This window comes from Nitrospira sp. BLG_1 (genome assembly GCF_047338595.1).
In the GTDB taxonomy this organism is placed as follows: domain Bacteria; phylum Nitrospirota; class Nitrospiria; order Nitrospirales; family Nitrospiraceae; genus Nitrospira_D.
In genome coordinates, this window is record NZ_JBLFBO010000003.1 from 56,131 (window position 1) to 171,473 (window position 115,343).

The window sequence follows — 115,343 nt, forward strand, 5'->3', positions numbered from 1 at the left end:
CACACATGGCAAACGATCTCTGACGGTCCAGGTTCCTATCGATGGCTCCTTTTCGGTGAAACTTCCGGTTGGGTCCTACCGTGTCACAACCATGCGGTTCCGTAGTTCTGAAGGGACCTGGCACGGGGTGCTTCCAACGGCCTTTGAGATACGGCCATGGGAATGTACCTCGCTAGGAACCTCGATGTTCCAGATACAGGTGGGGTTTGTGACAGGGTGGATTTCTCGGCATGTGCTTCATGAGGAAGAATTCAGTCGCGCGAATCATGATCAACTGATTGGAGGAAACAAGTGTTCGATCTCCAGGGCTACGATTAGAGACTCGGTGAAGCAACCGGTCAGACTCGATCGATCCGAGGCGCAGCAATGAAAGGAAACCCGTCATGAACAAGACTACGCTGTATCATGGGTTCGTCCTGGGAGTCGCCCTCCTGATTGGCAGTATGGCCATGGGATGTGCGAGCCTGAGGGTTCCGCTTTCACCATCGCAGATTGCGATCCCAGATGAAGATCACGGACTGTTATTGGGGAAGATTCACCTCACCCGAGATGGAAAGTCCCCATCTGAAGGGCTGAGCTGGCCGAAAGAGATGAAATGGTGGGTTGAAGACGAGGCGACCGGGACTCGTTTGATGATCGGCCACCTCCCAGTCGATGGCCCGTTCGCCGTGCACCTACCAGTCGGTTCCTATCGCGTCACCGACATCAGTTTGGCAGGCACACGAGGTATTTGGCACACCGTGCTGCCGACCACGTTTACGATTCGACCACGAGAATGTACGGCACTGGGCACTCTGGATCTTGAGATGCAAACAGGATTCTTTACGGGATGGATGGCTCGGCAGGTCAGTCATGAAAAGGGGATCGATGCCGAGGATATGGGCGAGACATACGGCGCACAGGGCTGTCCCACGCAGGTGGCTCCGCTTGAAACATCTGTGAAGAGCGTGGTCAGAAAACAGTTTCCTACCCGAGGTGCTGGCCGGTTCTAGGTATCCAAGAGGCCGTTCCTCCATCGCCAGTCAGAAGTATTCTGCCTGGCGATGGCGATTGTCGTATGGCACGGCTTACTCCGGGGATGATTAGGATCAGGAATCGCGGATGAGTAGCATGGTTTCGACTGTCCTAGCTGATGCGAAGTCAGGTCTTGTGGTGTTCTTTGTGGCACTACCCCTCTGCCTGGGGATCGCGCTGGCTTCCGGCGCTCCGTTGGTCTCGGGCTTATTAGCCGGGATTGTTGGCGGTCTTGTGGTCGGAATGTTCAGCGGATCGCACACCAGTGTGAGCGGCCCGGCTGCCGGGTTGTCGGCCGTTGTGGCTGCACAAATTCTCTCGCTCGGTTCTTTCTCTGCCTTTCTGATGGCCGTGATCCTTGCCGGGATGATTCAAATCGCTCTCGGCCTTTCCAAAGGAGGGTTCATTTCTGAATTCTTCCCCTCGAGCGTGATCAAAGGGTTGCTGGCTGCGATCGGCGTGATCATCATCTTTAAACAGATTCCCCACCTTGTCGGGCATGACGCCGACCCGGAAGGAGACCTGTCCTTCTCCCAGCCGGATCTCGAAACGACGTTTTCCGAACTCTTCCGCATGTTCGGAGATTATCAACTGGGGGCCGCCGTTGTGGGTCTGCTGTCCGTGGCACTGCTCGTCCTCTGGGACAATTGGAAGGCGTTGAAGACGTCTCTCTTCCCCGCTCCTGTTGCCGTGGTGTTGTTCGGTATTGGGGGAGGATTGTGGTTCGAACACCTCGGCGACCCGTGGGTGATCAAGCCGAGCCATCTGGTGCAGGTGCCGGTGGCGGGCGACCTTGCTGAGTTGTTCGGACTGCTTGCCCGGCCAGACTTCTCGCAATGGATGAATCCGGCAGTCTATACCGCGGGGATGACGCTGGCTATTGTGTCTTCACTTGAGACCTTACTGAATCTCAAAGCTGTCGATCGGATTGATCGGCAACAACGTACCTCACCGCCGAACCAAGAGTTGTTCGCGCAAGGCATCGGGAACGTGACGTGTGGATTGATCGGTGGACTCCCGATCACCTCTGTGATCATCCGGAGTTCGGTGAATGTGAATGCGGGCGGCCAAACAAAGCTGGCTGCCATCATCCACGGCATCCTGCTTCTTGTCAGTGTTCCACTCATTCCGACCTGGTTGAATACTATTCCGTTATCCTGTCTCGCGGCCATTTTGTTGATGGCCGGTATCAAACTGGCCAGTCCCGCTCTCATCAAGCAAATATGGAGCGAGGGCCGATACCAGTTTATTCCCTTCGCGGCAACCGTGACGGCTATCGTGTTCACTGATCTTTTGATCGGCATCGTGATTGGGTTGATCGTGGCCATTGGGTTTATTCTTCATAGCAACATGCGTCGTCCAGTACATCGGTTGGTCGAGAAGCATCTTGGTGGAGATGTCGTCCATATTGAGCTTGCGAATCAGGTCAGCTTCCTGAATCGTGCCGCTCTCGCCAAAGCGTTGAATGACGTACCTAGGAATGGTCGTGTACTCTTGGATGCGCGAAGCACGGACTATATCGATCCGGATGTGCTGGACTTGGTTCGAGACTTTAAGGATCAGACAGGACCGGCTCACGGGGTCGAGGTGAGTCTCGTCGGGTTTCGGAGTGAGTATCACGTTGAGGACCAGATTCACTATGTGGATTATTCGACTCGTGAACTCCAGCAGGCCATCACTCCGCAGCAGGTCCTGCAGATTCTGAAGGACGGCCACGAGCGGGCCCGCACCGGTCGGCGCCTGACTCGCGACTTTAGTCGCCAGGTTCAGGCTACGGCAGCGGCCCAATATCCGTTGGCGGTCGCACTCAGTTGCATCGATTCCCGTACCCCTGTGGAATTGATCTTCGACCTCGGCATGGGCGACATTTTTAGTATCCGTGTGGCGGGCAACATCACAAGTCGAGAGGTCTTGGCGAGTGCAGAATACGGGTGTGCGGTGGCGGGTGCGAAACTCATGATCGTGATAGGCCATACCAGATGCGGGGCGGTCTCTGCTGCTGTGAAACTCCTCGGCTCACACCTGAGGGTTGCCGACGCGACAGGATGCCAGCATCTGGATGCGATCGTCAGCGAGATTCAGCGGGCTGCAACGGGAGTCGCCGGCTCGAGAGCCCTGGAATTATCCCCCTCTGACCTTGGAACGATTGCGGATGCTGTCGCTCGGGAAAATGTCTTGCGTGTCGTCAAAGCCGTCCGTCAGCAGAGTTGGACCCTCGATACCCTGGTTCGAGAACGACGTATTGCGATCGTTGGTGCGATGTATGACATCCCCACGGGGGATATTGAGTTTGTGGTCGAGGATGGACTGGGGAAAATGGGGATACAGGAGAACCCGTGACAGCCCCTTGTTCTACAGCGAATGACCTGGATCTGCTGAAAATGGGTCTGTCGCTCCCTCAGGATCCAGTGCATGCGTTTGAAACGACGACTGTACTGTACATAGGTTCTGGTTGCGAATAAGTTGCCGTCAGCAAGCTACTTTCTAGAAAGGGTTTCTGAACTCCGTCACTTGACTCTTAATCCTGCTAACCTGTAGCTTGCAGGCATGAAGCGAATGAGACCGGAGGGAGTACTCCTTCCCATGCAAGGATGGGCTATAGCGTGTCTAGTCTCATTCCTGTGTCTCTGCGTGGTCTTTCAAATGCTCGGCGTACCAGTGACGTTGCTTGCCTTGCTTGCGTCGGATTCGCCGATCGAGTCGCTTTCTGAAGACTTCTCGATTCTTCCGGTCATTTTGGAGCCTGGTGCGCTCACCCGTAGTGCTTTTTCTGTCGAGTTTCAGCAACTTGTTTATCTTCCCATCGTTTCAACCGCCATCTTCCGCCCTCCTCTAGGGTAGCCTTCGTTCGTACACCGGTAGGTTTGTTTAGGCGCTCAACTGAATCCTCTGTGCTCGACATTGAGCATAGATCACGTTGTGTGCCTCAGCGGTCTTGATCGAACGCCTGTTGCCCGCAAGCCTTAGGCATTGGACGATCATGAATGGTCACCCTCGTGCAGCGAGCCAAACCAGTCGCTTGCATGGAGCGAAATAGATCATCGTCGAGAGTAGAGGAACAACATGTCGAAGATGAATTATTCCAATGAGATATCATGCCCCAGCGGACAGACATCTCCGTTTCTTGGTGCGTGCGCATTCCGTGAAGCAGAGGACTTTCAGAAGAAGGTCTCTGCGGAAATTGTGAAGATGCGGGGCCACGAACGTGCGCGAGACATGCTACAGGATTTTGACGATGCAAATCGTGAACATGAGACAATCAGTGAGCCTGACGATTCTCAACCGCTCACGGTCGAGCCGCCTCTGGCCTTATCGAAGATCATTCCGAAACTGACAGCCGTTGAGCGGCTCTGGATGGCTCGGATCGTGAAGGCGCATGGTAAGGATGTCGTACTGGCTCGGTGGCCGGCCTACGAAATCCACATCAATTACGTTCGGTGCCTTCGTTAGATCCGAGGAAGCTACCAAATGACAGGAAGAGCCTAAGCAGGGCAACGCTGCAAGCTTCAATACATTGAGAGGGACTAGATGACGAGTTTTGTTACCCATTGGACAGGCTATGTGGCGCTCACCCTGTTTGTCGCCGCGTATCTGTTGGTGATCGTCGAAGAGTCGATTCATCTACGTAAATCAAAACCGGTTCTGGTGGCAGCGGGGGGAATCTGGATCGTCACGGCGCTGGCATACGGCACGCAACACCAAGCTCATGCCGCTGCAGAAATTCTGCGGCATACCCTGCTTGAATATGCTGAGCTGATGCTCTTTCTCCTGTCCGCCATGACCTTCATCAATACGATGAGTGAGCGCAATCTCTTTGAGGCGTTGCGGACCCGGCTTATTTCATTGGGCTTATCACTGCGCAGTATATTTTGGCTCACCGGCATCCTGGCGTTTTCCATCTCGCCGGTTGCTGATAACCTCACGACGGCGTTGGTCATGGGGGCCGTGGTCACGGCGATCGGTGCAGGTAACAGCCGCTTCATTGTCTTGGGGTGCATCAATGTGGTCGTGGCCGCCAATGCTGGTGGCACGTTTAGTCCGTTCGGGGATATCACGACGCTGATGGTCTGGCAAAAAGGCGTGATCCAATTCGGAGAGTTTCTGGCGTTGTTTGTTCCCTCACTCACCAATTGGCTTGTGCCGGCAATAGCCATGGCCATGACAATTGGACGTGACAAGCCGACGGCCATCCTGGAACCGGTGGAAGTGAAGCATGGCGGCTACCTCATCGTACTGTTGTTTCTTCTCACCATAGCGGGGACGGTGGTGATGCATCATTTTCTGGAGATGCCTCCGTTTCTCGGCATGATGACCGGACTGGGGGTTCTCAAATCCTATGGGCATTGGATACGGCGGAAGGAATTGGTCGAATGGACGGACATTCCCATGTCTGATGACGAGCAGACGGGGCAGAGGCCTGCGCTCTGGAAACCAGCTGTCAAACCGTTCAATATTTTCATCAGCATGAAACGCGTGGAATGGGACACGCTGATGTTTTTTTACGGCATCATGCTCTGTGTCGGCGGACTTGGGGCGCTGGGCTATCTGACGGTTCTGTCCAGCCTCCTGTACCAAGGTCTAGGTGCAACGGCCGCCAATATCCTCGTTGGAATCTTATCAGCCGTGATAGACAACATCCCGATTATGTTTGCCGTCTTGAGCATGAATCCGGATATGAACCTTGGCCAGTGGCTTCTGGTCACGTTGACCGCAGGGGTTGGAGGATCGCTTCTCTCGATCGGGTCTGCTGCCGGCGTGGCACTGATGGGACAAGCACGAGGTGTCTACACCTTCTTTGCCCACCTGAAATGGACATGGGCGATCGCGTTGGGATATGCGGCCAGTATCGGCGTTCACTGGATGATGAACAGCCATTTGTTCACTCCCTGACAGAGATTATCTATCTGTTCGTATGGGTTCCCTCGTTACAGGGTACTCGCGCATGCACGTGGGATTATCACGTATGCTGGCGTGGTCTTTTCGATCGTCACACAGGAGTTTGACGATCAACGGAGTGTTGGGAGGAAGGAATAAGAATGATCGAGAGAGGATGGACCATGCAAGGTCGCTTGGCGAAAGGCAACTCGGTCCTGCGTGCCCATTATCTGACGACCTGAATTTGCCGCCATCGTTCCGACTGATACCACCAGAGGAGCATCCCCATCCGCACGGTCCGGCCCGCGATCACTCGTACTATTCGAAATGTCCCTTGACACAAGTCGCTGAATAGTGTACATACACTCTTATGAAGTCGCAATGCTCAGAAGAATTTGGGGAATGTGTTGATTGCGCATGTTTCAACGTGCGAAAAGCCGCACGTGCAATCACGCGATTCTATGACTCTGTGCTTGAACCTTCCGGGATACAGGGAACACAATTTTCCTTGTTAACAGTCGCGCACCTAGCAGGTGAGTTGCCAATCACAGAAACGGCAGATCGCCTTGGTGTAGACAGAACGACCTTAACCAGGAACTTGAGAGTACTAGAAACTCGTGGTTTCATTGCAGTCGGACCTGGTAAAGATGGGCGTACGAAGTCGATTCAGTTGACCACTGCGGGGCGAGAGGCGCTGATGAAGGCGTTGCCCTATTGGAAGAAAGCACAGCAGACGGTCGTTCAGGATCTTGGACATGCTCGTTTCAAGATCCTGATGAAAGAATTGTCTGCAATTCGATCGTTAAGCAAACAATCAATCTAACAAATTCACGGTAGATGGGTGGTTCATAATGCCATGAATAGTGCAGCTACACTAATTGAACTTATACTGACACTTGAGACGCGCATATCCTTAAAGCATCTCACGCATAGGTAAGGTTCATTTCCCAGATTACCGTGTCATGGAATTGAGGTTCGTGAGCAAGTAATGGCAACTATTTTTGAAAAACACGTGCATATACACTATAAGGGAGGGGAGGCAATGAATCAGACGATAGATCGTAGCAGAGCCGAGCAGTTTTTCTGGTGGGTCACTAGGCACGCCAAGGCGCTTGTTCTAGCGGGAGTCATAGTGATAGTGGGCCTGGCTGCATTTCTCCCGCAGCTGACCATGGATACGTCGGCTGATTCGTTCATTGCGAAGGATAACCCCGCCCGCGTCTATCGAGATCAAGTCAAACAGGTCTTTGGCTTATCAGATCCCTTTGTGATCGCAATCATTAATCGCGGGGCCACCGGCGTCTTTAACCCCGAGACGTTGCAATTGGTGCAGTGGCTGACCGATCGGGTCAAAACCATTCCCAACGTTGACCCTGATCGGGTGATGAGCCTGGCCACGGAGAACAATATTGTCGGCACTGCTGACGGCATGCAGGTGAAGAAATTCTTCCAGCCGCCGCCTGCCACGCAGATTCAGGCCGATACGATTCGTGCGGCGATCGCTGATTTCCCGCTCTACCAGGGCAGCCTGGTGGCACGTGATGAAACGGCGACCTTGGTCACGGCTGAAGTTCTTGACGAGATGAAGAACGAGGCGACGTATCAGGCATTCATGAGCCTGGTTCAAGTGGCCCCTCAGCTGCCAGGGGTCGAGCTCCATGTAGCTGGCGAAGGGGCGGTCTCCGGATATCTCTTTAATTACATTGACCACGATGCGAAGCGAATCAATCCTGTTGTGGCGATCGTCATCACGATTGTCCTCTTCATCGCCTTTCGGACGGTGCGCGGGATGCTGCTCCCGAATTTGGTCGTGCTCGGCACGGCGGCGGCTGCTTTCGGGACCATGGCAGCGGGCGGGGTCCCATTCTACGTGATTACCAACGGTCTTCTTTCCATTTTAATTGGAATGGCGGTCGCGGAACCGATCCATCTCCTCACACACTATTATCAAGTGGGTCGCGCTCATCCGCATCTCACTCATCAGGAAATGATTGTTCGCACCATGACGGACGTCTGGAAGCCCCTGACGATGACCATTCTCACCACCGTCGTCGGGTTCATTTCGCTTTACGCGTCCGGCGGAATGCCGCCGATGCAGTATTTTGGTCTCTTTGCGTCCATCGGAATTATGGGGGCTTGGGCCTATGGCTTAGTCTTTATTCCGGCTGCATTGATGCTGGTGCCATTCAAGCCTTCCCCTGCGATCAAAGGCGACCAGACGATTGATCGCTATGGTCAGCTCGTGACGGCATTGGGCAACTTTGCGATTCGCCGACCAAGGCTCATTCTCAGCGTGACACTCATCGTTGCCGTATTGGGGACGATCGGTGCGTTTCGGCTCGTCATCGAGGAGGCGACGATCGAAAACTTTCAACATGATGAACCCATTTATCGCGCAGACACAGTGATCAACCAGGTGATGGACGGAACCAATTACCTCGATATTGTGGTGGAGACCCCAACCGCTGAGGGCTTGTTCAATCCGGATGCACTGCATCGCATCGAGGCTCTCCAGAGATTTGTCGAAACGTTGCCTGGCGTTGGTGGGACGACGTCGGTGGTTGACTATGTGAAGCAGATGAATCGGTCGATTAACGAAAACCGCAAGGAGGCGTATCGCATCCCCGATAACCGGGACCTTGTGGCGCAACTCTTCCTGCTCTACTCCGCCTCCTCCGATCCGACAGATTTCCAACAGGAAATTGACTACGACTATCGACGGGCCAACATTCGCGCCAGCATCAACACGTCCCATTACGTGAACAACCGGACAGTGATTGAGCAGGTTGAACGGTATCTCCTCGAACAATTCAATACCAATGAGATCGTGGGGCATGTGAGCGGGCGTGTGAACGTCAACCATCATTGGTTAGAGACCATTGCCTCCACACACTTCGTCAGCGAAGGTATCGCCTTAGTCATCAGCTGGCTCATGGCCTCCTGGCTGTTCCGTTCACTTGGTGCCGGACTTTTTACGCTGGTGCCGGTGTTTGCTTCGGTCCTTCTCGTGTACGGCATTATGGGGTTTGGTGGGATCTGGCTGGCTGTGGGGACCTCCATGTTTGCGGCCATTGCGACCGGGCTGGCGATCGATTTTGGCCAGCATACGACCCAGCGGATTCGTGAGCTCATGCGATCCGGTACGGGCACCTTTGAGGAACGGATGGCGCACTTTTTCCCGTCTACGGGGAGGGCGCTGTTTTTCAACTTCCTGGCTATGACGCTGGGTTTCGGCACTCTCATGATCAGTGCGGTGCCGCCACTGATCCGTTTCGGGGCGTTGGTAGCTCTGGCCATGGCCGTGAGCTTTCTCGCCAGTATCACGGTGATGCCGGCACTGGCGACGGTGTTTCGTCCACGCTTTCTTGGGTTTGAGACACCCGATCAGGAAGCAACTCAGGCCGTACAACTTAATCCGATCTTATCCGTGTCTACCATGAAGGAAGGAAGGTAATTGCTATGCGATCACATATACAGAACCTGTTTATGGTGCTCTTTCTGTTGATTCCTTTGGCCGTATCCGACGTTGCAGCGGAATCTCTACTTGCCGGGGAAGAAATTGCTCAACGCATCAATGCGCGTAACGAAGGAGAGGTCGTCTCACGTTTCATTACGATGGCCATGACCGATCGTGGCGGCACCGAACGAGTCCGAGAAACAAAGAGCCTCCGAAAGTATTTTGGAAAAGAGAAACGCACGATCATCTTCTATTTGAGTCCCTCGAATATTAAAGATACGGCATTTTTGACCTACGATTACCCGGAGGCCGATCGAGATGATGATCAATGGTTGTACTTGCCCGCCGCCAGAAAAGTTCGCCGTATTTCCGCCTCTGACCGCGGGGACTACTTCCTTGGCACGGACTTTACGTATGAAGACATTCGCAAGGAAACCAAGGTTGGGATCGAGGATTACTCGTGGAAAACGCTCGGCGAGGAGACCATTGATGGGCATCGGTGCTTTCTCGTGGAAGAGATTCCCGTGAATGAAAAAACAGCGCAGGAATTGGGCTACAGCAAGGTGCAGTCCTGGATTGATGCCGAGATCTGGATGGTCCGTCAAGCCAAGTACTGGGATGTGGCGGGTAATCCGTTGAAGACTCTCCAGATCAGGGAGATCAAATTGATCCAGGACATCTGGACCGCCCATCAACTATCCCTTGAAAACCACAAGACCGGCCACAAGACGGTGTTTACCTTCAAAGATGTGACCTATGGGCAAAGTGTCAAGGATGAAATGTTCACAGAAGATGCCTTGCGACGCGGCTATTAAGGACCCATGCCAAATTCATTTACGACGGTTGGAATCCTGGCGCTGGCGGTGTGGCTCATCGCCGCCAGCGCCCTTGCCGAGAGTACGCCAGACGAGACGAAATCGAGTCAGTTGAATAATCATCGGTTTAGCGCGGTGCTTGAATCGGAAGCGGCATATGGGATGGCACGAGATCGTGCCAGTAAGATGGAGATGGTGCTTGATCCGCAGTGGGAATATCGATGGAGTGAAGATACGCGTATCACCGGGATCGCTCGGCTGTATACGGAAGGGTTCGACCACCTCGAACCTGGTCGACTGAGCCAAGGGGAGGTTGCGCCGAATTCCCGACGTCTCCAACTCGGTGACCGAACCGACATGGAACTGCGCGAGTTCTACCTGCGGACGCAACTCTGGGGGATGCATCTTACGCTGGGCAAACAGCAGGTTGTTTGGGGGAAGGCCGATGGTCTGAAACTGCTCGACGTCGTCAATCCACAAAACTTCAGGGAGTTCATTCTGGATAACTTCGACGATTCTCGTATTCCGCTGTGGACATTTAATGCCGAATTCCCGGTTGGGGGCGGCAATCTGCAATTGCTTTGGATCCCGGATCGCACCTATCATCGGCTGCCTCAAGCAGGTGGCACGTTTGCCTTTCACTCCCCGCTGGTCGTTCCCCAAGCGCCTCCTGGTGTTGCGGTGAACCTTCAGCCGCTTGAACGTCCTAACAATATCGTGATGGATTCCGACATCGGCATGCGGTTTTCAAAGTTTTGGCATGGCTGGGACCTCACGGTGAACTATCTCTACCACTATGCGGATTTCCCTGTGTTCTTTCAGTCGGTGCTTCTGGCCCCGAGCGGCACCACGGTTACGGTGAACCCTCGTTATGAGCGCAACCATCTCATCGGGGGATCGGTGAGTAACGCTTTCGGCAATCTGACCATGCGCGGGGAAGCAATTTACAATACCGATCAATTCGTGTTGACCAGGAATCGAGGGGACGATGATGGTGTGATCAAGAGCGGGGAAATAGCCTATGTCCTGGGGCTGGATTGGTCCGGCATTCGGGATACATTGGTGAGTCTCCAGCTGTTTCAAAGTTGGTTATTCCATTCCGCCGACGGCATGGTACGCGACACACTAGACACCACGAGTACCGTACTACTGAGGCGACATTTCTTGAATGAAACATTAGAAACTGAAGTGCTCTGGTTGCAGAGCGTCAATCAAGGCGATGGACTCGTCCGACCAAAAATCAGTTATGAGTTGCGGGATAACTTAAAAATATGGACAGGATTTGACCTGTTCTATGGCGATCGCAATGGGTTGTTTGGACAATTTGATCGGAACGATAGGCTCGTAATCGGAATGGAGATGGGGCTCTAAGTGGGGTTTGATGAATTCGATGCCGGGAGTAATTGGGGGAAAATACGGAAAAGAACAGTCACCGCAATCTCCTTGATCTCATATACGGAGCTCGTTGTATTGTTCGATGGAGGCATGCCCATAATTTCGCTAACTGGCGTCTAGCTTCGTGAGGTCACCCATTGCGTTACGGAGCGCAACGGCAACTTCCTTCCCAACGGCTCCCTCATATGCCTGCTGCGCTTTCAGCCAGTGCTTTTTTGCCTCAGCCAACTTGTTGGCACCTCTTCCAGTGAGAATCACCCGACGTGTTCGTCCGTCCTCTGCATCAGGCTGTAATCCAACCAATCCTCTCCGCAAAAGTGGCCTGAGGTTATGTCCGAGGGTTGATCGATCCATGACCAAGTGCTCTGACAACTCGTTCATGGTTGGAGGTGTAGATTGGAGGCGGGAAAGTTGGGCGAGTAATGAAAACTGTGTGGTTTTCAGTCCGCTTGCTTTGAGGTGCGTGTCATAGAAATTGGACACACGCCGAGCAGCTTTCCTCAATACGGCGCAGTAGCATGGGGATTGCGGAAAGCTGGAATGTGTTTCGCTGTTGTTCTGGATCGGAGATTCCAAGTTTCACCAGTCTCGTTTTGTAGTGCCAGTATTATATAAACTCATTGGCCATTTGCAAAGGGGTTGACAAGTGGTGTGATGTGAAGTATATATGGGCATATGCCCGTATATAGGGGTATGTGCCCTCAAGAAGGTGGCGAATCGAAGAGGTACGGCTGAGCTATTGGCCACGGATAGGTCGGGAGCGGGGTTTCCTAAAGAAAGGAGGATTGCGATTGGACAAGAGGTGTTAGGACTCTTGGGGAGAGACTCCGTTGCGGAGTTACATAGTTCTCAATTTCTATTAACGGTAAACGTCACTAATTGAAGTAAGGAGGAATTCACCATGCCATTATGGAAAGTCTATCACCCAGTTGGTGCTTTCACTGCGGAGGACAAGAAGGCTTTGGCCAAGCGAGTGACGGAAGTGTATGCCCAAGTTCCCATTCCGAAGTTCTATGTGGTGTTTATTTATGAGGAGATACCCAAGGGGTCCTGCTTCGTTGGTGGCGAACCAAATGACAAATTTATTCGATTCAGAATCGACCAGATAGCCAGAACCCTGCCCGGCCAAGTCCTCAGAGAATGGTGGATTAGAACGCTCGATCAAGTTATTGCACCTTATGTAAAGGATAAGGGATACGACTGGGAGATTTCTGTGGACGAGACGCCTGTCGATTTATGGTCTCTTCAAGGGGAACTTGCCCCTCCGTTTGAGTCTGTAGCTGAAAAACGGTGGGTGAAGGAAAACAAGGCAAGTTCGTACACACAAGCTGAAAAGCTGCCGGTCAATCTGGTCTTCGCCCCTGGGATTGCGGATCGTTCGTGAATGGCAGGGGGCCATCAATCGTGGGCTGATAGGATGTGTTGGTGCTCCGTTCCTTGGAATAGGCCTGTGCAAGTGATGATCCGTCCACGATGTGAGGAGCACTGCTCACCGGTTTCACATGGTGGCAGTGCTCCCTTGATCGGTTTTCAGAAGGCTGGGCGCATCTTGTCGTGAAAGGAGATTCTCTTATGCTCTCAACCAAAGGATATGCAGCGCTGACCGCTGGAGCGGCGTTGCGACCATTTTCATTCGATCGGCATGATGTTGGTTCAAAAGATGTCCTCATCACAATATCTCACTGTGGGATTTGCCATACCGATATTCATTTAACCCGCAACGAATGGGGCATCTCAACGTTTCCAATGGTGCCGGGCCATGAGATTGTGGGAACGGTTGCTCAGGTTGGAACAGACGCACGAAAATTCAAAGTCGGTGATAGAGTCGGTATTGGTTGTTTCGTGGACTCCTGTCGAACCTGTAAGGCCTGTCGTCAAGGGGAGGAGCAATATTGCGAAGCTGGCATGCGGATGACCTATGGTAGCCGTGACGAAGCCGGGCGGATTACTCAAGGTGGGTACTCGACGCAGATCGTGGTCGATGAGAGTTATGTGTTGAAGATCCCCCGCGCACTCTCGTCGGCTGGGGCGGCTCCACTGCTCTGTGCGGGTATCACAACCTACTCGCCCCTCCATCACTGGGAAATCGGGAAGGATCATAAGCTCGGCGTTGTGGGACTAGGTGGTCTCGGCCACATGGCGGTGAAAATCGCCAAGGCCTTGGGGGCAGAAGTGACCGTGTTAAGTACTTCGGAGCAAAAGCGGAACGATGCCTTCAAACTCGGGGCGACACACTTTGCTCTCACATCCAATCCGCAGACCTTCACGAAGCTCCAACGGCATTTCCACTATATTCTCAACACGGTGTCTGCGCCGATTGATTATAATGCGTACCTGAATCTCCTCCAAACCGACGGGACCATGATACTCGTGGGAGTTCCGGATCGCCCTACTCCTCTTGCCGCACTTCCTCTCATTTTCAACCGACGAAGGATCGCAGGCTCTATAATTGGTGGGATTCGTGAGACCCAGGAGATGCTGAACTTCTGTGCGGAACATCGCATTGAATCCGACGTCGAAACAATCTCAATTGAACAGGTCAACGAAGCCTATGAACGAATCCTTAGAGCGGATGTGCGGTTTCGGTTCGTGATTGATATCGCCTCGCTGCGATGAATGATTTGGGAAGAGATTCTGATGTTTAGTCCTGATTTCCATTCCATCTCTGTGCGTACATCGATTCAAACCCTCGGCCTCCTGACAGGTAAGCTACTAGTCGCTATTGAGATAATCGCAGAAAAGTAGGTGGAAAGCCGAGACCTCAGGATGTACCCCACTTTGCCTGCCACTCTGAAATACCGGGTCGTCTTGCCGCGTGTGCGTCATGGGATCGCGTCGTGTTTTGTGCCTTCCGGTGAGTAACGCAATGACCTCGGTGCTTTTTAGCTAGGCCACTCACGGCATGATGGTGCACCGTTGATGGTGGTTCCATAGAAGTGACCAAACGCCTTGCCGTCTCCGCTCAGCGAATGGGTCGCACGGACACTGATCAGCACCCACAGAATTGACGGTCATTTTCTGGAAGTTTTCATAGGATAGCCAGCTCTCCCTGTGACGGCAGGACTACGACACCATCTCGTAGTAACAAAAAGTTTACCGGTGAGTCCTAAAATATGTCGCTGGACAGCCAAAGGTGACTGGTGTTTTGTCTTTGGGCGCTGCTATGGAAGATTTCGATTTGAATTTACACAAGCTCGATCTTCAAGCGTCTGTCGATAAGGGTGGCGGCACGTTGCAAGCTGGACAAGGTCACGTCTGATTTCGCATTCAAGATGCGGTTCACCTGCGTTCGGCTGGTCTTAAGCCGTGTTGCCATGGTGTATTTAGAGATACGCTTTTTCTCCATAGCCTGTGAAAGCTGCCAGGCGATGACTTCCATGATTACTTTTTCGTCAGCTTCCTCGTACCAGCCTTCCTCTTTCATGAGGTCGTCAATGGACGAGCCGATGTGTTTATTCTTGGCGGGTTCAAGCTCCAAGTGCAATGGGTGACTGATGGCGCAATTGCGTATAGACCTCCAGAGGCGTCAGCAAAGCTGAGACATTTCCGCGGGCGCGTGTTGAGCCGATGGGCGATTATATTCAACTCCCGCTGGTTGTATGTCGAGAGATCGATTCCCTTGGGCAAGTATTGGCGCAGCGAGCCATTGGCATTCTCGTTGGTTCCGCGTTGCCAGGAGCTGTGCGGATCGGGAAAGAATACTTGGACCGAGGGGAGATGCGCCAACCGCTCAAACTTCGCCATCTCTTTGCCCCGATCACAGGTCAGCATTTTCTGCAGTGGGGCGGGTACATGTCTGAGCTTGTTGCTGAATCTCTGGTACGTACTCACGGCATCCGTTCTGTCCATGCGCGCCAGCAGGACCAGGCGGGTCGTCCGCCCCATGAGGGTGCCCACCGCTGAACCATTGCGGTACCCCTTGAGCAGGTCGCCTTCCCAGTGCCCCGGTATCGCCCGAGTGGACACGTCGGCGGGACGCTCGGCAATCGGTGTTATGGTGGGAAGCTGGCCGCGTCGGTCCTGCCCCCGCGCCCGAGGGCGACGGGTATTGCGCGTCTGCCGTAAGGCTGCCAGTAATTCGGTCCGTAACGCACCTTGTGGCAACATATACAGGCCAGCATAGATGGTTTCGGTCGAGAGGTGTTTGCCCATATTATCAGGATACAGGCGGCGGAGACGCCCAGCAATCTGTCCAGGCGCGATACGGACGCCTTCGGGTCGTATTCCGAGTCACCTCATGACTCCGGGTGCTGGGGGGCCGTCCCAAGATCCGGGCCATCGCGCGAAGCGACTAGTCGTGAGGCAGGCCTAGACTCAAGGTCTCACGTTCTTGCACAGTCAAGTGTCAGTACGATCTCGGGTGCATGGCAACTCAATAGCCCATCCGGGCTGGCAGTGTTGCACTTGGAGTTTGAACTCAAGGTGCGCACATCCAATTCTTGAACTCTGGATAAACAACGGGACTTCTGAGTGCACAGACTCATAGACGGTGCACTGTCATACGGTTGGATCAGCAATCCTAACGGATTACCTGTATCTGTCTCCATCGTTCCGACTGATACCGCCAGAGGAGCAGCCCCATTCGCACGGTCCAATCTGCGATCATGGCCGCCCAGATATAGAAGACCGACTGGCGCATCCAGAGGGCAGCAACCAAGGCTAATGGCACACGGACGCCCCACATGCCGATCATTGTGGCGCCCATTATAAAGCGGGTGTCGCCAGCGCCACGCAGTGATCCAGCCAAGACCATGGTGAGGGCCAAGGGGATTTGCAATAACGCCACAATCTTGAGGAACATCGTTCCCAGTTCGATTACTGCTTCGTCGGTGGTGAATGCTCTAAATAGGGTAGATGGTACGAAGAAAAAGAGAAGCCCCATCCCGGTCATAATGACGATTGCCAGCCGATTCGCTTCCCAATTTTCCAACTTCGCTCTGGTGTACTTGCCTGCTCCGATACTCTGCCCGACCATAGTGGCGGCGGCGATGGCCAGTCCGTAACCTGGGAGAAAGGAAAACGACTCGATTGATAATCCCACTTGATGCGCGGCATAGGCAACCGTGCCATAGAGGAGCACGAGTTTGGTGTAGACAAAGATGCCGGCTTGTTGGACGATGCGTTCCCCGGACACAGGCGCTCCCACATCCCAGATGGATCGAATGAGGTCCATACGCAACCTGGATGATTCCTTGAGGATGGGACGACACTGCAACACGAGGTAGACCACCCCTGCCGCTTCGGCAAGGCCGACGGCGAGCGCCGCACCCTTCAACCCCAATGCTGGAAGGCCCCACCGCCCATAGATGAGCGGGTAGGCCAGGGCGATATGCAGGAGGTTGACGGCGATGAGTCCGTACATGGGGGTCTTGGTGTCACCGGTCCCTTGAAGAATCGAGGACAGGACTTGAATGAGGATGGTACAGGGGATGATCAGAAAGATGAGTGTCGAATAGGGAAGGGCGAGTTCAATGACGGCGGATTCCGCACCAAGCTGTTGCATCACGAATCGATTGCCGGCGATCCCTAGAGCGGCCAAGAGCATTGCGATGCCGAGCGACAGCCAGAGGAAGTGACGAGCGGCTTCTCCTGCATCCAGTCGACGTCGTGCTCCCCAGAGTTGGGCCACGACCACATTCGTGCCAACGGAGATTCCGGAGACCAGGGTCGTGGCGACGAACGCCAGTAGTTGACCAAGCCCGACTGCAGCGATGGATGTGGCACCGAGTCCGCCGACTAAAAAGACGGCGACAATCCCTTCTGCCCGCTGGAGCAGCGTGGTCAGCGTGACGGGAAGGGCTAAAGTCATCACGGCCCGTCTGATTTGAGTGACACCGTTACCCATGGGGCGCTATCCTAGCAGAGTTTCTTCGTAGACCATGTGAGAAATCACCGATCACAGCATGGATAGAAAACTGATAGTGGATTCTCAGGACAGGCTCTCTCCGGTTGCCGCAGCACCGCGACTGTCAAAGTCCAAGTTTCTCTCTGGACTGCAATGTCACAAACGACTCTATTTGGAAATTCATCAGCCCGCGTTGGCGACGCCGCCTGATGCGTCGATGCAGGCCATCTTGGATATGGGTACGGAGATCGGTGTCCTGGCGCAACAGTGCTTCCCTGGGGGCGTCCTTGTCAAAGCGGGTTTTCGTCAGCGAGAGGCGGCGGTCGCGGAGACAGCAGAGTTGCTTCAAGATCCCACGATTCCCGCTATCTTTGAGGGAGCATTTGAATACGATGGGGTACTTGTTCGCGTCGATATTGTCGAGCGTGTCCAGAACGGTTCGGGAGGATCGCCTTCCTGGCGTTTGATTGAAGTGAAGTCATCGACCAGGGTGAAAGATGTGCATCTCGATGATTTGTCGATTCAGAGCGCGGTCGTACAAGGTGCCGGAGTAAACCTGGAAGCGACCTGCCTGATGCACATCAATACAGGCTATCGTTACGATGGTGGGGTGGTTGATCTACAGACACTCTTTTCAGTCGAACATGTTTCAGAAGCCGTGGCGGCCAGACGAACGCTGGTGTCGGAACGATTGGCTGCCATGAAGGCCATGTTGTCAGGGGCACAGGCTCCACTAATCGAGCCAGATCAGCATTGCCACAGTCCCTATGAATGTCCCTTTTGGGCCCATTGTACCAAGGACAAACCGCCACGCTGGATTTATCACCTGCCGGGGAAGAAAGAGATGGTCAGTCAGCTGGTCCGGCAGGGAGTCACGACGATCGACGAGATTCCGGAAGGAGCCCGATTGTCGGATGCACAGCAAAAGGTCAAGCACAACGTGGAATGGGTTTCATCGGAATTAGGTTCACTGCTTCGTTCTCTCCGGTACCCCATCCACCATCTCGATGCGGAAACCGTGATGTTGGCCGTCCCACGGTTTCCCTCCACCAGACCCTATCAGGCCCTCCCTGTTCAGTGGTCCAATCATATTGAGCTCGAATCCGGCGAGGTCATGCATCAGGAGTTTCTTCACACCGAGGCATCTGAGCCACGCCGGCGTTGGGCTGAGGCCTTGATCGAGTCTGTCGGTGATTCCGGAAGCATCCTGGTATATTCTGCGTATGAAGCCGGGCTCATTCGCCAACTGGCGGACACGTTTCCTGAGTTCAAATCCGCCCTTCGAGAGATCGAGAAACGGCTGTGGGATCTGCTGCCCGTGATCAAAGACCATTACTACCATCCTGCTTTTAACGGATCCTATTCGATCAAATCGGTCTTGCCGGCAGTGGTGCCATCGCTTGGGTATAGTGACTTGGCAATTCAAGAAGGCGGGCATGCAGCGGCAGAGTATTATCGGATGGTCTTTGTTGAAACCGACTGGGTGGAGCGGGAGACCATACGCGAGGCGCTGTTGCGGTATTGTGCTCGCGATACCTTGGCGATGGTGGAGTTGAGGCGGGTGCTCAAAGGGAAGGCTGAGCGCCAGGGGGAGGAGAAAGTTATGAGAGGGACATGAAGCCATTGCAAAACGGCATCAGGCCCTGTAAGCTCGGCCCAGTCATCGGGCATAGGCTCCTCATCTGCTTGATACTCAACCCAGCCGACGAACTACCATAACGGAGAGGTGCGAGAGCGGCCGAATCGGGCAGTCTCGAAAACTGCTGTCGGGGTAACTCGACCGTGGGTTCGAATCCCACCCTCTCCGCCATACCAGCGTTCAATTGACCCATCGCCTCTTCATAACAAAACAGCGTGGGAGTTATGTTGTGGAAGGTGGAAACGACAACTCGGTCAATTCGGCTTGTTCGACCCCGCGTTTGACCAAGGAAGCGATATCCAGCATGCGCTCGATTCTCAGCACGTCGTCCAGACGTGTCTTGGTGCTTGGATGGGGAGGTACGAAAAGTTTGCAGCAATCCTGGTCCGGTTCAATAGAGGTTTCATAGGTGCCGAGCCGTCTCGCTTCGTCGATGATCTCACGCTTATCCATGCCGATCAGGGGTCGGAGAATCGGCAGTTCCGCTGCGTCTTCAATCGCACAGATGTTCTGCGGGGTTTGTGAGGCCACTTGGCCAAGGCTGTCACCTGTTACTAAGGCCCAGCAGTTCTCTCTCCTAGCCAGCTCCTCCGTGATCCGGATCATCATCCGTCGATATAGTACGATCCGGAACGGTGCCGGTGCAGTCAGGACAATCTCACGCTGGATTTCTCCAAACGGGACGACATAGAGACGTGAGAGATACTGATACTGAGTCAACGTCTGTACAAGGTCACGAACTTTCTCTTCTGATGCTCGGCTGACCAACGGTCGACCGGAAAAGTGTACAAACGTCGCCAGGCAACCGCGTTTGATCATGCGGTAGGCGGCAACCGGCGAGTCGATTCCCCCAGAAGTCAGGCAAGCCACGTTTCCACTGACACCGGTCGGCATGCCTCCAGGGCCTTCGACTTTCTCCGCTGAGCAAAAGGCATCCTTCGTCAGGAGTTCGATGTAGACGGTCAAGTCTGGGTGTCTCAGACTGACGTTCTTGCCAGTTTTCTCACAGATGACCGCACCGACGGCTTTCTCAATATCCATGGAGGTCATAGCCAGTCGCTTATCGGCTCGTTTCGCGGTGACGCGAAAGGTCTCGAACGATTTGGAGTTGAGCTCCGCAATCGCAGCTGTGGAGAGCGCCTCAAGATCCGGGTTTCCCAACTGCAATGGAATCACGCGGCCCAGTGAGAAGTTCGCAATGCCGCACACGCGGACAAGCCGATCTCGAATGAGCTCCACGTCCGCTTCCACCGGAAGATCAATACGGATGCGGCTGTGAAGGTTCTGGACTTGCCGAATGCCCAAATCCTTCAGGGCCGTCCGAATGTTTGTGATGAGGCTTTGCTCGAAGTAGTCTCGATTGTGACCCTTCAAGGCGAGTTCGTGGTAATGGGCGATGGCACAGCGCATGTTAAGGGTGAAGGGTAAGCGGTGAAGGGTAAGGGGTGCGTCTCTTGGATTTCGCAGCCTTCACATATTTGATAAGACCAGTGAGAAGTTTATCGATACGGTTCATTTTAGTGTCAAGCTTGCTCCATTGGTTTTCAGGTAGAAGGTTCAAACCTTTGGCAACTTCAAGTTGAGTGTCGAGCTCGCTCAATGAGGCTTGGGCAATATGAAGGAAATTAGCAAACTCCTTCTTAGTTTGCCTTGCGGCTCCTTCAGCGATGTTACTGGAAATACTCAATGCTGCTCGGTGCATTTGGTTGGAAAGTTGGAAGAGGTGCTCCTTTGGAAAATCATCGGTTTCATGATACACGGTGATGGTGAGTTCGATTGCTTCTCTCCAGGCATCGAGTTTCTTGTGAGGCTTCTCCATTCAACAACTCTTTACCCCTGACTCCTCCCTTTCACCGGCTTCCAGGAATCGCTCCGCGTCAATCGCGGCCATGCATCCGGTACCAGCCGCGGTAATGGCTTGACGATACGTTGAATCTTGGACGTCTCCGGCGGCGAAGATACCTGACACACTTGTGGTCGTGCCCTTGTGGGTTCGGATATAGCCCTTTTCGTCCATGTCGAGTTGGCCGGTGAAGAGTGCCGTGTTCGGTCGATGGCCGATGGCAACGAAGACGCCGGCGCACGCGAGGTCTGTCGTTTTGCCGGTCACGACATTCTTGAGTCGCACACCGGTGACCAGGTCACTGCCGAGGATGTCTTCGACCACGGAATTCCACACAAAGGCAATTTTCTCGTTCTTCATTGCCCGTTCTTGCATGATTTTTGATGCGCGGAGCTTGTCGCGCCGATGCACAATCGAAACTTTGGTGGCGAATTTGGTGAGAAAGGTGGCTTCCTCCATCGCGCTATCGCCTCCACCAACCACGACGAGTTCTTTTCCTCTGAAGAAGAATCCATCGCAGGTGGCGCAGGTGGAAACCCCGTGACCGGTCAGTCGCTTCTCGTTCGGCACTCCGATAGGAATAGCGGACGCGCCTGTGGCGACGATGGCAGTTTGTGCTTCCACGGTTCTCTCACCGTCGATCGTGAGCGTGAACGGGCGGTTCTTGAAGTTCACGGCCGATACGTCGCCGGTGAGAAATTCTGCGCCGAAGCGTTCGGCTTGAACCCGCATGTCCTTCATCAACTCCGGGCCCATGATGCCCTTTGCGAATCCAGGGTAGTTTTCCACTTCCGTCGTAGTCGTGAGTTGTCCTCCGGATTGCCATCCTTCGATAAGCAGGGGGGACAGATTCGCTCGTGCGGTATAGATCGCAGCAGTCAAACCAGCCGGTCCCGAACCAATGATGACGACATGACGCATGTGGGGACTTTAACACAGTGTGGGAATGAGACGGTAGGAGGTAACAGGGATCGGATGAGAGCATGAAGTCGTATCATGAGGTTCGTGGTTTAGTATGCAGTTGCCTGGAGAAGACTGGCTCGAGTTTGCCTCATCGAGACGAAACCTGGGATGAGGCGAGTTTAGAGAGTACCTTGAAAACATCCCGCACCTGCTTTCTGCCAGCTGTACGCGGTAATGTTCCGTCAATGACTATATCGGCCTGTCGAATCTTTTTTGACAATGGTATTTGGCTGCCAATACGGCGGAGTGCCTCAGCTCGGCTGAGACCATTGCGTTTCTTGAGACGGGCGATTTGAGTCTTCTGATCGGCAGTGACGACGATGATTTTCTCTACACGTTTGGCGATACCGGCTTCGAAGAGTAGAGGAACATCGTAGATGACGACGGCATCGCGATCCTTTCGAGCCGCCTCTCTGGTCAGCCGGCGCTGCTCTCGGGCCACGCGAGGATGGACGAGCCGTTCAAGCATCCGCCGTTTCGCCGGATGACGGAAGACAATTGCTCCAAGGGCCTGTCGGTTGATCGTTCGGTCAGGGTTCAGGATGGATTTCCCAAACCGACGAACGATGTCTTGCCAGGCCGCTTTGCCAGGCTGGACCACCGCTTTCGCCAATGCATCGGCATCGATGACAACGGCCCCGCATTGTTGGAACATTCTTGCGACGGTACTTTTTCCGGTCGCAACACCTCCGGTAAGGCCGATCAGGATCATAGCGGCGGAGCTTATCATGCGCGAGAGTAGGCGACAAACTGAGATTGACATCCCCAGTTCTCCGCTTGTATGAATTTTGTCATGTATCGATTGCTGTTGATCGTCATTGGTTCTGTCCTTAGTGTCGGGGTTGCTCTGGCTGGGACGGAGGGCTCTGTACCAGGTCCACGGACCATTACGGTGGCACTGGACGGCTCTGGTGATTTCTCGTCGCTACAAGAGGCTGTGGATAGTGCGGGGAAAGGCGACACGGTGTTGATTAAGGCCGGAGTCTACCCACAAGACCTCACCATTCATAGTAAGGAACGTCTCAAGATCGTCGGTGCCGGAGTTGACAAGGTTATTCTGCAAGGCCGAGGACAGATGGTGGGTGTTCTCCACGTGGGGAAATGGCCGTATGGCGCAACGGATATTGAGATCAGCGGTCTGACGATCAATGAGCATGGGGGGCATGCGCTTGGGGTTTTTAATGGGAACCGCATCGTACTTCGTCAGCTTCATGTCAAGGGCATGGTTTTCAGCCAACAGGTCCAAGAGGTCCGAATAGAAGACAGTGTTATCGGTGGTAGTGAGACCACCGGCCTGCACTTTTCAGACTCCCACGCCGTTCTGGTTGGAAATTTTATTCATGATAACGATTATGGGGTCAATGTCACCGGGAAGTCCTCGGTGCGACTCGAGCACAATGTCATTACCAGAAGTCTCTTTGAGGCGGTGGTCATCGGTGATCAGTCTGCCGCGGTGTTAGTGAACAATACATTGGTGAAGAACGGCAGCGGTGCGACATTTCTTGGTGCCTCGAGGATTGAGGCGATGGGGAACATTGTGAGCTTCAACAAGGTCGGCTTTCTGATCGCGCTATCGAGTCAGACGAAGCTTGGGTACAACCTTCTTTTCAACGGTGAAGCGGACTATATGAGAGTAGGCTCTCCGAATCGTCCTGCCCCGGAGCTGAAACTCAACTCCGATATCTTTGCAGATCCTCGTTTTGTTGATGCAGAGCGTGATGATTTTCATCTACCGCCTGATACGACCTTTCTTAATGTGGGAGGATTCCGCTATCTTGGAGCGCTTCCCCCTCGTTCACCGGTATCAATTCAGTAGAAACTCCATAAAAGCAATGAGATAGATGATTGTGCTTCTCATGGGGATCCGTCTGCTATCATTTGAGGCGAGCGCGATGTCTTCCAGGGCGCTTTCCGGCTCAAGTAACGGCTCGAGCATGCCGAGAAAGATTCAACCAGGAGGTCGTCCATTGGCTAGTTTCCGAAGCAACCTCGAAAAACTCTCCGGTGAAGCCATTCCGTCCCTCATGGATATGGAGTCAGGAAAATTAGTCGGTGCCGTGCTGCCCATGTCCGAACGGGCGCAGATTCAGATGCGGAACAGTATTGAGGTGATTGAGTACCTCCTGAACCAGGAACAAGTGATCTGGAGCTGAGTCTCCGGGCATAGTCCCTACCTACTTTCCTTCTTCATATTCCCGAATCAGATAGCGTTCTTCAGGATGACTCCGTACCTGTCGGAGTTGTGATGTATGCTGCTCGTGGCGCATCCTGAGCAATTCAGACAATAGAACAAAAGACCGAAGAGGGACTTGAGTTGAAGTGCCTCGATGGGCCGCGCTTGATTCCGTGGTTGATTGGGCGCATCGTAGCCGTTGTGCACCGCTAGCGAGCGTGAGACGCACGGGGTTCTTATGGCGAAAGCAGTTCAGACGTTTTCTCGTTCCCAAGCTCTTCATGGAGCCGAACGGCAACGGCTGGAAGAGGATGCTCTCCGTAAGCAGCATTGGAAGCGCTGGGGGCCGTACCTCAGTGAACGAGCCTGGGGGACGGTTCGAGAAGACTATAGTCCCTACGGCACTGCGTGGGAATCTTTTCCTCATGATCATGCTCGCTCTCGTGCGTACCGCTGGAATGAAGACGGGCTCGCCGGAATCTCGGATCGTCATCAGTACATCTGTTTTGCGATTGCCCTTTGGAATGGGCGCGATCCTATTTTAAAAGAACGGGTGTTCGGAGTCACAGGTAATGAAGGGAATCATGGCGAGGATGTTAAGGAGTACTATTTCTATTTAGATTCAACGCCAACTCATTCATACATGAAGTATTTGTATAAGTATCCACAAGCTGAATTTCCGTATGCCAAGTTGGTCGAGGAGAATCGCCGTCGTGGACGACGAGATGGAGAGTACGAGCTCATTGATACGGGTGTATTTGATAAGGATCGCTATTTCGATGTGGTGGTGGAGTATGCCAAGACGACACCAGAGGAACTCCTCATTAGGATCCATATCACGAACCGGGGGCCTGAATGTGCCGAGTTGACGCTATTGCCGACCCTCTGGTTCAGGAATACATGGTCGTGGGGACTTGACGCTCGTCGGCCACGAATGCGTGAAGGACCCGCAGCGAAGGACCTCAGTATTGTTGAGCTGGGGCATGAGTATTACGGCAAGCGGTTTCTCTGGTGCGAGGGCAAGCCTCCGTTGCTGTTCACGGAAAATGAGACCAACTCCCGGCGATTGTATGGAGATCAGGACGGTTCAAAGTACGTCAAGGACAGTTTTCATGATTACATCATCCACAGGAAGGCCGATGCGGTCAATCCTGAGAAGATCGGCTCGAAGGCGGCCGCGCAGTATGTGCTGACGTTGGCGCCTGGGGAATCGGAAGCCGTTCGTCTTTGTCTGACGAATGAATCTGATCCAAGAAGATTTGATAAGAAGCACATCGATGGACTCTTTGAACAACGGGTTGAGGAGGCCGATGAGTTCTATGAAGACCTGGCTCCGGCACATCTGTCCGAGGACGCGAAGCTCGTTCAGCGACAAGCCTTCGCTGGGTTGCTGTGGAGTAAACAATTTTACCACTATGATCTGAAACGCTGGCTTGTGGGTGATCCAGGGATGCCGGATCCGCCCCAAGAGCGACTGCATGGGCGAAACTCCGATTGGACACATCTCTACAATGCCGATGTGATTTCCATGCCGGACAAGTGGGAGTATCCCTGGTACGCCGCGTGGGATTTAGCATTCCATTGCATTCCGCTGGCCCTCGTCGACTCGACCTTTGCCAAGGAACAGCTGATCCTCATGCTCCGTGAGTGGTACATGCATCCCAACGGGCAGATGCCTGCCTATGAATGGGCGTTTGGAGATGTGAATCCTCCGGTGCATGCTTGGGCTGCTTGGCGTGTCTATAAGATCGAGAAGAAGCGGAAGGGAGTGGGTGACCGGGTCTTTCTTGAGCGTGTTTTCCACAAGCTCTTGCTGAACTTTACCTGGTGGGTCAATCGAAAGGATGCCGAGGGGAAGAATATCTTTCAGGGAGGATTCTTGGGGCTCGACAACATCGGTGTCTTTGATCGGAGTGCCCCCTTGCCGACCGGCGGCCACATTGAACAGTCGGATGCCACCAGTTGGATGGGGATGTACTGCCTCAACATGTTGTCGATTGCGCTGGAATTGGCGCGTCACAATCGAGCGTATGAAGATGTCGCGAGCAAGTTTTTTGAGCACTTCGTCTATATCTGCCGAGCCATGAATAACATCGGCGGGGAGAAAATTGAGCTCTGGAATAGAGACGATGGGTTTTTTTATGACGTCCTGCACCTTCCTGACGGACAGACCTGCCCGCTCAAGGTCCGATCTCTGGTCGGCCTGATCCCTCTGTTTGCCGTGGAAACCCTGGATTCGGAGTTGATCGATCAGCTTCCGCGATTTAAGCACCGTATGCAGTGGTTTATTGAAAATCGACCTGATTTCAGCGCTCATGTAGAGACCCAATCACGCGATGGTGAAGTGCGGCGATTTTTGTCGCTCGTGAATCGTTCACGGTTGAAATCAGTACTGCGATACATGCTGGACGAAGAGGAATTTCTTTCTCCCTACGGCATTCGTGCCCTCTCGCGCTATCACAAGGACCACCCCTATGTGCTTTCTCTCATGGGCCAAGAGTATCGGGTGGATTATGAACCGGCTGAATCGAGCACGGGGCTCTTCGGAGGCAATTCAAACTGGAGGGGGCCCATTTGGTTTCCCGTCAACTATCTCCTCATTGAATCGCTCCAAAAGTTCCATTACTTCCTTGGTGAAGACTTCAAGGTCGAGTATCCGGTTCGGTCAGGGCGATTCCTCTCGTTGAATGAGGTCGCCTCCGAACTGTCCCGAAGACTCACGCATATTTTCCTCCGTGATAAGACGGGACAGCGCCCCGTGCATGGCGGGGTCAGAAAATTTCAGGATGACCCGTGCTGGCGAGATGCCATCCCCTTTTATGAGTATTTCCATGGCGACAATGGGGCAGGGATTGGGGCTAGCCATCAGACGGGATGGACCGGACTTGTTGCGAAGCTCATTCAGCAGAGCGGGGAATAGCGGAAAGATGCGTCATTCGTCCTTCGACATCGCCTGGGAGCGCGAGCCTGTCGAACGGTGAAGCGCATTTCGCGAGCACGAGATACCAACGACGAGGGACAGCTGATGCGGATCGGCAAAGAAGAATGCCAAGATCCCGATCGTGCGTTGAGTCTGGAATGGTTGGAGACGAACGGGTGCGGGGGATTTGCGTCCGGCACGGTGGCTGGTGCGAATACGCGCCGCTATCATGGGTTGTTGCTTGTGGTGTCTCCCTCTGAGTGCCATCGCTACATGCTGGTCAATCATTTGGAGGAATGGCTTCATCTGGATGACCGTGCGATTTCAATCTCGACGAATCTGTATCCTGGTGTGATCCATCCTCAAGGGTATAGCCACTGCATCTCCTTTTCATCGACTCCCTGGCCGACCTGGACGTTTACGTTTGACGATCGAACTGTCAGCCGGGAAATCCTCTGTGTGCGGGGCCAGAGCACGGTTGTGGTGCGATGGAGACTACTCACACCGGCGAGGGATTCAATCGAACTGCGGGTACGTCCGAAGCTCACGAGCCGAGAGTATCATGCTCTCCATCACGAAAACGGAGCGCTTTCTCCTGAAGCGACGGTCACGGCGCAGCGGGTGACCTGGCAGCCGTACCATGATCTGCCGGCCGTGCAGTGCAGTCACACCGGAAGCTATCACCACCTTCCCGAGTGGTATCGGCAGGTGCAGTTCCCCATGGAACAGGAGCGGGGACTCGATTTTCAGGAAGACTGGTGGTCTCCAGGAGAACTGCGGTTTCACTTGGAGTCCGGCAGGGAGCAGGCCCTCGCTCTGACCAGCGAGGTGGCTGACGATATTGAGATCGGCGACCTCATTCGCAAGGAACGTGTCAGACGGGTGAAGTATCACGAGGTCGCGAAGGCTCCAGACCGCTTTGCCGAAGCACTTCGGCGAGGTGTCGAGACATTCTTGGTCCGCCAAGGTTCGAAGCAGACGGTGATCGCTGGATATCCGTGGTTCGCCGATTGGGGGCGAGACACCTTCATCTCCTTGCCGGGCCTCTTTCTTGTGACCGGACAGTACGAGGCCGGCTGGGACATCATTCAATCCTTCATTCCCTTTGTGTCCGAAGGCATGGTGCCGAATCGTTTTCCTGATCTCGGCAAAGATCCCGACTATAATGCGATTGATGCGTCACTGTGGTTTATCCATGCTGTCGATCGCTATCTGGCGTACAGCAAAGATACCAAGCGAGTTCGACTCGTCGCGTGGCCGGCCATCAGGCAGATACTCGATGGCTATCGTCAAGGCACGAGATACAACATCAAAATGGATATCGATGGGCTGATTTCGGGAGGGATGCCCGGGGTACAACTGACATGGATGGATGCCAAAATCGGGGATTGGGTCGTCACTCCACGGCATGGAAAGCCGGTAGAGATTCAAGCCTTGTGGCTTCGAGCGTTGCAAGTAGGCGCTTGCTTGGCCGCACAGTTTGGTGAGCAAGGCTATGCAGCCGGTTGTCGGAAAGATAGACGACGAGCGCTCACTTCGTTCCGTACGCGGTTTTGGTACCAGGGGGGACAATATCTGTACGATACCGTCGATGGACCTGGGGGGGACGACTCGTCGATCCGCCCCAACCAGGTCTATGCAATTTCTCTGTGCGATGATCTGCTGACGCATGAGCAGGCCACACAGGTTCTTCAACTCGTCAAAGAACAGCTCCTGACCCCGGTAGGCCTTCGCACACTGTCCCCACAGGACAGGCGATATCGGCCACGCTATGTAGGAGGGCCGCGAGAACGTGATAGCGCATATCACCAAGGGACTGTGTGGCCGTTTCTGTTGGGATGTTTTGTGACCGCCTGGGTGAGCACATTCGGGCGCACCTCCAAGACCAAACGTGAAGCGCGGTCATTTCTGAAAGGAATAGAAGCACACTTACGAGAAGCCTGCCTTGGTCACGTCTCAGAGATTTTCGATGGAGACGAGCCACATGCCCCACGCGGCTGTCCTGCGCAAGCCTGGTCCCTTGCGGAACCGCTTCGCGCCATGGTCGAAGACCTTGGGGTCCGGCTTGTATCTGAGAAAGCTCCTTCTGTTCGACACAAACGGCCTGGTATCCAGCCACGCTAGCCATCCCCACTCTTGACAGAGGGGAGGTGCATCCGTAGTCTGCAGCCAGGGTCTAGGTAGGAGGCTCTGTGATGCAGATAAGGATTCCATCCAGCCGAACGTATCGGGCTGTCATTGTCACCGTGCTGTTGTGTCTGCTCGTTGGCCTCGGAGTGCCCTCCGGCACCCTGGCTGATGATCTGCTCAAAGAATCAGTCTTGCCGTTAGGAATAGCGAACAAGGCGATACAAGCCGCGTTAGATGCCTGTAAAAAAGATGGGTACCGAGTCAGTGTTTCGGTGGTAGACCGTGACGGTGTGCTTCGTGCTATGGAACGTGCCGACGGCGCGGGGCCTCATACGATAGACAGTAGCCGAAAGAAAGCTTATACGGCTGCCAGTCTACGGCGTCCTACGAGTGAGCTTGCCGATCTCATTGCCAAAGTTCCCACGCTGCAGGCCCTTCGCGATATCAATGGGGAGGTTCTGATGTTAGGGGGAGGGCTCCCCATTGAAATGGGAGGAGACGTGGTTGGTGGAATTGGAGTTGGTGGAGCCCCAGGCACCCATCTGGATGACGCCTGCGCGCAGGGAGGCTTGGATGCGATCGGTGCGGTCCCCAAGGTTGTGCCAACCAAGTGAGATTCCCTGTATGGGGAGTGACCTGCATTGCCATGTTGCCAGCTGTGGTGGGATGTAATAGCAATGTCCCAGAGACCGCATCATTCGAGGTGGCGGCGCTCCAGCTTCGATTGGCCATTGTGAGGATGGCAACTGATCCATTTCTTCAGCGATTCACCCTCACGATGAATGTTCAAGGAGGAGGATGTCGGTCTTCAACAGATCTCTTTCCTGATACGGGCTATGCTGGTCGGCGAAACGTCTACCTGGCGGCGAAGGGCAGAGTGTATGTGGTTGGACAGTATGATGCACGAGTGATTGATCCCCAAAGCTGTCAGGCCAGTCTGGCAGAATTTCGACATCTCGATCGAAACGTAATCTTTCTTGGAAGCTTCGATCAGGATCAAGAAAGACGCTGGCGGTATCTATCTGCGCTTGAACGGCCGGAATTACCCTTTGAAAAACGATGAGGACGGCAGGTGTCATTGAGCGGCGTCTTCCAGTGTTCCCCTTGATGCTATTCAGTGGCCCTCGATCGGGCATCAGGAGCTGAGCATCAGCGATCGCACCACATGCAGCAATCGATCATTGGTTATCATCGAGACGAACATGGTGACTGGGTTGCCGATCTGGCCTGTGGTCATGGGCAGCATGTTCGACATCACCCACCGTTCTTTAATCGTCCATGGGTCCTGACTGCTGATGGACGTGAGCGGCATCTCGGCACGCTATTGAACTGTAAGAAATGCGAAGAGCCTCCGATCGCTACCGCTTCAACACCATCATAAGCCACGCAAAGCCCACGCCCCTCCTAGCGTCGACGCGAACCTCGTTCTGACCACATCTCATCCATGCAACCGTTCATTTTCTTGGTAGATGGTGGCCTTGGTGGTACTGTTGACATGGGCGGTTTCTCAATCTGGCGTCCAGAGAAATGGAGGACATGAGTATGGTCACTGCTACGCGCTCGTCGATGTCGACGGGCGATCCTCGATCAAGCTTTTTTGTGCATCGAATCCAAAAGGGGTACGCCGCGTGGATCGGACTGTTGCTGTTTCTCTATTCGGCACTGTTCTTCACGATGGCCTTCTATGGGGCTCACCTGAAGCCCGTCGTTGCGCTCTACACGAGTGATTCATTGGAGGAGCGGCAGGCCGCAGCCGAGGAGATGTTGGCCCTGAGTCAGACGGTTTGGGTTGCGGTTCCGGTGCTCTTTTTTGGCTCTGTGATTTTCAGTCTTGTCGTGACCAGGCGTGTGGCAGGGCCGCTCTCTCGCCTGGACGAAAGCCTTCAGCAGTGGGGAAAGGGGAACCTTCGGTGGCGCATGCGCTTTCGTCCCAGCGATCGGCTGGATGAGTTGGCTGATCATGCGAACTGTGCCGTGGAGAATATCGAGCGATCATTTGACCAGATTCAGAATCAGACAGGAGCCTTGCAGACGGCGCTCCAGAAGATTGAAAAGGTTGAGCCCGCGGGCGTGAAAGAAGCCCGAGAGGCGTTGGATGGGATTACCGGGACGTTACGGCAATTTAATTTTCGAACGGCTGTCGATAAGTTGGGAAGAATCTAGTGGTGGGCGGAAGAAGAAAAAACGGTGGATTCACCTTACTCGAAGTGCTGGTGGTTCTGGCTATGCTGAGCATTTTGGCAGCGGCGGCGATGGTTTCACACAGTCATTTTGTGAACCACGCCAAAGCGGTGGAGGCCGAGGTGGTCCTCGCAGAGATTAATCGGTTGGAAATGCTCTATCATGCCAATCATGGGACCTATTCCAGTGATGTTGCCGCCATTGGCCTGACTCTTGCGCCCACGCTCAAGTTTTACAAGGTCGAGGTGTGGCTGGGTGTTGGCGGAACATCATTTCAAGCGGCTGCCATACCTCTCTTTGGCCAGCGGACACAGCCGGCTCTCGTGTTGACGCATACAAAGGATGGAACAACGCTCCAGAAGAGGGAGGTAGGAACACTGGCTCGACAAAGCGGCGGGGGCTCCCTGCCGGTGGGCATGTCCTCGACGGCTGAGGGACCAATGGAGATAAGCACGGGAACACCGAGGAAAGCTCAACAAGAGGACTGTCGGAAAGGTGGTGAAGCAACAGTGGCTGCGGATGGATTGCTCGATATGAATTTCTGCCTGAAATGACTCTTCTGCGATACTGTTGCTGGTTACGCCTGGGTTGCCTTCGTCGACTGAGTTCGCGGTAGATTGTTCTGGGATGTCCCGCCAAATCTTGAAGAGAGGTGGTGTAGCGCTGTGATCGCAAGTTCGGACAGTACCAGCCTATGGCTCATCAACCTATTCGAAGGACGTAGAGCCATTCAGACATCTTGACAGAGCAGATAAGTTTGTTTGACAACCCTGACCATACAGATATTAAGCGGATCACTCGCTATCCATGTTAACGCAACGCTATCAAGTGGCCATCCTATTGGTTGTTGTTGTGCTGTGCGGATGCTACCTCTTGCTGCCCTTGGGAACTTCATATGTCTTGGCCAATCAGCTCCGTACCTATGGGTACAGCCAGGTTATCCTTCAGCTGGGGTATCCTGGCTGGACACACATGAATATACCCGTTGTTTCATTCCAGCAAGATTTGGGAGAAGAACGACTCATGATCTCCCTGACCGATGCGGAGATTCAGTATGACGTGGGGTTGCTGTTTCAAGGTCGTGTGAATCGTATTCTGCTCAGAGATGTGGCCATCCATGTCTTGACCGTGCACTCGGCCGAAGCCACGACCGGAGAGAAACAGGAGGAAGAGACCAACGATGAAGAATCGTCACCGTGGAGGTTGCTGACGGCCGGTGATCTTCTGCGGACTCTTCCCATTCTTCCCTTTGGCGAGTTGCAGCTTGAGCACCTGACCGTGTTCCGTGAGCAAGCGACGGGGCCACTCCGTAAAGTCACGATTGATGGGGAGCTGACTGCTGCCGGCAATGAGGTCGGAGGGCATTTCTCATTTCGAGGGCAAGATACCGGTTCCTATCGCCTCGTGGTGGTTGGGAAGTCGGCGAGTACATGGTCGGCCACGCTGTCTACAAATCGACCACATGCGGCACCGATTGTCTCCTGGCAGTCCCGATCGCGTCCGACCGATCGTTCAGACATTCAAGTCGATGGGCAACTTCGAGTTGATGTACAGGAGCTGGCTCCGTTTATTGCTCTTCTTGTGCCGATCGGACCGGAACTGGAGAAGGTGACGGGGCAGGTGGCACTTGACTGGGCGGGGGTTGCTGCGACAGAGGCTGCGCTCGGTTCTCTCTGGGAGGATGAACATACCCGTCTAGACGGGCAAGTACGCATCAATGTCACCCTCCCCGCATTGAAAGGAGTGGCGAAGGATATTGCGCTGGCCTATGTGGGAAAGTTTACGGGTAATGCCACTCAGGCAGAGTGGGCGATGAGCCCCGGAGTTCTCCTTACGGCTACAGTGAATGCCCAACCTCGTCTTATTCCGGACGTGATTCGGTTGATACTTCCTCATGGGGATCAGCTGGTACGGATCGAGAACAAGAGCGTCGTACAGGGGACGCTCTACTGGAAAGATACTCCCATCCGCACTGTGGCTCAAGGTCCGCTGCAGGTGACTTACGGTAGGTCATCAGGACCAGTGGTCGCCACATTCGAAACTGCCAGGGCTGAAGGACGTGGGAATGAATTAATCTTGGTCGAAGGAGCCTATCAGCTTGAAGGACTCCTACCTAGGGCGTTGACCGAACGGCTTGCTGCAAAAGAAGCAGCTGGAAAAGTTCGAGGGATCGTACGGCTAGAACAAACACGTATCGAAGGGGTGTTATTACAGCCGTCCTCGGTCACGATAAAGCAGATCGGACAAGGTGCGATCTTCGTCCCGGGAGCGACGCTGAATCTCTCCGAACCCTTGACGGTGGAATGTGATCTGGTTTCGAGGCACTGCTCCACGGGACCGCTGGTCGCTACGATTTGGGTTCCGACCCTCAAAATCGGTGATCAAACTGTTACCAGTACCCAGGGGCGGCTCAGCGTCCAGGAGCTGGACACGAAAGAGATAAATTGGACGGCCAGTGGGATGTTGGTGATTGATGGAGTCACGGTGGGTGGTGGAGGGGCGATTCCTGCACCAAGCCATTGGGTGACAAAGTTCTCGGCTGATCACACGAGCATTGGGGCGGATCTACAGATCGATCTTCCGGCTTATGAAGGGGTAGTAACAGCTAGGATTGAGCAATCGCTCAAGACACCCTACGGTACGTTGCATGGCACGATCGGTCCAGTGAGCTTTGATGGGGCCGAGCGGCGACTCAGCAGATTCACAAGGGCTGTCGGCCCATCGAGCGATCTTCTTGAGGGGACCATCAGCGCCACAGTTGATGTTACTTGGGATGAGACGGTTGGGAGGCCATCGAGCGACGGCACAAGAGTGACCTCAGCGGCGGCGCGATTGGTGGCGGAGAACGTTTCTGGGTACTATCATGACTACGGGCTGAGAGGGGTAAGCACGGCAATGGTCCTTCGTGCAGAGGGAACGGATTCCATCAGGATGGTTCAGCCGGCCTCTCTCTTTGTGGCGGCCATCCAGAGTGGGGTGGACGTGAACAACGTCAGGACTTCCTATCAGGCACGGTGGAAATTGGCGGATCCATTTCCGGTCGTTGAGGTGAAAGACTTTCAGTGTGAAATGTTCGGAGGGACGATTACCAGTCCTGGTCTTGTGGTAGACTTGGCATCGCCCTCATCCGCGACAACCTTTTCTTTGCGGAGTCTTGATCTCGCAAAGATTCTTAGCGTAGAACAACAACGGGGACTGCGGGGAACTGGTACGCTCAATGGAACCCTCCCGGTCACGATTACCTCCAGGGGCATGATGGTGGATGGGGGAGTCATTGAAGCGCAGCCTCCAGGAGGGGTTATACGATACCTCTCAAGCGTAGAGTCGTCAAACACTCTTTCAGACTCCGATCAGCATCTTCAGCTTGTCACGCAGGCACTGAATAACTTTCACTACAAGATTTTGCGCGTGGGGGTCAAGTACGGAGAAGCCGGCATGTTGGATTTAAGCGCCAGATTGGAGGGCCGGAATCCAGATCTCGCCCAGACTCCACCCATTCACTTTAATCTGACGGTGCAGGAACACATTCCGACGCTCCTCAAGAGTCTCCGGTTGATCGAAGATATTCATGGGATGATTGAGCGTCAATATAGACGCCCCTGACCGATATGAGGCTGATCATGTTGATGAGACCGATGCTGAAATGTGCGGAGATATTATTCTGGGGATCTGTGGCGCTCACCATGATCGCGTGCACCCCACGGGTGGAGGTCGCGGCGCCGGAGAAACCGATTACGATTAATCTCAATGTGAAGATCGATCACGAGATACGACTGAAAGTCGACAAGGACCTAGATGAGGTGTTGTCGAAGGACAGCGGACTGTTCTAGACGTTGGAGGGGACAATGACCATGGTACGATGGCTCACAATTGCAGTGTGCACGACGGTCCTAGTAACTATGATTGCCTTTTCAGCATTTGCCCTGTCGTTAGATGAAGCGAAAGCAAAAGGGTTGGTTGGGGAGAGGCCTAACGGCTATCTAGGGGCAGTGAATCCTTCCAATACTGAAGCCCAGGCCGTTATAGCGGACGTGAATCAGAAGCGGCGACAGGCGTATGAGGATATCGCCAAACGGAACCGCACGGATCTTCGTTCAGTTGAGACCCTGGCAGGAGAAAAAGCGATTCAGAACACCAAACCTGGAAACTTTGTCGAGGGTCCAGGTGGATGGGTCAAGAAATAACGGTCAGGCATACCGATCATTGTTCCAGGGGAGTGCGGTGTTCGAATAGCCACGTACCTCCCAGAACCCTTTCTCGTCTTTATCGGAAAACGTAATCTCTTTCACCCACTTTGCTCCCTTCCAGGCATACCGTTTCGGGACGATGACACGTACTGGACCACCATGGTCCCGGGAAAGAGGGTTGCCGTTCCAATGACGAGCGAGGAGGACATCATCATCGTCACAGGCTTCGAGCGGGAGATTGGTCGTGTAATCATCGTAGGATTTGAATAGGACGAATCGAGCCAGCGACAGAGGTTTCACGACGGCCATGATGTGTTGAAACGTCACGCCTTCCCAGTCATTGTCATATCGGCTCCATGACGTGACACAGTGGAAGTCCGACCGATGTGTGAGGTGGGGTTGAGCCGTGAATTGCTCCCAGGTCCACGTGACGGGGGTCGTGACAAATCCTCCGATGCTGAGACGCCATTCACTCAAAGGAATGTCCGGTTTAACACCGAGGTCCAGAACAGGGAAGTTCTCGACGAGGTGCTGGCCTGGTGGCAAGCGCTCATCTCCCTCATAAAAGACTTCACGCTCTTCTCCGCCTCGCCTAGCTCGAGCCCATTGTTCTTTGGTCTTAGTGAGTCGACTCTCTTCCATAGACTGGTCCTCCCATGAAGAGAGTAGTCCAGCGTAGCCGGGTCTTACAAGAGGGACGCTGACGAAGCAGATTACTTGAGAAGTGGATCGATGATGGCTTGAAAATCCGCAAATGGTCGTGCACCGATCAATGGGCGACCGTTGATAAAGAAGGTTGGGGTACTGGTTACGCCGAGCTTTAGTCCATCCTGCAAATCTTTCAGCACCTCCGCTCGATAGCGGTTATCCTGCATACATACGTTGAATTGTGACAGGGACAGGCCCAGTGTTTCAGCCAATCCTGAAAAATTCCACGCACCCTCTGAGGGTTGTCGACTGAACAGGGCATCATGGTAGTCCCAGAACCGGTTTTGCTCTGCAGCGCATTGTGCTGCCTCGGCGGCCAGCAGAGCCTGCTGATGATTCGGTCCAGGGAAGTCACGATAGACCAGCTTCAATTTTCCAGAATACTGTTTCAGCAGCTCCTTCAGTAGGGGGACAATCCGTTGGCAGTAGGGACATTCAAAGTCAGAGAACTCGATGATTGTGATGGGAGCGTGCTCCGTGCCAATCCAGGGATCATCGTCAATGCTAACATCCAGTATAGGGAGGTCCAGCCGGGGGAGATTTATCTGGATACTTGTCTGTCGTCGTAGGTGGAGCAGGAGCGCCTGACGGATTCGAGTTACTTCTTCGGGAGCCTGAGGAGAGAGCTCCGACGGTTGTTTCTGAGAAAGTGGGGTTGTCCGACGGACGGGGCCAGGCAGACCGGCCAGCCTGGCGACTGTTTCAGATTCACTCGCCTTCTCGATGAGGGTAGCAACTGTGATCCCTAATCTGGCTGCTTCAGCCGTGAGGAGTTCCTCATCAATGAGTCGTTGGATTGACTCCTTCAGTAGCTTGGTCCGCTGCTCCTCTAGCTGGTACAGTGGAAGTGCGACGGCTTGTTCAACCTCAGCATGAGTGATCGTCCGTGTGGCAACCTTGGCGACCACCTGGGACTTTATTTCTGAGACGGAGGGCTGCCGGGAGGCAGTAGACATGAAGCTATCAGTTGTGAACAGGAATAGCGAAAAACCGGCGAGACAGCAGACTATTCCAGTGATCCATGTGACTTTCACGACTCCCTCACGACGATCTGTTCAAGGTAGCAAGACAAGAATAGAAATCCAGTAATTCCTGAGAACCGGATCCAAGGAAGTCACTGTTCGATTCAGTCCACTTACATTGGGTAGGGAGAGGAGAGACCTCCTCCCAAAGTACTACCCTGTCTGTAGGCCGATTCCCCACCGAGTTTGGTATGGGCAGAAGGCCTGATCTGTTCTAGTTTCAGTCACTGATCTTGCAACGAGCAGAAGGTCACTGAGGGAAAGCATCCGCGCGGGACGCACGCCGCACGCGGCACTCGAGCGATACCAATGAAGTACAGAAGCGGCATTCTCAAGTACTCCGGATCAGAAGCTGTGGCAAGGGAGAAGGAGATACGAATATGTCTCATTGGGAAGACACATTGATCGGGACCAGCAGGAGTTTTCTGCAGGTGAAGAGCAAGATCCCGCTCCTCAGCAGGTCCAGATCGACGGTGCTGATTTCCGGCGAGACAGGGACGGGCAAGGAACTGTTTGCACGGGCGATTCATTATTCCGGTGAGAGGAGAGGAAAGCCCTTCGTGCCTGTGAATTGTGCCGCATTACCTGATCATCTGGTAGAAAATGAACTATTTGGCCACAGCAAGGGGGCCTTTACCGGCGCACTCGTCGAAAAACACGGGTTATTTCATGAGGCAGACGGTGGAACCCTGTTCCTCGATGAAATCAATAGTCTCAATCTGCCGGCACAAAGTAAACTCCTACGTGTACTGCAAGATCAGGAATTCCGGCCGTTAGGCTCCACGAAGAGTCGTGCTGTTGATGTCAAGATCGTGGCCGCAACCAATACGGACTTACGATACTTGGTTGAAACACGCCAATTCCGGGAGGACTTATTCTATCGGTTGAATATCTTGTCGGTTGAGCTTCCTCCGCTACGTAACCGACAGGAAGATATCCCACAATTAGCTAGGTATTTTGTCAAGCATGTTGCCGAGGAGTTTGGGAAGAACGTCGTTCAACTATCGCCAGATGCAATCAAGAAGCTGGTGGACTATGCCTGGCCAGGGAATGTGAGGGAATTACAAGGTGTGTTGCATCGCGCAATCGCGCTGGCGATGGGCAATGTCATAGGATGTGCGGAGATTGACTTGCCAGATCATGAGGTGCCGAGATTGGTGGGGACTGCTGTGCCAGAAATGACCGTGAGTGAACCAGGCGGGTTTCAGGCGATGAAGGCAAAAGTGATTGATGAATTCGAGCGGGCGTATTTGAGCAAGCTTCTCTCATCACATCAAGGGAATGTGTCCCAAGCAGCCCGTGCTGCCCATAAGGAGCGCCGTGCCTTTCAGCGATTACTGCACAAGCACGGCCTCGACCGGCGCGAGTTCTCTGCGGCGTGACAAGGCCGACTGACAACGTGGTGCCTGAGGGGGAACTGCCGCAGGGGAACGAGTAGCCTCATTAAATGCTTAACATTACAATTGGTTAGATTGTGATGTGGCTGGGCATCGAATGTGCTGTTGCCCGGTTACCATGGAAAGGCCGGATCAGTTTGAAACCAGCAAGAGAGTGGTATGGCTGCTACTTGGCTATCTCTATACCCATCCTGACGCGAAAGATACAGCTGAGGGAATCATGAACTGGTGGCTTCCCACACGTGGGGTAATGGTCAATAAAACAGGCGTGGAAGAGGCTCTCAACGAACTGGTCATGAGCGGCTGGCTCACATTGACAAGCCATAGTGCAAGCCATTCGATGTATGGTCTCAATCGAGCCAGGATCGTAGAGCTGCAGCGGCTGTTTGAATCCTCGGAGTAGGACTTCAGCTGACCAGCAACCCTCCGCTATCCAATCTGTTCGCTTCACGCACTAGGGGCAAGAACCGGCCTCGGCCACATTTGAGGCTGCTGTCCCAGTTGCCGTGTTGGAAAGGGCTTGGCGGGCGATTCGAAGATTCTCAGAAGCTTTCTCATAATACTGAGGATTGAGTTCAATGGCCTTCTCGAAGCAGATCACCGCTTTCTTTGCATGGTTGACGCCAAGAAGCGCAACCCCGAGGTTGTTATAAGCGCGTGGTTCATCCATCGACTTTTTGAAGGTGTTCAACGCATCCGTATAGCGTCGGCGTTGCACATAGGCGATGCCGAGGTTGTTATAGAGTTTGGGAGATTGTGAGCCGGCTGCGACGGCCTGTTCGTAGGTATCGATGGCCGCCTCGTAGTTACCGCTCAGCGCGTAGGCGAGGCCGAGATTGTTCAAGACATTCGGTTCTCGCGAGCGATGGGTCAAGGCCGTGTGGTAGGACGCGATGGCTTCGGCATGGCGTTTCTGTTGGTCGTACAAGAGCCCCAGTAAATTATGCGCTTGCCAGCTCGCAGGGTTGAGAGAGATGGCCTTGGTCAGGGCCTTTTCAGCATCTGCTTGCTTGCCTTGCATCAGGTAGATCTGTCCAAGGCCTTCATGGACCGGTGCAGATTCAGGCTCTCTGGTCCGTAGCTCTTGAAAGTGTGTCAAAGCCTGATCGAGAAGACCCTGCTGGAGAAACACCTGACCAAGCTTGAGCCGAACTGGGTTGCGGGAAGGATCGGCCTTCAAGGCTTTGTCATAGTGCAGGCTGGCTAATGGATAGTTTCGGGCTTGCGCATCGAGGTCGCCCTTACGTTCATGTTCCTCAGCCGTGAGCTCGGGGGTGGAGGAGGTAGCGGCTTCGAGACGTTCCTGTTGTTGTTTTTGTTCATCCATCACCTTCCGATATTCGGCTAAGTCCGCGGACGATGCCGCCTGATCCTTGGATCCCCAGCAACCAGTGAGTGTGGCGACTCCAACAGCAAGCCCGACTGCCAACAAAAGCCTCAGAGTTTGTAACGATCTCATTGCAGTCAGCCTCCCTTGTGTGAACACCTCTTTCGTACGGTCAGCATGCCGCGAGGCTGAGTAACGGTCAAACAAAACCCTCTTTCTCAATAATGGCGAAGGGATGTGCCAATCGTCTGCGGCTTCAGAACCGCAGCTGTAGCCGATTTGGCAGGTTTCGCCTGAGGCATCAGGACCGCAGTTCATGACGAAGAAACAGGCTAACGCTGAAAAAACAGTTAGATGGAGCAAGGCAAAGATCTGGCCGATGGTTTGCAATGCTCTGGTGGCAATGCGGAAACAGACCTCTAGCACGACGCCCGGGGGCCAGGATGTGAGGGACAATCCCACACACTTGAGCTGTGCGTGAATAGAGGGCACAGGACGCAGAGCTATTTTTGGATGTTCTTATTAACTACAACTTTTACCAAATGAAAGGTGCAAACCATGTTGAATGCAATTCGTCAGTTTGTGAAGGAAGAAGAAGGCGCCTCCGGGGTTGAGTATGCGATTCTCTTGGGTATCATGGGTGCGGCTGTCGTTCTGCTTATCACCCCACTTAGCACCGCCATTGGGAATGCCATTTCGGGCGCAACCACTGCTATCAACAATGCCAACGCGGGGAGCGGTTCTTAAGTGGCAGTATTGGCGAAAGCCAAGTGGTGAGGGAATCTTTGCTAACACGGAAACGGTTGGCCCGGCCTGGCTAGGGCCAACCGAATTCTGTAGGGCAGTGTCGTTAGATTAAAAACGAGCAGAATGTGATGCGAAGCAAATGTGAGCGATCGTGATATTACCCATAATGATCATACTGCTGACCGCACTGTTGATAATCGCCAGTTATACGGATCTTCAATGGTCTCGGATTCCCAACTGGCTCACATTTCCAGCAATGGGCCTTGGCATGGTCCTTCACTCCTGGATTGGCGGACTAGGTGATGCATTGTTTGGTTTGGCCGGGCTTGGAGTGGGAATGGGGCTATTTCTACTTCCCTACGCTTGTAAGGCGATTGGGGCAGGTGATGTGAAGTTGATGGCGGCCGTCGGTGCGATAGTCGGCCCATCCAGCGCGCTCTCGATTGCGATACTTTCCGTCTTGGCCGGAGGTATCTATGCCCTAGGTGCTATGACCTATCAGTGGGGTCTCGCGGGTACAGCAAAAAAATTGGCGTACTCAGCATACGGAGCATTTGTCACTGGGGGATTGGCTTGGTCTGGGGACATACAGTTGCCGTTCAAGTTGCGCTATGGCTTGGCGATCGCCGCCGGCACCCTACTGTTTCTTGGAGGTATCCAACCCTTTGGGGGGTAGGTATCACAGAAAACTCAGCTATGGTTGAACAAGCGGGGATGAGAATGACGAACCGAGGGAAGATCATAAATCAAGGCGTATCGATTGAAGAGGAGGGTGGGCAATGAAGCGGTTGAGGCCTCTCGTGTTTTTCGGATTGGCGTTGGTGCTGGGCGTTATTACCAGTGTTCTTGTATTCTCCTGGCTCCAGAGCGAGAAGAGCCGATTGCTGGCAGCAACCTTGCCCACAAGAACGAACGTACAGGTTTTAGTAGCAAATGCCGATATTCCCTGGGGAACAAAACTCACGCCTGAGATGGTGCTGATGCAGGAGATGCCGCCCGACGCTATTCCTGAAGGCCACTTTACGACGTTGGAGGCGATCAAGGACCGGGTATTGTTGGTGGATTTGAAGAGAAACGAGATGCTCCTCGAATCGAAACTCGCTCCACTTGGAACGACTGGTGGGGGAGTCGCCGCCGTGACTGATGTGAATAAGCGAGCTATGTCGGTGAAAGTCGATGATGTGATCGGTGTTGCAGGTTTCATTAAGCCGGCCGATCGGGTGGATGTGATGGTGACGATCGACCCAGTCCCTGGAAAACCGGAGCATGCTATTTCGAAAACGATCCTGGAAAATGTAAAGGTTCTGGCAGCCGGCACGCAAATGGAGCGAAAGGGAAAAGATGAAGAGCCGAAGTCGGTGCAGGTGATTACGGTCGAGGTCGATGTGGATGAGGCGGAGAAGTTGGCGCTGGCGTCAACGCAGGGGCGGCTGAGGCTCGCACTCCGGAATCCGCTCAACAGCGAGAAGGTTCTGACGAAAGGTGCGCAAGTGGGATCGTTGTTAAATTCATATCGCCCTAAGCCGGCGATGAATAACGACAATGGTGAAGGCGGGTATCGGGTAGAGATCATCAAAGGCGATGTTCGTAAAGAAATCAAGTTCTAGGACTGAGGGAGGCACGGCTATGCAGTTCATACATCACCGATTCGACACCAAGGTTCGATGGTTACTGGCGATCATGTGCGGAGGGGCACTCGTGATCGGTCCTTCCGGTGTCATGGCAAAGAATACGATCATCCATCTCGCCTCACAGTCCAAAGAGGCGCAGCAAGTCAACCTGGTGGTCGGAAAGTCAACGGTGGTCGACATGCCGGTGGCCATCAAGCGGGCATCCCTGGCTGATCCGCATATTGCCGATGCCATGGTGCTCACTCCTAAGCAGATCTATGTAACCGGAAAGGGCTATGGCACTACCAATCTTACACTGTGGGGGCAGGATGGTGCGGTGATCGCAATCCTTGATCTGGATGTCGGAGTGGATCTCATCAGGCTGAAGCAACAGCTCGCAGAGTTATTACCTGATGAGATGAATATTCGTCTGAGAGGAACACATGACCATGTGACAGTGTTCGGAACTATTTCCAGTGAGGCTCGCCTCGGTCAGGTGTTGGCTGTTGCGGAAGCCTATGCCCCAAAGAAAGTGCTGAACTTTCTTAAAGTGTATCCCGAGCCACCGGGGTCAAAAGTGCGTCCTGATGTGCAGACAGTCACGGTCGAAGTAATCAAGGGAACGTCGGTGAATGCGGTGAAGTTCTAACGTATCGGGAAGTTAGTAAGAAGGCGGGAGGAATTGTAATGAAACTACGTCATGCGATTACGATCATGGGCTGCGTGTTCACGATTTTGGCCGGCACACAGGCGTTCGGGCAAGATCCGGTGCCCGGTGCGACGGAACATCGAGACATTCAGAAGCTTGAATTGACCGTAGGCAAGTCGAAGGTGTTGGACTTGCCCGTAGCGATCAAACGAGCATCGTTGGCGAACCCAGACGTCGCGGACACGGTCGTGCTCTCGCCCACACAGATTTATGTGACGGGGAAGACGACAGGCGTGACGAATGTGACGCTCTGGAATGAGAGCGGCAAGATGATGGGTATGTATGACGTGGTCGTGACTCCGGATGTGACCCGCCTGAAGGAGAGTCTTCATAAGACTATGCCGGAGGAGAGCGGCCTCCTGGTTACCTCCGACCATGACCATATTACGCTCTCCGGCACTGCCTCAAATACCAGTAATATGAACCGTGCCTTGAGCATGGCAGAGGCTTATGCACCCAAGAAGATTGTCAATGCGATGCAGGTGGGCGGCGTGCAGCAAGTCATGTTGGAAGTCCGCGTGGCTGAGATGAACCGTGAGTTGATTAAGCGGTTGGGATTAAATTTTACCGGAATCGGCAATGATTATTTTGGAGTATCCTTGTTGGCGAATTTGACGAGGCTCGCCAGTCTGAGTCATCCGATTGGTCAGACGGCGACGATAGCCACCGAAGCGACGCAAGTGATCCAAGGTGCATTTGGATTTAATGCGGGGAGCACGTCGTGGACCGGATTTGTCGATGCGCTGAAGGAAGAAAATGCGCTGAAAGTGTTGGCAAAACCAACCTTAATGGCGCTAAACGGCCAGGAAGCCGCGTTTCTTGCCGGTGGGGAATTCCCCATTCCTGTTCCGCAAGCCTTTGGCCTCGTCACAATTCAATTCAAGAAATTCGGTGTGGGGCTGGTCTTTACGCCGAATGTTTTGGATAGCAAGCACATCAGTCTGAATGTGGCGCCGGAAGTGTCGGAACTCGATTTCACCAATGCCTTGCGCACGCAGGGATTTATCGTACCGGCCATTACGACCAGGCGGGCAGCGACGACGATCGAATTGGCGGATGGACAGAGTTTTGCGATCGGTGGATTGTTGCGTGACAACGTCCGGGAGTCCGTGAAAAAGGTTCCGTTCCTCGGCGAGGTGCCGATTCTCGGCGCTTTGTTCCGCAGCAGCTCGTTCCAAAAGAGCGAAACGGAATTGGTGATCATCGTGACCCCGCATCTGGTCAAACCGCTCGATATGAACGCACAGACGTTACCCACGGACTACTTCGTGGAACCAAATGACTTTGAGTACTACTTGATGGGATTTGGGGAGAAAAGCGGCCATGGTGGCAAGGCTGGGCAACGGTCGCCTGCAGCAGAGGTCTTGTCGAACCGGGTCAATACGGGTAGTGCGATGGAGGGACGTGTCGGTCACTTGATGCCCTAACGACATATCTCATCTAATGAATTGGAAATGAAGAAGGAGAAAGCTATGACACGATTCATGGGTATCTTAACTGCAACAGCCGGTTTGCTGGTCGGGGCTTGTGCCCCGACAACGATCAGTCCGAATTGGGGAACGGCCTATCAACAGATGAGGGCAGGACAAACCTTGAATCCGACGGCTGGGGAACAGTTGGAGCCGGTCGAAGGGCAGGATGGAAAAGCGAATGCCACGGCAATGGGGACCTACCGCAAGAGTTTTGAAAAACCTGACGCTGAATTTCAGCGTTCGATTGTATCAACCGGCGTGCAGACAAAATAACAAGGTGGTAAGGCCGGTATGAAGATATGCATGCAAAAACTGAATGAGCGGGGCGCTGCAGCGGTTGAATTTGCACTGCTGCTGCCGGTCTTTCTGATGATCCTGTTCGGTATTATTGAGTTCGGTATGATCATGTATGGGCGCGAAGTCGTCACGAATGCGGCCCGCGAAGGGGCACGCGCAGGCATTGTACAAGGACCTCCCAAGAGAACAAGCGGAGAAATCACCACGATTGCAAACAGCTATCTCACAGGAACCGGTGTCAACCAGGCTGATGTGACCTTTACGCCAACCGGGGCGGGACTCGCCAGCCCCAATCTCTTGACCGTCACAGCCGTGTATACCTACAATTTTCTGATTCCGTATATTCCCAATGTCGTCCCTGGAGTGCCCAACCCACTGGTGATCACGACACAGGTGGTGATGCGTCATGAGTAGTGGGAGAAGAACTAGACTGATTCATCTGATCGGCAACGACCAGGGTACGGTGGCCGTGATGAGCGCCGTCTTCCTCTTGGCTCTCCTGGCGATGGGGGCAGCAGCCATCGACGTCGGCCATGCCCTGGTTGCGAGGACTGAATTGCAGACTGCGGCAGATGCGGGAGCCTTGGCTGGAACCCGCGCTCTCGGGCTCATCTATGAAGGTATGACACCAGATCAACAACAGACTTATACGTTGACTGGCGGAGATCAGGCGACGATCGAGACCGCCGTGCAAAACACAGCTGCGGCGAATTCCGCCGCCGGTGTTTCCATTGCCATCAACGCCGGAGACATCGCCATCGGGACCTGGAATCCCAATGCCAGGACCCATACCCCTACTGTGAACCAGCCGAGAGCAGTGCGCGTCACAGCGCGACGGGATTCTACGGCAAATGGTCCAATCAGTACGTTCCTCGCAAGCGTGGTTGGATTGACCAGCGTCAGCGTGAGTGCCGTGGCTACTGCCGATATGACGGCCGTCGGTCAGACCGCGCCGGGCCAGTTGGACGTACCGTTCATGATTTCAAGTTACTATTTCACACAGTATGGGTGCGGAGACGCGATTCGGTTCTATCCCAATGACGGGACGCCGCAAGCCTGCGCCGCCTGGCAGACCTTCGATCAGAGTCCAGCGAACGCGAACACATTAAGGGCCATCATCGATGGGCTGCGTACCGGCACCTTTCAATCGCCGGGAACAGCTCCTGGCGGGACGCTCAATGCTACCAATGGACAAGTCAACAGTGCCTTTCCAAATTTGATTCAGCTCTATAATGCGAAGAAAGATGCCAACGGGAATTGGGATGTCTTTGTGCCGGTCTACGATTCCCCGAACTGTACGCCCCCCAACGGTGCCCTTCCGATCGTAGGGTACGCACATGCTAGGATTACCAATGTGCAAGGCAATCCGAACGCACAGATCTCGGCAACGGTCCAATGCAACATTTTCGAAGGCAATACGACCGGCGGCGGTCCTCCGTACGGGGTCTTCTCGACGATTCCAGGTCTCGTCGAATAGTTCTAACTTAGGAGCACATGTCCGATGGCACGATTGATTGCAGTGTCGATTGATTGTCGGAACGAAGAGGTCCGTCGGACGTTTGAAAGCATTGTGTCGCGCCGGCTGCATTATCTGATCGCCAAGGGCCAGGGAACCGGGGCGGTCGATATGCTGCTGCTTGAACTGGACGAGTTTCGCCCTCAGCACACCTTCGACCGTGTGCGCCAATTGTTGAGCGCGGCGCCGGAGCTTGAGATCTTTCTCACCGCCTCGCGCATGGATCCGCAGTTGCTGTTGGAAGCGTTCCGGGTCGGTGTCAAGGAGTTCCTTCCACAGCCGTTGACGAGGCAGGAGGTGGAACCAGCTTTGGCACGTTTCGAAGAGCGATTTTCCGGCAAGGCCGCTAGTTTGGAGCTGCAGGCCGGACGAGTGATTGCGGTTCTTGGCGTGAGGGGCGGTGTCGGAGCCAGTACTGTTGCCACGAACCTCGCAGTCTCCGTGCAACAGGTCCAGCCTCGGGAGCCCGTCGCGTTAATCGATTTGGACATCCATGGAGGGGATCTCGGGTTGTTTCTTGATGTGCCTGTCGCTCAAGGATTGACACATCTCATAAATGATATTTCACGGCTGGACGAAACGATTCTCAGGAGTTCGTTGGTGCGACATTCATCCGGGTTGCACTTTCTCGCCTCAGGCTGTGAGGCCTATGACGACTGGAAGTTGGCTCCTGGTACCATGATGCGTGTCATGACGCTGCTCCGATCATTCCATCAGCATGTGTTCGTTGATTGTGGGCACATCCTCGATCCATCGATTCGGGAAGTGATGGACGGTGCTGATCAAATTCTCGTCGTGACCACATTGTCGCTCCCAGCAATCAGACGCACGAAGCGATTATTGGACGTTCTGGGTCAAGCTCGTTATCCAGTTGGAAAGGTCGAACTGCTGGTCAACCGCTATGAAAAAGATCAACAGGATTTTCTGGAAGAAACTGAGACTATGCTGAATCTCCAAATAGCTGGACTGATTCCGAACGATTATGGATCAGCCAGTGAAGCGATCCAGTATGGGAAGCCCCTGACAGTGATGGCGGCAAAAACCTCCATTGGACAATGGTATCTGCGGGAAGTTGGACGGCTAATCGGTGAGTCCACCGAGGGCACCGTCCAGTCTTCGAAGGGATCGGTGAAGAATCTGTCATTCCTGGGACGGTGTTTGTCGAGTCTTGGGGGAGGCGTCGGACGCAAGCAATCAACGGTGTCACAATAGCTGAGTCAGCGGATACCAGGCGCAAATGGGCAGAAATTGGGAGGGATCATGTTAGCGACGAAGCCAATGAACGGAACTAACCAGGACACTCAGTATCAGGAGTTGAAAGACCGTCTCCATCAGCGCGTGATCGACCTGCTCGATATGACTGCCATCGGGAAGATGTCTCAGGAGAGTGTCACTGATCAGTTGGCCAAGTTGATTGAGCAACTCCTTCAACAGGAGTCGGTCCTACTGAATCAGCGGGAACGGGCACAGATTACGCAGGACGTGCTGCATGAAGTGTTGGGGTTGGGGCCATTGGAACCGCTGCTGGCGGATGCAACCATCAACGATATTCTGGTCAATGGACCGAAGCAGGTCTTTGTCGAACGATTTGGCCGTCTCGAAATCACGCCGGTTCGGTTTAAAGACGACGCGCATCTGAAGAAGATCATCGAAAAAATCGTTTCTCGTATTGGTCGTCGGATTGATGAGTCTGTGCCGATGGTTGATGCTCGGCTCGCGGACGGGTCCCGTGTGAACGCAATTATTCCGCCGCTGGCCATCGATGGCCCATCGCTCTCGATTAGGAAATTCAGCAAGGATCCGCTGCAGCTGCACCACTTGATTGAGAAACGATCGCTGACACCGGAGATCGGCGAACTGATGAAAGCAATCGTTCAAGCCAGACTCAATGTGTTGATTTCTGGTGGAACCGGGACTGGAAAGACTACGATGTTGAACATCCTGTCCGGATTCATTCCTAATAATGAGCGGATCGTGACGATCGAAGATGCCGCCGAATTGCAGCTCCGTCAGGAACATGTCGTCCGTCTGGAAACTCGACTGGCCAACATCGAAGGGAAAGGCGAGATAGCACAACGTGAACTGGTGAAAAACGCCCTTCGTATGCGCCCCGACCGGATCATCGTCGGAGAAGTCCGTGGTGCTGAGAGTTTGGACATGTTGCAAGCGATGAACACAGGTCATGATGGCTCACTGACGACCGTCCATGCCAACTCCTGCCGGGATGCTTTGACCAGAATTGAAACATTGGTCTCGATGGCCGGATTCAACCTCGCCCCCAAGGCGATGCGGCATTATATTTCGTCAGCGTTGGATGTGATCATCCAGATTGCCCGCTTATCGGACGGCACAAGAAAGGTCATCAGCGTGCAGGAAGTTGTCGGGATGGAGGGTGATCTCATTACACTCCAAGAGCTGTTTGTCTATCAGCAAACCGGCTTGGATGAGAACCGGACAGTCAAAGGGCGTTTTAAAGCGACTGGCGTCAGACCGAAGTTTGCGGAACGGTTGGCTGCAAAAGGACTTGTTCTTCCACCGACCATTTTCGATCCGATGAAGGTGTACGAATGTTAACCGCACTGATTAGCCTCGGGATTTTCGGCACGATCCTCCTCTTCATGTATGCCTGCACCACGGCCTATCGCGTCATAGCACCGCGCGGGGTGGACCGGGCGGTCGAGCGGGTTCAGAACTGGTCGTTGCCGAGCGAGACCGAGCAATTGGAAATCATGCGCCAAGACTCGCTGAGCGAGATCCCTTGGTTGAATGACCTACTCAGGCGTGCCAAGAAGCTGCAGGTCTTGAGAACGCTTCACCGGCAGGCAGACTGTCGGACCCCACTGGGGGTGTTTGTGCTGGCTGCTGTCGGGCTCGCGTTGAGCGGATTTGTGCTGGCCTTATCCATGCAGCAAACCATCGTGCTCGCGTTCCTGTTCGCAGGCTTGTTGGGGGCTATCCCGTACACCTATCTCCTGTGGCGCAAGAACCAGCGCATTGCAATGTTCGAACGACAGTTTCCGGAGGCGTTGGAACTCATTTCTCGATCGTTGCGGGCTGGTCATGCTTTTTTGTCCGGGCTCAAACTGGTCGGAGAAGAGGCGACAGATCCAATCGGGAAGGAGTTTAGGAGGCTATTCGATGAGGTGTCAATGGGCGTGTCGCTTCCGCAAGCATTCAATAATATGACCAACCGAGTGGACAGTGTTGATCTACGGTTTTTCATGACCTCGGTGCTGGTTCAGCGCGAGACAGGAGGAAATTTGGCAGAGATCCTTGATTCGTTAAGCGCATTGATCCGGCAGCGGTTTGAATTGCAACTACGAGTTAAGGCGCTTTCTGCGGAGGGACGGATATCTGCAGTTATCCTTTTGGGACTCCCAATTGTGGTTGGGGCACTGCTGTTCAAGATGAATCCGGACTATATGGGGTTGCTATTTGCTGATCCCACGGGTCGAATTCTGGCAACTGTCGGGAGCCTCATGATGGTGGTTGGGGCGATGATGATGAAACGTATGGTGATCATCAAGGTCTAAGGAGCGACGCATGGAACTTCCTCTCGTTGCAGCATTCGTGACGTTTCTGGCGGTGATGCTATTGGGAACAGCATTGTATGTGTATCTGGATCGCCGTGAGATGGTGGAGGTCTGGCGTCGTCGGGCTGAGGGGCATCCGGAAAGTGTTGTAGAGGAAACACCATCTGGGAACATCCTTGATGTTGCTCAGGCACAACTGCAGGCTGTGCTTGAGTGGTTCGCTAAGTGGAATCAGCCTTCCGATGCAGAAGAAGCCAAAGCCACACGTCATCTCTTGGTCACTGCTGGCTATCGGAGCAGAAAGGCTCCGGTCTTTTTTGTGGGGTCGAAGCTGCTTCTAGCGGTAACGATGGTTGCTCTCTTCGCGATGGTTCCAGTCAAGAGTCTTGGTTTCCCTAGTACCACCACGATGCTCTTCTATTATGTCTGCCTTGCAGCATGTGGATATTACGCTCCCTCAGTTTGGCTGAAGCACAAGATCGCTGGTCGACAAGATGCGTTGCAGCGAGCCATTCCTGATGCGCTGGATCTTATGGTGGTCTGTGTTGAAGCAGGATTGGGGTTAGATCAAGCGATCGGGCGCGTAGGGCAGGAGGTCAATCAGGCGCATCCTGCTCTTGGAGACGAATTAAACATCCTGTCCCAAGAGCTGAGAACCGGGGTTCAGCGCCAGGTAGCGCTGCGGAATCTTGCCCATCGCACCGACCTTGAGGAAGTCAGGAATCTAGTCGCCCTTCTGGTACAGACGGATCGGTTCGGGACCAGCATCGGCCAGGCTCTCCGAGTCCATTCGGACTCCATGAGATCGGCGCGCCGTCTTAAGGCAGAAGAGCTGGCGGCGAAGTTGCCCGTGAAGCTCTTATTCCCTCTCATGTTCTTTATTTTCCCAAGCATACTTATTGTGACGGTCGGGCCGGCCTGTATTAAGATAGCAAAGGCACTGTTGCCAGCGATGACTGGACAGTAGTTTGTTTCAGTCCATCAGAGGAAGGCAAAAGTGAGGTCTTTATCCCTGCGAACGATCGGCAGTGAGGCTTTGTTACGCCACGCTCTGCCCGATGGAAGCTTTTCTGGAACGACTGGAGGGCAGTTCCAGACGGACTCGACCGCATGGGGTATCCTGGCCCTTGCTGCGTGTGGCGGGTCCGCTGAGCTGCTCGATCAATCGCGACACTTGTTGATGCGTGAGCAGCTCCCAGATGGCCGACTTTGTGTAGATAGAACCCACCCCGCTTCGTATTGGCCAACTCCTTTGGCCGTTTTAGCCTGGCAGGATTCGGAGCCCTGCCGTGAGGCACAGCAACGAGCAGTCCGCTTCCTGCTTGAGACGACGGGCTTCCACTTTCCAAGAACATCCGATGTACCTTCGGCACACGATACCTTGATTAAAGGTTGGCCTTGGGTAGGTGACACCCATTCCTGGGTCGAACCGACGGCGATTGGCATTATGGCGCTCAAAACAACGGGACATGGGCATCATGATCGTGCGAAGGAAGCTGTTCGCATGGTACTTGATCGTCAATTGCCCCATGGCGGCTGGAACTATGGAAATACGCATGTATTTGGGCGGGAACTCCACCCCATGCCAGAAAGTACCGGTGCAGCTTTGACTGGTTTGACTGGCCTGGTCGAGCGTGACGCTGTTCGTGAGAGCCTGACTTATCTTCAACATAAAGTGACCAGCTTGCGGACACCGATTTCGCTGGGATGGAGCCTGCTCGGACTGGCTGCTTGGAATGAATCACCAGCCAACGTTGCGGCTCTGGTTGAGCGATGTCTGGCAAATCAGGAACGGTATGGGGAGTACGAGACATCGGCACTTTGCCTGCTCGTACTTGGTGCACTTGCGTCGGAAATGGGCGGCCAAGTCCCGCTGATATCAGCTTCTATGTATCAAGGACGTCCTGCAGCTCTCACTCAATAGTAGGAGCCTTGTGGAGACTCAAACAGATCAGGGAACGAATGGAGGCCTGACTCGCCGTGATGTCTTGCGGGCTGCGGCGGCGGGTCTTATCATTGGAACGGGACTATTGGTGGTTCCGAAACGGTATTTTCGTTTGCCTCAACAGGCTCAGACCTTTGTAGCGAAGGTGGACCACTATCAGCTCGATATCGCAGGCATTCTTTCTCTCGGAATGTTGGAACTGGGGGTTGGCAAAACGGAAATTCAAGGGAAGCGCATTCTGCTCAAGCCGAACCTGGTTGAGACAGCTTCAGAGGCACCGCATATCAATACACACCCGCTTGTCCTACGTGGAGCCATTGAGGCATTTCTTCGTTTAGGCGCGGCTGCGGTGATGGTGGCGGAGGGACCAGGCCACCGGCGAGACACGTTGGCTGTGTACGAAGAGTCCGGTCTTGCCGACGTCCTGACCGAAGACCGAATCAAGTTCCATGATCTCAACTACATCACTGGGTATGAATTACCGAATCTCGGTGCGAAGACCACCATGAAGACCCTGACCTTTCCCGCGCTGTTCCAAGAGGTCGATTGGATCGTATCGATGGCAAAAATGAAAACCCATCATTGGACCGGTGCAACGCTCTCGATGAAAAATCTCTTCGGTGTCATGCCAGGGAGATATTATGGCTGGCCGAAGAACGTGCTGCATAAAGCCGGTATCCAAAACTCAATTCTTGACATCAACGCTACATTGAAGCCTCACTTTGCGATTATCGATGGAGTTATCGGGATGGAGGGAGACGGGCCGATCATGGGGGATCCCAAACAGGTTGGTGTTCTGGTGATGGGCCGTAACCTTCCTGCCGTGGATGCGACTTGTTGCCGGATTATGGGGATTGACCCCTATAAAGTGTCCTATTTGGAGCAAGCCGACAATTGGCTGGGGCCCATCGGCGAGAAATCGATTGAACAGCGCGGAGAAACCATTGTGTCCGTGCAGACAGATTTTAAGTTGATCGATACGATACCGGCTCAACAGGGGATTCGGCTGAAGTGATGAGGAGTACCATGCATAGACTCGTCGTACTTGCCGTCTTGCTGTGTCCGGTCGCTCTCTATGCCGCAGAGGCAGAAATGCCATCCCCGCAGCAGGGACCCAGGCTCTACGATCATTATTTGGCATTGAAGCAGATGCAGGAAAGCCTGGCTGGTCGTCCGTTGGAAGAACAGGCTCGACTACAGCCGCAGATCAATCGTGCGGAGCAGAATGCCTGTGAACAGGTGCGGCGGGAACGAGAAGAGCGGGTGCCGAAAGAAGAGTATCGTCGGCAGGGCGGGGATCAATTCCTCGTGTTCGCTCAACAGCTCGAGCAGTATTGCCAGACATCGCGGTAGCCGCATTTCATTCCTTATTTGTCACTGTGTCTGTCTCCGCTACCATCCTTTTATCCTCCCGGTCGTTGTAAGAAAATCGTCCTTCCCATGACCAAGTCAATACAAAGCCACATTGACAGGCAGCGGAGGAGGTCCCATGATACGCCAGGATGCGATTATGACGACACGGGTTTCCAATCAGGCCGGAACCGGCAATCCATATATCGGTAAGGCTCTCATCGCCGTTGTGATGGCGCTTGCGATCGGCGCGTTCTTCTATTTGGATCTTGGACGATTCTTGTCTCTCACGGCATTGAAAGAAAATCGGGACAGCTTGCTTGCCTTTGTGGATACCAACTTTGGGGCCGCAGTCGGCCTCTTTATCCTGACCTATGTATTAGTGGCCGGCCTGTCACTGCCGGGTGCCGTAATTCTGACGCTGGCCGGTGGCTTCTTGTTCGGCGGGATCTTGGCGACGCTGTTCATCAATATCGGTGCGACGACCGGAGCGACCCTCGCCTTTCTTACCGGGCGGTACTTGTTGCGAGACACAGTCGAGCAGAAGTTCGGGAAGTGGCTGGGGCCCTTTCAAGAGGGGTTTGCGAAGAATGCCTTCAGTTATCTCTTGACGCTACGGTTGATTCCGCTCTTTCCCTTCTTTGTCGTCAATCTGGTTTCAGGTCTCACACGTGTCAATGTCGGAACGTACATGCTCGCGACGGCGATCGGCATCATTCCCGGGTCGTTTGTGTATTCGTACGCGGGGCGTCAACTAGGGACGATCAATTCATTGAAGGAAATCGCGTCTCCCAATGTCATCGGCGCCTTTGTGCTGTTAGGGCTGCTGGCACTGGTCCCGGTTGTGTATAAGCGGTTCTCTGGAAAGTCTGTATGATGATGAGCTTCTCGATTCAAGCAAGGATGCCATGCTATGAAGCCTCAGTCTTTACCCGGGATATCCGAAATGAGTGAGCACAGCCAGCCGTTGATTCTCCCAGACGACGAGCCCAATCGACAGCTCGTCAGCAATGTGCATCCGGCTGATTGGGTCAACCCCGATCCGGCGGGACGGTACAACATTGTGGTGGTTGGGGCAGGAACTGCCGGGCTGATCACCGCCGTTGTGGCGGCAAGTCTCGGTGCGAAAGTAGCATTGATCGAAAAACATCTGATGGGCGGCGATTGTCTGAATGTCGGCTGTGTGCCATCAAAAGCCATCATTCGCGCCGCCAGGGCCTGGGCGGATCTGAAAAGGGCGACGGAGTTTGGCCTCGATATTCCTCCCGGTGTGAAGTATGACTTCGGGACCGTGATGGCGCGCATGCGGAAGCTGCGGGCTCGCATCAGTCAGAACGATTCGGCTCGCCGCTACACAAATCTTGGAGTCGATGTGTACATCGGCAGCGGACGTTTCCTTGGTTTTGATACGATCCAAGTGGAGGGTTCAGCTGGCGACCGGGTGCTCACTTTTGCAAGAGCTGCGGTCTGTACGGGGGCCAGGGCGACGATTCCGACCACGCCTGGCTTGCAAGGAGTCGACTATTTGACGAATGAGAGTGTCTTTGCTCTCACGCAGTTCCCGCAGCGCCTGGGAGTTATTGGGGCCGGGCCGATCGGATGCGAGCTGGCGCAGGCCTTCGCACGGTTTGGAAGCCAGGTCTATGTGATCGAAACGGGGCACGGTATCATGCCCAACGAGGACCGAGATGCTGCGGAGATTGTCGAACAACAGATGCTTCGTGATGGAGTCACGCTCCTCTGCTGTGGGAAAGATCTGCAAGTCGAGAAGGTGGAAGAGGGGAAGCGGCTGATCGTTGAGTCGCATGCTCAACAGCATGCGGTCGTTGTCGACGAGATTCTGCTCGGTGTCGGGCGGACCCCGAATGTGGAGCGGATTGGTTTGGAAGCGGCTGGAGTCGAATACGATCGGAATGGAATCGTGGTGAATCGTCGGCTGCAAACGACCAATCCCAAGATTTTTGCAGCCGGTGATGTCTGCTCTCGCTATAAGTTTACCCATGCGGCTGATGCCATGGCGCAGGTCGTCATTCAGAACGCCCTATTCCCGCATCCTCTGGGTGTAGGCTATGCCGATGTGGAGGCATTGACCATGCCCTGGTGTACCTTCACGGAGCCGGAAATCGCCCACGTCGGGATGTATGAGCACGATGCTAAACAGAAGGGCATCGAGGTCGAAACCTATACGTACAAACTCGACGAGGTGGATCGGGCGATCTTGGATGGGGAGGAGGAAGGGTTTGCTCGCGTACACATTCGAAAAGGGACCGACCAAATCCTTGGTGCCACCATTGTGGGTGCTCATGCCGGCGATCTCATCAGTGAATTCTCCGTCGCCATGAAAGCGGGTGCGGGCGCCAAAACGATCGCTGGGACTATCCATCCCTATCCCACTCAAGCTGAAGTGAACAAGAAAGTGATCAATCTCTGGAGAAAAGCGCATTTCTCACGGGGCACCAAGAATATCCTGACCAAGCTATTTGCCTGGATGAGAAGGGGATAATGGATGGAGTCCGGAGGGAATGCGTGATGATGGCCCTCATGGGTGCATGTGTGACTCTATGGGTATTCATGACCCCGGGATGGCTTGGGGCGCAGAATACACCCGTGCTTGCGGTGGGGAAGTTTTCTGCAAATGAACCGGGGGCAAGTCTGCCGGACGGGTGGAAACCGCTGACGTTCAAGAAGATCCCGAAGCTGACAACCTATGAACTCGTGAAAGACGGGACGCAAGTCGTGGTTAAAGCTGTGAGTGATTCCTCGGCATCTGGATTGACCAAAGAGGTCAGGATCGATCCGAAGGAATTTTCAATCGTCCGATGGCGGTGGAAGGTCGAGAATCTGCTTCAGAAGAGCGATGCCACAAGAAAAGACGGTGATGATTATCCGGCCAGACTCTACATCACGTTCGAATATGACCCTGAGAAGGTGAGTTTTGGCAAGAAGCTCAAGTACAAGGCTGGCCAGGCTCTGTTTGGAGATATTCCGATCGGAGCCATCAGCTATGTGTGGGAAACCAAGGCTCCGGTTGGGGCGATTATCGATAATGCCTACACGGATTTCGTCAAGATGGTGGTGGCTGAGAGTGGGCCGAAACAGCTCGGCGCCTGGATCGAGGAGTCCCGCAACATCTACGAGGATTACAAGAAGGCCTTCGGAGAAGAGCCGCCCATGATCAACGGCATCGCTATCATGACTGATACCGATAATACCAAAGAACGAGCGGTGGCTTATTACGGTGATATCGAGTTCATGAAGACCTCCGATGATCCGATGAAGCGCTCAGCCAGATAATCAGCGCCATCCAGGCATCCCAGCCTATTGAATGGAGTTGGCGAAGCCGTCCCTGGTGATTTCAACGCGTACCCGGTCGCCGACTTTCTTCTGGCCTCGGAGATGTTTGGTGTCTCGATTAACGAAGAGGTGAACCTGGTTTCCATCATAATCTTCCACCGTATAGACGTCACCCTTGATGCGTGTGACGGTGCCCCCGATGGTTTTCCATGCTGGACCAGGACGAGGAGTCGACTGACTGGGACGTGAGAAGGTATAGGCATTCGTCACGGAGTCATCTGGTTCTGAGGCAGTCGATCCAGACGGTGGAGTCACCGCGTGCTTCTTGTCCTGCGGGCCTGCGACGGTGACGGATGGGGCTATCATCGAAAGGATGATCAGACTCAATAGGGGAGCAGAAAGGATTCCTTTGTAAGCTGTGTGCATCAGATGCCTCCTCGTCGACAGCGTGTATAGATAGGGTCATTGTGCAACAACGGAAATACATGTCGAGAGAAAATTGAAATCGCTGTGTCGGATCACTCCCTCATGTTGATACAGATTGAACGTTCACAATCGAGTTTGGTGGAGCAAGGCACGGGATCGGTGTCGGAGCAACCGAGGCGACCAAGTCTTGCACGATCGATCTGGGGTGGGTTGAAGAATCTCGCCTTGCGTCGTCCGCTGTTGGCCGTGTTTCAGGTGAATCTGCGCTGTAATTCTTCTTGCGGGTATTGCAGCCTGCCGTTGAATGTCGGTCGCTACGAAATGTCGCGTGAGGAAATCCGAGAGGTCTTCGCCAAGCTTTATCACGACGGACTGCGGGTGGTATTTGTACAAGGCGGGGAGCCCCTACTCCGTCGAGACCTCACAGCAATTCTCGAGGATTTGCATGAAATCGGGTTTCACCTGACGGTGATCACGAATGGAACCAAATTAACCCTGCCGCTTGTGAAGCAATTCGACGATCTTGAGATCTCCCTCTCGATCAGTCTCGATACGTTGGATCCCACCACATATGAACGGATACGCGGCGCGGATCAGCTCGATGCCGTCCTCGCAGGTCTTGATCTTCTCCAGCACTATCGCCGTCCGAAGTTCCTGACCTGCATCGTTAGTGATCTTAATCGCGATGAAGTGACGGAGGTGGTGGCATTTGCGAGGCAACGTGGCTTTCTGCCGGTCGTAGGCGCGTACCATTGGGACGTGGGATTATACGGCAAGCTGGATGCGACCTTGATGTATGACCGTCAACAGGCCCGAGTGGTGTTTGAACAGTTGCTCAAACAAGATCTGCTCCCTCCAGGCTACCTTCGACAGTATGCAAAGGACAATGTCACATGGCTTGGCGGAGGGAGACTCGCGCCCTGTGATGCAGGAAGGTATAGCATCGCGATCGATGCCTCGGGAAATGTCTCGCCCTGCCTCTCGCTTCCTCCTGTTGGCAATCTGCTTGAGTCGTCGTTCCGTGAAATCGTATCAAAGTTCGATCGACAGTCTATTCAGCTCTGTTCCGATCATTCGTCATGTAATCGGGTAGACGGGCGGGTGATCGGGTCGGTGCTTAGGCATCCGATCGCGGCATGGCAGACACCAGTGTCATGGTGACAAAGAAGGGACAGTTGCTGATGTGGATGGTCATCTGGGTGTCGATGATGCTCACGGCCTGTTCCGCAATCCCGACGTCATTTAGTCCCAAGGACCCGCTTCGTCCCGATGAATTCTCACATCGACTGCTTAGGCAGGTGTTTTCGTCGCATGTCAAAGACGGCCTCGTCGATTACCCGGCCGTTCAAACGGATGATCGTTTCCCGGCCTATCTTGCACAGTTGGATAGGATGGATCCCAATGCGCTGGCCACGCGCCATGAACGGCTGGCCTTTTGGATCAATGCCTATAACGCCTTCGCCGTCAAGGGTATCCTGGATCGCTTTTCGCCGACGAGCCTTGTGGGGCGCTATCGCTATTTCATCGGGAGGAACTATGGCGTCGGAGGCAGCACGATCAATCTCTATGATCTGGAACGGCAGGTTCTGATCACACAGTTTCAGGAACCGTTGATCCATTTTGCCATTGTGTGCGCGTCCACGTCCTGTCCTAGGCTCCAGCCGTGGTCCTATGAGCCGGATCAGCTCAATATACAGCTGGATCGTGTGGCCAGGGAGTTTATCAATGATCCAACCCGTAACCGGTTTGACCGCAAGAAAAAAGTTGCGTCGCTTTCAATGATCTTTAAATGGTTCGAGGATGATTTTACGAAGGCGGCTGGCTCGGTTGTGTCCTACATTACTCGCTATGTGAACGACCCTGAACTAGTTCAGGATTTGATGCAGTCGGACTATCGTATCGAGTATCTCGAGTACGATTGGAGCTTGAACGGCATTCCACCAAGGGAGACAACCTATGTTGGTCGGTCATGATGAGAAGGCCCCCATCGCGAGACTCTTAACGTTTCTTGAGCATGGTGAGCGGCTGGCCCATGACTGCGCCAAGGCGCAAGCCGGATTGTCCGCTGATTCCACGACAAGACGATTTTTGCTGAATCAGGCCAAGCAAGAATCGATGCATGCCATGGTGTTTCAGGGTGCGATTGCCTGGCTGGCCCCGAAGCACCTGCGTGATACGCCGTTTCTTCCTGCATTAGAGGAGTATCGAGCGATTCTGGATGAGGCGTTGGCACGCCGGGATCTCACGGAGACGTTCCTGGCCGAGCAAGTTGTCCTCGAAGGCTTAGGAGAAGCCGTTCTCACGCGTATTGAGGAAGGGTTAGTGAAGCGGGCGGCTCCGTTCGGACGGCTCCGTCTGGTCCTGCTGCACCAGGAGGAAGCGCACCATGGATTCGGCCGCCGTCAGCTTGAGCGAGCCATCGAATGTGGCGAGACCGATGTGACGGATCTCAACCGACGGGCGCAACGATACCTTACCTTGACTGATGCCATGGTCTTCACACTCTGTGACCTGTTTGAGAGCATTAACGAGGATGCCACAGCCTGGGCGCAGGATGTCCGGACCTTCTTGCCGGACTGGTGTGTGATGAGCAACCAGCTGTCAGCAGTCAGTCATCAGCGGGTTAGCGCCGGATGTCTGATGAGCTGATCAATGATTTCTGTCATTATTCCAACCTACAATGAAGAAAAAGCGTTGCCGAAGACGCTCCAGGCGTTGTTCTCACAGCCGGGTGAATTCGAGACGATCCTAGTCGACGGCGGCAGCACCGACCGAACCCGTGCTGTAGTCGCGGATCATATTTCCCTTACTCAGCACTCAGTCCTTAGCACTATTCAACTCATCACTGCCCCCAAGGGTCGCGCTTCTCAAATGAATGCCGGGGCCAAGGAGGCGAAGGGTGAATGGCTGCTCTTTCTGCATGCGGATACAATCCTGCCGGACGGTGCGATTCAACGATTGAATGACATGGAGACGAATCAATCGATTCAGGCCGGCGGGTTCATGCACCAGTTCTCGGGTGATGATTGGCGGCTGAAGTGCATTTCGTTCTTGGACAATTTTCGCTGCACCCGCAGCCGCATTATCTATGGTGATCAGGCGCTCTTCGTCCGGCTCGCCCTATTTGAACAGCTCGGCGGATTTCCGAATCGGCCGATCCTGGAAGACGTCGCCTTCTGTGAACGGCTTATTAAGGTCACCAATCCACACTTATTGTTTCCGCCGGTCATCACCGATGCCCGAAAGTTTATCAAGATGGGGATCTGGCGCAGTTTCATCCGCGTGCTGCTGATTATCCTTCACGTTGAGTTTCGCCTGCCGGTGCTGCCTCGAACATTTTTTCAAGACGTGCGCTAACCGTCTACGCTCTCTCCTGATCTCACTTGGTCAAGTGCCGGTATGGTTGAACGTTTGCGCGACCGGGAGACGACCCATGCGACATAGTTATGTCGGTGTGAATCTCTTTAGATACAGCATCCAATTGGATACACCTGAGTTTTGATCGGCACGACGCAATTGCCAGGCGGTGTTAATGCATGGAATTGCATTAGATTGTGTGTAATTAGCGACAAACTGCGTGTGGATGGCATGGGTCAATTACTTGGAATTTAGGGACGGGTGAGGATGTTAAATTTTAACTAATTCTTATACGGTATCGCGTTGTGCTCACGGTCTGAACTCGGTAGACTCCCTCGGCTTAATATCGACGGGCTTACTCAATTTAAGGAGGCAGAGAATGAGCAAAAGGGTTACGGTATTTGTACGTTCATGTTTGGCCATCGCTATCGTCATGATGACTGGTTCACTTGTGGATCAGGCTCGAGCAGGCGATCCACGTATTGAATTTGAACTGACTGATGAACCGGGAGCCTGGTTCCGGAATGCTGCTGGGCCGGTTGCAGGCTTTGCATCCTTGGCTGTAGCCACACCAGGAACTGAAGTACGATTTACGGGCAAGTCCAATACGGTACACACCCGTACCAGTCTCATTTTCCCGACTGGAGCCATCAACATGCCCTTCGATACTGCCCCACGGAAGGGGTCAGATGAAGTAGTGCTCCATACTCCGGGGCTCTACGTCTTTACCTGTAAAATCCATCCGTACATGTTCGGTGCGGTGATCGTCGACAATCCAGGAACGCCCGGCCTGGATCTTGGCGAGAGTATCACGCTTGTCAATGGCATTACGGTACCAACGAGCAGTGACCTCGCGACCAGACTACTGCGTACCTTCTTCATTGCGACTCATCAGGCGAACTGGGAAGACTATAGTTCCTCTACTCCCTGGCACATTACCTATCCGAGCGTGGATGTCCGCATCACAGGCGGGGCCGTGGCGAATCTCGACGCAGTCTTGAGCGCTCGCTATGGCAATGATCTCCCGAAAGAGGCACTCTTCAATCCCACGACTGCGGCGGTCGGGGAAGTCTGGGTTGATACACAATTTGAGAAAACCGCTGGGAAGAGCAAGCCTGGCACTGCAACGGCGGTGAGCGGCCAGACCTGGAAGCCGACCCGAAAGGTGGCATTGCCCCAGATCAATATGAACAATCCCCATAACATGTGGACGGATCGAAACCAGAACCTGATCTATCAGACCCAGTGGTTCGATAGTAAGCTGACGGTCTTTAATCGTACGACAGGGCAGTTCCTGAATAATATTTCCGTGGGGGAGTCTCCTTCCCACGTGATGACAAGGGTTGACACTGATCAGCTCCATGTGGCGTTGAACGGGTCGCCGAACAATGATTCGGTAGTGGAACTGGCCCCCCTGGCCAACGGGGTGCAGCGCCGTATCAATATCGGGGCTGGCAATCCCCATGCACACTGGATGGGGCATGACGGGAAGTTGATGCTGACGCCAAATGCCTTCACGGCAAACAGCACCCAATATAACTTTGCGAATAACCGCATCGATGCTATCCGGCAGACCGGCAATCTCCCAATTGCGACCGGGATGACGCCGGATTCAAAGAAGGCCTATGTGGCCAGTCTGCTCGATAGCACCATTACTGTTATCGATACTGCGGCACAACTGCCGATCGGAACGATCAATTTGCTGGCTAACTACAATGCCATCACTGGTGCCATCAGTGGTCCAGTTGGCGCCTTGCCGATTCAGACGCCAGTCAGCCCGAATGGAAAGTCCATGGTCACGGCGAATACACTCACTGGGACAATCACCATCATCGATCCTACTACGGATACAGTTGTAGGAATGTTGGGCTGTGATCCAGGCTGCCATGGGGTGCAATATGGAGCCAAGGCACCGTCGGTGGAGAATCCGAATGGCGGCTACTATGCCTATGTGTCGAGCAAGTTCTCAAACAGCCTCATTGTCGTGGATCCAGACCCCAATGGTGACGGCATTCTGACAGATGCGAGAATTGCCGGGCGAATTTTGCTCACGGCGATTGGCACCACTGCTACCGATGATGCGATTACCGGTAATCGTGGGATGGGCGGTCAGGGGATTCTGACTATTCCCGTCGTCTACAACGGCTGGGTACAAAACCTTCCGCAGTCCTGGAAGGATCAGTTGGCTCCCTCTCACCTGAATCCGATTCCGTAACAATGTAGGAGCCCAGCCTGAGCGTCGATCAGGCTGGGCTCCTTTCCTCACCGCAACAAGAAATTTCAGATCTGGATGTAGTTTGTTCAGTTCACCGATATCCCTCTCGTTTCTGTCTGGCCGTTGTATTGCATTCCCCACCGTGCTGTCGTTCGTATTGAACACCAGGACTAATCAGCAAAAGCAGCCTAGCTTATGAGATGGCGCCTTTGACGGTTTCAGGTTTCATGTTTCAGATTTTGTATTTCTGCATACCTTGGAATTTCGAACCCGCAACGTGAAACTCATGCTGGAAGGGCGAGAGACTAATAACGTCACAGTGGCCTATCGGATGGTATCGGAGAAGCGGTCATGAATCATGCTACGGCCTGAGGGCAATCGGGGAGCGGCGTGCCCTGAATTTGGCCAAGATCGGAGCCAGGATTTCATGCGCGTCCGGAGATATCAGGGACTCTTGTAGGTGCATCAGTTTCTCTTCAGTCATCGACTCTAAGCTCACCAAGGCTTCTCCCGCTCGATAGCGGACCCACCACTGGTTGTCGTTGAACAAGCCGATCAACCGATCTTCATCTTCAACGGTTCCCAACTTCCCCAACGCGGTTGCTGCTTGCACCCGAACGTACCAGGCCTCGTGAGTCAGATGATGACGGACCACCGGGAGGTCAGCTGGATCGCGACATTCCCCGAATACGAAGAGGCAGGCGGCCACCATGTTCGAGGATGGCGAAGCATCACGCAGGAACTGTCGAAGGATCGGCAGCCCGCGTTGACTTTTTGTTACCGGGAGGTAGCGAATCAGTCGGGGGCCGATATCCGGGTCTCCGTCAATGGCGGCCTGTGCAAGAACTTTAGATGCCAGGTCCCGTCCTGCCGTCTGCAGCATCGAGACAATTTTGAGCGGAGACCAGTCTGTTCGTCGACCGAGAACGGGTAAGAGCAGGGGGAGTGCCGCATTCGGATCGATACGAAGCAGAGCCTGCGCCGCGTTGAACGCTAGGAAGGAATTATGATGGGTTACCAAGCTGCTGATCGGTGACCAGGCCGATTGATCCTGTAATCGCCCCAGTGTGACCACAGCAAGGATCCGCTGACTCAGCTGGTGAGAGTGTAACAGCTCTTTCGCCAGATGGGGAGTTCCAACTTGCTGGGCGACATGAATCAGCGGGGCGATCATCGCGTCTCGTACTGACTCATAGTGCTCGTTCCAGAGATAGAGGAAGATCACATGATCACGACGAGTCAAGGAGGGGAGTGAGTTCAGGGTCTCCTGAACGCACTGCTGTAACAATGGCTTCCAGATGGTGATGACGCGCTGCCGCCGGTGCTGGTTTGCCAGGCGGTTTCGACGGAACAGAAGAATGGAAGCAAGGAGCAAGACGATAATGCCGCTCAGCACGACCGCGCTGACGTACCAGAGCTCGAGTGGAAGGTCGGTATGCACGAAAGCAAGCACCTGCTCCTCTCTTACATCGTTTGCCGTTACCAGTGGTAGATGATGCTGAAGCTGGCTCCCCGTCTGGTATAAAGCGCTCCTCGGTCTTCGTCATAGCCGGTGACTTCCAGCGAGACCCGATCGGCCAGGGGCAACACAATACCTCCCTGGATGGTTCGACTACTCACGCGTGTCACATCTTGCGTTGCGACGATCCGTTCGCCGGATGTTCCGATGGACCCCGACGCGAAGACTTGTAGGCGGTTGGTAGGACGCCAGGTCAGCCGTGACGAGAGAGTGATGGCACCGGTCTCCGGGACGTAGTAGAGCTTTTCTGTGAGCCAGAGATTCAACGGGAGAAACACGGTCAGGCCCGGGCTGAGCAAGTGAATGTCGTCTGTTTTATAGGAGAGATAGCGATAGCCGAAGGAAGCCTCGAACATGGTGAGCAGGGGATGCACAAGGCCGAGTCCCTGGGAGACCTCTCCCGCGAACGAATATTTGGGAGAAAAATCAGGGTTGATCGTTCCTTGTGCGGCGAGATAGCCCCAGGCTCTGCGCCACAAGGGACTATAGCCTTCAGCTGACAATACTGTGTCATGGAAGCCGAATCGATTGATCGGTTCAACCCGCGCAATGAGCGTTTGCGCACCGATGGACTTCGAGACCTCCAGCAGCACATCCCGTTCGCTCCGGATACCACGTGAATAGGAAAACTGTCCATATCCGACCTTGAGATAGTCGCGGAAGGGCAACCGAACTGTCGTATCTCGTACACCTAGCGGGGCCTGCGGTGAGGCTTCGAGAAGCGTAGTGAGGTCCCGCACGCGTGCAGCCGCTGCTTTATCGCCGGTCAATTGATGGAGGCGGGTGTACTGTTGAACGGCTTCCTGGGTAGCCCCACTCCAGAAGAGGGTATCGGCTAGTCCCTGCAAGGCCTCTCGATTCGTACTGTCCTGTTGAAGCACAGTGTGATACTGCTGGATCGCCGGGTCATACTGTTTCTGCCACGACAGCACACGTGCCAGGCCGATCTTGACATCGAGATCGGAGGAATGGCGCGTAAGGATGTCGCGATACAGTGAGGTAGCCTGATCAAACTGTCCGTCTCGTGCCAGGACACGCGCGAGGTTTCCGCGGGTCTCGTCGTCAGCCGGAGCATCAGTCAGGATTTGTTGGTAGGCGGTGATCGCTTGCCCGTAGGCACCACTCCGTTCCCAGGCCTGTGCCTGTGCGAGCTGCTCCGTTCTCTCTTGCGGTGTGAAACCAGAGGGTATGGTCGGCTGCGGATTGTCTGGCGGAGGGTTCGCACGTGTGATCGAAGCGATCCTCTCGGCGATTTTAGAGTCGTGACCGATGGCATAGGCCCGCTCGTAGTAGGGCAGGGCATCCGCGGCGCGCTCTTCCCAGAACAAAAGATCACCCAACCCTTGGAGCGCGTCCAGGTGACGGGGATCTTCCTGTAGAATCCCTTCGTAGAGTCGTTGTGCTTCCTTCCTCTCCATGTTCCAGGAGAGGACCCGTGCCAGCGCGGTTCGAACGTCGAGGTCCGTCGGATGTCGCTGGACAATCTCCCGGTACAGGCTTACGGCCTCTGCATGCGATCCTTGCCACGAGAGTAGTCGGGCGAGGGCGGCGCGGACGTCGTCGTTCTCAAGGTCTTGTTGAAGTATCGTCCGGTAGATGGCGATCGCATCGCCATACTGATGGGCCTGTTCAAACTGTTTGGCCTGCTCAAGCAATGAGCGTGATGATGTCTTATCAGCAGCATGAACAGGTTGATATCCGACCGTGCAGAGCACCAAGGCACCGACGCAGATGATCGACAGACGAGGACAATACATAGCTGGTCGTGTTGAAGCTGAGTTGGTCGTCATCTTATTGAGTGAGCGCCAGGTATCCGGGCAGGTCATGAATCACAAGTCCTGCGAAGGTGGCCTGATGAATTCGAGTAAAGAGGTTCATGATCATGAGCTGCACGTCTTGCTCTGTACGACCTGCAAATGAAAGGCGCTCAGGGCGTACCGCCGTTCGATGATGAATACGAAACCACATCCGATGATTCTGCTCCGGTGATTCCATTTTTGCCTGAGAGTCCAAGGCCAACGTTCGTCGGACAGGATCAAGCACACCGTCCGCCAAAGCGGTTCGGTACTCTCGTTTCAGGATGACATGCCGCTCGAGGAGCAGACTTGTGGTTTCCAGGGCGAGCCAGACCGGCACACGTGCCAAGGCTCCGTAGCGGAGAACGTCGTCACTGATTGCCATCACTTCGTCTGCATCGGTTCGATAGCTCATGACGGCCACTTCATCCACCCGATCCATCACCGAAAACGCGAGAGGCCGCTGCCTGTGAATGGTGGAAGAGAACCAGAAGGGAATCACCACGGAGAACGTCGCTCGTCCCCGCAAGGCAGACTTCACACGATCGATGGTGTCTAAATAGCGATCGAAGATCGTTTCGTCTTCGGGAAAGCTATCCAATAGGTACGGTTCGATGTCTAACTGCACACCTGGGAGCTTCTGATTTCCCATCAGTCCCAGTAACCGGTCTAATTTCGAGATCAACGGTGTGGCGTGGTCGATCATGTCCGGAGCCCCGTCGAGCGCATAGAGCTCGATGTCCGCCGACTTTGTGACGGCAAAGAGTTGGGCGTAGGCGGTCCAGATATGATCCGAGTCATGCACATCGGGTAGTTGGAGCAAGATTCGTCGACAGTGCTGCTTCCGGCAGATTGCCACCATGCTCTCAGGATCCCGTATCGCCGCGCGATAGTCCCAATACCAAAATCCCATGGATGGAGTCGGAGGAGGTTCGGATGATGGTGTGCTGAAGGCAAGTTCGTCGATGACCAGGTCCACATCTGTATCGGCCACGAGTCGAATATGAGTCAGCTGTCGAAGGTCGACCTGTCGTGCGAGTGAGGCCAGTGGCACCTCGAGTGAGAAGTGCCCGGTCAAACGTTCGGCTACTGCCTGGGCCTGCTGCGCGTCGACAAATTCAATCCTCACAGGGCTTGAGGTTGTCCCGCGTACCAGAAGCGTGCGAAACGATAATGCATCCAGACTCTTGTTGGTTGTCTGCAAAGGCCACATCGCTCCGCAGGGCTCAGTTCCTTGGCGATCAATCCTGAGATGGAGCGGGGGGATCAGACTGACCTCAGTCTGACACGTCACAATGGGTTGCCACACTCCAGTCTGAGCCGACAGGTCTAGTCGGTCATCTGATGGTCGATGGGAGGAAAGAACAAATGAATTGGCCGTCCGTCGCCCGCGCACTATAATTTTAGGAATAGACTGAGAACCGGCATACACTAATTCGATTTCCTCGACATCGGTTAGTGCGCGCTGTCCAGGAATCATCAAGTCCTGGGTGAAGGCCACGGAGGGCCAGAGCCATCCTACGAGGACGAGCACACCGGCGGTCACCCGTCGGTGCAGCCGCTTTGAGGATGAGAACTCAGGGAGCGAGCCGCCATGCAACTCGATTCTGCCCCGCATCACGCATGACATTCGAAACGATCTACGGTGTATCCCAGGCATTGTTTCTACTGTATTTAGTGACACTGACGGGAGGGTACTTACTCCTTAATGCGATTTCCATCTTTTCGCTTCGGCAATATTTCGAAGAGCGAATGGGGGAGCACTTCCCGCAGGCGTTCACCGGGTATGAGCCGCAAATTAGCATCATTGTGCCAGCATATAACGAAGCCGCCACAATCGCGAGTTCTATTCAATCTTTGTTACAGCTCCGCTATCCCGAATATGAAATCATCGTGGTCAACGACGGTTCGAAAGACGACACCATCGACGTGCTGCGGCGGGCGTTCGAACTGAAGCCGTTTCCTGAGGCGTACGGTCGCGATCTGCCGACGCAGCCGATTCGAGCCACGTACCACTCCTCGATCTATGCCAACGTCCGTGTCATCGACAAAGAAAACGGAGGGAAAGCCGATTCACTGAATGCGGGGATCAATCTGTCGGTCTATCCCTTGTTTTGCTGTATCGATGCGGATTCGGTCTTGGCGCAGGACAGTCTCTATCGCGTGGTGCAGCCGTTCTTGCTCGATCACCGTACCGTTGCCTGCGGTGGGACGATCCGTGTCGCGAATGGCTGCTCCGTCGAAGCCGGACGTCTGAAACAGGTGGGGCTGCCGTCGAGCCTCCTAGCGCTGCTCCAAACCGTCGAATACCTCCGCGCGTTCTTGTCCGGTCGGCAGGGATGGTCACCGATGAATGCGATGCTGATTATCTCTGGGGCCTTTGGATTATTCCGGAAGGAGGCGGTCCTGAAAGTCGGAGGGTATCGTACGGCCACGATCGGCGAAGATATGGAATTAGTGGTGCGTCTCCATCACCATTATCGGATCAATGATCTCCCCTATCGGATTACCTATGTGCCGGATCCTGTCTGCTGGACCGAAGTGCCGGAAGATTATCGCACGCTCAGGAATCAACGCATCCGCTGGCAGCGCGGGCTTTGTGACAGTCTTGCCGGCCATTTTGAACTGTGCTGCCATCCAAAGGGCGGCACCGTTGGGTGGCTTGCCTTTCCCTTTATGGCGGTGTTTGAGTGGTTTGGGCCGGCGTTTGAAATTTTCGGGTATGTCCTGTTGATGATCGGCTTGGGGTTGGGATTGGTCTCGTTCCAGGTGTGGCTTCTCTGTGTGTGTGTCGCGATCGGGCTTGGCATCACCCTATCCTTGAGCGCCTTGCTGATGGAAGAGATGACGTTTCATCTGTATCAACGGCCATCGGACCTTCTCAAGTTAGTTCTCGTGTCGCTCGTGGAGAACTTTGGGTACCGGCAGCTCAATTCCTATTGGAAGTTGATCGGTCTTATTCGATGGATTCGAGGTACGAAGGCGGAATGGGGCAGCATGATCCGATCGGCCTCCTGGCAGTCCCAACAAGCCCGTCCTGGAAAGAACTGACCGAGGTGCTGACTCAAGGACATCTGGACATGGGTTGACCGTCCAGAACAACCTGCGCTCGCTCAGCTGTTTCTGGTTTGACGTGTTTCCTGCTTTCATCGCAACACATCTTTCCCAGGCCCCTTGTTTACCTTTCCTCCGCTCCTCCGTCTAACCCATCAGACAAGGTTGGAAGGAGGGGGCTATGCAAACATTCCGTTCAAAAATGAGCCTGTTCGTCATGACGGCCTCGATGCTGTTGTCAGGCTGTGTCTCGACCCTGGTGCATGACGATGTGAAGCGTACCACGGGGATCGACGGTCATTGTTCCGGGAGTCAATGGGTAGACGATTCTTCCATTGCCGTCCTACCGGTTCCGGTGGTCGCGTTTCTGACCCCTCATATCGACTTGCGAGATGTCTCCAGTGAGCCCTACCTGAATCGATGCGGCGCTTCGATGAGGGTGATCAATCGTGATGTCTCGGTCAACAGAGTGGCCTGTCTGCCGGCTGGGCTCACGAGGATTGTGACGCTGGGTGTCTGGCAATGGTGTCCGGCCAGGGTCACCTGGTCGGCGGATGTATTGGCCGATACGCCACGATCTGCAAGTGTTTCGCTTGGCGAACAATGAAAGCAGAAGTTGTCATCACCATTCATTTATACAAGGAACGTACCATGAATACTTCACGATGGATCTTCAGTCTGATGGGCATGATGGGACTCGCAGGACTTCTGGCTGCTTGTGGGAGCGACGGGGCACCTTCTGTATCGGCCAGTGGTTCGGGAAGCGGGTCAGGTAGCGGTTCCGCATCAGCGTCGGGGACGATCACCGGCTTTGGGAGCGTGATCGTCAACGGGAAACGATTCGACACGAGCAGCTCGTCGTTCACGGTTGATGGCCAATCCGGCAGCCAAAGCGACCTCAAGGTCGGGATGATCGTGACGGTCAATGGTTCGTTCAACGGCACTCAACGGTCGGCAGACGCCGTGCTCCAGAAGGATGCCGTCGAGGGACTTGTACAATCAGTGGCTGCAGATGGTCTCAGTTTGATCGTGATGGGGCAAACCGTGTTGGTCGATAACACGACCTTGATCGATGACAATATCCCTGGCCGGAATCTTCTGAATCTTGTGTCCGGAACCGATCACGTCGAAGCGAACGGGCACATCCGTCCCAATGGCGTCATTCAGGCGACGTTCATTGAAAAGAAACTGATCAATGTCACGCCGGAGGTACGCGGATTCGTCACCGATCATAACGATGGAGCCAAGACGTTCCAGATCGGGTCGCTCACGGTGAACTATGCGACGGCTCTGATCAGCGACATGCCCGCCCCAAACGGCAGTAATTGGAATGGCCTGTCGGTGGAAGCAAAGGGAGCCGTTTTTACCGCCACCACGACGACGCTCACGGCGACCAAGGTCGAGCCAGAGAACCGAGGCGTGAGCAATCAGGTCGACGAATTTGAAGTTGAGGGCTACGTGACGCAGGTGCGTGGGGCCGGCGATTTCTTCATCGGTAATACGCGGGTGCAGACGACCGGGAACACGGAGTTTCGAGGCGGCACGATCGATGAGATTGTCGTAGGTGCAAAGCTCTCGGCAGAAGGTCGATGGGAGAACGGCATTCTCATTGCCACCAAACACGTCAAGTTTCATGAGAGCGTGAAGCTCGAAGGCGACATTGAGATGATCAGCTCAAACTCGTTCAGACTCACAGGATTGCCCGGTCTGACGGTCACTGTGAATGGTCAGACTGAACTCAAGGACACCAACCTCGGTGGGCTATCGTCGGGTGACCATGTCCGACTGCGCGGGCGAGTGAGCGGTCCTAATTCCGTGATCGCCACCCGCGTCGAGTTACGGTCTGGGGATAACGACCTGGATCTGCAGGGGCCGGTGCAGTCGATCGCTGGAAACGTCATCGTGATCTTAGGTGTGTCGGTCGATACCAGCACCATCTCACAGTTCGAGAGTGTGAGGGGTTCCTCAATGAATCGTACCGGGTTCCTGGCTGAGGTCAAGGCGAATGCCCTGGTGAAGGTGAAGGGCAACCTGAACGGGTCGACGGTGAGATGGGACGAGGCAGAATTGGAAGATTAGTTTGGAGCAAGTTCATCGGCTCGCTACACTGAGTCAATAAGATTATTATCGAGGAGGAGATCAATGATGAATCGTACGAGTTGGAAAGAAATCATCTTGGGCACCCTTGCTGGGTTGTCGCTTCTGACTTCACCGGCAATCGGAAAGATGAGCAGTTCCGCTGAAGAGTTGACCGTTCGGATGGATAACCGAAGACCAGGTTCGCTGAACAGCGGCCATGACTCTCTCAACGGTGGCCCTGGATCCCAATATAGTGGCCATAGCGACCGCAATGAGGGTGATCATAGTGGAAGACATGGCCAAGATTCCGTGGCCATCGCGCAGGCCGGCGATGATATCCGTCAGGAAGATCGTAGAGCCGACCGGAGAGAAGATCGTCGTCTTGATCGCCGTGAGGATCGGCGCGAGGATCGCCAGATGGATCGACGAGAAGATCGCCGTGAGGACCGACAAACCGATCGGCGAGAGGATCATCGGTCCAATGCAGGCGGGGAACTCCGTGGACTTGATCGAGCGGATCATGTGGCCGGGGGACATGGTCGTGAAGGCAGAGAAAATGCCAGGATGATGCAGATGGAACGGCCCCATCGACCAGAACGGATGGAGCGGATTGAGCGGCCTGAACGTCCAGAACACTCAGAGAGACCTGAGCGACCGGAACGCTCTGGAAGAAACTAGGCGGTGTCGGACATTGCAGTGTGGGATGGCAACGGCGCCGGGGTCGTCTCGGCGCCGTTGTATTTTGAAAGCCAACCTTGTATCTAGGTAGTGCTAGTTAGAATAGAGAATTTATGTGTGGAGTTCTCGCGCGGAAAGGAATGGTGTACAGGATGCAGAGGTGGACAGTGATCGTGCCGGTTGTGGCAACGGTCTTTGCCTTATCGGGGGAAGGCCTATTTGCAGCGGACAAAGAGAAAAATGACCCACAACAACGATCCCCTTCCGAACGGCACTGGCAGATCGGATTCACGCCGAGCTTTTCAAGTGGAAATTTCGGCACCAATACCACGAGTACCTTCGTGTACGCTCCGGTGTCGATCCGGCGGTTGTTTCGCGACGGAGATGTGACACTGGTTATTCCGTTTGTGTCCGTCACCAGTAATGGTGCGGCCACATTAGTGGGCGGCCAGCCGACTCCAGCGTTGGGCGGAGGATGTTTTCGAAATGGTGGAACTGAGTTTCGTTTTGACAAACCGGAATGTGTGGCTTCACTCAACGCTGGTCAAGGAGTGACGACGGGACAAAAGGAGACTCATTCTGGTCTTGGGGACATCATTCTCAGAGGGCGCTACTACATTGTGGAGGAAAGGGAATATGTCCCGCTCATTGCCTTGACGGCTCGGATGAAGTTGCCGACTGCCAATGCCAGCCAAGGACTCGGCACCGGTGCGTTCGATCACGGGTACGGCGTGGAGTTATCCAAGGTGTTTGGCGAACATTGGATCGGTTTCCTTGATGGCGGATACAACTTCATCGGTAACCCAGACGGACGAGAACTGCGCAACCAATATTGGTACGACGTAGGAGGGGGGTACTACTTCACCCAGCGATTCTTGGTGAGTGCCTATTACGAAGAGTACCGGTCGCTAGTAGCCGATCTCGTCAATATCAGAGACTTCTTCTTTGCGTTCAATTACAGGGCTACGGATGCCTGGCGGTTCAATGGAGGAGTGACGGTTGGTGTCTCGAATAGTGCTCCAGATTATGCCCTGTCGCTGGGTACCAGTTACCGGTTCTAGCCCAGTTCATTTATGAAAGCTGCGCGTTCATTCATAACGGCTGGCCCACAGACTTGTTGTCAGTTGGCTGACTTCGATACGGTGCTTCGCGACTTCTCAGGGCAGGCTATCTTCTCCATTGTTTGTGGCTGTTTACGTGCCTCAACGTGATACGTCTAATGAAGCAAGTAGGCAAAAGCAAACAGTCTGGTGGCATCATACCAGGTTGACCGGAGTAAACGAATGCCGCCGGATCAGCCTGTTGGAGTAGAGGACGCCCAACTGGTTGCCCGTAGCCTCAAACAAGACCATGAGGCGTTCGGACAACTGATTGACCGGCATGCGGCGAAGATCGTCAATCTTGCCTATCGGATGGTGGGTAATCGTGCTGAAGCGGAGGATCTGGCGCAAGAAGCGTTTCTTACTGCATTTAAAGCGCTGTCGACGTTTCGTGCGGACTCGAAGTTTTCGACGTGGTTGTATCGAATCGCCACCAACAAGTGCAAAGATTGGTTGCGGGTCAAGCGACCGGGAGTGGGACAACAGGATGTCGATATCGATGAGACGCTGGATATCCATATTGCGGAGGAGCAGACGCCTGAGCGTCTGTTGTCGCAGCAGCAGGTGGCGCAGGAGTTGGAGCAAGCCATCCAGCGACTGCCGCCGCTTTATAGAGAAGCCTTTGTCCTGAAACACATTGAAGGCCTGAGCTACGAAGAGATGGAAGCGATTCTTGGAGTCAACAGCGATACGCTCAAGATGCGCGTCTATAAAGGCCGGCTTCAACTCAGCCGTGAATTGGCCTCCCTGAACCCTGCGCAGTAGGACGAGGCTAGTATGGTGATCCGATGACTGAACCCGAACTCCTCATCCAGCGTTTCCTCGACCATGATCTCACTCCGGATGAGCGGGTGGTCTTTTTGCAAACCGTCGATGCCGACCCTGCGTTGCGTCGACGTTGGCTCAATTTGGAGATGGTGGTGGCTGAAGCGGCCCGATTGCCGAGGCTGGCTCCCTCAGTACAATTCCTGAGTGAGTTGAAAGCGAGCCTTGCTCCACCGGTTCCGAGCTGGTGGGAGCGTGTGTGGGCGGCTGTCACCACACCACGAACGCTGGAGTGGAATCTTGCCGGAGCGATCGCGGCGGCCTGTGTTGTGATGGTGGCAGTCGCGAGGCTCTTGACGGCGAGACCGGAACGAGTGGTGGAGGTGCCGGTCGCCATGACCCCAACCCAGACGATTGCCGCTGGTACCAAACAAGCAGCACCACAGGTGTTTGTCCGGCTTGTCCTACTGCAGCCAGGAGCACGATCCGTGTCTGTCGCGGGCGACTTTAATGGATGGAACCCAGCGCACACGCCTCTGGAACGTTCGGACGGCGGGGTGTGGACTGCCACGATTCCGCTCAAGCCCGGTCGATACCAATACATGTTTGTGATTGACGGCAAACAATGGGTTGCTGATCCGCTGGCGACGGAAGCCGAGACGGATGGATTCGGTGCACAGAATGCGGTGCTCGATGTCGATATTTAAATTTCCTCATGTGTCCCTTGCAACGAGCCTAGTCTGTATGTACTCTCCCGCAGATGGGACTGAGACTCAATGGGTTGCGTCGCTTCTCTCGGACGACCCTCATCATGATCATGGTGCTGTATGGTTTCTTGGCTTGCGTAAAACCTCCGGGAATGAAACCGAGCGTGCCCACGCCGTTGGCGGGTGCCGTACGATTCACCCTGCTGGCACCTGGTGCCACACAAGTTGTGCTCGTTGGGTCCTTCAATGGCTGGGCCACGGATGCGACGCCGATGACGATCGTCGAGGGCGCACTGTGGTCGGTCACGGTGCCCTTGAATCCAGGGGAGTATCCTTTCATGTTCGTGATCGACGGTGGGCAGTGGATCACGCCGCCGCACGCTGAAGATTTTGTGACCGATGGATTCGGACAAACCAATGGGGTTGTGATCGTACGGTAAAAAGACGATGAGGACTCGAATCGACCGGGTGATAGGCAGGTTGAGTGTCGTGGTCGCGTTGATGGTTCCCTCGGTCTGTGCTGAGGCGCTTGCAGTGCAGGATCGTGACGCAACCACTCGATGGAGTTGTGATCGTAGGGTACGACCATGATGAGGATGCAAATCGATAGAGCGCTGGGGGTGCTGAGCGTCATGGTCGCCTTGACAGCTCCCTCGGTCTGGGCCGAACCGCTCACGGCTCAGGATCGGGACGCGATTACTCGGCTTGGGTCCACGCAAGGTCGTTCGGAGAACGAGATCGCACCCTTGCTCGATCACGTCAGCAAGGCTGGGGAGCGAGGCCTTCCCACCGAGTCGTTGCTGAATAAGGTCCGCGAAGGCCTAGCCAAAGGGGTTGAACCCAAGCGGATCGATCCGGTGCTGCGACAGATGACATCTCGACTCGAATCTGCCCATGAAGTTCTGCAGGAGGCTGGTTCTCGCGGCATGGAAGAGGGGAATCGGCAGCGTGCCATCGAGACCATGGCTGAAGCGCTCTCGCGTGGGACCACCGTGGATGAAGTGCGGGAGCTGAGCCGATTGTCGCAAGATGGTCGACACAAGGCGACGCAGGAAGAGCTCGCAGCCGGTGCCAAGGGCTTAGCCGTGATGAAGGAAGGACGAATTCCGTCGAAAGATGGAACGGCCTTGGTCGGCGAGGGGATGAAGCAAGGCTATCGTGCATCGGAGCTCCTGGATCTCAGCCGGGAAGTCAAGCGGCGTGGATCAGATTTTGAAGAAGGGCGTGCGAGCCTCAAAGCGCTTCGTGAGCAGGTTAGGCGTGGAGAACGCACTGATCGGCTCTTCAAGGATGAAGATCACAGTGGATCGGGGAGCGGATCAGGTGGTGATCGAAGAGACCGGGGAGATCGCGGAGGGCGAGACAGTCGAGAGGAGTCCTCACGCGATCGGTCGGATCGACACGACCGATCAGGGGGAGGCGATCGATCGGACCGCACCGATCGTCCTGACAAAGTTGACCGCCTTGATCGCCCTGAGAAAGTCGATCGCATTGAGCGTCCGGATAGACTCGACCGATTGGACCGATCTGATCATTCCGGCAGTGGGCGAGATCGTTGATTTTTGCGTGCCATCCTCATTGCACGAACCCCTCAAAGAGTGGATCTTTCTTTCCTTACTTGATACACCAAGCCAGAAAGGGCTCAGGCTATCAGAGGTGTCCGAGCACCGGCCCTTATCATGTATGACGGTTCATATCCCATCGTCCCGTTCAGGTTGGATCGTCCTCTTGTGAAAATTGCAGCTTCAAGTGTGTTGTTTCAGATTTGACGATTCTGTACAACTTGAAACGTTTCACGCGAAACCTGGAACTTAGAGTTGAGGTGCGCAACGGCGTATCGGCGGTAGTGGTAGGCGCGTTGATAATTCATGCCGGCCAGGAGAAGGTCGAGCCGAGCGAGGAGGGTCTGATGAAGAGTCTGTTCATCGCAAGCAGTGGGGCGATCATACTGATGAGCAGTGTGGGCTATGCCCAGTCTGATACGCAGGCGATCGATCCAGGTAAGCTGAATCAAGCGGACTGGATTGAGCGCAGCTTCGACAGAGGACAGCTCAATCGACAGGAAGAAGTTCAGCTGGAGCGTGAACAGGTTCGCATCGATCGTAGAGAGAGTAGGGGAACAGCGGAGGGGGTCGTGAAAAGAAAAGAAGCCGCACGAAGTGGTGCTGCACAGAAACGCGCGTCCCGGCCTATTGTGCGAGAACGACAGGATCGCCGTGATGCGCGGCATCGCTGATCCTGATATGGTCTACGATGTCGATCGTGAGGCTCTTTTCTTGTTACGCTGGCATCCAGTCAGCCGGCCTTCGGCTTCGACGTTTTGTGTCTGATCTGGTCCCTGCTACAATGCCTGCATGGATGTCATCGCAACGCACGGGAATGCGGATTTCGACGGCCTCGCCTCGATGGTTGCCGCGAGGAAGCTCTATCCGGGGGCCAAATTGGTCTTGCCGGCCGGAGCACAGGAAGCGGTTCGTAATTTTCTCTCCGTTCACGATCTCGATCTCAGCAAACTGAAAGAACTCGACCTCCCGCAGATCACAAGGCTCATCCTGGTCGATACCCAAGAGCCGAGTCGGATCGGAACACTCACCGCTTGTCTTGAGAATCCCGCGGTTGAAGTCGTGGTCTTCGATCATCATCTTGAATCGGACTCGGTCTGTGCCGGACCTTCGAAACAGTCTGTCGTGGATTCAGTCGGAGCCACGACGACGTTGCTCATCGAGCAGCTCCAGCATCGGCATATCCCCGTGACCCCGTTTGAGGCGACCGTGATGGCCCTCGGTCTCTATGAAGAGACCGGCTCGTTTACCTTCGCCTCGACGACCAGCCGAGATTTTGAAGCCGGGGCATTCCTCGTCCAAGCCGGCGCGGATCTCAATATGGTTTCGGACACCCTCTACACGCCGCTTGATCCGGATGCCGTTGCGCTGCTGAATGATTTCTTGGAACACAGTGACGTGCTGTATCTGGAAGGTCGCAAAGTCCTCGTGTCCACGAGCACGATCGATCGCTGCCGAGGTGAGGCGGCCGGCGTGGTGCATCGCCTCGCCGAACTGCAGGGGGTTGATGCCGTCCTTGTGGCCGTCATGATGGCCGATCGTGTGGAGGTGATCGGGAGGAGTCGGCGACCTGAGATAGACGTTGGTTGGATCGCACGGGAATTCAGAGGAGGAGGCCATGCCGTCGCGGCAGCCGCCACAGTCAAAGGGCAGACGCTCTCAGAAGTCAAAGAGAGGATCGTTCAACTACTAACCACACACTATCGCCCGACGTTGCTGGCCCAGGATGTCATGACCCGCCCGGTCAAATCGATCGAGATCGACACGACTGTCGCTGATGCAGGTCAACGGATGACGACCTATGGTCTGAACATTTTTCCGATCCTGGATGAGAACGATCATTACACGGGGATCGTCAGTCGGGAGTCGATTCAGAAGGCATTATTTCATCGGCTCGGCAACAAGATGGCTGTACGTGACATCATGCAAACCGATGCCTATACCGCACAGCCGGAGACCTCGTTTCATGACGTAGAAATGGCCATGATCGAGCGGAACCAGCGCTGTGTTCCGATACTCAAAGACCGGAAAGTCGTCGGCGTTATTACCAGAACAGATTTACTACGGACGCTCCATGACGACGTCTTGAAGACCGCCAGAACACGAACCATGGGGTCAGGCGAAGCTGAAGCCGCGATCGGAGGGCCACACCGGAATGTGAAGGGGCTGTTGCGGAACCGCTTGCCGCAACGTCTTGTGGCTTTGCTCGAGGAAGCGGGGCAGCTCGCCGATCGCTGTGAAGTGTCGCTCTTCGTCGTCGGCGGGTGTGTCAGGGATCTGCTGCTGGGCATTCAGAATCTCGACTTGGATCTCGTGGTCGAAGGTGATGGGATCTCGTTCGCCAGGAAACTCGGCGACGTATTGCAAGCTCGGGTCAAGGTGCATGAGCGATTCGGGACAGCGATGGTGCTCCTCCCGGATGGCCTCAAGCTCGACGTGGCCACCGCCCGAACGGAGTACTACGAGTATCCCACTGCCTTGCCGACGGTGGAACAGAGCTCCATCAAGAAAGATCTCTATCGTCGTGACTTCACGATCAATGCCTTGGCCGTTCGACTGAACGGGAAGGGGTTCGGCGATGTACAGGACTTCTACGGTGGACAACGAGACCTGAATGAGAAAGTGATCCGTGTGTTGCACGGCCTCAGTTTTGTCGAAGACCCGACGCGCGTGTTCCGAGCAATCCGATTTGAAACGCGGTTCGGTTTTCATTTGGGCAAGGACACAATCGCGTTGATTGCGGGCGCGGTCAAGATGAACCTCTTTCACCGACTGTCCGGCCATCGTTTGCTGGAAGAATTGAAGTTGCTCTTCTCTGAACGGGATCCCAGGCAGTCCATCAAGCGATTGGCAGATATGGGATTACTGCGATTCATTCATCCCAAGCTGAGTTGGTCCGACCGCTTGGAGAAGCTCTTGAGTGCGATCGATGAAGCCGTCGATTGGTACCGGCTGCTGTACCTAGACAGGAAGATGGACGTCTGGTTGGTCTATATGATGGGCCTGATCGAGCTGGTGCCGGAGCACCACGTGAAGGAGATTCTTAAGCGATTTCCTTTTTCCGAGCAGGAAGCCATACGGCTGAAAATGGCGCGTGTGGGCTGTCATCACGCCATGCGCCGATTGGCCTCGAAACGACCACTTAAGCCGGCAGAGGTGTATCACCTCTTGTCAGGACTGTCCGATGAGACGCTATTACTTCTCATGGCGAAGAGCAAAGGAGACACCGTCAAACGCCACGTTTCGGCTTTCCTTACGACGTATCAGCATGTGAAGCCCGTGCTGTCAGGGGCCGATCTCAAGGAAATGGGGTTGAAGCCAGGCCCGCAGTTTAAGCAGATCCTTGCCCAATTACTTGATGCACGCCTGAATGGTGGCCTGCGGACTGAGGCTGAAGAACGACAATTCGTTCAGCAGATGGTTCATGCATCAATGTGAACGGCTTGATTTATTGGAACACAAATTAGAAAAGGCCATCTCAGACCGTCACCAAGCTGGAAGAGCTGTGACGTGACCAGTCAGGTGACCCACCTGGTCTAGCTATTGATCCACAGCAGAAGTCGCCACCTGTATCACTCGCCCCGCTGCTCGAAGTAAGTGGCCGCACTCAGAATTGCAACATTTGCATTTTTTAGAGCCAAACCTCACTTGGCATGATATCCAAGGGTGAGGAAAAGCACGTGTGTCAGAATTACATACATAATTACTGCCATGGTAGATGATGCTATTTGGCAGATTTGCGTATACGGGATCTGTGTCGGCGTGGTGATTGCCGTCATGCTGGGACTCCCGCCCTTGCTCGGCGAGCGGCACTGGCGGAAACCGGAACGTCAATCTGAGAGTGCGACGGCCATTCCCTATGAGTGTGGGATTCGGCCAACCGGGAGCGCCCAGGTGCGTCCACCGGTGCAATATTATTTGATCGCCATGTTTTTCGTCATCTTTGATGTGGAGGCAGCGTACCTCTATGCCTGGGCAGTCGCGGTTCCGGAGACCGGCTGGCTCGGCTTTATCGAAGTGATGATCTTCGTATCCATTCTGTTGGCATCCCTTGCGTATTTGTGGCTCACCGGCGCGCTTGATTGGCATGCCCGCTCTCAACGCCCGCAAGTCCGTCACCAGCAGAACCCGCAGATCCACACCGCAACGGAGCTCTACGATGACCGAGTGGCGTAACGGACGACTGGAAGGTGTGCGGGTGACCGAGGGCGGCGATGGTCCGCTCACCGCTGTCGTTGGACAGTCGGTCTTGTTTGCGAAGCTGCAAGATCTCCTGGCCTGGGGGCGGAAAAATTCGCTCTGGCCGTTGAATTTTGGCTTGTCCTGCTGCTTCGTCGAAATGGCGACGAGTTTCACGAGTGTCTACGATGTAGCGAGATTTGGTGCAGAAGTCGCGCGCGGGTCACCGCGACAGGCCGATGTGTTGGTCGTATCGGGGACGGTGTTTCTGAAAGTGGCTCCCGTCATCAAGCAGCTGTACGAACAGATGCTTGAGCCGCGCTGGGTGATTTCCATGGGCTCTTGCTCGAACTCCGGAGGCATGTTTGACGCCTATTCTGTTGTGCAAGGGGTCGACAAGTTCATTCCCGTAGACGTGTATATGCCGGGATGTCCTCCGCCGCCCCATGCGTTTATGGAATGTCTGCTGCTTCTCCAGAGCATGGTGGGGTCAGAGCGACGTCCATTGAGCGTCCACTTCGGTCCGCAGGATGTGCAAAAACCGATCATGCCCTCGATGCGAGATGCGAAGCGCGCGGAGCGGATGGGGCAGCGTGAATATCCCGGTATCGATGTGCTCCCTCGAACCGATCTGCTCTCTCCCCATTTTGCGGGGCAGCCAGGTGGACACTCGAAAGGTCAGTCATGACGCCGCGTGTCTCCACCCTCGGCGATGCTTCGATCGGTGAGCAAACCGGATTGGTCTCAGAGCTCTTGGCTCACTGTGGCTCGGATGGAGCTCTGGTCGCGGTCCAGTCCACCAAGGACGGGATTCCGACGGTCTGGATCAAAAGGCAGCACCTTTATGATGTGCTCCGCTACGTCAAATCCGAACTATCTCGTCCATTTCCCATGTTGTTCGACCTGAGTGCGACCGATGAGCGGCTCCGCCGGAATCATGACGGATTACCGATCGGAACCTTTACGGTGTTTTATCACCTCTTTTCCTTTGATCGGAACCAGTCGCTCCGCATCAAGGTGGCGCTGGATGGTGCGTCGCTCTCGCTGCCGTCGAGCATCGATCTGTGGCCCAACGCCGATTGGTATGAACGGGAAATTTTCGACATGTTCGGGATTCGGTTCGAGGGGCACCCGTTTCTTCGTCGCCTGCTGATGCCCTCATGGTGGGAAGGGTATCCGCTTCGGAAAGATCATCCGTCGCGTGCGACGGAAGTCGGGCTGTTCCAATTGCCGCCGGAAAAGTTGGTCATGACGCAGGATGCCCTGCAATTCAAGCCTGAAGAATGGGGCTTGCCTCGCACCTACCACGATCGCGACTCGGACTTCGACTATATGTTCATCAATCTCGGTCCGGCCCATACCGGCACACATGGTGTGCTCCGGTTGGTGGCGCAGCTCGCGGGCGAAGAAATCGTCAACATCGTTCCGGATATCGGCTTCCATCATCGTTCACAGGAAAAGATTGCTGAGCGGCAAACGTGGCATACCTTTATTCCCTACACGGATCGTATCGACTATCTCCAGGGCGTGCTGAATGAAATGCCGTACTGTCTTGCGGTTGAGCGATTGGCAGGCATTACCGTTCCGCCGCGGGCGCAAGTCATCCGTGTCATGATGTCCGAGTTCTATCGAATCGCCAGTCATCTCGTCTGGTACGGGACCTTCGCCGGGGATGTGGGCGCGTTATCACCCGTGTTTTACATGTTCAATGATCGAGAACGCATCCTCTCGATCGTCGAAGCTGTTTGTGGCGGTCGGATGCATCCGAATTGGCTCAGGATCGGTGGGGTTGCGCGAGATCTTCCGGTTGGGTGGGATCAGCTGGTTCGTCAGTTCATTGATTGGTTCCCGGAACGACTTGACGACTATGAGCGACTGGTTATGGACAATCCAATTCTGAAACAACGGACCGTCGGGATTGGGGTCTTATCGCTCGAGGATGCGATTGCGTGGGGTGCTACCGGTCCGATGCTCAGAGCCTGCGGTTTGCCGTGGGATTTGCGAAAGGTCCGTCCCTATTCCGGCTATGAGCAGTTCGACTTTGAGGTGCCGACTGCATCGAATGGTGACTGTTATGACCGAGCGGTGGTGCATATGCTGGAGTTGCGCCAGTCGCTCAGAATCATTCGTCAGTGTCTCGATTCCATGCCATCCGGTCCCTATACGTCGCTTGATCCTCTCGCCACACCGCCGTTGAAGCAGCACACGATGCAAGACATTGAAACACTGATCAACCACTTTGTCGGGGTGAGTTGGGGACCGATTCTGCCGCCAGGCGAAGCGGAAGTTTCAACAGAGTCGTCCAAGGGTCAGACCAGTTACTACCTGACGAGTGATGGGTCGCAGTTCTCATACAGGACGAGAATCCGTACGCCCTCATTTGCCCACATTCAGATGGTGCCGCTCATGGCGAAGGGCGAACTGCTCTCGGATCTCCTGGCCGTGCTTGGCAGTGTGGACTATGTGTTGTCGGACGTGGATCGGTGAGTGGCTGTGTTTCGAGTTTCGGGTTTTGAGTTTCATGTTGTGAAATAACCTGACACCTCAAACTTGAAACCAGAAACTAGGAACGAGAGACGTCATGCTGACTGAGATCGAACGCCGGGAGCTGGAAGATGCCGTGAAACATTACCCTGAGAAACGGGGGGCGGCCATCGATGCCCTGCTGACTGTCCAGCGACACCGTGGATGGATTTCCGATGAGTCGCTTCTGGATATCGCACAGTTTCTTGAGATCACGGCCGAGGATCTCGACAGCATCGCCACGTTCTACAACCTGGTGTTTCGGAAACCCGTCGGCCGGCATGTGGTCTTCGTGTGTGACAGCATCAGCTGTTGGATCAAGGGGTGCGAGCAAGTGCAAGAGCAGATCAAGAACCTCTATGACGTGGATCTTGGACAGACGACCTCCGATGGACGTCTGACTGTCTTGCCGATCGCATGTTTAGGGCATTGCGAACGGGCCCCGGCGATGATGATCGATCAGGATGTGTACGGCGAGGTGGCGCCAGAGAAAATGGAAAACATTATGGATAAATACAAATAGTCTAAACTATCAATTGATAAATATTACTATTTAGTTAGTAGATATATATAAATAAATATTAAAAACTAATGAATATCGAGAGACCGCTTACTCAACATCTGCGTCCTGATGGGAGTCCGAGATTCCTGCGAGAGTACGTCGCGACCGGGGGGTATCGAAGTCTCCAGCGGTTTGGGACCGAACTGGCTCCCAAGGATGTGCAACGGCTGGTCGGCGAATCAGGGCTACGTGGCAGGGGTGGCGGAGGGTTCCCCACCGGTATCAAGTGGAGCTTCGTCCCGATGGGACCTGATGCGCCGAAACCAAAGTATATCGTCGCCAATGGCGATGAAATGGAGCCAGGCACATTTAAGGATCGCGTGCTGATGGAAGGGGATCCGCATGGTCTCGTTGAAGGTATGATCATGGCCGGGTATGCCCTCGACGCCGAGGTCGGCTACATCTTCTTGCGCGGAGAATATCACCTGTCCGCCCAGCGTCTGAATCAGGCCATTGCGGAGGCCTATGCGGAAGGATATCTCGGGAAGACGCTCCCTGGGACAACCTTTCGCTTTGACCTCCATCTCCATTCCAGCGCAGGGCGGTACATCTGTGGTGAGGAAACGGCACTGATCAATGCATTGGAAGGCAAGCGGGCGGTTCCTCGAGCGAAACCTCCCTTCCCACAGACGGTCGGTTTATGGGGGCAGCCTACCATCGTGCAGAACGTCGAAACGCTCTACAACATTCCCCACATCATCAATCACGGCATCGACTGGTATCGCCGCTTGAGTCGGACTAAGGACGGTGGCACCAAGATCTACGGCATCAGTGGTCGCATAACGAATCCCGGGTGGTGGGAGTTGCCGCTCGGAACTACCGCGCGTGAACTCTTGGAACGACACGGCGGGGGGATGGCCGATGGCGTTCGTTTTCGTGGATTGTTGCCCGGTGGAATCTCAACTTCTTTTATGATCGAGGAGCACCTGGATCTTCCTCTGGACTTTTCCTCATTCCCGCCGGATGTGGGTCGTCTTGGCACGGGGACCATGATCATCCTGGATGACCAGACCTGCCCCGTTGGATTTGTCCTGAACCTTGAAAAGTTCTTTGCGCGTGAGTCCTGTGGCTGGTGCACGCCATGCCGGGAGGGGTTGCCGTGGGTGGCAAAACTCTTGATGGCGTTCGAGGAAGGACACGCAACCAGCGATGATTTATCGCTGCTTGAGATGCACACCAAATGGCTAGCGCCAGGGCATACCTTCTGTGGTCTGGCACCGGGAGCGATGGCCCCGCTGCAGTCAGCCCTAAAGTATTTTCGAGAGGACTTCGAGCGACACATTGCCATCGGTGGATGTCCGTGGAGCAAGAAGTCGGCGCAGCAGAGGGTCTTGGTCTAGGCCTATGGCGATCATCATCGTCGATAATAAGTCGTATACCGTGGATGAGAAGCAGAATCTCCTTGCTGCCTGTCTCGGTCATGGGCTGAACGTGCCCTACTTCTGCTGGCACCCGGCGATGGGGTCGGTCGGGGCGTGCAGGCAGTGTGCGGTGAAACAGTTCAAGGACGATCGTGATCAGTCCGGGCGGCTGGTGATGTCCTGCATGACGCCCGCAACCAACGGCACGCGTATCTCGATCGATGACCCTGAGGCCAAGGCCTTTCGGGCATCCGTCATCGAATGGTTGATGGTAAACCATCCCCACGACTGTCCTGTGTGTGATGAAGGAGGGGAGTGCCATTTGCAAGACATGACGGTCATGACCGGACATGTCTACCGACGCTCTCGCTTCCCGAAGCGAACCCATCGCAATCAGGACCTCGGTCCGTTCATTCGTCATGAGATGAACCGGTGTATCCAATGCTACCGCTGCGTACGGTATTACCGGGATTATGCGGGCGGACGAGACCTCAATGTCTTTGGGGCGCACGACGCCCTGTACTTCGGCCGGGAGCAGGACGGCACCTTAGAGAACGAATTCAGCGGGAATCTGGTGGAGGTGTGTCCGACCGGCGTATTCACCGACAAAACCTTCTTTCATCACTATACGAGAAAGTGGGATTTGCAATCAGCCCAATCAATTTGTCCGCATTGCAGTCTTGGTTGTAACACCACCGCCGGTGAACGGTACGGCACGCTGCGTCGAATTACGAATCGGTTTAACAGCCAGGTGAACGGCTACTTTTTGTGCGACCGGGGACGGTTCGGCTACGAGTATGTCAATAGTGACCATCGCATTAAACATCCTCGCGTGAAAGCGGGTTCTGACCGTACGCAGCCGGGAATGCCGGAGAGCGCGCCAAAGACTCTGGAATTCGCAGCGGACCGGTTACGACAGGCCCGCGGGATTGTGGGGATTGGGTCACCTCGTGCGTCGCTCGAGGCCAATGTGGCTCTTCAATCTCTCGTCGGACCGCAGCAATTCTATCAGGGGATTGATGAGCAGGAACGTCAACTGCTGTCTATGATCCTGAACATCTTGAGGACCGGACCGGTTTCATCTGCGTCTATTCATGATGCAGAACAAGCCGACGCGGTCCTTGTCCTCGGGCCTGATCTCTTGAACGAGGCCCCACGCCTGGCCCTGGCGCTCTTGCAGTCCATCCGCCAACAGCCGATGGAACGCGTGGATGAACTCAAGATTTCGCAGTGGGACGAGGCGGCGATACGCAATGCCGTGCAGAACCGGCGCGGCCCCCTCTTCCTCGCAGGGTCTCGACGTACCTGGTTTCATGCCTATGCCACGGAGTCGTATTTAGCCGCGCCGGATGATCTCGCCCGGTTGGGGTTTGCCGTGGCGGGAACCATTGGGCAAGGAGCACCGTCCGTGCCTGATCTCAGTCAGGATGTCAAGGATCTTGCGCAGCGCATTGCCGAGTCTCTGACCCATGCACAACGCCCGCTGATTATTGCCGGAACGGGTAGTGGGTCTCAGGCGACGATTGAAGCGGCTGCCAATGTGGCTTGGGCGCTGCATCAACAAGGGAAACAGCCACGGCTCAGTTTCGTGCTTCCTGAGGCGAATAGCGCGGGGCTCGCCTTGCTCGGTGGCGGAAGCTTGCGTGATGCGTTCGACTCAATCAGTCAAGGGAAGGCCGATACGGTGATCGTGTTGGAGAACGACTTGTATCGCCGGGCGGACCAGGCGACCGTCGATGCTTTTCTTCGCAAGGCCCGCACGGTGATAGTCATCGACTCACTTGAGCATCGCACGGCGGCCCATGCCGACATTCTCCTCCCGGCCGCCACTGGACCGGAATCCGATGGGACCTTTGTGAATAACGAGGGGAGAGCTCAACGGTTTTACCAAGTCTATATTCCGCAAGGGGAGGTCATTGAAAGCTGGCGATGGCTGAAAGACCTTGCCCGTGCACAATCACAGCAGGCGGACGTCGGGACCGGAATCGCCGCTTGGAATAGCTTCGACGATGCAGTGTCTGCCACGGCGACGGCTGCTCCGGAACTGGCACGGGTCGGCGAGGTCGCCCCGTCGGCGAGTTTTCGTCTGGTTGGTCAAAAACTCCCCAGGCAGTCTGAACGATATAGTGGCCGTACGTCGCTACTCTCTCATCTGACCATGCATGAGCCTCCTCCCCCAGTCGACCAGGACTCGCCTCTGGGATTCACGATGGAGGGATACCGAGGACCGCTGCCCTCACCGTTGATTTCTCAGTTCTGGGCTCCTGGCTGGAATTCTATCCAGGCGGTGAATACCTATCAGGATGAAGTCGGTGGGCCGTTACGCGATGAAATGCCGGGGGTGAGACTGATCGAGCCGGTTGCAACGAAAACACCTGCCTGGTTCACCTCCATTCCACGTGCGTTTCAGCCGGCTGATCGGCAATGGTTGCTGCTTCCCCTCTCCGCCGTGTTTGGAAGCGACGAACTCAGCAATCGATCTCCGGCGATTGCGGAACGGATTGTCCGGCCTTTCTTGTCCGTGCACCCATCCGATGGAGCACGGGTGGGGCTTGATGACCACAGCACGATTGATCTGGCGTGGCAGGGGACAACGTACTCTCTTGCTGTTCATTTCGAGTCTTCCACTCCGGTGGGGACGGTCGGTCTCTCGCTGGTGCCTGAGGTATGCGGCGTCAGACTACCGGCGTGGATCGATCTGTTTGAGGCGATCAAGAGCGAACGAAAGCGCAGGGCGGCATGATCGATTGGAGCCACACCGCATTGACCATCGCCGTCATTCTAGGCAGCTGCTTGACCTTGGCGGGGATGATGATCTGGCTTGAACGGCGACTGCTCGGGGTCTGGCAGGAACGATACGGCCCAAACCGTCTCGGACCAGGCGGATGCCTGCAATCATTGGCGGATATGATCAAGATTTTCACGAAGGAAGACTGGATCCCGCCCTTCGCCGACAAAGCGGTGTTTGTGATCACCCCGGCCATCGTCGTGATCACCGCCCTCATGTCGTTTGCCGTGGTGCCGGTTGCGCCTGATTTCGTGGTCGCTGACCTCAATGTCGGGGTTCTGTTCTTCTTGGCCATGTCGAGCCTCGCTGCCTACAGTGTCATCATCGGAGGCTGGGCTTCCAATAACAAGTTCGCGTTTCTCGGCAGCCTTCGGGCGATCGCACAGTTGTTGAGTTACGAAGTCTTTATGGGGCTGTCGCTGATGGGCACGGTGCTCTTGGCGGGATCATTCAACCTGAGCGACATTGTCGAGGCCCAACGGCATCAATGGTTCGTGATTCCTCAATTTTTCGGGTTTCTTTGCTTTTTCATGGCAGGACTGGCTGAAGCCCATCGCACCCCGTTCGACATGCCTGAGGCGGAGGCTGAGCTTGTCGCCGGCTACCACTCGGAGTACAGCGGGATGAAGTTCGGGATGTTTTTTGTGGGCGAATATCTCAGCATCCTGTTGCTCTCGGCCATGACCGTCATTCTCTTCTTCGGTGGGTGGCACGGACCCTGGTTGCCGCCGGCTGTCTGGTTTGGCTTGAAGATGTTCGGGTTCATCGTCCTGATCATCCTCATTCGGGCGACGTGGCCACGGTTTCGCTTTGATCAGTTGCTGACGTTCGGCTGGAAGGTTGTGATGCCGCTGGCGTTGATCAATCTCTTGCTGACTGGTGGTGTCGTGTTGTGGAAAACCGGAGCATCGGAACTCTCGATGTTGCCGTGAACCCGGATCGGAATGAGTACGAAGGGGAGTGAGACTGTTAAAGGACCATACGACGTATGATGAGCATATGGCTATATGCCCGTAATCTGATCGTCGGGTTATGGATCGTCTTCAAACGGACCTTTACGAAGCCGGTCACGGTCCAGTATCCGGAGGAGCGCCCCTACTTACCGCCGCGCTGGCGCGGACGAATCGTCCTGACCAGAGATCCTGACGGAGAGGAGCGCTGTGTCGCGTGCTACCTGTGTTCTGCGGCTTGTCCTGTCGATTGCATCGCACTTCAGGCTGCGGACAATCCAGATGCTCATGAACGCCGTTATCCGGAATTCTTCCGGATTAACTTTTCCCGCTGCATCTATTGTGGAATGTGTGAGGAAGCCTGCCCGACCCATGCGATTCAGCTCATTCCAGATTTCGAACAGAGCGAATACGCACGCAGGAATCTCGTCTACGAGAAGGAAGATCTCCTCATCAGCGGGACGGGCAAGTATCACGACTATAATTTTTATCGAGTCGCCGGCGTGAGAACTCTCGACAAGGATAAAGGGCAAGGTGCGAACGAGCTTCCACCGGTGGATGTGCGGAGTTTGATGCCGTAAGGGAGAAGAGCTGATAGCAGGTGGCTGATAGCGAATGGCAAGCGGAACTGGTTGTGCTCTTTCTCTTCCACTATCAGCTATAGGCCATTAGCCATCGGCTCAGTGAGACGATATGGAAGTACTCTTCTACATTGCTGCCGCTGTGACGTTCTTAGCGACGCTGCGCGTCATCACGCATCTACATCCCGTTCACGCGCTGCTCTATCTGGTCGTGGCGCTGATTGCGCTGGCGCTGATTTTCTATCTATTGGGGGCTCAATTTGCCGCCGCGCTGGAGATCATCATTTATGGCGGTGCCATCATGGTGCTCTTCATCTTTGTCGTGATGCTCCTCGGGCCGCTCGCGGTTGAACAGGAACGGGCTTGGCTGACGCCCACCGCATGGGTCGGGCCCAGTATCCTGGCTCTGATACTTCTGGGTGAGGTGGGATACCTCATTGCTGTCGGGGACCATACGGTGAGCGTTGTCGCAGAAACCAGGCAGAAAGGCATCTCCATCGCCCTCTATGGGCCCTATATCATCGGAGTGGAATTGGCGTCCATGCTGTTGCTGCCTGGTTTGATCGGTGCCTATCACTTGGGGCGTCGTCTTTCGAGAGAAGGTCGTTGATGTTGAGCACACCCGCATTGGTGTTGGCTATCATGTTGTTTGGTCTTGGATTGATCGGCTTATTGAGTCGACGGAACATTCTGTACATGTTGCTGTCCCTCGAAATCATGCTGAATGCCGCGGCGCTTGCCTTCATCGCCGGAGGGGCTCGGTGGGGACAAGTCGATGGGGAAATCATGTTTTTGTTCATCCTCACCCTTGCTGCGGCTGAAGTTTCTGTGGCACTGGGGATTGTGCTGCAGCTGTCACATCGGTTTCGCACGTTGGACGCCGATGCATTTTGCGAATTGAAAGGATAGGAGGAGGTAAGGGGTAAGTCGAGCATCCCTGATACTCGTTTTTCCCTCACACCTGACGCCTCACCCCTCGCCATACACATATGCTTAGCTTACTTTGGCTCATTCCTGTCCTTCCGCTTGCCGGCTTTCTGCTGTTGGCTCTGTGCGGCGGGCGATTGAGCCGGCACCAGATCGCGTGGGTCGGGTGCGGTTCAGTGGGGACGGCAGCCGTGACGACCGGACTGGTCGCCGCAGATTTCCTCCGCACCTTTCCTGATCAAGAGGCCTACCGGCAAACGCTATGGAATTGGATCGATACGTCCGGGATGACGGTTGGGATCTCTTGGTGCCTGGATGCGCTCTCGCTCTTGATGGTGGCGGTGATCACCGGCGTCGGCTTCTTGATTCATCTGTACTCCTCCGAATACATGGCGCACGACGATGGGTACGCCAGGTTTTTTGCCTATATGAATCTGTTCGTCTCCGCGATGCTCACGCTGGTGTTGGCGGACAATCTGTTGCTGCTCTACCTAGGGTGGGAAGGGGTGGGGCTCTGCAGCTATCTGTTGATCGGCTTCTGGTATCGGGAACCGGAATACGGCACCGCCGCGCAGAAAGCCTTTATCGTGACACGGATTGGAGATACGGCGTTTGCCATCGGGCTCTTCATCCTGTTCACGCAATTGACGAGCTTGTCGATCCAAGAAGTCCAGAGCCGTGCCGTGGAAGCTTGGCCGGTGGGCTCGAACCTAGCCATGATCGTCGCGGCACTCTTCTTGATCGGTTCGGTTGGAAAGTCGGCGCAATTGCCGCTTCAGGTGTGGCTACCTGACGCCATGGCTGGTCCCACGCCGGTCAGTGCGCTCATCCATGCGGCCACGATGGTCACGGCTGGGGTCTACCTCATTGCCAGGATGCATCATCTGTTTGCCCTTGCACCGATGGTGCAAGAGGTGATCGCGGTGCTTGGCCTGGTGACATTGCTCCTGGCGGCCTCCAGCGCGCTCGTTCAGCGTGACATTAAGCGGGTGCTCGCCTATTCCACGATGAGCCAGATCGGCTATATGTTTCTCGCACTCGGCGTCGGTGCCTGGTCTGCCGCGCTCTTTCATTTTCTGACCCATTCCTGCTTCAAAGCCTTGCTCTTCCTTGCGGCTGGGTCCGTGATCCACAGCCTCCACCACGAACAGGACATTTTCAAGATGGGTGGTCTCCGGAAACAGCTGCCCTGGACCTTTTGGACGTTTCTGATCGGGGCTGCAGCCATGTCCGGTGTCCCCCTCATCACATCGGGGTTTTACAGCAAAGATTGGATCCTCTGGTCGGTCTGGGCTTCACCTCTTAGCCACCAGTGGATCTGGTTCGGCGCAGTGTTCGGGGCCATGCTGACCGGCCTCTACAGCTTCCGACTGATCTTTCGCGTCTTTTTCGGAGAGGTTCGTACGACACCGACGGGTGAATCGGGTTGGGCCATGCGTGGGCCGCTGGTGGTGTTGGCGTTTCTGGCGATCACCATCGGTTTTCTTGAGATGCCCCACACGCTCGGGCATGTCACGCTGTTCAGTGACTACCTGTCACACGCACTGCCGACGACGGACCTGCTGCCAGACATAGACGAGGGGAGTGAGGGGCGCGAGCAACTGGCCGTCACCGTCGCGGCTCTACTCGGAATTGGCCTGGCCGCACTTCTGTTTTTGCCAGGTTCTCTGTTAGCCACACGATGGGCCGATCAATCCACGGAGCATCCTTCCATGACGTTGCTGCAAGGAGGCTGGGGATTCGATCGACTGTATGATCGCTTGTTCGTGCGGCCTTGGTTCACCCTGACTCGACGTCCACACGATATGCTGGATCGTGGCTACGAGTGGCTTGCGGTATGCGCCGAGTCCTGCCATGGCTGGATGAGTCTTACTCAGACGGGGCATGTTCGCTGGTATGCCGCCAGCATTGCAGTTGGAACGCTGATGTTACTTGGATTATTCGCACTATGAGTCTTTGGCTGCTCATACTGATCCCCATCCTCGCCGCGCCCTTCGCCTGGATGGCCCAGGAACAATCTCGCTCGGCTCCTCGTTGGGTCACGATTGTGGCCTTGTCTGTCGACGGTCTCCTCGCGCTGTTCATCGGGATCGGAAATCACGCAGCTCAGGCCTCAGGCCATGGGGCATGGCTCGTAGAGAGTTCCATCAGTTGGATTCCCCGCTGGGGTATTAGTCTGCATCTTGGGCTTGATGGGCTCAGTCTCATCCTGATCGTGCTAACGGTCCTCGTCGGCGTCGTCGCGACGATGGCCTCCTGGAAAGAAATTCAGAACCGCGTCGGACTGTTTCACTGTAATGTCCTGCTCGCCCTGGGCGGCGTAATCGGGGTGTTCTTAGCGATCGATCTGTTTCTGTTTTTCTTTTTTTGGGAACTCATGCTGGTTCCTATGTATCTACTGATCGTGATCTGGGGCCATGCCCAGCGCCGGCACGCCTCATTTAAGTTCTTCTTATTTACCCAGGCTGGGAGCTTGGTATTGTTGGTGGCAATCGTGGCCCTCGCGCTTCTGCATCAGCAGGCTACGGGCCACCCAAGTTTCGACTATGCGGACTTGATGGAACTGACCTTGAGTCCTGAGATGGCCCGATGGTTGATGCTGGCCTTTCTCATCGGGTTTCTTGTGAAGCTCCCGGCTCCTCCTTTTCATACCTGGCTGCCGGACACCTACACTGAGGCACCGACGGGCGCCACGATCATTCTCGCAGGGATCTTGGCGAAAACCGGCGCCTATGGTCTGTTACGGTTCACGATTCCGATGTTTCCCGAGGCGATGCACGAATTCACGCCCATCGCCATGGGACTTGGTGTGGTCGGGATTCTCTATGCCGCGTTGCTGGCCTGTGCCCAAACGGATATCAAGCGGCTGGTGGCCTACAGCAGCATCAGCCACATGGGCTTCATCCTGCTCGGCGCCTTCGCCGGGACGGAGTTGGCTCTGCAGGGAGTCGTCATGCAGATGGTCGCGCACGGGCTGAGTACCGGCGGCCTCTTCCTGGTGGCTGGAGCTCTGGAAGAACGCTATCAGACGAGAGAGATGGGCCACATGGGAGGACTGTGGGCGGTGACGCCACGTCTGGCCACGATGGCGCTCGTTTTTGCCTGTGCGTCATTGGGGTTGCCGGGGATGGCCAATTTCATCGGCGAGTTTCTGATCCTGTTCGGTTCCTATGCGACTCAACCGATCATGATCATCCTGGCTTCGCTAGGGATGGTCATGGCGGCCATTTACTCATTGGGGATGATGCAACGCACCTTCTTTGGGCGGCAGCAAGACACCCGTTCGGTGCAGGACCTGTCGAATGTCGCTTTTGGAACCGTTTTATTGATCGCAGCCCTGCAGATCTGTTTGGGACTGTATCCGAGGGTCGTGTTGAGCACGGCTCAACCGGTTATGAAGCAACTAGTACAAGCTGCAGCGTCGTCACCCACGATGCCTCATCCACTGTCAGAATCCTTGCTGTCATCCCATCTCACGACCTCACAGGGGAGCACCCCATGATTCTCCAAGATTTCATTGTCCTGTCACCTATCCTTACCCTTGGAGCATTTGCCCTTGTGACGATGCTGGCCATTGCCTTTCAGCGACACCATGCCCGCATTGCGACCTTCGCATTTCTCTCATGTCTCTTCACGCTGGCGACATTGCCCTGGGCGGCCTCGGCAGCCCCACGAACCGTGACGACCTTGCTGGTCGTGGATCGACACGCGTTGTTATATATGGGACTGATCTTGACGGCCACGATGGTCATCATTGCCTTGTCGTACCGATATTTGATTGTCCAGTTTCGTGAGGAGGAGGGGGTAGAGGAGTACTATCTGCTCCTTCTGCTGGCTACCTTCGGGGGATTGGTTCTCACCACGGCGACACACTTCGTCTCATTTTTCCTTGGGTTCGAACTCCTTGGTCTGTCCCTCTGTAGTTTGATCGGCTACTTGCGCACGCGACGGCATCCGCTCGAAGCCGCGGTGAAATATCTGTTGCTGTCCATCACGGCCTCAGCGCTCCTCCTGTTCGGTCTTGCGTTGTTGTACTTCGAAAGCGGCGCCATGACCTTTCAGGGGGTGGGAGCCATCCTGAAACAGGCGCATTCCGTGTCTGCCCTGTGGCTGGGAGGATTAGTCCTGGTGCTCGTCGGAATCGCCTTGAAGCTCGGACTCGCCCCGTTTCACATGTGGATTCCCGATGTCTACCAGGGAGCGCCCACGCCCATCACGACCTATATCGCGACCGTCTCCAAGGCCGCGTTGGTGGCGCTGCTCCTACGATTTGCGACTGAGGTGGGTGTGTTAGAACTCCCGGCCGTGGCCCATCTGTTCAGCCTGCTGGCCGTGGTGTCCATGGTCACAGGGAATGTCCTTGCGCTCCTGCAACAGAATGTGAAGCGGCTCCTTGCCTATTCCTCCATCGCTCACTTTGGCTATGTGCTGGTCGCGCTGTTAGCCGGTGGTCCTCCGGCTGCTGAGGCCGTCACCTTTTATGTGATCGTCTACTGTGCCATGTCGTTGGGTGCCTTTGGTGTGGTAACGGTGTATTCGAGCGAGGGAGGGGATAAGAATCGTGTCGAGGACTATCAGGGTTTGTTTTGGACGCGACCCTGGCTCGCCGCCATGTTGGCACTCAGTCTCTTGTCGCTGGCCGGGATTCCGGTGACGGCCGGATTCATCGGAAAGTTTTACGCGATCGCGGCCGGAGTTGACGCCGGCCTCTGGTGGCTGGTCTTGGCGCTAATCGCGAATGGCGTCGTTAGCCTCTACTATTACCTTCGACTGATCGTGACGTTGTTTGGTGAGGCCACCACATCGGCAACGATTCCTGAAGCACAGACAGTACAGAAGCCAGCGTTCATCAGTTGGACGACCGTCTGCTCACTCGGTTTCGTTGCATCGATCATCCTCGTACTAGGCGTCTATCCAGAACCGCTGATCGAACTCATCCGACATTCCGTGAATACCCTGCTCATGGTGGCAGTCCAGAAACCATAAGCCAGTGCTGCCCCAATTGCGGGTGTTGCACTAGCCGAGTAACCGAGTAGAGTTGCACTCATAGCCATCATTTTCCCGTACACATGAAGAGTAGGATTGTAAGACTTGAACTATATAGGATGCTGTCGTCAGTCATGTTGAGAGCGGACCGGAATGCTGGTATGTAAAGCTCAAAGTCTTCGCCTTATTTTCATGGAGCCTCGGAGTTTTGCCATAGGATACTTGTAATGGAAAAAGATTGGTGAAATACCTGATTTACATAGCGGGGGATGTGTTTCTAGCAATCTGTTGTGCTCATATGCTTTTAAATCTCGATACGGAAACAGAACGACTATACAAGTTAGAGTACAAAGATAAGCTTCCGGCATCCGAAGAAACGGTAATCAAGGGAAAAATAAAGGTAGGGCTAAAAATCCTCTACGGGTCAGGTTTGTTGCTCACAGGTATCTTTGCTGCTGTCTATATATGGATTGTTGGCAGAGGCGTCGACACATCACCTTAAATCCGAGAATTAAAACTACATACCTTGCACCTATGAGTTGAGTCCAGATCGCCTTCTTGGTCAATGGGAACCAGCAGATCCTGCAGTTGGGCGATGATTGCGGATCCTGTGTTGTGCAGAAGGCGATATCTACAGATACAGCAGTTGGTTGACCACTTCATCAGCTGTGAACCGATTGAGGAGTGTCATGATGCGGCGGGCGAGTTCGAAGTCCGAGGCGCGACGGTTGGCGACCAAAATACCGGCATGAGATCGCTGTGCCTCGACGGCTTCGGTATGGAGCAGTTCGAAATCAATACGGTTATGGGTGAGCATGGTTCGCTGGTGCTCCACGGCATACTGCAGTTGTGCGGCATCTGAGTTCCCCAGTTGCTTGGCCTCTCGTGTTGTGAGCACGTCAAAGCCGTGCGATCGCAATAGTTCCGCAACGAAGACCGATACGTCCTCATCGAAATAGAGGCGAATGAAGAGCGCAGAGTCGTTCACCGGAGGCGGGGATGGATCTGGTCGTCGGAGACGCGTTGACGCGCAATATCTTCGTCAATAGTGCTGCGTTGGTCTTGGTAATAGCTCAATGCATCGAATACCTGCGCGAGGGTCAGATGGGGGAGGCGGACAAGAATCTCTTCGGGTGCGACGCCAAACTTCCACAACTCCGCAATGGCTCGCACTGGTGTGCGAGTCCCTACCACAATGGGCGTGCCGTGGAGAATGTCGTCAGAGGAGACTATATAGGGATGGCCCGTCGCAGTGGTCATGATGCAAGCCTACTAGAGGGCTGGTGGGAAGTCAATTTGCTCGGATCGGACAACATGCAGTGCGCCCATGATCCGGCGGGAAATCTCAACCAGTTCACCGACCGTAAGAACCACCCGACGACGTTCAAGTACGACGTGCTCGATCACGGGACGAAGGCGATCTATTTCAATGCAACGACCACGTTGGCTGTTAATTCATCGGAATGATCGTCGCGGAAACTTCGTTCGGCAGTAACAGGGTCGCCACCGCGCGATTCTGTTCATCCGGTTGAATCAAGGCGAATAATGGCACTGGCTGAGGGACTTCTCCCGACGGCATCGATAGCATCGCTGGGAAGTCGATCAAGGGCGAGAGCGTCGTCTGGCTCGCGATGCACAAGAGATAATCTAAGGGGATTAGAGCGTTGGTTTCTCTCTGAAGCTTGAGGCTAGGCCGAAATGGTCTGCACAACCAGTGGCAGTTTGCTGAGTGTGAGCTGTTTCAGCTCGACCTTTTGGCTCGCGTTGTCGATGTCGATCCCCACAAGATGTCCCGCGGCATCGTAATCGAGAACGACACCTTCAGTGATCTCTCGACTTTCGGCGCTCGGTTGCTCTGAAAGATCGATATACAGTGAATCGGTATCAGGATAATAATTGAGCTTCATGGCTTGAACCCTCTGTCTGGAAAAGCGTTGTGTATTGTGGTCTTATTTTCGAGGGTGATCACCCTCAATATCCTTCCCTCAAGCTCCTCAATCCTACCCCAGAATCGGTAACGGTTTCCCTCTTGAGGCTCGCTTCGTAGCGCGTTCTCAAGAACTCTCATGCACCACTCCTTCTTCAGGTACGGACGCTTTCGCAGCACTTCATTCTCGAAATACTCGGTAAACTTGTACCGCGTCATCAATCATACAATAGCGCTTTCACTCGGGAATGGCCAGCCTTTGGCCTAACGCCTCCCTGCTAGAGGGAGGCGTCGTTTGGACGAGGGTTTAGGCCTCTCTCGCGACTGAGCATAGAAATGAGGATAGGCAGGTTTCCCAGATGGGCGAAGATCTATGCAACATCCATTGCGCGGCGGCTCTGAGCACACGAGGATGAGCTGCACGGTTTGACAACCGTGGTTTCTAGCTTAGGAGCGTGAACTGAAAAGAGCCTAAGGCGGCTCAATTCATCGGAATGATCGTGGCCGAGACTTCGTTCGGCAGTAACAAGGTGGCTACGGCACGATTCTGTTCGTCCGGTTGAATCAACGCAAACAGCGGTACTGGCTGTGGCACCTCGCCTGGCGGCATCGAAAGCATCGCAGGGAAGTCGATCAACGGCGACAGTGTCGTCTGGCTCGCGATACGGAGTCGAAAGGCCATCAAGACATCACGCAACCGTTGAGCTTTCTCTTCATCAGAGATTGACTCACTGGGTGCAATTCCAATTTCCCAGAGCGGCTTCGTCACCGTGACGGGAAACGTGAGTCCGAGTTTTTGCGCGTCTGTCGACACATCAATTAAAAACCCAGCTTGAATTGCTTGCTGGCGATTGGCAATCAGCTGCTTGGCCGGTACATCGGTGAGTGGTTCAAGTTGATTTTCGGATGTTACCGGCTGTTCAGGCTTCGGCTCCTCTACCGTCGGAACCGTCGCCGGAGACTCCGCTTGAACTTGATTGCTTGGGCTGTTTTCATCCCGTCCGATAATAGGTTCATCCGGAAGAGAAGGAAGCGCGTGGATGAGTCCTTCGTAGACTCGCTTGGCTGCTTCAGACCAAGTGGGATTCAATGGGCGGCCGGCAAACGCTGCGTCTGCAGCCTTTCGCTCATCATGGGTCAGGATTCGTGGGGTGCGTGTTGTATCCATGGTAGGGGAGATAATCCTGGACACCCGCAAGTCAAGGGGCGACTAGGGTGGGCAGTGGACTTTCGTGGGAAAAACATAATGACTCCAAGCAGATAGGTCAGGGAGGCAGCGCTGGTGTCCTTGCAGATCGATCAGCCCTGATTCCAAAATAAGTGCTGCCAATGGCCCACCAATGAGAACAATCGAGAGGTTGCTAGCCCCATTTCCCTGAGTGAACGTAACGAGATGGACCAACCAGACAAACCGTTTCGTTCTTTGTGAGGGTGAAGGGCTCAAAACCCCCGTGCTATAGTCCCGCCATGGCGCGAATTGATTACTATCGGATCCTGGGCGTTTCCCGAGAAGCTTCGGACGAGGACATCAAGAAGGCCTATCGGAAGCTAGTGTTCGAACACCATCCCGATAGGAATCCTGAGAAGGCCGATGCTGAAGAGCGCATCCGGGAAATCAACGTTGCCTACGAGGTAGTCGGTGATGCGGAGAAACGGCGAACCTACGATCGATTATCCTGGGGGAATGAGCCGCGTACCGAAGCCGTTGATCCGGGCATTATTCTTCAGGACCTAGAACTTAAACTATTTGATGAAGGTCGAAAGGAGTTCTTCTCGATCTTCATGAAAGATGTCCCACGAGTGAAGGCGGAGCTTGCGATGGTCCGAGAACGTACGGTGGCTGAGCAGGGCTACGACTCATTTCTGGAGCCGGTCGTGCATTCACGGGCATCCGAAATCATGGATGAGGTTGTGACGGACGACATGAAGCAGCGGAGCCAACGGCTCATCGACGTGGCCGCCGAAATGCTGATGTCTCAAGGAGTTGCCAAACGCAGCGATGACCGGGGGATTCGCTCACTTCGCTCTCGACTGGAGGAGAGTTTTCGCAAGGGTCGGATCCACGGCTATGCGTCGGCATTGGAACTATTCTACGAGAGACGGTAAGGGGTGAGGTGAATAGTGGAAAGTAAGAAGAGGTAGAGAGTGAAACGTGAGAGGTGAAAAGTAAAATGTGAAAGGAAGTACGGGGAGAAGAGGCGAAATATTTTTCGTTTAACATTTCACCTTTCACGCTTTTGCAACGGTCCCGCCACAAACTTGCCGGCTTTCATGACCCCCACAATCTTGTCCCGGTCTCGAAGGATCTCGATTCTTCGAAGTGGATTTCCGTTCACGATCACAAGATCGGCTTCCATTCCCCGCTTCAGAGTCCCGACTGAGTCTTGAATTCCGATTAAGCGCGCTGCCGTGGCTGTTGAGGCGAGAATTGCGTCCATAGGGGACATGCCCAGGGCGACCATCCGCTCCAGTTCCTGTGCATTCTCTCCATGGAAATTAAACGGCGTCCCCGCATCAGTGCCCATCGCAATGAACAGACCGCTCTCATAGGCCTGTTTGAAGGACGCTTTGTGCCGCTTCGTCATCGCTTTGGCTTTTGCCAACGCGCTTTCAGGAATGCCGCATCCAGGTCGGCAAGCTGCTGTTGTGGCCAAAGCTGAAAGGGTAGGGACCATGTAGACGCCATGGCGTTTCATCAGCGACCCTGATTCCTCATCCAATAACGTGGCGTGCTCAATCGAGCGCGCACCAGCTTCAATCGCACGCTTCATTCCTGAGGCCCCGTGGGCATGGGCGGCTACTGGTTTCCCGGCCTGACGCGCGGCATCCACGGCGGCAGCGAGTTCTTCTGCTGTCATTTGTGCATCGTCCGGCGAAGTGCCTGGGGTGAGCACGCCTCCTGAGGCAATGACTTTAATCACTCCTGCACCAGCGGATATCTGTTGATCGACAACCTTTCTGACCTGGTCAACCCCCTCGACCTCCTGCCCGATGAACCGCGCATGGCCCCCGATCATACAGATGGCAAGCCCTGCTCCAACAATCCGTGGCCCGGGAAGGAGGCTGGAGTCGATGGCCTGTTTGAGAGAAAAGATTGAATGGTCACGAGACCCCACGTCGCGGACAGTCGTAAATCCAGCCTCAATCGTTGCCTGAGCATGTCTGGCCGATTTGAGAAGGGTATAGGAGGGTTGTTCAGACTCCAGAGCGCTGACGACATCCGCTTCTCCTCCTAAACAGAGATGGACATGGCAATCGATGAGTCCCGGGATCACGGTCAGGCCACGGCCGTTGATGCGGATCGCGCCTTTCGGGATGCTCACATCGTTGTGTGGACCGACTGCGACAATCTTCGTGCCGCGCACGAGGAGCGTCATGTGGTCTCGTACCGCACCTGTCCCATCGATGAGGCGAATCTGATGAATGGCAATTGTCACGATCTACCGTCCCACGCTATAGGTATGAGCCGCTGCCTGGAGACCTGCACCGGGAGTGGATACCCACCCACTTCGAATCCCGATTTCTTCAAGCGCATTTAAGAGAGTCAGCACGTTCGCTTCTGTCGAGGATTCTCCCATCAGTCCGATTCTCCACACTTTTCCCTTTAAGGGGCCCAGCCCGCCACCGATCTCGATACCGAATCGTCTCAGCAACTCTGCCCGAACCGCTGCCTCATCGATGTGAGTCGGCACGGTGACACAGACTAATGTTGGAAGTTGTCGATCAGGAGGCGGCAGCGGACTGAAGCCGAGTGCCGTCAGCCCTGCGACCAGTGCGCGGCTATTCAATTGGTGGCGAACAAACCTAGCCGGAAGACCTTCTTCTTCAACAAGACGTAACGCCTCCCGTAGGGCATAGATCATCGAGATCGGTGCCGTATGATGATAGGTACGACTCTGCTCTGCCCAGTAGTCAGCGATGAGAGACAAATCAAAATACCAGCTATGACAGGGAGAACGGCGAGTCTTCACAACCGAAAGGGCCCGATTACTGAGGGTTAATGGAGCCAGCCCCGGTGGACAGCTGAGACATTTCTGCGTGGCACTGTAGCAGACGTCGATCCCCCATCGATCGACTTCAACCGGCATTCCCCCAAGCGATGTGACGGCGTCCACGATCAATAACGTATTGTGCTGGCGACACATGGCGCCGATCGGTTCAATCGGCTGCGAGGCCCCCGTGGAGGTTTCAGCCTGGACAAGCACGACTGCTTTCACTGGACTGGATTGTTGGAGCAACGCCGCAACTGAGTCCGGTTCAATCACCTGCCCCCAGAGCACGTCCACGCGAATGGCTTTTCCCCCGCAGCGTTCAATGACCGTGGCGAGTCGAGTCCCGAAGACCCCATTGATCCCCACAATGACTCGGTCGCCTGGTTCAATGACGTTGACGATTGCGGCTTCCATCCCGGCCGATCCAGTTCCCGAGACGGCAATGGTGAAGGGGTTTACGGTTGCAAATACTCGACGGAGGAGCGTTTGGATATCATTCATCACGCCCAAGAACATTGGGTCAAGATGTCCGATGAGCGGGGTCGACATCGCTCGCAGCACCCGAGGGTGTACGGCGCTGGGACCAGGCCCCAACAGCAGTCTGCGTGGGGCAAGGAAGTCTTCCATAGCCAAAGCCTCCTGAATTGTCGCGCGGTTAGTATAGCCAACTTGAGAAGGCATAGCTATGCGAGAAACTCTTGCAGACATGGTTCCTAGTTAGTTTGAGGGGATTTGGGGTGCGAGGAGGCCGTGGTATAGTCGGGCGCCATGAATGACCAGGCACTATCTATCGGGCAGATACCGAGGCTTCCAGAGGCCGATGGATCAACGGTCTCAGAGGTATCTCCGCTCCCATACAGCAGTCGATGGTCGCGTTTCGTGAGTGTGCTCTGTGCCGTTGTCCTACTTGCCTCCCTTGCGGGGATCCTCTGGTTGTCCCTGACTGTTCCCAAACTTCAACGATTCGAGGAGCCGGGGCGCGCGCTGGACTTAATGGTCGGTCGGATGATGGAAGCGCAGGATGGCCTGCACCGTGCACCGAAATGGCAACGATGGGTGGCAGAATGGACGATGGACAATGAGGAGCAAGCCTCTCGCCAGGCCATTCGGTGGTATCAGGAACTGATCGCGACGACAGATGATCCATCGGCGAAGCTTCGGTTGGCGATTCTTCTTGGTGAGTCCGGGCATGAATCCAAGGCGCTTGCTGAAGCCCAAGGATGGCATGATCGCGGAACCTCTGCCGAGTCTTTTCGACGGCTGATTGTTGCAGCATACGATGCGGCGCCGCTTTCACTGGAGCAAGAGGCACAGTTACAGGCTACGCTGGCAGAGACGTTACCGGTCGGATGGTTCTATGACCATCTTGCTGCGAGGCTGGCGCAACGGGCTGGTGATCATGCGCTTCTGACGACGATCAACGTGCAGCGTCAGATGAAAGAGGAACAGGTTCAGCGATGGATTCGTCCTTTAATGATCAGTGAGTTGACCTGTCTGGCTGTTGGTTCGGTGATATTATTGGGAATCGTTCGGTTGAAAGGACGAGGGCTGAATGTACTCCAGCTCCATTCACCGGGCGTGCCGCCGCCGTGGTCCGGCGGGACGGCTGCTGCGGTGATTCTCCGGGGAGGTGCGTTGGGCGCTCTGATGACCGTCGCGTTCTTGTCTACGCCCGTACTGAGCCAGGGCTCGTTGCGTGCGCTGGCTATTCCCCTGGCGAATCTTCCGCTGTTGGTGATCGCCTATGTGTATTTGCTCAAGCCGGCTGGTCTCGATTTCTGGCAGGGATTTGGTCTCCGGCTCAATCATGGCGACCTCGGGAGGCTGGGTTGCATCATTGTTGCCGTGGTTGCAGCTGCACTCTGGGGTGAATGGATCCTGGGCCAAGCCGCAGACTTTCTCAAGCTTGAAAATCATTGGACTGAATGGTTCGATCAAGACTTGGTGTGGGCGACTCCTCCCATGCTTGCCACCAGCTTGCTTGAATATGTGATCCTCGCGCCGATTTTTGAGGAGCTTGCGTTTCGCGGACTGCTCTTTGCGATGTTGCGTCGGCGATTCACCTTTCTCCCCGCTGCATTCCTCAGTGCGACCATCTTTGCACTCGCTCATGGCTACAGCTTGCTGGGATTTATCAGCGTCCTGTGGAGTGGATTCCTCTGGGCCTGGCTCTATGATCGAACAGGGAGTCTCATTCCAGGCATGGTGGCCCATGCCGTGAATAACTTACTGGTCTGTCTTACTGTGATGGCCCTGCTTCGTTGACAGTGACCTCCTCGATTTGTTCAAGCGCCTGGTAGAGGTCGTGGTGGCGCAGACGCACCCCATCTGCCTTCAGGAGCTCGCACAGTCGACGGTTTGCGATCCGTTTTCCCATCGGTTGTGGTTCAGGAGAAACGGAAGATCGAACAGCCCATCGTCGTTCGACGGTCTCACAGATTTCGTCCCAGGTCCTGGGCGTTCCATCGCTGACGTTGTAAATCGTACCCTTCTCACCATGCCTCATGGCCGCGAGGCAAGTCGCCGCAAGATCTTCGACGTGAATCAGGTTGACGAACTTTCGTGAGCGGGCGACCCGTCCGGTTCGGATCCAATCAATGGGATTTCGGTGTGGTCCGTATATTCCTGAAACCATAAGTATGACTGCACCATATGAACTTCTGAGAAATTCTTCACCTTGCACACGAGGTTTATTGAAGTCGATGATGGCTGTTTCATCAACCCAAGATGGTGGGTATTCGGTCGAGAGGTGATCGTTGTAGGCGGAGGTGCTGCCGAGTACGACCAGTCGGCGGGCTTGTAACAATGCGGTCTCAGCAAACTGTTGCACCAACGCGATCGGGACAGCGGGAAAGCACCACAGGAGATCGGTTGAGGGAGGAATCAGCGGCCAGGTCTCAGGCTGTGTGAGATCGAACCGGATTCGTTGTTCCGGTTTCAGGTCTGTCAGGTGTCGATCCGGATCGCGACTGGTCGCAAAGACCTGCGCGTACTGCCGCTGGGCAAGCGGGAGAAGAACCTTGGCGGTGTAGCCTGATCCAAGAATGGTAAGTGCGTGAGGCAAGGCAGAGAATCCTTCCTGTTGGTTGGCAGGCAGTGTGCCAGTGAGCTGTCATCGGAGTCCAACAAAAACGTCATCGCGCATGTTGCATTCCATGACGTGTTCCGAGTGCGCTGTTGTGAGGGATTGAGGGGGAGTGGTATAAACAAAAGTATGTTTCAGGACAGCTCGAAGAACACACCACGGTTGAGACGATCGCACGTCGCCTGGCTCATTCCATGCCTGCTGCTTGTGTCTGGCTGTGGTGATGATGGAGGAGAAGGTGGGTTCGGTGGACTCGGTGGGATCGGAGGAGAGCGTACGACAGGCGCGATTGTCTATGTCACGAATAGTGGATCCAATAGTGTGTCCGGATACACCGTGACCCCAGCGACCGGAGGGCTTGCGGCCATTGCCGGTTCTCCATTCCCGGATGTGCCGACTCCGTCGGCGATCGCCGTGTCCCCGAACGGGTTGTTCGCCTATGTAGCCAACAGTCAGGCAAATAAGGTGACAGCCTTCCGGGTCGGCACCAATGGTTCGTTGTTGTTCGGAGATTCAAGCGCGGGAAATCCCAATCCGGTTTCAGTGGGTACGACTCCGCGAGCCCTCGCGATCTCAAGCAATTCTCAATTTCTGTATGTTGCGAACAGTGGATCCGATGATGTGACCGTCTTCAAGATCGGTACGGCCGGGGGGCTGACGCTTGTTCCACAAGCAGAAGGGCGTTCCAAGCCTGTCGGTGCCGGGGTGTCCTCACCGATCGCCTTGGCGGTTACTCCGAATGGGCGGTTTCTCTATGTCGCTACCAGTACCTCCAGCATGGTGACGGTGTTTCAGGTTGATGCCTCCGGGGTTCTCACGCTCGTCCCGCCGGCCGGGCCCGGCACGAATCCGATTTCATCAGGTGGGACAGGGCTCACGGCGTTGGCGCTGTCGCCGAACGGACAGTTTCTCTATGTGACCAACGGGGCGTCCAACAACGTGACCATGTTTCGGGTCGAAACCTCCGGACTCCTTACCTTGATTCCACCGGCCGGTTCCAACCCGGTTTCGACAGGTGGGACGACTCCAAACGGTCTCGCAGTAGGAGCGGATGGAGCCCATCTGTATATCGCCAATGGAGGTGGGAGCGTCTCGGCATTTGCGATAGGGAGCAGCGGGTTACTGACCCTTGTTCCGGCGGCGGGGGCATCCCCGAATCCTGTACCCGCGCTCACAGGATCCACTCCTGTGGCGCTTGCGGTCTCTCCGGACGGACTGTTCTTGTATGTGGCGAATCGTGCCACCAGTGTTTCCGGAGGTACGATCTCGGCCTACACGATCGTCTCTGGAACAGGTGCTTTGGTGCCCGTCACACAGCTTCTCGGGAATCCCTTTCGTGCGGAGAATACGCCTTCCGCCGTTGCCACGCTCGGACCACCGTCCTGAGCGAGGGGATGCAGCGGGAAGGTCTCGTCCCTCAGCTCGCGAGCCGAGTTCTCAATCGATCCTTGGTGCGGAAGGCCTCCTCAGAAAAACGGTCCCGTAGCAGGTACTGGAGCTGATGCGCGGGCATTGGTTTACTGAACAGATAGCCTTGATAGGCATCGCAGCCTTGTAGACGGAGATAGGCGAGTTGATCGCAGGTTTCCACCCCTTCGGCGACAAGGTGCAGCTTCAGCGCCCGTCCCATTCCCACAATCGCCCGTGTGATCGGAGAATCATCCCTCCCAAGCTTGAGATCCTTAATGAAGGCCTGGTCGATCTTGAGCGTGTCGATCGGGAAATGCTCAAGATAGGCCAGGGAGGAGTAGCCAGTTCCGAAATCGTCGATGGCGAGTCGAAAGCCGGATGCTTTGAGTTCCTGCAACAGAGTGGTTGTCGATGAGGCGTCCCTCATCAGCACGCTTTCGGTCAATTCCAACTCAATATCCTGTGGGTTGCCACCCTCCGCGTAGACCAGCGATTTGACTTGGCTGGCAAGGTTGGGTTGTCGAAAATGTAACCCGGAAAGATTGATTGAAACAGTCGTCGGAGCCAGTCCGTTCTTGTGCCAGATCCGTTGTTGTTGCACGACGCTTTTGATGACCCATTCGCTCATTTGGATGATGAGCTCTTCCTCTTCCGCGACCGGGATGAACTCGGCAGGGGAGACCAATCCGCGGGTCGGATGTTGCCAGCGGATCAGCGCTTCAAACCCAATCACTGTTTCAGAAAGAATATCCACCTGCGGTTGGTAGTGGAGGATAAACTGGTTTTCAGACACGGCGGTGCGTAAGTCTTGTTCAAGATTGACTCGAGCGGCGATCGACACATTCATCGTCTCGGAGTAGAACTGATAGCCATGGGAGCCCTTCCGTGCGGATGACTGCGCGGCCGTCCCGGCGTTGCGCAGGAGCTCTTCCGCGTTGGTCCCGTCGGGACCTGGAATCACGATTCCGACATTGGCCGAAAGAACCAGGCTGGTCGATTCGATCTGAAAGGGATTGCGCAGTGCATCGAGACAAGTCTGGGCGACCCGAGCGGAATCCTCAGTAGCGTCGAGATTGGTCAGGAACAGCGCAAACTGACCATCGCTGAGGCGTGCCAGTAGCGAAGGGTCGCTGCCTGGCGGGCGGGCCTCCGTGATGTCCACCGGGAGCGATTGCTGCAGCCGTGTGACGACCTCTCTGATGAGGTGCTCTCCGCCGCGGGCGCCATGCAAGTCACAGATGCGGTGATATCGATCCAAACTGATGACCAAGAGGGCAGTATGGCTGCCTATGCCGGATGCCAAAACTTGTCCGATGCGATGGAGAAAGAGGGTTCGGTTGGGAAGATGCGTCAGGCTGTCGTAGTTCGCCATGAAGTAGATCTTCGTCTCAGCAGCTCGCGCATCGGTGACATCCTGCACCGTTCCAACGAGGCGGCGAACCTGCGTGCCGCTGTCCGTCATGACTTCTCCCAGAAGATGGACCACGCGGTTCACGCCGTCGTGAGGAATGAGCCGGTGATCCATGTCTACTCCCGTCCCGTCGTTGATCGTCCCCTGGAGAGCGCGGTTCACCGATTCTCGGTCTTCGTCGTGGACACAGGCCAGATATGTGGAGTGTGGGGGGGCGATGGCGCCTGGCTGGATTCCAAGAATCCGGCATGCCGCTTCCGAGAGGTCCATCCGATCGCTGACCGGATCCCATTCCCAGCCACCGAGGCGCGCGATCCGCTGGGCTTGAGCCAATTGAGATTCGCGGGTGCGAAGGGCTTTCATCGCGTGGCTGGCACGCAGCATATAGCGAACTCGCTGGCTGAGCATAAGCCCATGGCAGGGTTTCACGATAAAGTCGGTTGCGCCCATTTCATAGGCCTGTGCGATGGAGTCGACATCGTCCAAACCCGTCATGATGAGAATCGGCACGAACGTTCCGTGCGGCATCCGACGGATGTGTTCACACACGGCAAATCCATGCATGCCGGGCATTTGCAAGTCCAGGATGATGATGTCGGGCATCGTGGATGAGACGAATTCAATGGCGGCGTCCCCGCTGACGGCTTCCTCGACCTGCAGTTCATCCTGTTCCAGGCTCATCCGTGAGAGCATGCGGAACGTGGCATCATCATCGACGATCAAGGCCAGCGGCAGCGGCGGTTGGGGCGAGGTGGTCATATCGGTCTCCTCTCAAGCTCGGCCTGAAAGATCTGACTGGCGTGGGTGAACGCCTCAGTCAGCGGAGCCACCAAGGATTCGGCTTCCTTGAGCTGTCCCTGGCGACTGAGGTCTTCGAGCTGACGGCACAGTTTGGACAGTGACACGGCTCCGAGCATCGCGCTTCTCGATCGGAGGCTGTGGGCAGCCTGGCTCACGACCTGCGCATTCTCGTCGGCCATGCCCTGGCGAAGCGTGGCTACGACGTCGTGGGAGTCGGCTAAATACAGTGACAAGATTTTCGCCAGTACATCCGGTTTCCCCGGTCGCTGGAGGCCTGTAATCGACTTCCAGGCGTTCTGATCAACGATGAATGCGGAGTCTGAATCTGAGCAGGCGGCCGATGTGCTGGGCAGTGAAGGCCTAAGGCTGGGTTGGCTGGAAGCCGGAGACTCCAGAGTTTCCGTGATGGGACTAGAGGGAAGCCACGCAGTCAGGACGGTATGGAGTTGTCCCATTGAGAACGGCTTCGAAATGTAATCGCTCATCCCCTTGGCCAGGCACTGTTCGCGATCGCCCGGCGTCGCGTGGGCCGTGAGAGCGATAATCGGCAGAGGAGCTCGTGATTCATGCCGCTCCCATTGACGGATGCGCGTGGTGGCCTCGAATCCATCCATTTCCGGCATTTGGCAATCCATTAAAATCACATCGTAATGAGATCGCTGTGCATGCTCGACGACCTCTCGGCCGTTTTGAGCCACGGTCACGGTACAGCCCATGCTTTGGAGCATCAGCAGGGCGATTTCCTGGTTCACCGGGTTATCTTCTCCAAGGAGGATATGACCGGATAAGGTCGGTGCCGACGGAACCGGTTGCGCGTCCTGGATGGCGATCGGTTCATCGGCGATTGCGTGGCGCAACGTGTGATGCAGTGCGTGGAATCGGATTGGTTTGGTCACATAGTGCATGCGAATCGACGGGGTGTCCTGCTCGACCTCTGCCCTCCTGATGAGCGAGACGAGTCGGATGATCTTGACGGACTGCAGGGTTGAATCGGAGAGCAATGTTTGGACGATTTGCATATCGGTCAGACCGTCGAAGTGATCGTCGATCACCGCGACGACCGGCCCTTGCTCGATTGCGAGCCCGGTCATGATGTGCTCGAGGAACTCCCCCTCACTGTCAGCCATGTGCGGGGAAATACCCCAGGAGGAGAAGTACTGGGACAGGACATGACGGGTCGACGTGGAGGTGACGGCTGCGCACAGGCAAAGGTTTGCAAATGCGGCATCACTGTCGACGGGAGCGGTCGATTGAATCGGGAACGGGAGAATGACCCAGAAGGTGCTGCCTTTCCCGATCTCACTGTCGACACCGATGGTTCCTCCCATCAATGCGCTGAGCTGTTTGCAGATACTCAGACCGAGGCCCGTTCCGCCGTGAACGCGAGTTGAGGCTCCGTCCACCTGAGAAAAGGATTGAAAGAGCTTGGCTTGGCCTTCCGGGCTGATACCGGAACCGGTATCGATGACGGCGAGTTTGATTCGGGCCGGCTCACTCATCACTGATGCCGGAGATTCGAGGGTCACGCGTACGCTGACCTCACCGTCTTGGGTGAATTTGATAGCGTTTCCAAGCAGATTCGTGACGATTTGACGAATACGGATGGAATCTCCGCTCACGGCGGTCGGAACGGAGGGACTGTAATCCACCAGAAGGTGGAGCCCTTTCCGTTGGGCACGTTCCGCCAACTGCTCTGCCGTGCGCTCGACGAGATCGCGTAAATCGATCGGTGCCGATTGGATCTCCAGCTTGCCGGCCTCGATCTTCGAAAAATCGAGGATGTCGTTGATCAAGGTCAAGAGGGTGTCGCCGGAGTTGTGGATCGTCTCGACGTAGTGGCGTTGCGTTTCTGAGAGGGGCGTGCGGGCAAGGATCTCCGTCATCCCGATGACGCCGTTCATGGGGGTTCGAATTTCGTGGCTCATGTTTGCCAGGAATTCGGCCTTCGCCTTTGTCGCATCTTCAGCCGCCAGCTTCGCAATGGCCAACGCTTCTTCGGATTCACGGCGCCGAGCCGCCTCAAGAACCAGCGTCATGAAATTGGCCAAGGCTTGGGCGAACTGCTGTTCATCGGATGCCCAGTCTCGAGAAGAACCGATGTGTTCGATCGAGACGACGCCGGCCAACTTTCCCTGTGTGTGAAACGGAGCATCGAGTCTCGCACCGATCTGGTCAGGTGAGAGCATTGCATCGGCCAGTTCCTGGAAGAATGGATCGTGTCGCGCCTGTGCCGCTGCAATAAGCTGTCCCCGGTCAAGGGCTGACAAATAGTGTGGATATTGCCCACGGAGCAGTTTCTGGCCGAACGTATGCCTTGTGGCGAGGCGATCATAGTGATCGAGGCAATAGAGCGATTGGGTCTGTTCGTCATAAATCCACACGCTGACTCGATCGACGAGCAGCGCCTGAGCCGCGATCGTGGTCAACTGCTTCGCCGTGACGGGAAGCGATCCTTCAAACACCGTGCGGTCTTGGACCAGGGCTAAGGTCGCACTCTGTTGGTGGCGTAGCCGTTCCTCCTTCGTGGCCAATGACTCATTGGTCGCTTGGAGGAGAGTGGCCTGTTCTTCTGCCTGCTGTTTTGCATCCACCGCCCCGACCAAGTCCGACTGAGCCTGCAGGCGTGCCTGAATCGCCAGGCTGTTCGCCAAGGCAATGGCTACCTGATCAGCCAATCGGCGAGCGTACGTCACATCGTGAGCAGGAGCAGATTTCCGTTGGCGGTAGGCGAGCGCCAAGACTCCACTCACACGCTCGTTCACGATGATCGGAAAGATGATGACGAGCGAGAGGCCTGGTCGCATCATCAAGGAGAGATAGGAGGGAACTGCGGTCCCCATCGCCACCAGATGATGAGGGTGGGCTGCCATGGCAGCCAGATGTTCCTCGGAGAGTTGACACGAATAGGTCTTCGTCTCGTCCGATTGGTTCTCGTGGCGCTGAATGTAGCGGACGGACAACTCAGTGGGGCCGGTATCTTCAAGATTGAGCAACATCATGCCCACGGCGTCACAGGCGATGCTCTCCGTGATGCGGGACTGCAAGATCTTCACCATGGTGGCCGGCTCATGGCTCGAGAGAATGGCCTGACTAATCGCCGACAACGTCTCCAGCATCTGAAACTGTTGATTCAGCTTGTCCGTCATGCTGTTGAACGAATCGGCTAACTGCTCGAATTCATCGCCGCTCTGAACGGTCACCTGAGTCGAGAAATTCCCAGTCGCAAGACGCGCGGTACCCTCTTGTAACAGTGTCACTGGTTGGAGGCTGCGTCGGATGTGAGCCATGCTGAGCAGAACGACGGCACTCAATGCGCACGCGATAACCAACAGGAAGGTGTGGCGAAATCGTTCGACCGGTGCCAAGGCCGAGGCCCGTGTTTGGCTCAGGACGATAATCCATGGCTCGACCAGAAACGTGTGGCGGAGCGGCATTGACCAGGCCCCGGCGATATATTCTTGGGTGTCCATTTTCCACGTCATCCCATCGCCCATGGGAGCAGCGATATCCGGCCGACGAAAGTCTGGGAGTTCGACCGGCTGAGCGAAGGTCGAGTAGAGAGTATGCCGGTTGCCGTCTTCCACGACGAGATCCGTATCGCCCGGCAACGTCTCCTTCACTTGGGTGCTCCATAGCGAGGTGTCGTCAAGGTAGGCGGAGAGCAGTCCGGCTTCCCAGCGTGCAGGATTGACGAGACGAGTCAGCGTGAGCTGCGGAAGCTGAACGGCAGCGGACGAGACCTCGAGGAGTGATTTGCCCTCTTGGAGATGGGCAGTCTGAGCCTGTGTAAGTTCCCGTCGGTGAGGGCCCGTTGCAGGACTGAGCCGTACGTCGCGGAAGCGATGGGCCAACGCCTTCACTGATTCAGTGATCGCAACCGCTTCAGTTACGGTGCCCTCTTGTGGCAGTTCGGCAGCAATCCGACTGAGGTCTGCCGTAAAGGTGAGGAGATGGTGATAGAGCACCATTCCCTGGGACTTGCTCTCTTGCTTGAGCCTGGCTGCCGATTGGGCAATCAATTCCTGAGTGACTTGGCGGTAGGACATCCATCCAAAGAGAGAGGTCGGGACCAGCGCGCAGAGCACGAACAGTCCGAGAATACGGCGTCCGATGCGACTGTGAAAGAGGGAATGAGACAGCGTTGTCTGCATGGATCAACTACGCTAAAAGTTCCTGGCCAGGCCATAAAATCCGCCGTCACTTGCGCGAATCACGTCATCTTGGCTCTTCGGTGGGGTCAATGGAGCAACTGAATCGAGATTCTTTCCCATACTGTACACGTCGAAGTCCGAGTTAATTGGAACAAGGAAACGGTCTTTTCTGGCTCCACTGACCCCTCCACAGGGCGGACCACCGCCACTGGCTGCTCCTGCACTACCAGCTCCGCTTCCACCGGTTCCGCTAGCACTGCCTGCAGCACTCCCTGTCCCTCCGCTGGTGCCACTGCCTCCAGCTCTACCGCTTCCAGCTCCCCCGGAACTTCCGGCTCCGCCGCTCGTGACAAGATAGGTGTGCGCTTGCTGATCCGAACTATTGCTGTCTGCAAATGCACTGTGCCAGTTATGCTGAGTTGAGAGAGGATAAACGGCAGGAAGCACCCGAGGACTATTCTTCCGACGTAATTTCAGCTTGGCCAGACTGGTGATATCATCAATCGTTCCGCAATTGATGCGGTAGTACTGATAGGGAGTTCCCCAGGGATCCAGCCTGGTACCAACACCGATATCGGTGAGGCTACTTGGATAGGTTACGACAGCCAGGGCAAATCCTTTGATGTCTTTGGCGAGCCCGTGCAGTTCCGATATGGCCCGTGCTACGCGTGCCTTCTCGATAAATTCCATGTAATTGGGGACGGCCAGAGCGGCCAAGACTCCAACGATCGAGACAGCCAGCACAAGTTCAATGAGACTAAATCCATCAGCGTGCTGGAGATGCGATCGGCACAGCCGGGTTGTATAAAACGGGGACATCCCCAGAATAGAGTGAGTCTTGTGTTGCATGGTGCTTGTCTAACCGCTATGCGTTTTGAAGGTATCCAGGGAGGACTTCAGTCCTGATAAATTCTGTTCCATCTGTTTTGCGAGGCTGGCCAAGGCAGGATCCTCTTTCGCCAAAGCCAGTTCCCTGATCCGGGTGGCATCGAGTGCCAGGAGGACTTGCACATGTTTGAGTGCTGTGATCTTCGAGTGCAGCTGAACGGTCATCTGATTGACGAGGTCGACTTCCGGGGTCAAATAGTCTCCTTGGCGCAACGTGGTGCGAACGCACAGGTTGCCGTTGCCGACCTGAGGGAATACCTGTTTGAGCCGAGCGAGGGGGCCGGCCACCCGATGCATCAGTCGTATCGAGTGGATGCAATGGATCAAGACCACGAGGCCGGCGCCGAGCGCCCATGGCCAGAATCGGGCGTGGAGGTTGAGGAGGTCGTTGGCGACGACAGCTCGCTCTTGCCAGGACAGGGCTGGATTATCGAGGGCCTGCATGAGCGGTTTGAACACGGGAATGGCCAACAATACAAAGATGATTGCCGAATAGATGATGACCTGACTCAGCATGCGGATTTGCAGCGGGTGCGCCATGTTGAACCCACGCCTCGTGCGGGAACGATCAGACTGAGGTGCTGCCTCAATCGGATTTGGAGGGACGATGGTCAGCGTGGGAGCCTGGCGTGGAGAATCTTGTGCCGATTGTGGTTCCGCCGGTGAGTCCGGACTTTGTTCCGATGTACTGGCTACGCGAAGTGGTTGTCCCATGATCAGGCAGCCTTCATGACGGTCGGTGAGTCCAGCTGAGAGGTCTCATTGAATTCGAAACGTTGTTGTTCGGACTGGCCCTCTCTCTTCCACTCAACGGTTGTCAGACAGCTCTTGAGTCTGCGGATCTCTTCGTCAAGTGTCTGCAGCGCAGTCGTCAGCTGGCCAGGCGTTTGTGGCTTCATATGGATCGTCACCGAATCATAGGCTTCGCTGACGAGTGCCGAATGGAGGTTGATGGTCTTGATCCGATTCTCAAGGTTATCCAACATTGTGTTGAATGCCTGTGCTTCCCGATGGAGGTAGTCGTGCTTCCGTAACCGTGCCCGTTGATGCAGATCGCCGGTTCCGATCGATCGAAAGAGAGTGGAAAATCGGTAGAGCGGTCCGGCAATGCGGTGCATGAAATATAGGGAGTGGAGGAGTAACACGAGGAAGGTGATGATCAGCCAGGGCCAGATGCGCGAATGGAGCTCAAGGAACTGGGCTGCCACCTGTGCATGCTGTTCCCAAGACAGGGATGGATCGTAGAGCGGCTCGACCATCGGTAGGAAGATCACGGCATACAGCATGATCAACAGACAGGCCACGTAGATCAGCGTGGTCCCAATAAACCAGTATTGGACGGGATGTACGAACAACTGTCTCCGTTGGAAAACACCGATCACGATTCCACCGCTTTTCTCGTCCAGACGAGATGTGCTTGGTTCTTGAAGGTGATGGTGTGATCCTTGGTGTGATAGTAGAACGAGAGGGTCTGCTCATCGCTTCGAGAGTCGCCGTAGACGACCGTGTACAACGTGCGAGGTCCTTCTGTACTCACGTCGATGCGCCGCATGGCTTGCGCATCCAGATGTTCGAAGCCGACGCTGAACGAGACACCTGTCTTGGTAAATACCAGCATGCCATTTTCGTATCCGTTTGCCGCAGTGATCCAGGCGCCGACCAATTCATTTGGGCAAGAAACCGGCGTGTCGCGTACCACGACGCTGTAAATGAGGCCGATCAGCAACAGTCCACCAATCACCAGCAGGACGGTGGTGGATCCATTGGACGACTTCTGACTAGGCGAAGCTGTGGCAGTCCCCATTCGTGTCATAGGTGCCCCGTATTGATTGGGAGGAAACCCCGAAAACCTTGTCATGGCATCGTATCTTGTTCGGCTGATTGGTCAATAACTTGATCATTTCCAGCAGCTTAGAGAAGGCGATTTGGCTTGGTGGGAGGAGTGATGGGCGAGAGAAAATGGAACCGATACCCGGGGCTCTCAAGCAGAAGTCGTTCAGAGAACTAACAGTATGTTGACAACCCCTACGCCCTTCCTCAAACGGGCCGACCCTCACGGAGACTGCCCCGTATCTAGATGCCTCGCAGGCTGTTCAGAAAGGCTGTCCAGCAAGGCCGCAGCGAGCGAAGGGGCAAATCGTACTCCGGCCCGTACGTTGAGTCTCTGAGCGACGTGAGAACGCCGCTGGCGGCCTTTCTCAACAGCCTGCTAAGCGGCGAGGAGGAAGAGTCGGGGGCACAATGAATCAGATCATAGATTCTGCAGCCAGGTCACGACTTCCCGCGTCACTCGGTTCGGCTCGTCTTCATGTACGAAATGGCCTGCATTGGCCATTCGGACTACGGTCAGGTTGCTCGCGAAATGGTTCAATTCATCAAGATTGTGGGGATCAAGAGCATGATCCCGTAGTCCCCACAGAACCAAGGTGGGAACGTCGATGGTGGGATAGCCCAACCTGCGCTGACGCAGCGCCCCTCCGCCACGAAGTGCGGCGCGATAGTAGTTCAGCATGGCGGTGAGGGCGCCCGGTGCGCAGGCCTCTTGCCGATAGAGTTTCACGATTTCATCTGGCATGTGCTCCCGATGAATCGCCATACGCTCAAAGATTCTCCCGATGATGTAGCCCTGACTCGCGGACAAGGCTGCTTCAGGCAGCAGAGGAACCTGAAATATCCCCATGTACCAGGAGCGACGCAATTGTCGCCAGTGCCGGAGTTCTCGTTCAAAGCAGGCCGGGTGGGGGGCGTTCAGGATCACAAGAGCTTTGAGGCGTTCCGGATACCGCAGGGCATAGTACCAGGCGATGATACCACCCCAGTCATGTCCGACGAGGATGACCTGTGACGCTCCGGCGGCAGTCAGCAACCCGCTGATGTCTTCCAGCAATGACTCGATTGCATAGGCCTCAAGACCAACGGGACGTGTCGTTCCACCATAGCCACGGAGATCAGGGGCCCAAACTTGATAGCCGGCTTCTGCCAGTGGGTGAAGCTGATGTCTCCATGAAAGCGCACATTCTGGGAATCCATGCAGGCAGAGTACCAGTCGGTCTCCCGTTCCAGCCATGGCGACTCGAAAGGCCAGCTGATTGGCCCAGACCTGTCGATAGGAATAGGCCGTTGTATTGGGAGGATTCGGGTTGTTTCTACTCATGTGCAAGAATTGTGAAAGTGCTGGTCGGATTGCGACGGCTTGGCT

The 115,343-nt window shown here is 54.9% G+C and carries 109 protein-coding genes and 1 tRNA gene (2 of these 110 only partly in view); 79 read left to right on the top strand and 31 right to left on the bottom strand.

Features of this window, described 5'->3' with window-relative positions; all coding sequences use genetic code 11:
* From ACMTNU_RS04275 to ACMTNU_RS04320, 10 genes are all read left to right on the top strand, one after another.
* A protein-coding gene (locus ACMTNU_RS04275) for a hypothetical protein (RefSeq protein ID WP_413933962.1) crosses the window boundary here: on the top strand, nt 1-370 show its 3' portion. 242 nt of this gene lie to the left of the window's left edge; only the last 370 of its 612 coding nucleotides appear in the window; the start codon falls outside the window, past its left edge; the stop codon is at nt 368-370.
* 13 nt (nt 371-383) lie between these two features.
* Nucleotides 384-992: a hypothetical protein gene (locus ACMTNU_RS04280; RefSeq protein WP_413933963.1), complete on the top strand. Its 609-nt coding sequence runs from the start codon at nt 384-386 to the stop codon at nt 990-992.
* 109 nt (nt 993-1,101) lie between these two features.
* Nucleotides 1,102-3,354, top strand: coding sequence for a bifunctional SulP family inorganic anion transporter/carbonic anhydrase (locus ACMTNU_RS04285; protein WP_413933964.1), 2,253 nt, complete (start codon nt 1,102-1,104; stop codon nt 3,352-3,354).
* Between the two features lie 303 nt (nt 3,355-3,657).
* Nucleotides 3,658-3,855: a hypothetical protein gene (locus ACMTNU_RS04290; RefSeq protein WP_413933965.1), complete on the top strand. Its 198-nt coding sequence runs from the start codon at nt 3,658-3,660 to the stop codon at nt 3,853-3,855.
* A gap of 222 nt (nt 3,856-4,077) precedes the next feature.
* Entirely contained in the window at nt 4,078-4,464 is a 387-nt protein-coding gene (locus ACMTNU_RS04295) for a hypothetical protein (RefSeq protein WP_413933966.1), read from the top strand.
* Nucleotides 4,465-4,542: 78 nt separating this feature from the next.
* Nucleotides 4,543-5,904 carry a sodium:proton antiporter NhaD gene (gene nhaD / locus ACMTNU_RS04300; protein ID WP_413933967.1) on the top strand — a complete coding sequence of 454 codons (1,362 nt, stop codon included), beginning with the start codon at nt 4,543-4,545 and terminating at the stop codon, nt 5,902-5,904.
* Nucleotides 5,905-6,259: 355 nt separating this feature from the next.
* A complete protein-coding gene (locus tag ACMTNU_RS04305) occupies nt 6,260-6,712 on the top strand; it encodes a MarR family winged helix-turn-helix transcriptional regulator (RefSeq protein WP_413933968.1) in 453 nt (150 codons plus the stop codon).
* Between the two features lie 219 nt (nt 6,713-6,931).
* Entirely contained in the window at nt 6,932-9,343 is a 2,412-nt protein-coding gene (locus ACMTNU_RS04310; RefSeq protein ID WP_413933969.1) for an efflux RND transporter permease subunit, read from the top strand.
* Nucleotides 9,344-9,348: 5 nt separating this feature from the next.
* Entirely contained in the window at nt 9,349-10,161 is an 813-nt protein-coding gene (locus ACMTNU_RS04315) for an outer membrane lipoprotein-sorting protein (RefSeq protein WP_413933970.1), read from the top strand.
* A 6-nt stretch (nt 10,162-10,167) separates the two neighbouring features.
* Entirely contained in the window at nt 10,168-11,532 is a 1,365-nt protein-coding gene (locus tag ACMTNU_RS04320) for a DUF1302 family protein (RefSeq protein WP_413933971.1), read from the top strand.
* 129 nt (nt 11,533-11,661) lie between these two features.
* Here ACMTNU_RS04320 and ACMTNU_RS04325 read toward each other — a convergent pair whose 3' ends face one another.
* A complete protein-coding gene (locus ACMTNU_RS04325) occupies nt 11,662-12,039 on the bottom strand; it encodes a MarR family winged helix-turn-helix transcriptional regulator (protein ID WP_413933972.1) in 378 nt (125 codons plus the stop codon).
* A gap of 418 nt (nt 12,040-12,457) precedes the next feature.
* Between ACMTNU_RS04325 and ACMTNU_RS04330 the strand changes: the two genes are divergently transcribed.
* Both ACMTNU_RS04330 and ACMTNU_RS04335 read left to right on the top strand, forming a co-directional pair.
* Nucleotides 12,458-12,940, top strand: coding sequence for a tautomerase family protein (locus ACMTNU_RS04330; RefSeq protein WP_413933973.1), 483 nt, complete (start codon nt 12,458-12,460; stop codon nt 12,938-12,940).
* Nucleotides 12,941-13,128: 188 nt separating this feature from the next.
* A complete protein-coding gene (locus ACMTNU_RS04335; RefSeq protein ID WP_413933974.1) occupies nt 13,129-14,172 on the top strand; it encodes an NAD(P)-dependent alcohol dehydrogenase in 1,044 nt (347 codons plus the stop codon).
* Nucleotides 14,173-14,740: 568 nt separating this feature from the next.
* On the opposite strand, the gene ACMTNU_RS04340 is transcribed toward ACMTNU_RS04335, so the two are convergent.
* The 3 genes from ACMTNU_RS04340 to ACMTNU_RS04350 all read right to left on the bottom strand — a co-directional run bounded on the left by ACMTNU_RS04340 (nt 14,741) and on the right by ACMTNU_RS04350 (nt 17,401).
* A complete protein-coding gene (locus ACMTNU_RS04340) occupies nt 14,741-14,980 on the bottom strand; it encodes a helix-turn-helix domain-containing protein (protein WP_413933975.1) in 240 nt (79 codons plus the stop codon).
* Nucleotides 14,977-15,780 (bottom strand): IS30 family transposase, encoded by an 804-nt coding sequence (locus ACMTNU_RS04345; RefSeq protein WP_413934195.1) that lies wholly within the window; start codon nt 15,778-15,780, stop codon nt 14,977-14,979. Before ACMTNU_RS04345 ends, ACMTNU_RS04340 begins: the two co-directional genes overlap by 4 nt.
* A gap of 295 nt (nt 15,781-16,075) precedes the next feature.
* Entirely contained in the window at nt 16,076-17,401 is a 1,326-nt protein-coding gene (locus ACMTNU_RS04350) for an MATE family efflux transporter (RefSeq protein ID WP_413933976.1), read from the bottom strand.
* Between the two features lie 58 nt (nt 17,402-17,459).
* On the opposite strand from ACMTNU_RS04350, the gene ACMTNU_RS04355 reads away from it, so the two are divergent.
* Nucleotides 17,460-19,019, top strand: a complete 1,560-nt coding sequence (locus ACMTNU_RS04355; protein ID WP_413933977.1) for a DUF2779 domain-containing protein — start codon at nt 17,460-17,462, stop codon at nt 19,017-19,019.
* A gap of 102 nt (nt 19,020-19,121) precedes the next feature.
* A tRNA-Ser gene (locus ACMTNU_RS04360) sits at nt 19,122-19,211 on the top strand.
* Between the two features lie 51 nt (nt 19,212-19,262).
* On the opposite strand, the gene thiI is transcribed toward ACMTNU_RS04360, so the two are convergent.
* From thiI to coaE, 4 genes are all read right to left on the bottom strand, one after another.
* A complete protein-coding gene (gene thiI / locus ACMTNU_RS04365) occupies nt 19,263-20,450 on the bottom strand; it encodes a tRNA uracil 4-sulfurtransferase ThiI (RefSeq protein WP_413933978.1) in 1,188 nt (395 codons plus the stop codon).
* 1 nt (nt 20,451) lies between these two features.
* Nucleotides 20,452-20,859: a four helix bundle protein gene (locus tag ACMTNU_RS04370; protein WP_413933979.1), complete on the bottom strand. Its 408-nt coding sequence runs from the start codon at nt 20,857-20,859 to the stop codon at nt 20,452-20,454.
* Nucleotides 20,860-21,804, bottom strand: a complete 945-nt coding sequence (gene trxB / locus ACMTNU_RS04375) for a thioredoxin-disulfide reductase (protein ID WP_413933980.1) — start codon at nt 21,802-21,804, stop codon at nt 20,860-20,862.
* Nucleotides 21,805-21,934: 130 nt separating this feature from the next.
* Complete coding sequence (gene coaE / locus ACMTNU_RS04380; RefSeq protein WP_413933981.1) at nt 21,935-22,609, bottom strand: dephospho-CoA kinase; 675 nt, start codon at nt 22,607-22,609, stop codon at nt 21,935-21,937.
* 30 nt (nt 22,610-22,639) lie between these two features.
* On the opposite strand from coaE, the gene ACMTNU_RS04385 reads away from it, so the two are divergent.
* From ACMTNU_RS04385 to ACMTNU_RS04440, 12 genes are all read left to right on the top strand, one after another.
* Nucleotides 22,640-23,662: a right-handed parallel beta-helix repeat-containing protein gene (locus ACMTNU_RS04385; RefSeq protein ID WP_413933982.1), complete on the top strand. Its 1,023-nt coding sequence runs from the start codon at nt 22,640-22,642 to the stop codon at nt 23,660-23,662.
* Nucleotides 23,663-23,687: 25 nt separating this feature from the next.
* Complete coding sequence (locus tag ACMTNU_RS04390) at nt 23,688-23,999, top strand: hypothetical protein (RefSeq protein ID WP_413933983.1); 312 nt, start codon at nt 23,688-23,690, stop codon at nt 23,997-23,999.
* Nucleotides 24,000-24,257: 258 nt separating this feature from the next.
* The gene (locus ACMTNU_RS04395; RefSeq protein WP_413933984.1) at nt 24,258-26,939 is read left to right on the top strand and encodes an MGH1-like glycoside hydrolase domain-containing protein; all 2,682 of its coding nucleotides are present in this window, start codon (nt 24,258-24,260) and stop codon (nt 26,937-26,939) included.
* 57 nt (nt 26,940-26,996) lie between these two features.
* Nucleotides 26,997-29,063 (top strand): amylo-alpha-1,6-glucosidase, encoded by a 2,067-nt coding sequence (locus ACMTNU_RS04400; RefSeq protein ID WP_413933985.1) that lies wholly within the window; start codon nt 26,997-26,999, stop codon nt 29,061-29,063.
* 71 nt (nt 29,064-29,134) lie between these two features.
* Entirely contained in the window at nt 29,135-29,683 is a 549-nt protein-coding gene (locus ACMTNU_RS04405; RefSeq protein WP_413933986.1) for a GlcG/HbpS family heme-binding protein, read from the top strand.
* 32 nt (nt 29,684-29,715) lie between these two features.
* Complete coding sequence (locus tag ACMTNU_RS04410; RefSeq protein ID WP_413933987.1) at nt 29,716-30,132, top strand: hypothetical protein; 417 nt, start codon at nt 29,716-29,718, stop codon at nt 30,130-30,132.
* 102 nt (nt 30,133-30,234) lie between these two features.
* Nucleotides 30,235-30,450 (top strand): DUF3565 domain-containing protein, encoded by a 216-nt coding sequence (locus ACMTNU_RS04415; RefSeq protein ID WP_413933989.1) that lies wholly within the window; start codon nt 30,235-30,237, stop codon nt 30,448-30,450.
* Between the two features lie 161 nt (nt 30,451-30,611).
* Nucleotides 30,612-31,232 (top strand): hypothetical protein, encoded by a 621-nt coding sequence (locus ACMTNU_RS04420; RefSeq protein ID WP_413933990.1) that lies wholly within the window; start codon nt 30,612-30,614, stop codon nt 31,230-31,232.
* A 2-nt stretch (nt 31,233-31,234) separates the two neighbouring features.
* A complete protein-coding gene (locus ACMTNU_RS04425) occupies nt 31,235-31,804 on the top strand; it encodes a type IV pilin protein (protein WP_413933992.1) in 570 nt (189 codons plus the stop codon).
* A gap of 253 nt (nt 31,805-32,057) precedes the next feature.
* Nucleotides 32,058-34,853, top strand: coding sequence for a YdbH domain-containing protein (locus ACMTNU_RS04430; RefSeq protein ID WP_413933993.1), 2,796 nt, complete (start codon nt 32,058-32,060; stop codon nt 34,851-34,853).
* A gap of 32 nt (nt 34,854-34,885) precedes the next feature.
* On the top strand, nt 34,886-35,080 hold the full coding sequence (locus tag ACMTNU_RS04435; RefSeq protein ID WP_413934196.1) for a YnbE family lipoprotein: 195 nt from the start codon (nt 34,886-34,888) through the stop codon (nt 35,078-35,080).
* Between the two features lie 15 nt (nt 35,081-35,095).
* Nucleotides 35,096-35,434, top strand: coding sequence for a YdbL family protein (locus ACMTNU_RS04440; RefSeq protein ID WP_413933994.1), 339 nt, complete (start codon nt 35,096-35,098; stop codon nt 35,432-35,434).
* Nucleotides 35,435-35,437: 3 nt separating this feature from the next.
* Here ACMTNU_RS04440 and ACMTNU_RS04445 read toward each other — a convergent pair whose 3' ends face one another.
* A complete protein-coding gene (locus ACMTNU_RS04445; RefSeq protein ID WP_413933995.1) occupies nt 35,438-36,079 on the bottom strand; it encodes a sulfite oxidase-like oxidoreductase in 642 nt (213 codons plus the stop codon).
* Between the two features lie 71 nt (nt 36,080-36,150).
* Entirely contained in the window at nt 36,151-37,101 is a 951-nt protein-coding gene (locus ACMTNU_RS04450; RefSeq protein WP_413933996.1) for a thioredoxin domain-containing protein, read from the bottom strand.
* A 446-nt stretch (nt 37,102-37,547) separates the two neighbouring features.
* Here ACMTNU_RS04450 and ACMTNU_RS04455 point away from each other — a divergent pair, with 446 nt between their 5' ends.
* The gene (locus ACMTNU_RS04455; protein WP_413933997.1) at nt 37,548-38,549 is read left to right on the top strand and encodes a sigma-54 interaction domain-containing protein; all 1,002 of its coding nucleotides are present in this window, start codon (nt 37,548-37,550) and stop codon (nt 38,547-38,549) included.
* A gap of 169 nt (nt 38,550-38,718) precedes the next feature.
* Nucleotides 38,719-38,967 (top strand): hypothetical protein, encoded by a 249-nt coding sequence (locus ACMTNU_RS04460; protein ID WP_413933998.1) that lies wholly within the window; start codon nt 38,719-38,721, stop codon nt 38,965-38,967.
* Nucleotides 38,968-39,018: 51 nt separating this feature from the next.
* Here ACMTNU_RS04460 and ACMTNU_RS04465 read toward each other — a convergent pair whose 3' ends face one another.
* Entirely contained in the window at nt 39,019-40,023 is a 1,005-nt protein-coding gene (locus ACMTNU_RS04465; RefSeq protein ID WP_413934000.1) for a tetratricopeptide repeat protein, read from the bottom strand.
* A gap of 426 nt (nt 40,024-40,449) precedes the next feature.
* Between ACMTNU_RS04465 and ACMTNU_RS04470 the strand changes: the two genes are divergently transcribed.
* The 18 genes from ACMTNU_RS04470 (at nt 40,450) to ACMTNU_RS04555 (ending at nt 56,364) form a co-directional block, all read left to right on the top strand.
* On the top strand, nt 40,450-40,638 hold the full coding sequence (locus tag ACMTNU_RS04470; RefSeq protein ID WP_413934002.1) for a Flp family type IVb pilin: 189 nt from the start codon (nt 40,450-40,452) through the stop codon (nt 40,636-40,638).
* A gap of 151 nt (nt 40,639-40,789) precedes the next feature.
* Nucleotides 40,790-41,314 (top strand): prepilin peptidase, encoded by a 525-nt coding sequence (locus ACMTNU_RS04475; RefSeq protein ID WP_413934003.1) that lies wholly within the window; start codon nt 40,790-40,792, stop codon nt 41,312-41,314.
* Nucleotides 41,315-41,417: 103 nt separating this feature from the next.
* On the top strand, nt 41,418-42,245 hold the full coding sequence (cpaB, locus tag ACMTNU_RS04480) for a Flp pilus assembly protein CpaB (RefSeq protein WP_413934004.1): 828 nt from the start codon (nt 41,418-41,420) through the stop codon (nt 42,243-42,245).
* Between the two features lie 19 nt (nt 42,246-42,264).
* Nucleotides 42,265-42,897 (top strand): pilus assembly protein N-terminal domain-containing protein, encoded by a 633-nt coding sequence (locus tag ACMTNU_RS04485; protein ID WP_413934005.1) that lies wholly within the window; start codon nt 42,265-42,267, stop codon nt 42,895-42,897.
* Nucleotides 42,898-42,935: 38 nt separating this feature from the next.
* Nucleotides 42,936-44,384 carry a type II and III secretion system protein family protein gene (locus ACMTNU_RS04490; protein ID WP_413934007.1) on the top strand — a complete coding sequence of 483 codons (1,449 nt, stop codon included), beginning with the start codon at nt 42,936-42,938 and terminating at the stop codon, nt 44,382-44,384.
* Nucleotides 44,385-44,429: 45 nt separating this feature from the next.
* A complete protein-coding gene (locus ACMTNU_RS04495; RefSeq protein WP_413934008.1) occupies nt 44,430-44,702 on the top strand; it encodes a hypothetical protein in 273 nt (90 codons plus the stop codon).
* Nucleotides 44,703-44,732: 30 nt separating this feature from the next.
* Complete coding sequence (locus ACMTNU_RS04500) at nt 44,733-45,140, top strand: TadE/TadG family type IV pilus assembly protein (RefSeq protein WP_413934010.1); 408 nt, start codon at nt 44,733-44,735, stop codon at nt 45,138-45,140.
* Nucleotides 45,133-46,203 carry a pilus assembly protein TadG-related protein gene (locus ACMTNU_RS04505; protein ID WP_413934012.1) on the top strand — a complete coding sequence of 357 codons (1,071 nt, stop codon included), beginning with the start codon at nt 45,133-45,135 and terminating at the stop codon, nt 46,201-46,203. Before ACMTNU_RS04500 ends, ACMTNU_RS04505 begins: the two co-directional genes overlap by 8 nt.
* A 24-nt stretch (nt 46,204-46,227) precedes the next feature.
* Nucleotides 46,228-47,454 carry an AAA family ATPase gene (locus ACMTNU_RS04510; protein WP_413934013.1) on the top strand — a complete coding sequence of 409 codons (1,227 nt, stop codon included), beginning with the start codon at nt 46,228-46,230 and terminating at the stop codon, nt 47,452-47,454.
* Nucleotides 47,455-47,502: 48 nt separating this feature from the next.
* Nucleotides 47,503-48,816, top strand: a complete 1,314-nt coding sequence (locus tag ACMTNU_RS04515) for a CpaF family protein (RefSeq protein WP_413934014.1) — start codon at nt 47,503-47,505, stop codon at nt 48,814-48,816.
* Nucleotides 48,810-49,775, top strand: coding sequence for a type II secretion system F family protein (locus ACMTNU_RS04520; protein ID WP_413934016.1), 966 nt, complete (start codon nt 48,810-48,812; stop codon nt 49,773-49,775). Before ACMTNU_RS04515 ends, ACMTNU_RS04520 begins: the two co-directional genes overlap by 7 nt.
* Before the next feature lie 10 nt (nt 49,776-49,785).
* Complete coding sequence (locus ACMTNU_RS04525) at nt 49,786-50,742, top strand: type II secretion system F family protein (protein ID WP_413934017.1); 957 nt, start codon at nt 49,786-49,788, stop codon at nt 50,740-50,742.
* A 30-nt stretch (nt 50,743-50,772) separates the two neighbouring features.
* Entirely contained in the window at nt 50,773-51,699 is a 927-nt protein-coding gene (locus ACMTNU_RS04530) for a prenyltransferase/squalene oxidase repeat-containing protein (protein ID WP_413934018.1), read from the top strand.
* A 10-nt stretch (nt 51,700-51,709) separates the two neighbouring features.
* Complete coding sequence (locus ACMTNU_RS04535) at nt 51,710-52,735, top strand: DUF362 domain-containing protein (RefSeq protein WP_413934020.1); 1,026 nt, start codon at nt 51,710-51,712, stop codon at nt 52,733-52,735.
* Between the two features lie 11 nt (nt 52,736-52,746).
* Entirely contained in the window at nt 52,747-53,073 is a 327-nt protein-coding gene (locus tag ACMTNU_RS04540) for a hypothetical protein (protein ID WP_413934021.1), read from the top strand.
* Nucleotides 53,074-53,209: 136 nt separating this feature from the next.
* Nucleotides 53,210-53,947, top strand: coding sequence for a TVP38/TMEM64 family protein (locus ACMTNU_RS04545; RefSeq protein WP_413934022.1), 738 nt, complete (start codon nt 53,210-53,212; stop codon nt 53,945-53,947).
* 36 nt (nt 53,948-53,983) lie between these two features.
* Nucleotides 53,984-55,573, top strand: coding sequence for a mercuric reductase (locus ACMTNU_RS04550; protein ID WP_413934023.1), 1,590 nt, complete (start codon nt 53,984-53,986; stop codon nt 55,571-55,573).
* A 26-nt stretch (nt 55,574-55,599) separates the two neighbouring features.
* Nucleotides 55,600-56,364, top strand: coding sequence for a DUF3047 domain-containing protein (locus ACMTNU_RS04555; protein WP_413934024.1), 765 nt, complete (start codon nt 55,600-55,602; stop codon nt 56,362-56,364).
* A gap of 24 nt (nt 56,365-56,388) precedes the next feature.
* On the opposite strand, the gene ACMTNU_RS04560 is transcribed toward ACMTNU_RS04555, so the two are convergent.
* On the bottom strand, nt 56,389-56,790 hold the full coding sequence (locus ACMTNU_RS04560) for a hypothetical protein (RefSeq protein WP_413934026.1): 402 nt from the start codon (nt 56,788-56,790) through the stop codon (nt 56,389-56,391).
* Nucleotides 56,791-56,892: 102 nt separating this feature from the next.
* Between ACMTNU_RS04560 and ACMTNU_RS04565 the strand changes: the two genes are divergently transcribed.
* From ACMTNU_RS04565 to ACMTNU_RS04585, 5 genes are all read left to right on the top strand, one after another.
* Nucleotides 56,893-57,951, top strand: coding sequence for a radical SAM protein (locus ACMTNU_RS04565; protein WP_413934027.1), 1,059 nt, complete (start codon nt 56,893-56,895; stop codon nt 57,949-57,951).
* Nucleotides 57,927-58,763 carry a DUF547 domain-containing protein gene (locus ACMTNU_RS04570; RefSeq protein WP_413934029.1) on the top strand — a complete coding sequence of 279 codons (837 nt, stop codon included), beginning with the start codon at nt 57,927-57,929 and terminating at the stop codon, nt 58,761-58,763. Before ACMTNU_RS04565 ends, ACMTNU_RS04570 begins: the two co-directional genes overlap by 25 nt.
* On the top strand, nt 58,747-59,439 hold the full coding sequence (locus ACMTNU_RS04575) for a hypothetical protein (RefSeq protein ID WP_413934030.1): 693 nt from the start codon (nt 58,747-58,749) through the stop codon (nt 59,437-59,439). The genes ACMTNU_RS04570 and ACMTNU_RS04575 overlap by 17 nt, the downstream gene beginning before the upstream one ends.
* 3 nt (nt 59,440-59,442) lie before the next feature.
* Nucleotides 59,443-60,147, top strand: coding sequence for a TIGR04283 family arsenosugar biosynthesis glycosyltransferase (locus ACMTNU_RS04580; RefSeq protein WP_413934032.1), 705 nt, complete (start codon nt 59,443-59,445; stop codon nt 60,145-60,147).
* Nucleotides 60,148-60,526: 379 nt separating this feature from the next.
* The gene (locus ACMTNU_RS04585) at nt 60,527-62,362 is read left to right on the top strand and encodes a copper oxidase (RefSeq protein ID WP_413934033.1); all 1,836 of its coding nucleotides are present in this window, start codon (nt 60,527-60,529) and stop codon (nt 62,360-62,362) included.
* A gap of 361 nt (nt 62,363-62,723) precedes the next feature.
* Here the strand turns inward: ACMTNU_RS04585 and ACMTNU_RS04590 are convergent, their stop codons facing one another.
* The 3 genes from ACMTNU_RS04590 to ACMTNU_RS04600 are packed head-to-tail and all read right to left on the bottom strand — an operon-like array spanning nt 62,724 to nt 67,295.
* Nucleotides 62,724-63,803, bottom strand: a complete 1,080-nt coding sequence (locus ACMTNU_RS04590; protein WP_413934034.1) for a HEAT repeat domain-containing protein — start codon at nt 63,801-63,803, stop codon at nt 62,724-62,726.
* Between the two features lie 38 nt (nt 63,804-63,841).
* Nucleotides 63,842-65,707 carry a tetratricopeptide repeat protein gene (locus tag ACMTNU_RS04595; RefSeq protein ID WP_413934035.1) on the bottom strand — a complete coding sequence of 622 codons (1,866 nt, stop codon included), beginning with the start codon at nt 65,705-65,707 and terminating at the stop codon, nt 63,842-63,844.
* Nucleotides 65,673-67,295, bottom strand: coding sequence for a hypothetical protein (locus ACMTNU_RS04600; protein WP_413934036.1), 1,623 nt, complete (start codon nt 67,293-67,295; stop codon nt 65,673-65,675). Before ACMTNU_RS04600 ends, ACMTNU_RS04595 begins: the two co-directional genes overlap by 35 nt.
* 5 nt (nt 67,296-67,300) lie before the next feature.
* Between ACMTNU_RS04600 and ACMTNU_RS04605 the strand changes: the two genes are divergently transcribed.
* The 24 genes from ACMTNU_RS04605 (at nt 67,301) to ACMTNU_RS04720 (ending at nt 94,479) form a co-directional block, all read left to right on the top strand.
* On the top strand, nt 67,301-68,728 hold the full coding sequence (locus ACMTNU_RS04605) for a glycosyltransferase family 2 protein (protein WP_413934037.1): 1,428 nt from the start codon (nt 67,301-67,303) through the stop codon (nt 68,726-68,728).
* A gap of 184 nt (nt 68,729-68,912) precedes the next feature.
* Nucleotides 68,913-69,338, top strand: a complete 426-nt coding sequence (locus ACMTNU_RS04610; protein ID WP_413934038.1) for a hypothetical protein — start codon at nt 68,913-68,915, stop codon at nt 69,336-69,338.
* Between the two features lie 44 nt (nt 69,339-69,382).
* Nucleotides 69,383-70,810 carry a DUF5666 domain-containing protein gene (locus ACMTNU_RS04615; protein WP_413934039.1) on the top strand — a complete coding sequence of 476 codons (1,428 nt, stop codon included), beginning with the start codon at nt 69,383-69,385 and terminating at the stop codon, nt 70,808-70,810.
* A gap of 217 nt (nt 70,811-71,027) precedes the next feature.
* Complete coding sequence (locus ACMTNU_RS04620) at nt 71,028-71,378, top strand: hypothetical protein (RefSeq protein WP_413934040.1); 351 nt, start codon at nt 71,028-71,030, stop codon at nt 71,376-71,378.
* A 262-nt stretch (nt 71,379-71,640) separates the two neighbouring features.
* Nucleotides 71,641-72,549, top strand: a complete 909-nt coding sequence (locus ACMTNU_RS04625; protein WP_413934041.1) for a transporter — start codon at nt 71,641-71,643, stop codon at nt 72,547-72,549.
* 222 nt (nt 72,550-72,771) lie between these two features.
* Nucleotides 72,772-73,353, top strand: a complete 582-nt coding sequence (locus tag ACMTNU_RS04630; protein WP_413934043.1) for an RNA polymerase sigma factor — start codon at nt 72,772-72,774, stop codon at nt 73,351-73,353.
* A 23-nt stretch (nt 73,354-73,376) separates the two neighbouring features.
* Nucleotides 73,377-74,060 (top strand): hypothetical protein, encoded by a 684-nt coding sequence (locus tag ACMTNU_RS04635; RefSeq protein ID WP_413934044.1) that lies wholly within the window; start codon nt 73,377-73,379, stop codon nt 74,058-74,060.
* 53 nt (nt 74,061-74,113) lie between these two features.
* On the top strand, nt 74,114-74,500 hold the full coding sequence (locus ACMTNU_RS04640; protein WP_413934046.1) for an isoamylase early set domain-containing protein: 387 nt from the start codon (nt 74,114-74,116) through the stop codon (nt 74,498-74,500).
* A 147-nt stretch (nt 74,501-74,647) separates the two neighbouring features.
* Nucleotides 74,648-75,619, top strand: coding sequence for a hypothetical protein (locus ACMTNU_RS04645; protein WP_413934047.1), 972 nt, complete (start codon nt 74,648-74,650; stop codon nt 75,617-75,619).
* A 350-nt stretch (nt 75,620-75,969) separates the two neighbouring features.
* Nucleotides 75,970-76,296: a hypothetical protein gene (locus tag ACMTNU_RS04650; protein WP_413934048.1), complete on the top strand. Its 327-nt coding sequence runs from the start codon at nt 75,970-75,972 to the stop codon at nt 76,294-76,296.
* Nucleotides 76,297-76,414: 118 nt separating this feature from the next.
* On the top strand, nt 76,415-79,060 hold the full coding sequence (locus ACMTNU_RS04655) for a CBS domain-containing protein (protein ID WP_413934049.1): 2,646 nt from the start codon (nt 76,415-76,417) through the stop codon (nt 79,058-79,060).
* Between the two features lie 273 nt (nt 79,061-79,333).
* Entirely contained in the window at nt 79,334-79,798 is a 465-nt protein-coding gene (gene ndhC, locus ACMTNU_RS04660) for an NADH-quinone oxidoreductase subunit A (protein WP_413934050.1), read from the top strand.
* Nucleotides 79,782-80,489: an NADH-quinone oxidoreductase subunit B gene (locus ACMTNU_RS04665; RefSeq protein ID WP_413934051.1), complete on the top strand. Its 708-nt coding sequence runs from the start codon at nt 79,782-79,784 to the stop codon at nt 80,487-80,489. The genes ndhC and ACMTNU_RS04665 overlap by 17 nt, the downstream gene beginning before the upstream one ends.
* Nucleotides 80,486-82,288 carry an NADH-quinone oxidoreductase subunit C/D gene (gene nuoC / locus ACMTNU_RS04670; protein WP_413934052.1) on the top strand — a complete coding sequence of 601 codons (1,803 nt, stop codon included), beginning with the start codon at nt 80,486-80,488 and terminating at the stop codon, nt 82,286-82,288. The genes ACMTNU_RS04665 and nuoC overlap by 4 nt, the downstream gene beginning before the upstream one ends.
* Before the next feature lie 94 nt (nt 82,289-82,382).
* A complete protein-coding gene (gene nuoE / locus ACMTNU_RS04675; RefSeq protein ID WP_413934053.1) occupies nt 82,383-82,847 on the top strand; it encodes an NADH-quinone oxidoreductase subunit NuoE in 465 nt (154 codons plus the stop codon).
* Between the two features lie 74 nt (nt 82,848-82,921).
* Nucleotides 82,922-84,226 (top strand): complex I 51 kDa subunit family protein, encoded by a 1,305-nt coding sequence (locus ACMTNU_RS04680; protein ID WP_413934197.1) that lies wholly within the window; start codon nt 82,922-82,924, stop codon nt 84,224-84,226.
* 4 nt (nt 84,227-84,230) lie between these two features.
* Nucleotides 84,231-86,990 carry an NADH-quinone oxidoreductase subunit NuoG gene (gene nuoG / locus ACMTNU_RS04685; RefSeq protein ID WP_413934054.1) on the top strand — a complete coding sequence of 920 codons (2,760 nt, stop codon included), beginning with the start codon at nt 84,231-84,233 and terminating at the stop codon, nt 86,988-86,990.
* Nucleotides 86,987-87,967, top strand: a complete 981-nt coding sequence (nuoH, locus tag ACMTNU_RS04690; RefSeq protein WP_413934055.1) for an NADH-quinone oxidoreductase subunit NuoH — start codon at nt 86,987-86,989, stop codon at nt 87,965-87,967. Before nuoG ends, nuoH begins: the two co-directional genes overlap by 4 nt.
* A 56-nt stretch (nt 87,968-88,023) precedes the next feature.
* Nucleotides 88,024-88,566, top strand: coding sequence for an NADH-quinone oxidoreductase subunit NuoI (nuoI, locus tag ACMTNU_RS04695; protein ID WP_413934057.1), 543 nt, complete (start codon nt 88,024-88,026; stop codon nt 88,564-88,566).
* A 112-nt stretch (nt 88,567-88,678) separates the two neighbouring features.
* Nucleotides 88,679-89,176, top strand: a complete 498-nt coding sequence (gene nuoJ, locus ACMTNU_RS04700; RefSeq protein ID WP_413934059.1) for an NADH-quinone oxidoreductase subunit J — start codon at nt 88,679-88,681, stop codon at nt 89,174-89,176.
* Nucleotides 89,176-89,475, top strand: a complete 300-nt coding sequence (gene nuoK / locus ACMTNU_RS04705) for an NADH-quinone oxidoreductase subunit NuoK (RefSeq protein ID WP_086425148.1) — start codon at nt 89,176-89,178, stop codon at nt 89,473-89,475. Before nuoJ ends, nuoK begins: the two co-directional genes overlap by 1 nt.
* 80 nt (nt 89,476-89,555) lie before the next feature.
* Nucleotides 89,556-91,445, top strand: coding sequence for an NADH-quinone oxidoreductase subunit L (gene nuoL / locus ACMTNU_RS04710; RefSeq protein ID WP_413934061.1), 1,890 nt, complete (start codon nt 89,556-89,558; stop codon nt 91,443-91,445).
* Nucleotides 91,442-92,995: a complex I subunit 4 family protein gene (locus tag ACMTNU_RS04715; RefSeq protein WP_413934062.1), complete on the top strand. Its 1,554-nt coding sequence runs from the start codon at nt 91,442-91,444 to the stop codon at nt 92,993-92,995. The genes nuoL and ACMTNU_RS04715 overlap by 4 nt, the downstream gene beginning before the upstream one ends.
* On the top strand, nt 92,992-94,479 hold the full coding sequence (locus ACMTNU_RS04720) for an NADH-quinone oxidoreductase subunit N (RefSeq protein WP_413934063.1): 1,488 nt from the start codon (nt 92,992-92,994) through the stop codon (nt 94,477-94,479). Before ACMTNU_RS04715 ends, ACMTNU_RS04720 begins: the two co-directional genes overlap by 4 nt.
* Before the next feature lie 631 nt (nt 94,480-95,110).
* Here the strand turns inward: ACMTNU_RS04720 and ACMTNU_RS04725 are convergent.
* Nucleotides 95,111-95,467: a DUF5615 family PIN-like protein gene (locus ACMTNU_RS04725; RefSeq protein ID WP_413934065.1), complete on the bottom strand. Its 357-nt coding sequence runs from the start codon at nt 95,465-95,467 to the stop codon at nt 95,111-95,113.
* Nucleotides 95,464-95,739 carry a DUF433 domain-containing protein gene (locus tag ACMTNU_RS04730; protein WP_413934066.1) on the bottom strand — a complete coding sequence of 92 codons (276 nt, stop codon included), beginning with the start codon at nt 95,737-95,739 and terminating at the stop codon, nt 95,464-95,466. The genes ACMTNU_RS04725 and ACMTNU_RS04730 overlap by 4 nt, the downstream gene beginning before the upstream one ends.
* Here ACMTNU_RS04730 and ACMTNU_RS04735 point away from each other — a divergent pair.
* Nucleotides 95,719-95,946, top strand: coding sequence for a hypothetical protein (locus tag ACMTNU_RS04735; RefSeq protein ID WP_413934067.1), 228 nt, complete (start codon nt 95,719-95,721; stop codon nt 95,944-95,946). The genes ACMTNU_RS04730 and ACMTNU_RS04735 overlap by 21 nt on opposite strands.
* Here the strand turns inward: ACMTNU_RS04735 and ACMTNU_RS04740 are convergent.
* The 4 genes from ACMTNU_RS04740 to ACMTNU_RS04755 all read right to left on the bottom strand — a co-directional run bounded on the left by ACMTNU_RS04740 (nt 95,930) and on the right by ACMTNU_RS04755 (nt 97,574).
* Nucleotides 95,930-96,058, bottom strand: coding sequence for a hypothetical protein (locus ACMTNU_RS04740; protein WP_413934068.1), 129 nt, complete (start codon nt 96,056-96,058; stop codon nt 95,930-95,932). The genes ACMTNU_RS04735 and ACMTNU_RS04740 overlap by 17 nt on opposite strands.
* A gap of 109 nt (nt 96,059-96,167) precedes the next feature.
* Complete coding sequence (locus ACMTNU_RS04745; protein WP_413934069.1) at nt 96,168-96,386, bottom strand: DUF2283 domain-containing protein; 219 nt, start codon at nt 96,384-96,386, stop codon at nt 96,168-96,170.
* Entirely contained in the window at nt 96,383-96,625 is a 243-nt protein-coding gene (locus ACMTNU_RS04750) for a hypothetical protein (protein ID WP_413934070.1), read from the bottom strand. The genes ACMTNU_RS04745 and ACMTNU_RS04750 overlap by 4 nt, the downstream gene beginning before the upstream one ends.
* Nucleotides 96,626-96,887: 262 nt before the next feature.
* Nucleotides 96,888-97,574 (bottom strand): DUF6573 family protein, encoded by a 687-nt coding sequence (locus ACMTNU_RS04755; RefSeq protein WP_413934072.1) that lies wholly within the window; start codon nt 97,572-97,574, stop codon nt 96,888-96,890.
* A 299-nt stretch (nt 97,575-97,873) separates the two neighbouring features.
* On the opposite strand from ACMTNU_RS04755, the gene ACMTNU_RS04760 reads away from it, so the two are divergent.
* Nucleotides 97,874-98,512 carry a DnaJ domain-containing protein gene (locus ACMTNU_RS04760; RefSeq protein WP_413934073.1) on the top strand — a complete coding sequence of 213 codons (639 nt, stop codon included), beginning with the start codon at nt 97,874-97,876 and terminating at the stop codon, nt 98,510-98,512.
* A 116-nt stretch (nt 98,513-98,628) separates the two neighbouring features.
* Here the strand turns inward: ACMTNU_RS04760 and ACMTNU_RS04765 are convergent, their stop codons facing one another.
* Together ACMTNU_RS04765 and ACMTNU_RS04770 are read right to left on the bottom strand one after the other, a co-directional pair.
* A complete protein-coding gene (locus ACMTNU_RS04765; RefSeq protein WP_413934075.1) occupies nt 98,629-99,843 on the bottom strand; it encodes an amidohydrolase family protein in 1,215 nt (404 codons plus the stop codon).
* Between the two features lie 3 nt (nt 99,844-99,846).
* Nucleotides 99,847-101,025, bottom strand: coding sequence for a pyridoxal-phosphate-dependent aminotransferase family protein (locus tag ACMTNU_RS04770; protein ID WP_413934077.1), 1,179 nt, complete (start codon nt 101,023-101,025; stop codon nt 99,847-99,849).
* Between the two features lie 252 nt (nt 101,026-101,277).
* On the opposite strand from ACMTNU_RS04770, the gene ACMTNU_RS04775 reads away from it, so the two are divergent.
* Nucleotides 101,278-102,663, top strand: a complete 1,386-nt coding sequence (locus ACMTNU_RS04775) for a CPBP family intramembrane glutamic endopeptidase (protein ID WP_413934078.1) — start codon at nt 101,278-101,280, stop codon at nt 102,661-102,663.
* Here the strand turns inward: ACMTNU_RS04775 and ACMTNU_RS04780 are convergent.
* The gene (locus ACMTNU_RS04780) at nt 102,638-103,462 is read right to left on the bottom strand and encodes a hypothetical protein (RefSeq protein WP_413934079.1); all 825 of its coding nucleotides are present in this window, start codon (nt 103,460-103,462) and stop codon (nt 102,638-102,640) included. The two genes, ACMTNU_RS04775 and ACMTNU_RS04780, sit on opposite strands and share 26 nt — an antisense overlap.
* A gap of 183 nt (nt 103,463-103,645) precedes the next feature.
* Between ACMTNU_RS04780 and ACMTNU_RS04785 the strand changes: the two genes are divergently transcribed.
* Nucleotides 103,646-104,869, top strand: coding sequence for a lactonase family protein (locus ACMTNU_RS04785; protein ID WP_413934080.1), 1,224 nt, complete (start codon nt 103,646-103,648; stop codon nt 104,867-104,869).
* Nucleotides 104,870-104,900: 31 nt separating this feature from the next.
* On the opposite strand, the gene ACMTNU_RS04790 is transcribed toward ACMTNU_RS04785, so the two are convergent.
* The 7 genes from ACMTNU_RS04790 to ACMTNU_RS04820 all read right to left on the bottom strand — a co-directional run.
* Complete coding sequence (locus ACMTNU_RS04790; RefSeq protein ID WP_413934082.1) at nt 104,901-107,063, bottom strand: putative bifunctional diguanylate cyclase/phosphodiesterase; 2,163 nt, start codon at nt 107,061-107,063, stop codon at nt 104,901-104,903.
* Nucleotides 107,060-111,256 carry an ATP-binding protein gene (locus ACMTNU_RS04795; protein ID WP_413934084.1) on the bottom strand — a complete coding sequence of 1,399 codons (4,197 nt, stop codon included), beginning with the start codon at nt 111,254-111,256 and terminating at the stop codon, nt 107,060-107,062. Before ACMTNU_RS04795 ends, ACMTNU_RS04790 begins: the two co-directional genes overlap by 4 nt.
* A 12-nt stretch (nt 111,257-111,268) precedes the next feature.
* Nucleotides 111,269-112,105 carry a type IV pilin protein gene (locus ACMTNU_RS04800; protein WP_413934086.1) on the bottom strand — a complete coding sequence of 279 codons (837 nt, stop codon included), beginning with the start codon at nt 112,103-112,105 and terminating at the stop codon, nt 111,269-111,271.
* Nucleotides 112,106-112,114: 9 nt separating this feature from the next.
* Complete coding sequence (locus ACMTNU_RS04805; protein WP_413934087.1) at nt 112,115-112,858, bottom strand: hypothetical protein; 744 nt, start codon at nt 112,856-112,858, stop codon at nt 112,115-112,117.
* Between the two features lie 2 nt (nt 112,859-112,860).
* Nucleotides 112,861-113,526 carry a hypothetical protein gene (locus ACMTNU_RS04810; protein WP_413934088.1) on the bottom strand — a complete coding sequence of 222 codons (666 nt, stop codon included), beginning with the start codon at nt 113,524-113,526 and terminating at the stop codon, nt 112,861-112,863.
* On the bottom strand, nt 113,523-113,957 hold the full coding sequence (locus ACMTNU_RS04815; protein WP_413934089.1) for a hypothetical protein: 435 nt from the start codon (nt 113,955-113,957) through the stop codon (nt 113,523-113,525). The genes ACMTNU_RS04810 and ACMTNU_RS04815 overlap by 4 nt, the downstream gene beginning before the upstream one ends.
* Nucleotides 113,958-114,395: 438 nt before the next feature.
* Nucleotides 114,396-115,343, bottom strand: the 3' portion of a protein-coding gene (locus ACMTNU_RS04820) for an alpha/beta hydrolase (RefSeq protein WP_413934091.1). It continues 96 nt past the right edge of the window; 948 of the gene's 1,044 nt are visible here — the last part of the coding sequence; its start codon lies off the right edge, out of view; the stop codon is at nt 114,396-114,398.

Bases quoted from the DNA above. Each gene is read 5' to 3' on its own strand.
- ACMTNU_RS04280 (WP_413933963.1), top strand. From the start codon at position 384: ATGAACAAGACTACGCTGTATCATGGGTTCGTCCTGGGAGTCGCCCTC.
- ACMTNU_RS04285 (WP_413933964.1), top strand. From the start codon at position 1,102: ATGAGTAGCATGGTTTCGACTGTCCTAGCTGATGCGAAGTCAGGTCTT.
- ACMTNU_RS04290 (WP_413933965.1), top strand. From the start codon at position 3,658: ATGCTCGGCGTACCAGTGACGTTGCTTGCCTTGCTTGCGTCGGATTCG.
- ACMTNU_RS04295 (WP_413933966.1), top strand. From the start codon at position 4,078: ATGTCGAAGATGAATTATTCCAATGAGATATCATGCCCCAGCGGACAG.
- nhaD (WP_413933967.1), top strand. From the start codon at position 4,543: ATGACGAGTTTTGTTACCCATTGGACAGGCTATGTGGCGCTCACCCTG.
- ACMTNU_RS04305 (WP_413933968.1), top strand. From the start codon at position 6,260: ATGAAGTCGCAATGCTCAGAAGAATTTGGGGAATGTGTTGATTGCGCA.
- ACMTNU_RS04310 (WP_413933969.1), top strand. From the start codon at position 6,932: ATGAATCAGACGATAGATCGTAGCAGAGCCGAGCAGTTTTTCTGGTGG.
- ACMTNU_RS04315 (WP_413933970.1), top strand. From the start codon at position 9,349: ATGCGATCACATATACAGAACCTGTTTATGGTGCTCTTTCTGTTGATT.
- ACMTNU_RS04320 (WP_413933971.1), top strand. From the start codon at position 10,168: ATGCCAAATTCATTTACGACGGTTGGAATCCTGGCGCTGGCGGTGTGG.
- ACMTNU_RS04330 (WP_413933973.1), top strand. From the start codon at position 12,458: ATGCCATTATGGAAAGTCTATCACCCAGTTGGTGCTTTCACTGCGGAG.
- ACMTNU_RS04335 (WP_413933974.1), top strand. From the start codon at position 13,129: ATGCTCTCAACCAAAGGATATGCAGCGCTGACCGCTGGAGCGGCGTTG.
- ACMTNU_RS04340 (WP_413933975.1), bottom strand. From the start codon at position 14,980: ATGAAAGAGGAAGGCTGGTACGAGGAAGCTGACGAAAAAGTAATCATG.
- ACMTNU_RS04350 (WP_413933976.1), bottom strand. From the start codon at position 17,401: ATGGGTAACGGTGTCACTCAAATCAGACGGGCCGTGATGACTTTAGCC.
- ACMTNU_RS04355 (WP_413933977.1), top strand. From the start codon at position 17,460: ATGGATAGAAAACTGATAGTGGATTCTCAGGACAGGCTCTCTCCGGTT.
- thiI (WP_413933978.1), bottom strand. From the start codon at position 20,450: ATGCGCTGTGCCATCGCCCATTACCACGAACTCGCCTTGAAGGGTCAC.
- ACMTNU_RS04370 (WP_413933979.1), bottom strand. From the start codon at position 20,859: ATGGAGAAGCCTCACAAGAAACTCGATGCCTGGAGAGAAGCAATCGAA.
- trxB (WP_413933980.1), bottom strand. From the start codon at position 21,804: ATGCGTCATGTCGTCATCATTGGTTCGGGACCGGCTGGTTTGACTGCT.
- coaE (WP_413933981.1), bottom strand. From the start codon at position 22,609: ATGTCAATCTCAGTTTGTCGCCTACTCTCGCGCATGATAAGCTCCGCC.
- ACMTNU_RS04385 (WP_413933982.1), top strand. From the start codon at position 22,640: ATGTATCGATTGCTGTTGATCGTCATTGGTTCTGTCCTTAGTGTCGGG.
- ACMTNU_RS04390 (WP_413933983.1), top strand. From the start codon at position 23,688: ATGATTGTGCTTCTCATGGGGATCCGTCTGCTATCATTTGAGGCGAGC.
- ACMTNU_RS04395 (WP_413933984.1), top strand. From the start codon at position 24,258: ATGGCGAAAGCAGTTCAGACGTTTTCTCGTTCCCAAGCTCTTCATGGA.
- ACMTNU_RS04405 (WP_413933986.1), top strand. From the start codon at position 29,135: ATGCAGATAAGGATTCCATCCAGCCGAACGTATCGGGCTGTCATTGTC.
- ACMTNU_RS04410 (WP_413933987.1), top strand. From the start codon at position 29,716: ATGTTGCCAGCTGTGGTGGGATGTAATAGCAATGTCCCAGAGACCGCA.
- ACMTNU_RS04415 (WP_413933989.1), top strand. From the start codon at position 30,235: ATGCAGCAATCGATCATTGGTTATCATCGAGACGAACATGGTGACTGG.
- ACMTNU_RS04420 (WP_413933990.1), top strand. From the start codon at position 30,612: ATGGTCACTGCTACGCGCTCGTCGATGTCGACGGGCGATCCTCGATCA.
- ACMTNU_RS04430 (WP_413933993.1), top strand. From the start codon at position 32,058: ATGTTAACGCAACGCTATCAAGTGGCCATCCTATTGGTTGTTGTTGTG.
- ACMTNU_RS04435 (WP_413934196.1), top strand. From the start codon at position 34,886: ATGCTGAAATGTGCGGAGATATTATTCTGGGGATCTGTGGCGCTCACC.
- ACMTNU_RS04440 (WP_413933994.1), top strand. From the start codon at position 35,096: ATGACCATGGTACGATGGCTCACAATTGCAGTGTGCACGACGGTCCTA.
- ACMTNU_RS04445 (WP_413933995.1), bottom strand. From the start codon at position 36,079: ATGGAAGAGAGTCGACTCACTAAGACCAAAGAACAATGGGCTCGAGCT.
- ACMTNU_RS04450 (WP_413933996.1), bottom strand. From the start codon at position 37,101: ATGTCTACTGCCTCCCGGCAGCCCTCCGTCTCAGAAATAAAGTCCCAG.
- ACMTNU_RS04455 (WP_413933997.1), top strand. From the start codon at position 37,548: ATGTCTCATTGGGAAGACACATTGATCGGGACCAGCAGGAGTTTTCTG.
- ACMTNU_RS04465 (WP_413934000.1), bottom strand. From the start codon at position 40,023: ATGAGATCGTTACAAACTCTGAGGCTTTTGTTGGCAGTCGGGCTTGCT.
- ACMTNU_RS04470 (WP_413934002.1), top strand. From the start codon at position 40,450: ATGTTGAATGCAATTCGTCAGTTTGTGAAGGAAGAAGAAGGCGCCTCC.
- cpaB (WP_413934004.1), top strand. From the start codon at position 41,418: ATGAAGCGGTTGAGGCCTCTCGTGTTTTTCGGATTGGCGTTGGTGCTG.
- ACMTNU_RS04485 (WP_413934005.1), top strand. From the start codon at position 42,265: ATGCAGTTCATACATCACCGATTCGACACCAAGGTTCGATGGTTACTG.
- ACMTNU_RS04490 (WP_413934007.1), top strand. From the start codon at position 42,936: ATGAAACTACGTCATGCGATTACGATCATGGGCTGCGTGTTCACGATT.
- ACMTNU_RS04495 (WP_413934008.1), top strand. From the start codon at position 44,430: ATGACACGATTCATGGGTATCTTAACTGCAACAGCCGGTTTGCTGGTC.
- ACMTNU_RS04500 (WP_413934010.1), top strand. From the start codon at position 44,733: ATGCAAAAACTGAATGAGCGGGGCGCTGCAGCGGTTGAATTTGCACTG.
- ACMTNU_RS04505 (WP_413934012.1), top strand. From the start codon at position 45,133: ATGAGTAGTGGGAGAAGAACTAGACTGATTCATCTGATCGGCAACGAC.
- ACMTNU_RS04510 (WP_413934013.1), top strand. From the start codon at position 46,228: ATGGCACGATTGATTGCAGTGTCGATTGATTGTCGGAACGAAGAGGTC.
- ACMTNU_RS04515 (WP_413934014.1), top strand. From the start codon at position 47,503: ATGTTAGCGACGAAGCCAATGAACGGAACTAACCAGGACACTCAGTAT.
- ACMTNU_RS04520 (WP_413934016.1), top strand. From the start codon at position 48,810: ATGTTAACCGCACTGATTAGCCTCGGGATTTTCGGCACGATCCTCCTC.
- ACMTNU_RS04525 (WP_413934017.1), top strand. From the start codon at position 49,786: ATGGAACTTCCTCTCGTTGCAGCATTCGTGACGTTTCTGGCGGTGATG.
- ACMTNU_RS04540 (WP_413934021.1), top strand. From the start codon at position 52,747: ATGCATAGACTCGTCGTACTTGCCGTCTTGCTGTGTCCGGTCGCTCTC.
- ACMTNU_RS04545 (WP_413934022.1), top strand. From the start codon at position 53,210: ATGATACGCCAGGATGCGATTATGACGACACGGGTTTCCAATCAGGCC.
- ACMTNU_RS04550 (WP_413934023.1), top strand. From the start codon at position 53,984: ATGAAGCCTCAGTCTTTACCCGGGATATCCGAAATGAGTGAGCACAGC.
- ACMTNU_RS04555 (WP_413934024.1), top strand. From the start codon at position 55,600: ATGATGGCCCTCATGGGTGCATGTGTGACTCTATGGGTATTCATGACC.
- ACMTNU_RS04560 (WP_413934026.1), bottom strand. From the start codon at position 56,790: ATGCACACAGCTTACAAAGGAATCCTTTCTGCTCCCCTATTGAGTCTG.
- ACMTNU_RS04565 (WP_413934027.1), top strand. From the start codon at position 56,893: ATGTTGATACAGATTGAACGTTCACAATCGAGTTTGGTGGAGCAAGGC.
- ACMTNU_RS04570 (WP_413934029.1), top strand. From the start codon at position 57,927: ATGGCAGACACCAGTGTCATGGTGACAAAGAAGGGACAGTTGCTGATG.
- ACMTNU_RS04575 (WP_413934030.1), top strand. From the start codon at position 58,747: ATGTTGGTCGGTCATGATGAGAAGGCCCCCATCGCGAGACTCTTAACG.
- ACMTNU_RS04580 (WP_413934032.1), top strand. From the start codon at position 59,443: ATGATTTCTGTCATTATTCCAACCTACAATGAAGAAAAAGCGTTGCCG.
- ACMTNU_RS04585 (WP_413934033.1), top strand. From the start codon at position 60,527: ATGAGCAAAAGGGTTACGGTATTTGTACGTTCATGTTTGGCCATCGCT.
- ACMTNU_RS04595 (WP_413934035.1), bottom strand. From the start codon at position 65,707: ATGACCTGCCCGGATACCTGGCGCTCACTCAATAAGATGACGACCAAC.
- ACMTNU_RS04600 (WP_413934036.1), bottom strand. From the start codon at position 67,295: ATGCGGGGCAGAATCGAGTTGCATGGCGGCTCGCTCCCTGAGTTCTCA.
- ACMTNU_RS04605 (WP_413934037.1), top strand. From the start codon at position 67,301: ATGACATTCGAAACGATCTACGGTGTATCCCAGGCATTGTTTCTACTG.
- ACMTNU_RS04610 (WP_413934038.1), top strand. From the start codon at position 68,913: ATGCAAACATTCCGTTCAAAAATGAGCCTGTTCGTCATGACGGCCTCG.
- ACMTNU_RS04615 (WP_413934039.1), top strand. From the start codon at position 69,383: ATGAATACTTCACGATGGATCTTCAGTCTGATGGGCATGATGGGACTC.
- ACMTNU_RS04620 (WP_413934040.1), top strand. From the start codon at position 71,028: ATGACTCTCTCAACGGTGGCCCTGGATCCCAATATAGTGGCCATAGCG.
- ACMTNU_RS04625 (WP_413934041.1), top strand. From the start codon at position 71,641: ATGCAGAGGTGGACAGTGATCGTGCCGGTTGTGGCAACGGTCTTTGCC.
- ACMTNU_RS04630 (WP_413934043.1), top strand. From the start codon at position 72,772: ATGCCGCCGGATCAGCCTGTTGGAGTAGAGGACGCCCAACTGGTTGCC.
- ACMTNU_RS04635 (WP_413934044.1), top strand. From the start codon at position 73,377: ATGACTGAACCCGAACTCCTCATCCAGCGTTTCCTCGACCATGATCTC.
- ACMTNU_RS04640 (WP_413934046.1), top strand. From the start codon at position 74,114: ATGGGACTGAGACTCAATGGGTTGCGTCGCTTCTCTCGGACGACCCTC.
- ACMTNU_RS04645 (WP_413934047.1), top strand. From the start codon at position 74,648: ATGATGAGGATGCAAATCGATAGAGCGCTGGGGGTGCTGAGCGTCATG.
- ACMTNU_RS04650 (WP_413934048.1), top strand. From the start codon at position 75,970: ATGAAGAGTCTGTTCATCGCAAGCAGTGGGGCGATCATACTGATGAGC.
- ACMTNU_RS04655 (WP_413934049.1), top strand. From the start codon at position 76,415: ATGGATGTCATCGCAACGCACGGGAATGCGGATTTCGACGGCCTCGCC.
- ndhC (WP_413934050.1), top strand. From the start codon at position 79,334: ATGGTAGATGATGCTATTTGGCAGATTTGCGTATACGGGATCTGTGTC.
- ACMTNU_RS04665 (WP_413934051.1), top strand. From the start codon at position 79,782: ATGACCGAGTGGCGTAACGGACGACTGGAAGGTGTGCGGGTGACCGAG.
- nuoC (WP_413934052.1), top strand. From the start codon at position 80,486: ATGACGCCGCGTGTCTCCACCCTCGGCGATGCTTCGATCGGTGAGCAA.
- nuoE (WP_413934053.1), top strand. From the start codon at position 82,383: ATGCTGACTGAGATCGAACGCCGGGAGCTGGAAGATGCCGTGAAACAT.
- nuoG (WP_413934054.1), top strand. From the start codon at position 84,231: ATGGCGATCATCATCGTCGATAATAAGTCGTATACCGTGGATGAGAAG.
- nuoH (WP_413934055.1), top strand. From the start codon at position 86,987: ATGATCGATTGGAGCCACACCGCATTGACCATCGCCGTCATTCTAGGC.
- nuoI (WP_413934057.1), top strand. From the start codon at position 88,024: ATGATGAGCATATGGCTATATGCCCGTAATCTGATCGTCGGGTTATGG.
- nuoJ (WP_413934059.1), top strand. From the start codon at position 88,679: ATGGAAGTACTCTTCTACATTGCTGCCGCTGTGACGTTCTTAGCGACG.
- nuoK (WP_086425148.1), top strand. From the start codon at position 89,176: ATGTTGAGCACACCCGCATTGGTGTTGGCTATCATGTTGTTTGGTCTT.
- nuoL (WP_413934061.1), top strand. From the start codon at position 89,556: ATGCTTAGCTTACTTTGGCTCATTCCTGTCCTTCCGCTTGCCGGCTTT.
- ACMTNU_RS04715 (WP_413934062.1), top strand. From the start codon at position 91,442: ATGAGTCTTTGGCTGCTCATACTGATCCCCATCCTCGCCGCGCCCTTC.
- ACMTNU_RS04720 (WP_413934063.1), top strand. From the start codon at position 92,992: ATGATTCTCCAAGATTTCATTGTCCTGTCACCTATCCTTACCCTTGGA.
- ACMTNU_RS04735 (WP_413934067.1), top strand. From the start codon at position 95,719: ATGGCCCGTCGCAGTGGTCATGATGCAAGCCTACTAGAGGGCTGGTGG.
- ACMTNU_RS04730 (WP_413934066.1), bottom strand. From the start codon at position 95,739: ATGACCACTGCGACGGGCCATCCCTATATAGTCTCCTCTGACGACATT.
- ACMTNU_RS04740 (WP_413934068.1), bottom strand. From the start codon at position 96,058: ATGCCGTCGGGAGAAGTCCCTCAGCCAGTGCCATTATTCGCCTTGATT.
- ACMTNU_RS04745 (WP_413934069.1), bottom strand. From the start codon at position 96,386: ATGAAGCTCAATTATTATCCTGATACCGATTCACTGTATATCGATCTT.
- ACMTNU_RS04750 (WP_413934070.1), bottom strand. From the start codon at position 96,625: ATGACGCGGTACAAGTTTACCGAGTATTTCGAGAATGAAGTGCTGCGA.
- ACMTNU_RS04755 (WP_413934072.1), bottom strand. From the start codon at position 97,574: ATGGATACAACACGCACCCCACGAATCCTGACCCATGATGAGCGAAAG.
- ACMTNU_RS04760 (WP_413934073.1), top strand. From the start codon at position 97,874: ATGGCGCGAATTGATTACTATCGGATCCTGGGCGTTTCCCGAGAAGCT.
- ACMTNU_RS04770 (WP_413934077.1), bottom strand. From the start codon at position 101,025: ATGGAAGACTTCCTTGCCCCACGCAGACTGCTGTTGGGGCCTGGTCCC.
- ACMTNU_RS04790 (WP_413934082.1), bottom strand. From the start codon at position 107,063: ATGACCACCTCGCCCCAACCGCCGCTGCCGCTGGCCTTGATCGTCGAT.
- ACMTNU_RS04795 (WP_413934084.1), bottom strand. From the start codon at position 111,256: ATGCAGACAACGCTGTCTCATTCCCTCTTTCACAGTCGCATCGGACGC.
- ACMTNU_RS04800 (WP_413934086.1), bottom strand. From the start codon at position 112,105: ATGCAACACAAGACTCACTCTATTCTGGGGATGTCCCCGTTTTATACA.
- ACMTNU_RS04805 (WP_413934087.1), bottom strand. From the start codon at position 112,858: ATGGGACAACCACTTCGCGTAGCCAGTACATCGGAACAAAGTCCGGAC.
- ACMTNU_RS04815 (WP_413934089.1), bottom strand. From the start codon at position 113,957: ATGACACGAATGGGGACTGCCACAGCTTCGCCTAGTCAGAAGTCGTCC.